Origin of the sequence: Olivibacter sp. 47, from assembly GCF_030372825.1 — a bacterium.
Lineage (GTDB): Bacteria > Bacteroidota > Bacteroidia > Sphingobacteriales > Sphingobacteriaceae > Olivibacter > Olivibacter oleidegradans.
Genome location: NZ_JAUCNR010000001.1, coordinates 5286567 through 5401909 on the forward strand (window position 1 = coordinate 5286567; position 115343 = coordinate 5401909).

The 115343-nt window shown below is 41.2% G+C and carries 95 protein-coding genes, 1 pseudogene and 1 riboswitch (1 of these 97 only partly in view); of the genes and pseudogenes, 77 read left to right on the forward strand and 19 right to left on the reverse strand.

Annotated features, from left to right (window positions below):
* Window positions 1-506 precede the first annotated feature (506 nt).
* Complete coding sequence (locus tag QT327_RS22980; RefSeq protein ID WP_130854382.1) at window positions 507-1892, forward strand: alpha-L-fucosidase; 1386 nt, start codon at window positions 507-509, stop codon at window positions 1890-1892.
* Here QT327_RS22980 and QT327_RS22985 read toward each other — a convergent pair.
* Window positions 1853-3382 carry an alkaline phosphatase family protein gene (locus tag QT327_RS22985; RefSeq protein WP_289554105.1) on the reverse strand — a complete coding sequence of 510 codons (1530 nt, stop codon included), beginning with the start codon at window positions 3380-3382 and terminating at the stop codon, window positions 1853-1855. The genes QT327_RS22980 and QT327_RS22985 overlap by 40 nt on opposite strands.
* Window positions 3383-3411: 29 nt before the next feature.
* A complete protein-coding gene (locus tag QT327_RS22990; protein WP_289554106.1) occupies window positions 3412-4389 on the reverse strand; it encodes an alkaline phosphatase family protein in 978 nt (325 codons plus the stop codon).
* 221 nt (window positions 4390-4610) lie between these two features.
* Here QT327_RS22990 and QT327_RS22995 point away from each other — a divergent pair, with 221 nt between their 5' ends.
* The 4 genes from QT327_RS22995 to QT327_RS23010 all read left to right on the forward strand — a co-directional run bounded on the left by QT327_RS22995 (window position 4611) and on the right by QT327_RS23010 (window position 10415).
* A complete protein-coding gene (locus QT327_RS22995; protein ID WP_013665056.1) occupies window positions 4611-4937 on the forward strand; it encodes a hypothetical protein in 327 nt (108 codons plus the stop codon).
* A 118-nt stretch (window positions 4938-5055) separates the two neighbouring features.
* Window positions 5056-5331: a hypothetical protein gene (locus QT327_RS23000; RefSeq protein ID WP_013665057.1), complete on the forward strand. Its 276-nt coding sequence runs from the start codon at window positions 5056-5058 to the stop codon at window positions 5329-5331.
* Window positions 5332-5440: 109 nt separating this feature from the next.
* Window positions 5441-5546: riboswitch (SAM riboswitch) on the forward strand.
* A gap of 97 nt (window positions 5547-5643) precedes the next feature.
* Window positions 5644-8781: a SusC/RagA family TonB-linked outer membrane protein gene (locus QT327_RS23005; protein WP_289554107.1), complete on the forward strand. Its 3138-nt coding sequence runs from the start codon at window positions 5644-5646 to the stop codon at window positions 8779-8781.
* A gap of 143 nt (window positions 8782-8924) precedes the next feature.
* The gene (locus QT327_RS23010; protein WP_130854380.1) at window positions 8925-10415 is read left to right on the forward strand and encodes a RagB/SusD family nutrient uptake outer membrane protein; all 1491 of its coding nucleotides are present in this window, start codon (window positions 8925-8927) and stop codon (window positions 10413-10415) included.
* Window positions 10416-10455: 40 nt separating this feature from the next.
* On the opposite strand, the gene QT327_RS23015 is transcribed toward QT327_RS23010, so the two are convergent.
* From QT327_RS23015 to QT327_RS23040, 6 genes are all read right to left on the reverse strand, one after another.
* Window positions 10456-10932 (reverse strand): DUF4843 domain-containing protein, encoded by a 477-nt coding sequence (locus tag QT327_RS23015; RefSeq protein ID WP_165446890.1) that lies wholly within the window; start codon window positions 10930-10932, stop codon window positions 10456-10458.
* Between the two features lie 11 nt (window positions 10933-10943).
* Window positions 10944-12383 (reverse strand): RagB/SusD family nutrient uptake outer membrane protein, encoded by a 1440-nt coding sequence (locus tag QT327_RS23020; RefSeq protein WP_242627102.1) that lies wholly within the window; start codon window positions 12381-12383, stop codon window positions 10944-10946.
* Between the two features lie 13 nt (window positions 12384-12396).
* Window positions 12397-15510, reverse strand: a complete 3114-nt coding sequence (locus QT327_RS23025; RefSeq protein ID WP_149105199.1) for a SusC/RagA family TonB-linked outer membrane protein — start codon at window positions 15508-15510, stop codon at window positions 12397-12399.
* 21 nt (window positions 15511-15531) lie between these two features.
* Window positions 15532-16515: a FecR family protein gene (locus tag QT327_RS23030; RefSeq protein ID WP_149105200.1), complete on the reverse strand. Its 984-nt coding sequence runs from the start codon at window positions 16513-16515 to the stop codon at window positions 15532-15534.
* Between the two features lie 61 nt (window positions 16516-16576).
* Window positions 16577-17155: an RNA polymerase sigma factor gene (locus QT327_RS23035; protein WP_130854376.1), complete on the reverse strand. Its 579-nt coding sequence runs from the start codon at window positions 17153-17155 to the stop codon at window positions 16577-16579.
* A 242-nt stretch (window positions 17156-17397) separates the two neighbouring features.
* Window positions 17398-18843, reverse strand: coding sequence for a lipopolysaccharide biosynthesis protein (locus QT327_RS23040; protein WP_289554108.1), 1446 nt, complete (start codon window positions 18841-18843; stop codon window positions 17398-17400).
* 313 nt (window positions 18844-19156) lie between these two features.
* On the opposite strand from QT327_RS23040, the gene QT327_RS23045 reads away from it, so the two are divergent.
* Window positions 19157-19327 carry a hypothetical protein gene (locus QT327_RS23045; RefSeq protein ID WP_165446889.1) on the forward strand — a complete coding sequence of 57 codons (171 nt, stop codon included), beginning with the start codon at window positions 19157-19159 and terminating at the stop codon, window positions 19325-19327.
* Window positions 19328-19576: 249 nt separating this feature from the next.
* Window positions 19577-22021, forward strand: coding sequence for an SLBB domain-containing protein (locus QT327_RS23050; RefSeq protein WP_289554109.1), 2445 nt, complete (start codon window positions 19577-19579; stop codon window positions 22019-22021).
* Window positions 22022-22145: 124 nt separating this feature from the next.
* Here QT327_RS23050 and QT327_RS23055 read toward each other — a convergent pair whose 3' ends face one another.
* Window positions 22146-23423 carry a glycosyltransferase family 4 protein gene (locus QT327_RS23055; RefSeq protein ID WP_130854374.1) on the reverse strand — a complete coding sequence of 426 codons (1278 nt, stop codon included), beginning with the start codon at window positions 23421-23423 and terminating at the stop codon, window positions 22146-22148.
* Window positions 23424-23802: 379 nt separating this feature from the next.
* Window positions 23803-25443 carry a gliding motility protein RemB gene (locus QT327_RS23060; protein WP_130854373.1) on the reverse strand — a complete coding sequence of 547 codons (1641 nt, stop codon included), beginning with the start codon at window positions 25441-25443 and terminating at the stop codon, window positions 23803-23805.
* Between the two features lie 233 nt (window positions 25444-25676).
* Between QT327_RS23060 and QT327_RS23065 the strand changes: the two genes are divergently transcribed.
* From QT327_RS23065 to QT327_RS23270, 42 genes are all read left to right on the forward strand, one after another.
* A complete protein-coding gene (locus tag QT327_RS23065) occupies window positions 25677-27137 on the forward strand; it encodes a flippase (protein WP_130854372.1) in 1461 nt (486 codons plus the stop codon).
* A gap of 22 nt (window positions 27138-27159) precedes the next feature.
* Window positions 27160-28362, forward strand: a complete 1203-nt coding sequence (locus tag QT327_RS23070) for a glycosyltransferase (protein WP_289554110.1) — start codon at window positions 27160-27162, stop codon at window positions 28360-28362.
* The gene (locus QT327_RS23075) at window positions 28359-29468 is read left to right on the forward strand and encodes an EpsG family protein (protein WP_289554111.1); all 1110 of its coding nucleotides are present in this window, start codon (window positions 28359-28361) and stop codon (window positions 29466-29468) included. The genes QT327_RS23070 and QT327_RS23075 overlap by 4 nt, the downstream gene beginning before the upstream one ends.
* Entirely contained in the window at window positions 29461-30642 is a 1182-nt protein-coding gene (locus QT327_RS23080; RefSeq protein ID WP_289554112.1) for a glycosyltransferase family protein, read from the forward strand. The genes QT327_RS23075 and QT327_RS23080 overlap by 8 nt, the downstream gene beginning before the upstream one ends.
* Complete coding sequence (locus tag QT327_RS23085) at window positions 30636-31481, forward strand: glycosyltransferase family 2 protein (protein WP_289554113.1); 846 nt, start codon at window positions 30636-30638, stop codon at window positions 31479-31481. Before QT327_RS23080 ends, QT327_RS23085 begins: the two co-directional genes overlap by 7 nt.
* A 1-nt stretch (window position 31482) precedes the next feature.
* The gene (locus QT327_RS23090; RefSeq protein WP_289554114.1) at window positions 31483-32073 is read left to right on the forward strand and encodes a DapH/DapD/GlmU-related protein; all 591 of its coding nucleotides are present in this window, start codon (window positions 31483-31485) and stop codon (window positions 32071-32073) included.
* 20 nt (window positions 32074-32093) lie between these two features.
* Entirely contained in the window at window positions 32094-32909 is an 816-nt protein-coding gene (locus tag QT327_RS23095; protein ID WP_289554115.1) for a glycosyltransferase family 2 protein, read from the forward strand.
* A 78-nt stretch (window positions 32910-32987) separates the two neighbouring features.
* The gene (locus tag QT327_RS23100; protein ID WP_289554116.1) at window positions 32988-33248 is read left to right on the forward strand and encodes a hypothetical protein; all 261 of its coding nucleotides are present in this window, start codon (window positions 32988-32990) and stop codon (window positions 33246-33248) included.
* 68 nt (window positions 33249-33316) lie between these two features.
* Window positions 33317-34057 (forward strand): hypothetical protein, encoded by a 741-nt coding sequence (locus QT327_RS23105; protein WP_289554117.1) that lies wholly within the window; start codon window positions 33317-33319, stop codon window positions 34055-34057.
* 5 nt (window positions 34058-34062) lie between these two features.
* Window positions 34063-34287, forward strand: a complete 225-nt coding sequence (locus QT327_RS23110; RefSeq protein WP_289554118.1) for a hypothetical protein — start codon at window positions 34063-34065, stop codon at window positions 34285-34287.
* A gap of 145 nt (window positions 34288-34432) precedes the next feature.
* Window positions 34433-34972, forward strand: a complete 540-nt coding sequence (locus QT327_RS23115; RefSeq protein ID WP_354004795.1) for a glycosyltransferase family 2 protein — start codon at window positions 34433-34435, stop codon at window positions 34970-34972.
* Between the two features lie 109 nt (window positions 34973-35081).
* On the forward strand, window positions 35082-36779 hold the full coding sequence (locus QT327_RS23120) for a capsule assembly Wzi family protein (protein ID WP_289554119.1): 1698 nt from the start codon (window positions 35082-35084) through the stop codon (window positions 36777-36779).
* Window positions 36780-36821: 42 nt separating this feature from the next.
* Window positions 36822-38504 (forward strand): capsule assembly Wzi family protein, encoded by a 1683-nt coding sequence (locus QT327_RS23125; RefSeq protein WP_149105213.1) that lies wholly within the window; start codon window positions 36822-36824, stop codon window positions 38502-38504.
* A gap of 341 nt (window positions 38505-38845) precedes the next feature.
* On the forward strand, window positions 38846-39646 hold the full coding sequence (locus tag QT327_RS23130; RefSeq protein WP_149105214.1) for a polysaccharide biosynthesis/export family protein: 801 nt from the start codon (window positions 38846-38848) through the stop codon (window positions 39644-39646).
* Between the two features lie 5 nt (window positions 39647-39651).
* Complete coding sequence (locus QT327_RS23135; RefSeq protein WP_149105215.1) at window positions 39652-42021, forward strand: GumC family protein; 2370 nt, start codon at window positions 39652-39654, stop codon at window positions 42019-42021.
* 13 nt (window positions 42022-42034) lie between these two features.
* Window positions 42035-42847: an NAD-dependent epimerase/dehydratase family protein gene (locus QT327_RS23140; protein ID WP_289554120.1), complete on the forward strand. Its 813-nt coding sequence runs from the start codon at window positions 42035-42037 to the stop codon at window positions 42845-42847.
* Window positions 42848-43043: 196 nt separating this feature from the next.
* Window positions 43044-44333, forward strand: a complete 1290-nt coding sequence (locus QT327_RS23145) for a nucleotide sugar dehydrogenase (protein WP_149105217.1) — start codon at window positions 43044-43046, stop codon at window positions 44331-44333.
* A gap of 27 nt (window positions 44334-44360) precedes the next feature.
* A complete protein-coding gene (locus QT327_RS23150) occupies window positions 44361-45548 on the forward strand; it encodes a UDP-N-acetylglucosamine 4,6-dehydratase (protein WP_149105218.1) in 1188 nt (395 codons plus the stop codon).
* A 2-nt stretch (window positions 45549-45550) separates the two neighbouring features.
* On the forward strand, window positions 45551-46693 hold the full coding sequence (locus QT327_RS23155; protein WP_149105219.1) for a LegC family aminotransferase: 1143 nt from the start codon (window positions 45551-45553) through the stop codon (window positions 46691-46693).
* A gap of 6 nt (window positions 46694-46699) precedes the next feature.
* Window positions 46700-47728: an N-acetylneuraminate synthase gene (neuB, locus tag QT327_RS23160; RefSeq protein WP_149105220.1), complete on the forward strand. Its 1029-nt coding sequence runs from the start codon at window positions 46700-46702 to the stop codon at window positions 47726-47728.
* A complete protein-coding gene (gene neuC, locus QT327_RS23165) occupies window positions 47725-48837 on the forward strand; it encodes a UDP-N-acetylglucosamine 2-epimerase (protein ID WP_149105221.1) in 1113 nt (370 codons plus the stop codon). The genes neuB and neuC overlap by 4 nt, the downstream gene beginning before the upstream one ends.
* On the forward strand, window positions 48824-49870 hold the full coding sequence (locus QT327_RS23170; RefSeq protein WP_149105222.1) for a nucleotidyltransferase family protein: 1047 nt from the start codon (window positions 48824-48826) through the stop codon (window positions 49868-49870). The genes neuC and QT327_RS23170 overlap by 14 nt, the downstream gene beginning before the upstream one ends.
* A complete protein-coding gene (locus tag QT327_RS23175; RefSeq protein ID WP_149105223.1) occupies window positions 49867-50514 on the forward strand; it encodes an LbetaH domain-containing protein in 648 nt (215 codons plus the stop codon). The genes QT327_RS23170 and QT327_RS23175 overlap by 4 nt, the downstream gene beginning before the upstream one ends.
* Window positions 50511-51113, forward strand: coding sequence for an acylneuraminate cytidylyltransferase family protein (locus QT327_RS23180; protein ID WP_289554121.1), 603 nt, complete (start codon window positions 50511-50513; stop codon window positions 51111-51113). The genes QT327_RS23175 and QT327_RS23180 overlap by 4 nt, the downstream gene beginning before the upstream one ends.
* A gap of 134 nt (window positions 51114-51247) precedes the next feature.
* Complete coding sequence (locus tag QT327_RS23185) at window positions 51248-52171, forward strand: Gfo/Idh/MocA family protein (protein ID WP_149105225.1); 924 nt, start codon at window positions 51248-51250, stop codon at window positions 52169-52171.
* Entirely contained in the window at window positions 52156-52905 is a 750-nt protein-coding gene (locus tag QT327_RS23190) for an SDR family oxidoreductase (RefSeq protein ID WP_149105226.1), read from the forward strand. The genes QT327_RS23185 and QT327_RS23190 overlap by 16 nt, the downstream gene beginning before the upstream one ends.
* A 79-nt stretch (window positions 52906-52984) precedes the next feature.
* Window positions 52985-54400, forward strand: a complete 1416-nt coding sequence (locus QT327_RS23195; RefSeq protein WP_149105227.1) for a lipopolysaccharide biosynthesis protein — start codon at window positions 52985-52987, stop codon at window positions 54398-54400.
* On the forward strand, window positions 54381-54992 hold the full coding sequence (locus QT327_RS23200) for a hypothetical protein (protein WP_289554122.1): 612 nt from the start codon (window positions 54381-54383) through the stop codon (window positions 54990-54992). Before QT327_RS23195 ends, QT327_RS23200 begins: the two co-directional genes overlap by 20 nt.
* 73 nt (window positions 54993-55065) lie before the next feature.
* Window positions 55066-55521: a hypothetical protein gene (locus tag QT327_RS23205; protein WP_289554123.1), complete on the forward strand. Its 456-nt coding sequence runs from the start codon at window positions 55066-55068 to the stop codon at window positions 55519-55521.
* Window positions 55522-55563: 42 nt separating this feature from the next.
* Entirely contained in the window at window positions 55564-55896 is a 333-nt protein-coding gene (locus tag QT327_RS23210) for a glycosyltransferase family protein (RefSeq protein WP_289554124.1), read from the forward strand.
* Window positions 55897-55898: 2 nt separating this feature from the next.
* Window positions 55899-56660 carry a glycosyltransferase gene (locus QT327_RS23215; RefSeq protein WP_289554125.1) on the forward strand — a complete coding sequence of 254 codons (762 nt, stop codon included), beginning with the start codon at window positions 55899-55901 and terminating at the stop codon, window positions 56658-56660.
* A 1011-nt stretch (window positions 56661-57671) separates the two neighbouring features.
* Complete coding sequence (locus tag QT327_RS23220) at window positions 57672-58799, forward strand: glycosyltransferase family 1 protein (RefSeq protein WP_149105230.1); 1128 nt, start codon at window positions 57672-57674, stop codon at window positions 58797-58799.
* Window positions 58800-58812: 13 nt separating this feature from the next.
* A complete protein-coding gene (locus QT327_RS23225; RefSeq protein ID WP_149105231.1) occupies window positions 58813-60195 on the forward strand; it encodes a phenylacetate--CoA ligase family protein in 1383 nt (460 codons plus the stop codon).
* Window positions 60192-61316 (forward strand): right-handed parallel beta-helix repeat-containing protein, encoded by a 1125-nt coding sequence (locus QT327_RS23230; RefSeq protein ID WP_149105232.1) that lies wholly within the window; start codon window positions 60192-60194, stop codon window positions 61314-61316. The genes QT327_RS23225 and QT327_RS23230 overlap by 4 nt, the downstream gene beginning before the upstream one ends.
* 87 nt (window positions 61317-61403) lie before the next feature.
* Complete coding sequence (locus QT327_RS23235; protein ID WP_210421299.1) at window positions 61404-62594, forward strand: glycosyltransferase family 4 protein; 1191 nt, start codon at window positions 61404-61406, stop codon at window positions 62592-62594.
* A 15-nt stretch (window positions 62595-62609) separates the two neighbouring features.
* Window positions 62610-63221 carry a sugar transferase gene (locus QT327_RS23240; RefSeq protein WP_149105233.1) on the forward strand — a complete coding sequence of 204 codons (612 nt, stop codon included), beginning with the start codon at window positions 62610-62612 and terminating at the stop codon, window positions 63219-63221.
* Window positions 63222-63234: 13 nt separating this feature from the next.
* The gene (locus tag QT327_RS23245) at window positions 63235-63855 is read left to right on the forward strand and encodes an acetyltransferase (protein WP_149105234.1); all 621 of its coding nucleotides are present in this window, start codon (window positions 63235-63237) and stop codon (window positions 63853-63855) included.
* A 70-nt stretch (window positions 63856-63925) separates the two neighbouring features.
* Window positions 63926-65059: an aminotransferase class I/II-fold pyridoxal phosphate-dependent enzyme gene (locus QT327_RS23250; protein ID WP_149105235.1), complete on the forward strand. Its 1134-nt coding sequence runs from the start codon at window positions 63926-63928 to the stop codon at window positions 65057-65059.
* A 433-nt stretch (window positions 65060-65492) separates the two neighbouring features.
* Window positions 65493-66449 carry a nucleoside-diphosphate sugar epimerase/dehydratase gene (locus QT327_RS23255; RefSeq protein ID WP_289554126.1) on the forward strand — a complete coding sequence of 319 codons (957 nt, stop codon included), beginning with the start codon at window positions 65493-65495 and terminating at the stop codon, window positions 66447-66449.
* Window positions 66443-67402, forward strand: a complete 960-nt coding sequence (locus QT327_RS23260; protein ID WP_289554127.1) for a UDP-N-acetylglucosamine 4,6-dehydratase family protein — start codon at window positions 66443-66445, stop codon at window positions 67400-67402. The genes QT327_RS23255 and QT327_RS23260 overlap by 7 nt, the downstream gene beginning before the upstream one ends.
* 260 nt (window positions 67403-67662) lie before the next feature.
* Window positions 67663-68415: a tyrosine-protein phosphatase gene (locus QT327_RS23265; RefSeq protein WP_149105237.1), complete on the forward strand. Its 753-nt coding sequence runs from the start codon at window positions 67663-67665 to the stop codon at window positions 68413-68415.
* Between the two features lie 218 nt (window positions 68416-68633).
* Window positions 68634-69518, forward strand: a complete 885-nt coding sequence (locus tag QT327_RS23270) for a DUF4886 domain-containing protein (protein ID WP_149105238.1) — start codon at window positions 68634-68636, stop codon at window positions 69516-69518.
* 177 nt (window positions 69519-69695) lie between these two features.
* Here the strand turns inward: QT327_RS23270 and QT327_RS23275 are convergent, their stop codons facing one another.
* From QT327_RS23275 to QT327_RS23285, 3 genes and pseudogenes are all read right to left on the reverse strand, one after another.
* Window positions 69696-70475 carry a phytanoyl-CoA dioxygenase family protein gene (locus tag QT327_RS23275; RefSeq protein WP_149105239.1) on the reverse strand — a complete coding sequence of 260 codons (780 nt, stop codon included), beginning with the start codon at window positions 70473-70475 and terminating at the stop codon, window positions 69696-69698.
* A gap of 202 nt (window positions 70476-70677) precedes the next feature.
* Window positions 70678-70899, reverse strand: a pseudogene (locus tag QT327_RS23280) (PIN domain-containing protein); the annotation flags it as partial.
* Window positions 70900-71056: 157 nt separating this feature from the next.
* Window positions 71057-71296, reverse strand: a complete 240-nt coding sequence (locus QT327_RS23285; protein ID WP_013665127.1) for a hypothetical protein — start codon at window positions 71294-71296, stop codon at window positions 71057-71059.
* A gap of 255 nt (window positions 71297-71551) precedes the next feature.
* On the opposite strand from QT327_RS23285, the gene QT327_RS23290 reads away from it, so the two are divergent.
* The 3 genes from QT327_RS23290 (at window position 71552) to QT327_RS23300 (ending at window position 73760) form a co-directional block, all read left to right on the forward strand.
* Window positions 71552-72136, forward strand: coding sequence for a TetR/AcrR family transcriptional regulator (locus QT327_RS23290; protein ID WP_246860246.1), 585 nt, complete (start codon window positions 71552-71554; stop codon window positions 72134-72136).
* A 79-nt stretch (window positions 72137-72215) separates the two neighbouring features.
* Window positions 72216-72629 carry an OsmC family peroxiredoxin gene (locus tag QT327_RS23295; protein WP_149105241.1) on the forward strand — a complete coding sequence of 138 codons (414 nt, stop codon included), beginning with the start codon at window positions 72216-72218 and terminating at the stop codon, window positions 72627-72629.
* 93 nt (window positions 72630-72722) lie between these two features.
* Window positions 72723-73760, forward strand: a complete 1038-nt coding sequence (locus tag QT327_RS23300) for an alpha/beta hydrolase (RefSeq protein ID WP_149105242.1) — start codon at window positions 72723-72725, stop codon at window positions 73758-73760.
* 69 nt (window positions 73761-73829) lie between these two features.
* Here QT327_RS23300 and QT327_RS23305 read toward each other — a convergent pair whose 3' ends face one another.
* The 3 genes from QT327_RS23305 to QT327_RS23315 are packed head-to-tail and all read right to left on the reverse strand — an operon-like array spanning window position 73830 to window position 75974.
* On the reverse strand, window positions 73830-74330 hold the full coding sequence (locus QT327_RS23305; RefSeq protein ID WP_149105243.1) for a PulJ/GspJ family protein: 501 nt from the start codon (window positions 74328-74330) through the stop codon (window positions 73830-73832).
* Window positions 74317-74700, reverse strand: a complete 384-nt coding sequence (locus QT327_RS23310; RefSeq protein WP_149105244.1) for a hypothetical protein — start codon at window positions 74698-74700, stop codon at window positions 74317-74319. Before QT327_RS23310 ends, QT327_RS23305 begins: the two co-directional genes overlap by 14 nt.
* A complete protein-coding gene (locus QT327_RS23315) occupies window positions 74688-75974 on the reverse strand; it encodes a hypothetical protein (RefSeq protein ID WP_149105245.1) in 1287 nt (428 codons plus the stop codon). The genes QT327_RS23310 and QT327_RS23315 overlap by 13 nt, the downstream gene beginning before the upstream one ends.
* A gap of 545 nt (window positions 75975-76519) precedes the next feature.
* Here QT327_RS23315 and QT327_RS23320 point away from each other — a divergent pair.
* From QT327_RS23320 to QT327_RS23370, 11 genes are all read left to right on the forward strand, one after another.
* Entirely contained in the window at window positions 76520-76942 is a 423-nt protein-coding gene (locus QT327_RS23320; RefSeq protein WP_130854336.1) for a type IV pilin protein, read from the forward strand.
* Between the two features lie 15 nt (window positions 76943-76957).
* Window positions 76958-77491 carry a hypothetical protein gene (locus tag QT327_RS23325; RefSeq protein WP_149105246.1) on the forward strand — a complete coding sequence of 178 codons (534 nt, stop codon included), beginning with the start codon at window positions 76958-76960 and terminating at the stop codon, window positions 77489-77491.
* Window positions 77469-78914 (forward strand): GspE/PulE family protein, encoded by a 1446-nt coding sequence (locus QT327_RS23330; RefSeq protein WP_149105247.1) that lies wholly within the window; start codon window positions 77469-77471, stop codon window positions 78912-78914. The genes QT327_RS23325 and QT327_RS23330 overlap by 23 nt, the downstream gene beginning before the upstream one ends.
* Before the next feature lie 4 nt (window positions 78915-78918).
* The gene (locus tag QT327_RS23335; protein ID WP_289554128.1) at window positions 78919-80892 is read left to right on the forward strand and encodes a type II secretion system protein GspD; all 1974 of its coding nucleotides are present in this window, start codon (window positions 78919-78921) and stop codon (window positions 80890-80892) included.
* 72 nt (window positions 80893-80964) lie between these two features.
* Window positions 80965-82191 carry a hypothetical protein gene (locus tag QT327_RS23340; protein ID WP_289554129.1) on the forward strand — a complete coding sequence of 409 codons (1227 nt, stop codon included), beginning with the start codon at window positions 80965-80967 and terminating at the stop codon, window positions 82189-82191.
* A complete protein-coding gene (locus tag QT327_RS23345; RefSeq protein ID WP_130854332.1) occupies window positions 82188-82724 on the forward strand; it encodes a hypothetical protein in 537 nt (178 codons plus the stop codon). The genes QT327_RS23340 and QT327_RS23345 overlap by 4 nt, the downstream gene beginning before the upstream one ends.
* A gap of 37 nt (window positions 82725-82761) precedes the next feature.
* A complete protein-coding gene (locus tag QT327_RS23350; protein WP_289554130.1) occupies window positions 82762-83715 on the forward strand; it encodes a fibronectin type III domain-containing protein in 954 nt (317 codons plus the stop codon).
* A gap of 5 nt (window positions 83716-83720) precedes the next feature.
* The gene (locus tag QT327_RS23355) at window positions 83721-84206 is read left to right on the forward strand and encodes a hypothetical protein (RefSeq protein ID WP_289554131.1); all 486 of its coding nucleotides are present in this window, start codon (window positions 83721-83723) and stop codon (window positions 84204-84206) included.
* Between the two features lie 126 nt (window positions 84207-84332).
* Entirely contained in the window at window positions 84333-84932 is a 600-nt protein-coding gene (locus QT327_RS23360) for a toxin-antitoxin system YwqK family antitoxin (protein WP_289554132.1), read from the forward strand.
* 228 nt (window positions 84933-85160) lie between these two features.
* Window positions 85161-85910 carry a hypothetical protein gene (locus tag QT327_RS23365; RefSeq protein ID WP_289554133.1) on the forward strand — a complete coding sequence of 250 codons (750 nt, stop codon included), beginning with the start codon at window positions 85161-85163 and terminating at the stop codon, window positions 85908-85910.
* 11 nt (window positions 85911-85921) lie between these two features.
* Window positions 85922-86824 carry a hypothetical protein gene (locus QT327_RS23370; RefSeq protein ID WP_130854326.1) on the forward strand — a complete coding sequence of 301 codons (903 nt, stop codon included), beginning with the start codon at window positions 85922-85924 and terminating at the stop codon, window positions 86822-86824.
* A gap of 19 nt (window positions 86825-86843) precedes the next feature.
* On the opposite strand, the gene QT327_RS23375 is transcribed toward QT327_RS23370, so the two are convergent.
* The gene (locus QT327_RS23375; protein WP_289554134.1) at window positions 86844-87989 is read right to left on the reverse strand and encodes a type II secretion system F family protein; all 1146 of its coding nucleotides are present in this window, start codon (window positions 87987-87989) and stop codon (window positions 86844-86846) included.
* 196 nt (window positions 87990-88185) lie between these two features.
* On the opposite strand from QT327_RS23375, the gene QT327_RS23380 reads away from it, so the two are divergent.
* The 6 genes from QT327_RS23380 (at window position 88186) to QT327_RS23405 (ending at window position 98890) form a co-directional block, all read left to right on the forward strand.
* The gene (locus tag QT327_RS23380; protein WP_289554135.1) at window positions 88186-89133 is read left to right on the forward strand and encodes a tail fiber protein; all 948 of its coding nucleotides are present in this window, start codon (window positions 88186-88188) and stop codon (window positions 89131-89133) included.
* Between the two features lie 477 nt (window positions 89134-89610).
* Window positions 89611-90336: a hypothetical protein gene (locus tag QT327_RS23385; protein ID WP_289554136.1), complete on the forward strand. Its 726-nt coding sequence runs from the start codon at window positions 89611-89613 to the stop codon at window positions 90334-90336.
* Between the two features lie 58 nt (window positions 90337-90394).
* The gene (locus QT327_RS23390) at window positions 90395-94021 is read left to right on the forward strand and encodes an RHS repeat domain-containing protein (protein ID WP_289554137.1); all 3627 of its coding nucleotides are present in this window, start codon (window positions 90395-90397) and stop codon (window positions 94019-94021) included.
* Window positions 93996-97502, forward strand: coding sequence for a DUF6443 domain-containing protein (locus QT327_RS23395; RefSeq protein WP_289554138.1), 3507 nt, complete (start codon window positions 93996-93998; stop codon window positions 97500-97502). The genes QT327_RS23390 and QT327_RS23395 overlap by 26 nt, the downstream gene beginning before the upstream one ends.
* Window positions 97503-97520: 18 nt before the next feature.
* Window positions 97521-98174, forward strand: coding sequence for a hypothetical protein (locus tag QT327_RS23400; protein WP_289554139.1), 654 nt, complete (start codon window positions 97521-97523; stop codon window positions 98172-98174).
* Between the two features lie 221 nt (window positions 98175-98395).
* On the forward strand, window positions 98396-98890 hold the full coding sequence (locus QT327_RS23405; RefSeq protein ID WP_289554140.1) for a hypothetical protein: 495 nt from the start codon (window positions 98396-98398) through the stop codon (window positions 98888-98890).
* Between the two features lie 29 nt (window positions 98891-98919).
* Here the strand turns inward: QT327_RS23405 and QT327_RS23410 are convergent, their stop codons facing one another.
* Both QT327_RS23410 and dapF read right to left on the reverse strand, forming a co-directional pair.
* Window positions 98920-101592 carry a SusC/RagA family TonB-linked outer membrane protein gene (locus QT327_RS23410; RefSeq protein WP_289554141.1) on the reverse strand — a complete coding sequence of 891 codons (2673 nt, stop codon included), beginning with the start codon at window positions 101590-101592 and terminating at the stop codon, window positions 98920-98922.
* A gap of 770 nt (window positions 101593-102362) precedes the next feature.
* Window positions 102363-103151 (reverse strand): diaminopimelate epimerase, encoded by a 789-nt coding sequence (gene dapF / locus QT327_RS23415; protein WP_289554142.1) that lies wholly within the window; start codon window positions 103149-103151, stop codon window positions 102363-102365.
* Between the two features lie 317 nt (window positions 103152-103468).
* On the opposite strand from dapF, the gene QT327_RS23420 reads away from it, so the two are divergent.
* The 8 genes from QT327_RS23420 to QT327_RS23455 form a co-directional block, all read left to right on the forward strand.
* Complete coding sequence (locus QT327_RS23420; RefSeq protein ID WP_289554143.1) at window positions 103469-104515, forward strand: ligase-associated DNA damage response exonuclease; 1047 nt, start codon at window positions 103469-103471, stop codon at window positions 104513-104515.
* Window positions 104499-106097, forward strand: a complete 1599-nt coding sequence (locus tag QT327_RS23425; protein WP_289554144.1) for an ATP-dependent DNA ligase — start codon at window positions 104499-104501, stop codon at window positions 106095-106097. Before QT327_RS23420 ends, QT327_RS23425 begins: the two co-directional genes overlap by 17 nt.
* Window positions 106098-106191: 94 nt before the next feature.
* Entirely contained in the window at window positions 106192-108606 is a 2415-nt protein-coding gene (locus QT327_RS23430; protein WP_289554145.1) for a ligase-associated DNA damage response DEXH box helicase, read from the forward strand.
* Complete coding sequence (pdeM, locus tag QT327_RS23435) at window positions 108603-109253, forward strand: ligase-associated DNA damage response endonuclease PdeM (protein ID WP_289554146.1); 651 nt, start codon at window positions 108603-108605, stop codon at window positions 109251-109253. The genes QT327_RS23430 and pdeM overlap by 4 nt, the downstream gene beginning before the upstream one ends.
* 145 nt (window positions 109254-109398) lie before the next feature.
* On the forward strand, window positions 109399-109725 hold the full coding sequence (locus QT327_RS23440) for a hypothetical protein (protein WP_013664409.1): 327 nt from the start codon (window positions 109399-109401) through the stop codon (window positions 109723-109725).
* A gap of 351 nt (window positions 109726-110076) precedes the next feature.
* Window positions 110077-111186 (forward strand): ATP-binding response regulator, encoded by a 1110-nt coding sequence (locus QT327_RS23445; protein ID WP_130854762.1) that lies wholly within the window; start codon window positions 110077-110079, stop codon window positions 111184-111186.
* Window positions 111187-111211: 25 nt separating this feature from the next.
* Complete coding sequence (locus tag QT327_RS23450) at window positions 111212-115261, forward strand: response regulator (RefSeq protein WP_289554147.1); 4050 nt, start codon at window positions 111212-111214, stop codon at window positions 115259-115261.
* On the forward strand, window positions 115246-115343 hold the beginning of the coding sequence (locus tag QT327_RS23455; protein ID WP_013664412.1) for a response regulator. It continues 286 nt past the right edge of the window; 98 of the gene's 384 nt are visible here — the first part of the coding sequence; its start codon is at window positions 115246-115248; its stop codon lies off the right edge, out of view. The genes QT327_RS23450 and QT327_RS23455 overlap by 16 nt, the downstream gene beginning before the upstream one ends.

Genomic DNA, 115343 nt, shown 5'->3' on the forward strand with positions numbered 1-115343 from the left:
CCCCGTGTAAGCACGGCCGTTCCGAAGCGCGTCTGTGGCCTAGTCTGTGGAGGCAGCAACCGGCAGTTCCGGATGCCCCTTCACTGGATATCGAGCGAAGCTTATCGGATTAAGTGAATCGACGAACGAAGGGCGGGATCTTTGTGCGAAAGGGTGGCTCCGATTCACGGATGGGCATCGGACAACGGGTTGCAACGGAATAGACAAGCCGAGCACTTTGGCTACTTTGGTGCCTCAAAGTAGCTAAAAATAATCCTAAATCTTTTTGACGCTCAATTTCATGAGGCCGTTGTTTCCCTGCGCGCTAGAGCCCCGTGTGATTTCATCACGCACATCCAGTAACCCTTGCCTACCAGCAGGCACAACCAGTAACAAATAACTAGTAACCAATAACTAAACTACTTAACTATTTTCCTACTCAACTATTTAACTACTTAACAAATAGACAAAGAACGCCCAAAATTTGTAATTTAGTTGAATAAGTATAAAAACCAATAAGCTAATCCATGAAAAAAATCGTTAAATACCTGCTTTTATGTATGTTTCTGATCAGTCAATCCCTACGAGCCCAAAACTATCAAGCCAATTGGCAATCCATTGATCAACGAGAAATTCCACAGTGGTGGCAAGATGCCAAATTTGGGATTTTCATTCATTGGGGTCCTTATTCCGTTCCGGCTTATGCGCCTATAAAAGAAGTGGAAGGGGTGTATGAAAAATATGCCGAACATTATGAAAATCGATTGAAAACTAAGAACAAACTGTTTCTCGATTTCCATAACAAGACGTATGGACCCAATCTTACCTATCAGGATTTTGCTCCGCTATTCAAAGCAGAACATTTTAAACCCGAACAATGGGCTGAACTGTTTAAAAAAGCAGGAGCCAAATATGTCGTATTGACATCGAAACACCACGATGGTTTTTGCTTATGGCCCAGTAAGTATAGTCCTAATTGGAATAGCGTCGATATCGGTGCCCATCGCGACTTGGCCGGTGATTTAACGAAGGCTGTAAGGACCTCCGGTTTACGGATGGGCTTTTACTATTCGCTGCTCGAGTGGAGCCATCCACTTTATAAAAAGGAAAGTATCGAACAATGGGTGGATCGTTACATGATCCCCCAAATGCAAGAACTCGTGAATGCCTACCAACCCGAAGTGATTTTTGCTGATGGTGAGTGGGACTACCCGAGTGAAACACTTAAGAGCACGACTTTTTTATCTTGGCTTTATAATGAGTCGCCCGTCAGGCAACAGGTGGTAGTAAACGACCGATGGGGCAAAGAAACACGGAGCAAGCACGGTGGTTATTACACGACAGAGTATGATTTGGTACACGATCAAAAAGGTATAGGCGATCAAGCCTCCCATCCCTGGGAGGAGAGCCGCGGTATCGGTACTTCCTATGGTTACAATCGATTTGAAACAACCGAAGACTATTTTACGTCAAAGCAGCTTATTGATCTCTTGATTGATAAGGTGAGCAACGGCGGAAATTTATTGCTCAACGTCGGCCCAACGGCCGATGGTAGGATCCCGGTTATCATGCAAGAACGTTTGTTGGACATGGGCAAATGGTTAGCGGTTAATGGTGAAGCAATTTACGGCACTCGGGCTTGGGTGTCAAGACCGAATAATAGCAAGGATACACACCGCTATTTTACCGCCAAAGGGAAAGATCTTTACCTCATCTGTACCGAATGGCAAAATGGGACCTTTCATATTCCTTTGCCACGGAAGCCGGTACGAGTCAGTTTATTAGGACATTCAGGTGCGATATCATCCGATTTTCAAAAGCAGCAGCTCACCATCGAAGCACCTCCCTTTAATCCCAATACAGCGCCCTGTAATTATGCTTGGGTATACAAATTAGAAGGCGTATTGGAATAAAGCGTTTTCTCGACCTGCGGATTCCCTATTTGGGGATCCGTATAACCCGCTTTGCCTGTTTCAACTTTACCGGCGTAAGCCCAGCGAAAACCCGGATAGCCCTCAATGGAAATCTCCATATCGTACCATTGATGGCTGTCGCTTAAGTTGATGAGTTGCGACAGCTGCTGATTGGCCCTTACCTCCAGGTGAACGGGGGCCTTTCCATAAGCCATATCCCAGATCGCTACGCGCAACGACTGGTTTCCCTTGTTTTCGAATAAGAGAATTGCATTGCCGGTAAATCCTTCGCCGACTTGCTCGTTCGTTAATCTGATGGTACAGGCAGGCATTTTTCCTTGATTTTTGAAACCTCTATAAAACCCATTCGGTCCGTGTACCTGTAAGTCAAAAGCTTCTTGCTCCATTTCAAATCGATCGCTAAGCTGATCACCGGCTTTCACCGCGTAAGAGCGAATGGCATGAGGAGTGTAGACGGTAAACGGTGCACCGGCACTTTTTTTTCCGAAAAGCTCATCACCGACTCTTAAATTCAATTGAAAAGAATCCTGAACTCTTTCACCTTCGGCATAAAGCTCATAAGGCAGCGCACACGCTGCCTTGATGCCAGGCTCTTGGCGTGGCATTCGGACCAGTTGATGCGGTTTATCCATCCCTTTTTGCAGTTCATCCGGTTTCAGGGCCTCAAAACCTGACGGAATTTCTTTATACTGCGCTTGATGAATCCCTTCAACATACGGATTACGCTGGATAAAGGGAAGCTTGTCATTCGCGGGCAACGCTTTTGCTACAGTAAATACTGAAGTCAAATCACCACATACGGTTCTCCGCCAGCTACTGATATTTTCTTCGTGCAATTCTTTCTTAAACTTATGATAAACCCATTTTTCCAGAAATTGCAGGGTAGACGTATGATCAAACACTTGCGAGCAAACCTTACCGCCTCGCGTCCAAGGCGATGCCACAATTAGAGGCACTCGAAAGCCAAGGCCGATAGCCGCTCCGCGTGCTTCCTTTGTGGATTTACCATCTGCCAGCTCTTCCTCCAGGGTAATGTATTCTATTTTTGTGTCAATGCCCTCCGAGCATTTGCCACTGTTACTCTTATAAGGGTTCGGCGGCACAAAGGGAGGAATGTGATCAAAATAACCATCATTTTCGTCATAGGTAAGGATAAGGATCGTTTTTTGCCATACCTCCGGATTTTTGGTGAGAATATCCATAATTTCCGATACATACCAGGAGCCGTACCAAGGCGAGGTCGGATGATCAGAATATTTTTCAGCCGGTATCATCCAGGAAACCGCGGGTAGCTGACCACTTTCTACATCCCTTCTGAATTGATAAAGCACATCACCTCTAGGTACCGATAATTCACGTTCAACACCTTGGTTATCCCGATAAGACAAGCGCTCAAGATCATGGTAATGAGGATCTGCTGCATTGGTGGTAAAAGCCTTCTTGAATAGATTTTTCTCTCGAGATGACAATTGTTCAAAATGCCGTTGGCTCCACCGCTCTATCGCCTGTTTGGCCTCTTGCCATACTGCTTCCTTTTTTTCAGCGCTTCCTTTGTTTTTTGATAAGTTTGATCGTGCGGCTTTAAGGATTGCAGCTTTTCTTGTAGCGCCTGTATCTCCTTAGGCAGCTCGTCCACTTGTTTTTTTAAACTCTTTGTATAGCGCGACGCGAAGTGAATATGATACTGCTCAAAAAACTCCAGGGGATTACAGGAAAAACTACTCAGCCACGAGCGTTCCTCCCCTTCAAACCCACCGCCAAAGCTCACGTCGTTTTGGTAGGCGCGCCAAGATACCCCGGCTTCTTCCAGTCGTTCCGGAAAAGTTTTCCACTTCGCTTCGCCGCGTTGCAGTTCATTCCTTATCCAAGCTTTACTTTTCGGATCGGCCGATTCACGAATGGTCCCGGTCCAGAAAAATAAACGATTGGGCCAAGTGCTGGTCATGCCCGAACAGAAATTTTGATCACATACCGTAAAGGCATCTGCGAGTGCATAATTGAATGGAAGGTCGAGGCGGTTATAGTATCCCATTGTTAAAGGGATGTGTTCATAGGGTTTCTTTTTCTTCGCCTCAATCCATTGGTCGTGCCGCCCCTCATGGTAAGCGTCTACCTGCGATTGGCGTGAATGCGGTACAGCCCCCATCCAAGTGGCCTTGCTATCCCGAAGATCGAAATGAAAGGGCGCATAGGTATTGCCCTTAGCGTCCGACTGGAACCAGATGGGACAGTGGTTGGCTTGGCGGATAAAACGTGGGTCATTAAAACCACGTACCCCTGCAAGCGTACCTAAAGCATGATCAAAAGAACGGTTTTCTTGCATTAATATCACCACATGTTCCGCATCCATAAAGGTCGTTCCCGGTGCCGGAGCAATTGCTAAAGCCCGTTGAATTGAAGGAGGGATCGTACTTGCCAAACCGGTGCTTCCCGCATATAATAGCAGTTTTTTTAGAAAATCCCGACGGTTATCCATTTTGTATGATTTATAATCGTATCTACAGGCTTAAAGTACAACAAATACTATTCATTACATTATTATCTCATTTTTTTTACAACAAAGCGTGATGAATACCCCATGTTTTTGCTACGCCTTTCGTGCATGCACACTGTGCAGATTCCCCTTAAGTTTGTCTAGCAATTCAAAAGAGATTGCTAGATACACTAAACTTATTTTTTTATACTTAAATCGAGCTTATGAAGTTTAAATTTCTACTTGCTTTAGTAGCTGTTGTTTGCTTTAGTTGCACCAAAGAATCTGCTCCTTTGGTGCCCGTCGAGATTACCATCGTTAGTAAAAGTGGTATATTGGAAATCCATTATACACCCGATAGAATTGATACACTGACCAAAAAACAAGGTTCAATGACCCTACAAATGCTAGACGGCGACTTAATTACAATTAAACGAATTTGTCCGGAAGCCGGCGCTTTGGAATATAACATTAAGACCCCAACCTCCAGTTATCTATCCATACTGATGAAAAATGGGGATGAAAATCGACATCTTATTCCAAAGTATTAAAACGATTGATGCTAGAGGCGCAATTGCTATTTCAAAAAAATAATGCGTTCTTTCTTTTAAATGACTGATAATTTGTAACTTAGCAATAAGTCGTTGTTTAACTCGAAATACCTGCATTATGATGAAAGCTTTACGTTTTAAACTGATACCCACTGCCCGTAATCATTTGGCCGATTCCATTACCATCGCTTGGGGCTTACTTTTTATGTTCGGTCTCTATAGTATCGTCCGTAGAGGGCTCTCTTTCCCCATGATTGCGCTAATGAGCGGTGCCCTTTTGAATATCCTCTTTCAGTTCCGTAGCCGACGCGGCCGCTATGGTTTCCAAAATCCCTATAGAAATGCGGAAGGCAAATATGTGCCGCCACCCGCAAAAGAAGGGTGGGAAGACTAAAACAGCAATTTTTATCTGAACGGTCTTCTTTTTGTAATAAAAATCTAGTAACTCTATATACTTTAAGTAATATCTGATATATTTGCCGCATCAAAACGCTAACGATGCATACTTATCCAGAAAGACGGAGGGAAAGGCCCGAAGAAGTCTTAGCAACCTGTAAACTCTGTTACAAGGTGCTCATTCCTTTCTGCTATATGCAGAGCTGATAAGTCGAACAATCATATCCATTCCGGAACGATATGGTTCATTCGCACCACCGCCTGAAAAGGCATAGGTAGGTATTGCGATGCGTAGAACAAAACGTTACATATGAACGAAAAAAAACTACTAAACAATTGTTATGCACCACTAAGTTTCTTGTTTATGCTGCTGTTTTTTGCAGGCAGTGTTTGGGGGCAAGAAACAACCACCGTACAAGGTACCGTGACTGACGCATTTAATCAAGAACCACTACCGGGCGTGAATATCAGCGTGGTAGGAGGAACTCAATCAACCCATACCGATGCCAACGGAGCTTACCGCCTCCAAGTACAGGCAGGAAAAGCAACCTTGCGCTTTAGCTATGTGGGCTATGAACCACAGGATTTACCGGTGAGCGGCAATCAACTTTCTGTAGCCCTCAAGCCGGCCAGTAATGATTTAAACGAAGTAGTAGTGGTAGCCTATGGTACCGCCAAGCGATCCAGTTTCACCGGTTCAGTAGCGGCTATTTCGCAGGATAAAATCGCCAATCGTCAGGTTTCGAGCGTCAGCAAAGCCCTGCAGGGACAGGTTCCCGGTTTACAATCAGTATCTTCTTCCGGACAACCGGGTACCGATGCCGAAATACGCATTCGCGGTATCGGATCGATCAACGCGTCAAGTGCACCACTCTACGTAGTAGATGGAAACCCCTACAGTGGAGATATTAACGCTATTAATCCCAATGACATAAAATCCGTTAGTGTCCTCAAAGATGCGGCGGCCAGCGCGCTTTATGGGTCACGTGGTGCGAATGGTGTGATCATCATTACGACGAAGGAAGGATTAAAGGACGGAAAAACCACGATTAATTTCAATTTTACCCAAGGAATATCCGACAGGGCAGTAAAGGATTATGAGCAAGTTTCCACCAACCAGTATTTCGAGTTATATTGGGAAGCCCTGCGTAATAAGAACTTATCCAACGGACTTGCTGCTGAACAAGCAGCACAGAATGCCAGCAATCAGCTCTTAACCGACCTCAATATTAACCCTTATGGGAGCAATTATCCGCAGCCGGTGGGTTTAGATGGTAAAATCGTTCCAGGCGCTACACCGCTATGGAATGACAATTGGGCAGATGTGCTACAACGCACCGGTCGTCGCACCCAGGCCGATTTAAGCTTTAGCGGCGGCAACGAAAAATCGAGCTACTACTTCTCCGGTGGTTACCTCAATGATCAAGGTATAGCCATTGAATCAGGCTTTAAGCGCTATAATGCTCGCATCAACGTCAACACACAGGCCAAGAAATGGCTCAATGCCGGTTTAAACGTAGCTGTTAGCAGTAGCTTACAAAAGTACCCGCAATCAGAAGATAGCAATACCGCCAACATCATTAATTTTACCCGCTTAGTACCTTCGTTCTACCCATATTACGAACGCAATGCAGACGGTTCCTATCGTTTGGACGAAAATGGCAACAAGATCTATGACTTCGGCGAATACCGTCCAAGCGCAGCTATTCCGCGTAATAACCTCGCAGCTTCTCTCCCTTTGGATAAAAATGAAATCCGTAGCGAAAATCTGTCCGGTAGAGCATTCCTCGAAGCGGTTATCACACCTGAATTGAAATTCCGCACGACTTACAGTATTGATTATATAAATCGTAATACGCACGATTATGTGAACCCCGTACTTGGCGACGGCGCAGAATACCAAGGATCTGTGGCTAAATCCAATCGCCGGAGAACTTCTTATACCTGGAATAATATCGTAACCTACGAAAAAACCTTTAACGAGCATCATCTGAATGTATTGGCCGGACAGGAATTCTATAAGTTTCAAAATACCGATATGGATGGCAGTCGGGAGCGCTTTGTATTGCCCGGTTTCTATGAGCCCGATGCGGCGTCTCAACTCAATTCCTTCAATGGCTTTTCGGTAGATTACAGCATGTTGAGCTTTTTAGGTAGGGTAGAGTATGATTACAAAAACCGCTACTTCCTTTCGGGGTCCTTGCGTACCGATGGATCTTCCCGTTTCTCACCGGATAACCGTTGGGGAACCTTCTGGTCGGTAGGCGCTTCCTGGAAAATTGCCGAAGAAGAGTTTCTGCGCAATAACAGCTTAATTAATCAGTTAACAGTTCGTGCAAGTTACGGAGCTCAGGGAAATGATAATTTATTATCGAACGGCAATCCCATCTATTATGCTTACCAAGGATTATATAGCATTTCCAATAACCTTGGCCAAGGCGGAACGGTTACGCAGCGTCTGCCCACGCCAACTTTGAAATGGGAAAGCAACCTGAACTTCAATGCAGGCCTCGATATCGCCATCTTAGATCAACGTGTAGCCGCCAGTTTCGAGTATTTTAACCGTAAAAGTAAAGATTTGCTGTATACCATGCCAAAGGCACCTTCTACCGGTTTTCCAGGTTATGATGCCAACATCGGTGCACTTCAAAATACCGGATTCGAACTTACCCTGCAAACCGTACCGGTTCGGAACGATAATTTTCGGTGGAATCTGGATCTTAATTTGGGACATTACAAAAACAAGATTACCGAATTGCCCAATGGCGGCAAACCTATCCCTAATGGTAACAAGCTCTTAGCGGTGGGAGGTTCTATCTACGACTTTTATCTGCCAACCTGGGCCGGTGTAGACCCGGCTACCGGCAGCCCGCTATGGTACAAAGCCGATGCAAATGGCAACCAAACAGCCGAAACGACTTCCGAGTATGGCCAGGCTGGACTTTTTGTTCAAGATAATTCCCTCCCTGATCTAGTAGGCGGATTCTCGAACACTGTTAGCTATAAGAACTTTGATTTATCCGCGCTGCTAAGTTTTAGCTTAGGGGGTAAAATATTGGATAACGACTATATTCAGCTCATGCACAATGGTAGTAGTCCGGGACGCGCTTGGAGTACCGAAATCCTGAACCGTTGGACGCCCGAAAACACACAAACCGATGTCCCCCGCTTAACAACGGATAATTTAACTTGGACATCTGCATCAACACGCTTTCTTTATTCCGCTACTTATGCGCGCTTAAAGAATGTAAGCTTAGGGTATAACTTTTCCAAACACTTAATCGAACGGTTGGGTATTGCCAACTTACGTGTGTTTTTACAAGGGGAGAACTTATTGACCTTCTATGGCCATAAAGGGATGGATCCGGAACAAACCGTTAACGGAGCAACTTATTTCAGATACCCGGCAATGCGTACCGTATCCGCTGGATTACAGCTTACTTTGTAGTTGTGGGGGTTAGGTGCTCGTTGTTAGTTATTGGTTGTTAGTTATTGGTTACTGGTTATTAGTTATTGGTTACTTGTTGTTAGTTTTTGGTTTTGTGTTGATTCAGTACCAAAACTAATAGCTTAAAATCAAAAGAAAAAAATATGATACGAAAAACAATATATATCCTTAGCGTGCTCAGCTTACTACTGACCGCCTGCAGCAAGGATTTGGAAACGGCACCTACCGATGCGGTTGCCGATTCGGAGATTTATAAAAATGTCGATAATATCGAAACCGTTATCAACGGTACCTGGAGTTATTTAAATGATACCTATTTTACCTATGCCAATCCAGGTTACACCGCTTTTATGCGTACCGGTGATGCGATGGGGAGTGATGTGGCTGTCACCACCAAATACGGTTATCGAGATGCTTACGCCTTTACCGAACTGTATAATGCCACTACGAATCGAGTTAAATCGTTCTGGACCCTGCTTTATAAAGTGATTGACAATTGCAATAACGTCATCGCTAAAGTAGATGCGGCAGCGGGGGACGAAGTGAAAAAGGCGCAATTAAAAGGGCAAGCCAAGGCCTTGAGGGCTTTCTGTTACCTCAATTTGGCTACCTATTACCAGTTTTCTTATCTCAAAGATCAAACGGCATTGACGGTGCCTATTTATACTGAGCCAACAACCGTTGAAACCGAAGGGAAACCAAAGGCTACGTTGGAGGAAATCTACACCCTTATCAAAAGTGATTTACAGGACGCACTAAGCTTATTAGCTGAATATACAAGACCAAGCACAGAAAAATATCGCATTGATCGTGCCGTTGTCAATGGCTTGTTGGCGCGAACTTATTTAAACACAGGCGACTGGCTACAGGCGGCGCAGGCCGCAGCAGCAGCACGTGCAGATTACAGTTTGATGCCGGCAGCAAATTATAGCGATGGGTTTAATGATATGCAGAACGTTGAGTGGATATGGGGACATGGGCAAACCAATGAGCAGAATACGGCTAGTTACACATTTCATTTTCTGGATGTATCCTCATCCGGTTCGTATTACTACAGCTTTATGGCTGATCCATACTTCAAGAACTTTTTTGACGAACAAGATATCCGCAACGGCTTGTTTGAGTGGGATGGTTTACCCGGTAGAGAAGGCTTTCTCCGTTATAAGAAATTCAAATTCAAATCGAACCTGATTGGCGACATCGTGTATATGCGTGCAGCGGAAATGTACTTGATTGAAGCCGAAGGTTATGCAAGAGCCGGTCAAACAGAACAAGCGATTACCGCATTGAATACCCTACGGGCAGCCAGGCAAGCCGTTTTATTCACGGGCGGTTCGGCTGACGACTTGCTTCAAGCCATTTTAATTGAACGTCGGAAAGAACTGTGGGGAGAAGGCTTCTCGTTGTCCGATATCTTACGTACACAAGGTAAAGTAGAGCGAAAAGCCTATGTTGATGCGCAAGGGAACCCCATTAAAGTTAATGTAACGACCCCCGATGGAACCAGCAAGACCGTCAATGCCCAAGGGCATCGTATTTTACGTTTTCCCGATGGCAGTGATTTTGTTGCCAATAGTAGGTACTATCTCTTTGCCATACCATTGGAAGAGACCCAGCAGAATCCGAATTTATAATAATAGTAATAAGAAAGGCGGGGAAATCCCGCCTTTCTTATTATTGTAAGTTGATTCGAATACCAATTCGCTTATAACGCTCGCTGGCTTTTACACGCTCATTTCCGGTTAACTCAAGAACAAGCTGTACTGTACCGGCTGCTGGAGTAAAATCCAGCACATTAATTTTTAATAGCGCAAAGCTGCTATTTGCTGGTAGTGTGGTAATGTTTCCTTCCGGAAGACTGTAATGCATACCCTCTACAGCCGTTGATTCCTCGCTTACTACACGAAAAGCCAAGGCCTGATCATCTCTGAGTTGTTCTCCAAGTAGATTGACCCGATAAGTCTTTTCGCCCGAGCCATTCCTTAAAGCCGTTAATAATGGATAATCTTTACCGGCTACATTATTATTGGTAGTGGCATCTTCAAATTCAACAACAGCCTCGCGGAACTGGAAATCCTCTTTATGATCTTTCATACATCCTGTCCAAATCATCGGAAGTACGAGACTTAATAGATATATCAATTTTTTCATTTTAATCATTTTTAATAACCTGGGTTTTGTGTTACTTGCGTATTCGGTACCGCCTCTCTTACCGGGATGTTGGCTAAGATTCTAAAATCACTATGTTGGACATTTCCGGATTCTTTTATAATATCTCTGCCCAAACGTTTAAGATCGAAAAAGCGGTGTCCCTCAAAAGCCAGTTCCAATCGGCGTTGCAAAATAATGTCGTTAAAAAGGGCCTCACCGCTATAGCTTGCTAACCCAATACCGGCACGCTCCCTGATTTTATTGAGTTGTTCGCGTGCTGCAGCTTCGTTATAAACCGCACTACCCGGCGTTGCATAAGCTTCAGCCATATTCAGAATTACTTCAGGAAGACGTATAACCGGAACATTGTCGATATTATTAATCCCGCTTCTACTCACAAACTTGGTGATTTCCCAACGACTGCTATTACCGCCCAATCCACGCACAATTAACTCTCTCCGTACATCATTCGCATTGTATTGGCTATAAAGTTCATCACTCACGACCACGTTGCCATGGCTTACAGTTGTTGTCGATGTAGCGGTCATGCGGGTGGTGAAAGTAGCTCGTAAAGATTCGTTTGTTGTATTGGAATGATCCGCTGCCAGCACAAAAGCTACTTCAAAAAAAGATTCCGGGTTTTTATCCGTTCTCCAAGTATTAACAAATTGTTCCGTTGGGACTAAAGACAAACCGCTGGTGCTGATAGCCAGCTCCCCTTCACTTATTACTTTGGCCATATCTCCGCGGTATAAAGCAACACGTGAATACAAAGCATGGGCAGCAGCTAAAGAAGCAAACGTTTGATCCGTGATCCTGTTGTTATTGGTAGCTAACAATAAAACAGCCTTGTCTAGTTCACCGTAAATAAAATCATATACTTCGCCAACCGTAGGGCGCGATGAATATTCTATTTGTGCCGTATTGAGGACCCCCTTATTGATGATGGGAACACCTCCTCGATCGGAAGGTTCCACGATAGCCGTTGGATCATAAGCATAGGCTTTCATCAAGGTGTGATATACCAAGGCACGCAGAAAATGTAACTGTCCGGCAATATTGTTTTCATAAGCTTCGTCACCATCATAGGCCTCCAGAGCCTCTAAAATTAAGTTAGCCTGATTGTTTATATAATAACAATACTGCCAAGTTTCTGTCTGTATGTGCGACCCAGCTTGGTTGATACCCTGTCCTACCAAGCGGTTTCCTGCACCGGTGTTTATGGCATTGTCGGCCAATAACTCCGGTATAGCAATTAAATCACGACCATAAAGGCCAACTTCACGTAAGCGTGAATAAACACCGTTTACAGCTGCGTCAATCGCTTCCTGACTACTTAAGGCTGTGTTCGAGTCAATGGCATGTTTAGGATCAACTTCCAAAAGTTTATTGCAGGATACGGTACCGAGAACAAGTCCTGCTAGCATCACTATAGTTATAAATTTCTTCATGATTCAATTTCTATTAAAAACCTACTTGCAAACCAAAGGTGTAGCTTCTTAAGGGTGGAATAGCTCCTTGATTGGAGGTAAAGGTCGCGTTAGGCGATGGATCAATATAAAATTCGGGGTCATAACCCGACCATTTAGTCCAAGTAATTAAATTAACGCCTTGCGCGTAAACGCGGATTTGGCGCGCTTTGATTTTAGCCGCTACATGGGCGGGGAGGGTGTAGGCCAGGGTCAACGTCTTTAACCGAATGTACGAAGCGTCCTCCAAAAAGCGACTGCTACTACGGTATTGGCTCGCCATATTGGATTCGGAACCCCCATCAATCGGACGTGGGCTATCTGTTACCTGCCCGGGTGTGGTCCATCTATCAAGGAAATTGCTTTCTAAGCCATTGCGTAAGGTCGCCGCATTGCGCATCCAAAAAGTGTTCTGCGAATTGTATAGATCGCGTCCATAATCATATTGGAAAAAGGCCGATAACTCAATCCCTTTATAGCTAAACGTATTAGTGAAACCACCGTACACATCACTCAGTTGGCTACCATAAACTTTCCAATCGGCCGGGCTCACTGGGTTGTAGGTGATATTACCATCCCCATCGTACCACATTGCCTTTCCTGTAGCAGCGTTTACACCGGCATATTGAGCAAGAAAGTAAGAATACAAAGGCGATCCCACACGAATGGTTTGATCGCCCGGTAATACATCCAAGCCATCATACAGTTTCGTCACCTGATTATCGATAAAGGTAATATTGAAACTAGATGTCCAATTGAAATCGTTACTTTTGATATTATGTGTGTTCAGGGAGAATTCAAGCCCTTGGTTTCTCAATTCACCGAGGTTCCGTGCAATGTTAGCATATCCGCTGGTATAGGGTAAGGGTTGTTCCAATAGCAGATCTTTACTGGTCCTTCTGAAGGCTTCTGCTGTAAAAGCCACTCGGCTATTAAAGAAAGCCAAATCCAAGCCGATATTATACGTAACATTACGTTCCCATTTAAGATCTTGATTTTCTACACTGCTCGGACGTATGCCAGGTAATGAATTATATGGGCCATTGCCACTGTATAGACCACGTGAGGCAAAATTATCTACCTGGTCGTTACCTGTTTCACCATAACTTAGACGCAGTTTCAATTGATCGATCCAAGGTGTTCCTTTCAAGAAATCCTCCTGATCAATTGCCCAAGCACCTGAAATAGAAGGGAACCAACCAAAGCGATTGTTGGCACCAAATCGGGAAGAACCATCATATCGAAGTACTGCGCTCACAAAGTACTTTTTATCATAATCATAGTTGGCCTGTCCAAAAAATCCCAGGCGTTTAAAGCCACTCCAAGTACCAGTTACACTAACCGGGGCTGCGGCTGCTTCCATAGTTTGAAATTGAAAAGTAGGAAAACCTTCACCCGAAGAGAAGTTATAGTCGCGCGTTTCGCTTCTATATTCGACTCCCAGAATTCCAGAAAGTGAATGCTTATTATTGATAACCTTATTATAGTTAAAAGTTTGATTCGTCATAAAGTTGATGTTTTCATAACTTCTGATCTGAAGTAAACCTCTACGAGCAAAACCGTCAATGGTACGCGGATCTGTATAATTGGCAGCGAAGACCGTCCGGTAGTCGAGGCCATAGAAGGACTTGAAAGATAAATCCTTGGTGATCCTAGCCGTAAAAGCCGTATTCCCAACTAAGGATCGCGTGCGACTTTTAATCTCATTGACCTCTGTTGCAAAGATGGGGTTGTGGCGCATATCACCCGGCAGCCCGCTAGTTGGAGCATTAAAAGAGCCATCCAGATTATATATTGGCACAAAAGGTAACATCATCGGAGCCGCGTATTGCGGTGCAGCAAAATTACCTGTACTTCCGCCGCTGCCCGAAATCCCGTTCTGTACCACCGATCCAAAACTTGAGTTAAAATCGACCGTTAGCCAATCAGTTGCTTTATGACTGATATTAGCTTTCGCGGTAGCTCGGTTAAAATCCAGTCCGATAACAGCTCCTTGTTGCTTGTTATAAGATCCCGATAAAAAGACGCTGGTCTTTTCCGTACCACCGCTGAAAGACAGCTCATAATTTTGAGAAGAACCATTTCTAAACGCTGCATCTTGCCAATCGTAGGTGGGTAAAGCCGCTAAATCAGCATCGGAAAGTGTAGGATCTAAGCCAAGGCCTGTCAGCACATTTCGACGATTTACCGAGTCCATTCGATTTGGGTATCTGTTTTTCACCGCTTCCATGCGTGCCTGCAAGAACTGTTGTGTAGACATCATATCTATGCTCGGCATGGGTGCCGTAAATCCAATATACGTGTTGAAATTGATTTGGCTTTGTCCGGCTTTCCCCTTCTTCGTAGTAATAACCACCACACCATTTCCCGCCTGTGCGCCATAGATGGAAGCCGCGGCAGCATCTTTAAGTACCGTAATCGATTCAATATCATTATTGTTCAGAAAGGCGAGCGGGTTGCTGGCAGTGGTAGTTGTGGTGGTGGTACTGTTCATCTGTACACCATCAATAATAAACAAGGGCTGGGTGCCTGCAGTTATTGAGCCTACACCACGGATGTTCATTTGCACCGGTGCGCCGGGTACCCCGCTGGCTGCGTTTATTTGTACACCGGCTGCCTGTCCTTGCATAGCGCGGTCAAAAGATTGAACCGGAATGTTCTCGATTTCCTTCGCGCCTACGGTTGCAACTGCCCCCGTCACTTCCCGACGACGTTGCGTGCTATAGCCTGTTACGATCACTTCATCCAAGTCGGCTACGTCAGCGGTCAGACTTACCGAAATAGATATCTTTTCCCCCGACCTTACTTCATAACCGGTAAGTGTTTTTTTCTCAAAACCAATATAACTGAACGTAAGTGTGTAAGGTCCATTGGTCGGCAAATTTTCAAAATTAAAAATGCCACTTGCGTTAGTCATGGTAGCCGCTGTGTAGTTGTTGGCTCCTTTAAGCTGCACCGATACTCCCGGAATGATCTCGCCGTCTGCATCCGATACAGCTCCACTGATACTTCGACCGCTTTGCGCTGTCGCGAACAGATGGCTAAAAAGGATGGTAAGCAGCAACATGACCGGTAATCGGCATTTTAAAAATGTAGGTGTTTTCTTCATGCTTGATTGGGTTAAATTGTTTTATTTAATGAGTAATCTATGGTGTGTAGTGTCGTTCTCCAATGTTAGCTTGTTCATTAATACGATGTTTGTTAACTCTTTTTCCAGCGATCTACTTTTGATGACATATCCCGTAAAGAATTTCTTACGAACGGCATCCTTATTAAAATTGATTGGGGTATCAAATTCTTTGCTAAGCACGGTGAACACAAAGCTTAATGGTTGTTTATCAAATAGTAGGCTATCTCCTTTGCGTGTTACCGTTGATGTTGTATTGATAAGTGGTTTATTCGTTTTTTTAAGTTCTTTACGGCGGAAGTTCGTTACACTGGAACCTGTAGGTGTCAAGGTGTATTGTTGACCTGGTATAAGAATCGTTCTTTTCTGATGGTTTTTATTGCGAACGCTTATTTTGCCTGTTAGTAACCGAACTGATACCTGATCTTGCTTTGGAAAAGCACTTATTTCGAATCGGGTACCCAACACCGTAGTTTCTACGTCTTTTGCCAATACTTTAAAAGGATGTTCCGGATCATTTGCTACATTAAACACGGCCATTCCGGTAAGGGTAATGGTACGATTAGACGTGAAATCAATAGGGAATTCGATTTTACTGTTTGGTTCCAGCTGAATATCGCTGCCGTCTTCCAAGGTAAAAAATAAGGTTTTATCACTTATGTTCTCTTTCACTTCACTATTGCCTATCGTAGCAATCTCCTTATTTTGGATTAGGACTTTCTTTTGGTCTCGCTGCCTTTCATAAAGCAGGTGAATGGCCCCCAGTGAAAGCAGGACGATGGCTGCTTTATAAATCCATGGACTTAGGCGATAAACACGGTGTTTTTTATCGTAACTATACTCCTGTAATGTCTGTTCCCACTCTGTTTCGGGTAATAACAGCTCAAAAGCCTCGGGATGAGTTTTTAGATAATTTGCTATACGTTCCGCTTCTTCAGCGTTGCATTTATTTTCGAGAAAGCGTTTGAATAAGTCTTTATCTAGCATACCGTATCATTCTATTGAAGCAATACGGTTTAGAAGGGAAGAAACCCCTGCTCATTGGAAATTAAAATTGAGAAATTATCAAAAGAATAGGGAAAACAATGCTAGAGCGCAATTTTTTAAGCGCTTTTGTCATATGATCTTCAACTGTTTTGACCGAGATGTTCATTTGAGCGGCAATCTCTTTGTTCGAATAACCTTCTACTTTACTTAAATAAAAAACTTTTTTTCTGATAGGAGGCAAGTTGTCCAAATGTTTTATCAGGTCCTCATAGGCCAAATTGGAAAGCGGTGGAAGTTCTGGGTCGATTCGATGGCTTAAGTCGTGCGATAAGGACAATTTTACCGCACGCTCATGCGCTTTTTCACGTAAAAAATCAATTAAACAAGTTCGCGTTATTCTAAATAGTTGTGTAGTTATAGGAAGTTCCGGTGAGAGATGGCTGCAATATCGCCAGAATTTGATAAAGGTAAGTTGCATTATCTCTTTGGCGTTCTCCTCTGATTGTGTCTTCTTAACGAGGTATGAATAAACCGGATGTCTAAAGTGCGTATAAATATCTTGAAAGGTTCGTGTACATCCTTCTTTTAAGCGTTTTATTCGGTTGATTTCATCGATATGTATAGTCTTTGGTTGAGTCATTGCGGAAAAACAATGTAAAACTAGCGTTTTTTGTTTTTAAATGATCTTTTTTTGTTTTTTTGTCTTTTTTTCGGACTACCGTATCGTTATCTGTAGTTGTTGTTGGGTTTTGTCTTTGTATTTTTTGGGATTCTCGTCTTTTATCCTGGTTTCTTTCTTAGAGGAGAGGGTATAATTCGTATTGATTTCCGCACTTCATTGCATTGCGGTAAAAGTGGTGAAAGAGCTAAGCCGCCAACGACTTATTTTCGTTTCGATTTTTTTAATTTAGCTAAGGCATAGCCTAACTCATCCATCTCTTTTATTTTAAGGAGATAGGCTATTCCGAAGAAACCGATGATCGCAGTCAGTACCCCTAGAATCAACTGCATAAATGGGCGGTTCACCAGCAGCATGCTTCCGTAGCTGCAGCATGCCATGCCTATTGTCGCAATAATAACCTTATAGCAGTCCTTCAACTGTTTCAAAGGGCCATAACCGAACAAAATGCCGGAAGGATAGGCATTAATAAAATAGCTTAGGGTATTTACTATAAAACTTCCAATCACCACAGCTTTTGTACCGAGCGGTAAGGTGATGAACATGGCAGCGATGATAATCGGTAGTTTAGATAAATCCGTCTTTAAAAAAAGATCCGAACGTCCCACGGCATTCAGTAGGTTCAGGTTCAGCGAACTAATGGGGGTAAACATGCGCGCCAGACATAACCACTGCAATAAAGGCGCTGCAGGTAACCATCTTTCTGTCAGGAAAAGCAAAATAAAAGGCTTCGATATCACGGCGAAGAGTGTCATGCTCGGAAAAATAATAAAAGCCGTCATGGCTACCGTTCTGCTGTAGATGCTAATAAGCTTCTTCCGATCTTGCTGAATAGCAGAAAAAAGAGGAAAAGTAACATTCGTGATAATAAGGTTGATTGTTCCCGAAGAAAGCTCGGCCAATGAGTTGGCCCGTGCATAAAAACCTAAGGCCTTGGAGTGATACCATTTACCGATCACGATGGTGTATACGTTCGTCAAAACCGTAGAATACAGGCCCGCAGCGAGAATTTTGGAACCATAACCGAACATTTCGCGAAAAGCTTGCCATGAGAAAGCCCAACTTGGACGCCACTTGGCTTGCAACCACATGAACATAGAGGTGGCTAAGGTGAGCGATAGGTTTTGTCCTACCAGCGCCCAGACGCCGAAATCATCATATGCCATATATAAACCCGCCGCGCCGCTTATAATGACGGCCATCACGTTGATTTTTGCCTGTGTTTTAAAATCGATATCAATAAGCAGCTTGGCGCGCTGTACTACGATAAAAGACGCAATAATGAATTGCAAGCCCATAACTCTTGTTAAGGCTATCAGCACCGGCTGATGGTAAAACCGGGCAATAAAAGGTGCGGAGAAATAAAGAATAACATAGATCAACAGACTAACTACGATGTTAAAATAAAAAACCGTGCTAAAATCCAGCTGTGAACAATCCTTTCGTTGTACAAGGGCTTTGCTAAAACCACCTTCTATAAAAAGCGTTGATAAGGCTAAAAATATGCTTAGCATACCTACCAGACCGTAAGCTTCCGGACTGACCACCCGCGCGATCAGTATGCTGATGATAAAGCTTACTCCCCTTACCAGCATATTTTCCAAAGAATTCCAGGCGAAACCTTTAAATGCTTTTGTTTTAAGCGACATGTGTAATGGATAACAGCCAAAGCTCCCTCAAAAGATTCGTTATTGCAAGAGGTGGTTTGTTATTGTGTATTTTTTATACATTTCAGGACATTAAATAATGTTTAAAAAAAAATGAACTTACTGTTGCAAATATCGAAGCAAACAATTAGGTTTGTTTATACCTAACAAGATGTGATATAAACCATTAGAGGGGCTAGCAAGCACAAATCGTTTTTTACGTGTTGTGAGGAACTGGATGCACGGGTTGTGTTCCAGGTGTTTATGGAGTAGCTAACAGATTATTAAACTTTTTTCAAATCAACAAACCAAACACATGATGTCTTTTATTGTTTTTACGGTAGTCCTTTTTATAGCGCTTTGGGGTTGGATCGCTTATGAATACCAACATGCAGCGACTATTTCGTTGGAGGAAGAAATAGAATTGGATGAACAATTGCGAAGATCGTCTTACACGGAAGTGTATGATACGGAATCGAAAGTATGAGTGTGCTTAAAAATAAAACACGCCAAAACTCCTGCCGAATACGACAGGAGTTTTTTATTTATTCGTATGGTGGTTTAAAATTATGACATATATAAATAAAACTGTTTATTTGCATAGGTTTTATTGAACGATTTTTTCTGTAGGCGTTCATTGAAGAGTACTACCTTTATGTATAAACGAATAATCTTATATTGCTTCTTTTCTTTTTGCTTTTTTTTGTTGATTCCTAGTTATGGTTATGCGCAAAACTTGAGCGCTACTGACCTAAGCATGATCAAGGTGGATGACCTTACTGATGATCAGCTTCGCGCGTATTTGCAGCAAGCCAATGCTTCTGGTATGACACAGGAGGAATTGATGCAAATGGCTGTTTCTTCTGGGATGCCAAGCGAGGAAATTGAGAAATTAACACAACGCTTACAGACAATCCAAGAACAGGATCAAGCACTACAGGCCCCTGCCACAAATACTTCTACTGGCGATAAGCGTAAAGTAGGAAGGCAGGTACAAGGAGCGACTAACGAAGCTGATACCCTATTGAAGCTTCATCAAGATAATCTAAAATCACCAAGAGAAGAACTGAGAATTTTCGGAGCAGACATTTTTCAGGGATCGAATACCAAATTCGAACCGAATTTACGGATGGCGACACCTAAAAATTATGTAATCGGGGCAGATGATGAATTGTTGTTGGAGCTATATGGCAATTCGGAGGCAAGTTATTCATTAACAGTTAGCCCTGAAGGAGCTATCAACATTCCTTATGTGGGAGTAGTGCCTATTGCTGGAATAACTATTGAACAGGCTATTATTCGCATTAAGGACAAAATGAGAGCAATTTATAGTGGGTTACGAAATGGCAGCACTCGATTAAACGTGAGTGTAGGTAATATTCGCAGTATTCGTGTTATTGTAACTGGAGAAGTTGTAAAACCAGGAACCTATACTTTACCTTCTGTAGCCACAGCCTTTAACGCACTGTATGCGGCAGGCGGCCCCAATGATAAGGGTACCATGCGACAAATTAAAATCATTCGCAACGACAGAGAAGAATCAATAATTGATGTTTATGACTTTTTGCTAAATGGAAGTCTTCGCAATAATATTGTCCTACAAGATCAGGATATTATCCAGGTTGCGCCTTATCTTAGTCGCGTCGAAATAAGAGGGCGGGTGAAACGACCCGCTATTTTCGAATTAAAGGAAGGCGAAACATTTAATCAGTTACTGACGTATGCCGGAGGTTTTGATGAAGAAGCTTATAGGACGCGTATTACTGTCTTTAAAAATACCGCAACTGAACGTAGGGTAGAGGATGTTCTGGCATCTCAGTTCGGGGTCTATTTGCCTCAGAGTGGTGATAAATATCGTGTAGGCAAGATATTGGATCGGTATACGAACAGAGTGCGTATATCAGGTGCCGTCTTTCGTCCTGGCGTTTACGAATTGAGTCAGGGCTTAACCTTAAGTATGCTTATTAAGAAAGCTGATGGAGTAAAAGAAGATGCGTTTATGAATCGCGGTTACATAACGCGGCTCAAAGAAAATCTTGAAAAAGAGCAAGTGGCGTTCTCTGTTGCTGACATTTTAGCGGGGACCCAAAACGATATACCTTTAAAACGAGAGGACGAGGTGGTAATATCATCCATTTTTGATCTAAAAACTGCCTATAAGATTCAAATCGATGGTGAGGTACGCAATGCCGGAACTTACGACTTTGCTGAAGGGATGACTTTAAAAGAGCTCATTGTCCAGGCAGGAGGATTTACGGAAGCCGCCTCGGCCAAGCGAATCGAAATTGCCAGACGCATTAAAGAAAGCAATGTAATGTCACAATCGGCTCATACCTCCGAAATTTATCATGTTAATATTGAACGAGATCTCTCAGGAGCAGAAGATTTTGTATTACAGCCATTCGACGTTATCAATGTTCGACTAGCTAAAGGATATCAAAGACAACGGTCCGTGCGTATTGAGGGCGAAGTACTTTATCCCGGTCAATATATACTTACCCGTAAAGACGAGCGTGTATCTGATTTGATTAAGAGAGCGGGAGGATTTACGGCTTATGCTTACACTGATGGAGCTTCTCTAAAACGCAAAAGTATCTTGGAAGACGAGCTGGATTCAACGGGAAATCAGTTTGAACGTAAATCAAAATTGGAGCAGGAACGTTTTCAAGAACGAGTTGAGCGTTTAAATGCATTGCAAAAGAGCACAATTAATCCGAACGAATTGGGAGCCGTACAACGGTCTGCGGTCAATAACAGCTATGTTGGCATCAATATGGATGAGATTCTTCGGCATCCCGAAGGAAGTAATGATCTAATTCTTGAAGAAGGTGACGTTTTGCATATTCCTAAACAATTGCAAACCGTTAGAGTAAGCGGTGAGGTGCTTTCACCCGTAACAGTGATATATTCATCAAATAAAGGGTTTAAGGAATATATCTCTCAGGCAGGGGGATTTTCGGAGCGTGCATTAAAGAAGAGAGCATACGTTGTTTATGCTAATGGTTCAGCCCGCAGTACGTCTAAGTTTCTCTTTTTTAATAATTATCCAAAGATTAAGCCAGGAGCAGAAATTTTTGTTCCTCAGCGAGAAGCAAGGGGTCGAATAAGTGCCGCTCAATGGATAGGCCTCGGGGGTAGTCTAGCTACTACGGTTGGCGTTATTGTTGCGCTATTCCGTTAAAATAAAGAAGCAGGAGGCGCAATACTTTGACGTAAAAATCAATCACATCATCCTAGTGAATATATATAGTCGCAAAATTTTGAGAAGTTTATTCGGATACGAGATATAATGGCGCTTTGAAGAGCTAATTTTTACTTCTTTCCAGATTATCCAACACTTCCTGAGTAAAACGTTTTGCGGCTTCCGATTCACGGTGGCCATTTAAGTATTCCTTTGCTGCAAGCATGCGTACTTCCGCTAAACTTGAATCTATAGCCGTATTGTTTACCTTTTCTAAGTTAGATGCCAAATTTTTATTTGCTTTAGACGCAATGGATCGTGCTCTTTGAATAACATGGATTCTGTTTACGTTTCTCACCTCGTAAATCCATAGCATCATGTTGAAAAATATGGTGGCCAATACGATTAACATCATTAATTCAGCAGTTTGCATTTGATTTTGAATAGAGAGTGCTAAAGAAACAATGAGTACATTCGTGGTCACAATAATGCCGGAAGCCTGTAAATGTGTTAAACCCAAATCTAATAATCGATGATGTAAATGGTTTCGATCGGCCATAAAAGGAGATTTTCCTCGTAATATCCGAAGGGTAAAGACACGGAAGGTATCAAAAATAGGCATAATCAATAAAGCTATGGCCACCGCAGGGGCGGCGTGCACCCAGGGATAAGGATTTGTTATAGCATCAAATTTATAGATTTCTACAAACCGAATGCTTAAGATCGCTATAATGAAGCCAATGGAATAAGCTCCGGCATCGCCCATAAATATTTGGGCACGTTTTCTCATATTGTATTTTAAGAAACCCAAAACCGCACCTGCCATACTAAAGCTAAGAATACTTAAACCCTTTTCGTCTACAAAATAGAACAGTGCTCCATAAACTAAACTAACAAAAACAGAGATCGATCCCAACAAGCCGTTGATTCCATCAATCAAGTTGAAGGCGTTAATAATAAATACCACAACGAAACTTGTAAAGGTATAACTCAAAATAGGACCAATCTCATGAATCCCCATTACGCCATAGAAATTAGTAAAACGGATATCGGCAAAATAAACTACGATAAAGGCGGTAATAAACTGGGCAATAAATTTTTTATAGGGATCCAATGCAATTAGATCGTCCTTAAGGCCAATGGTAAAGATGATGATGCCTGAGGCAAAAATGAAGTTCGCTTTTGGCAACATGTTGTCATTAATAAAAAGACAACTAACCAAAGCAAAAGCACTAAATACCGCTACACCACCCAAATTAGGTACTGAATGTTTATGTATCTTCCTAGACTCAAGCGAGGGGTCATCCACCAGCCTTTTCGAATAAGCGATCTTAATAATCGCAGGAATCGCAACTAAGGCAGTTAGGAATGCAAGTATAAAAGGAAGTAATGATGTTAGCATACGAATCGTTTTAGTTAAACATTCAATACCAAAGGTAAGTGAATTTATATATTTCACCAAAGACGGTGATCAATCAATGGATTTTTTTGTTAAATAAATTACTTAATATGCAATATGCTTTTGCGAACGGTCAACCCGCTAGGCAAAGCTATCCCAACTCACAACCTATCTACGTCGATTCTCTTATTTGCTCTATACCCAAATTCGCCTTGGTATTAAAATCATCTGTCAAAAATATTTGTAAATAAAAGGTTTTCTAATAACGGCCTTTTAGGATATTTTGCTACAACAATGCTGCCAAATTAAACTGATTAATTTATTTTTCCTGCAATTTCAACAAAAAAAAAGATCATTCGGTTTGGCCAATTAGCAGATCGCGCTAAAAATCCTGATACCAGTTCCTAAATGAAGCTCTTAAGCCAATATTCAAAACAGCCGTTTTGTTCGTCCAGCTGTCATTTTTTTCCTGTCTAAAGACGCCACCAACTTCGAAGCGTAAATTATATTTAGGATTAATTAAATAGGCTGCCCGAAGATCTAAATAAGTAAGATCTGTTGTCAGCCCTTGGCCGATGCGGTTACCATACAACTGAACGTAATTTTCATATGATTTAAAAATATTTCCCCCGTAGTTTATACTATTACTCGGATCCAAACCATATCTGGCAAAATTTCCATGAAAAGAAAAATCAAATTTCTGAAAGGAGTAATGAAGGCGTCCCACAAACTCCCTGAAATTAGCGCCTAATATATGGGCTAATGGCTGGTTGTAATTCGTATAAGCTGTTATCGGCGTAAAGTGCTGATAGGTGTAAGGTCTTGCACTATTGTACTCGCCCAAAAAGTTCAAGTTCTTAATGCCAAATGCGTCAAAGCCTCGGAAGCCCAATTGGAGAGCATTTTTGTTATTGATGTAACCGCTGCCACTGAATAGCTCTTTGGTATAGAGCTCACCCAGCAATAGTTGCCCGTAAACCGACATATTGTCTAGCACTTTATATTTCGCGGTAGCGCCGATATGTACTTTATCCGGCGAATTGGTATTTGCTGTTTCTATAGGGCGCAAGAAGATGATCGGATTCAGGTAGTTGACATCGAAACCACGCCTGCCTCCGGCATTCTTTGGTGCCCATAAAATGGATTGAAATAAGCCAATCGAAAGTCGGTTATTTACATTCCAGCTTAGGTATTGGAAAGCACCCCATTTCCCGAGGTCACCCATATTCTCTCGATTGTAGATATCAGTCACCGTACTGCTATCTCTTGAGGCAAAGGGGTCAAGCATATAAGTCCACATACTCATATACTTAACATTTCCTAACGTGCCGGTTAATTTCAAAAACGTATACGGAGAGGAAACGTCTGACAGTAGCATGGAGCGATAGCCATCCCCAATAAAATTTTTATCATACCCTAAGGTAATATTTAAATACTTGATCGGTGTATAAGATACATTGGCTGTTACATAGGCCCAATCTTGGCTACGGCCGGTTCTTTGGTCATAAAGCTTGCCAAACTGCCCGGGAATCACTTTATTTCTTTCTATATAATCGGTTACATAATCAGGAAACAAAGCCTGATTCTCATAAAAACTAGTATAGAATGAAAAATTATTACCGATGGTGACACCTGCTTGAAATCCACGTGTGTTAGTCCATGGATTTCGTTTTTCATTAAATGACCGAGCAATCTGAAAATCTGGAAGAAAGTCGGCATAAAAGGTATAATCCGCTTTTTTTATATCAATCAAGTGCTCATTAAACAGCTTCCGTCCAAGCCAGGTATGTCGATCGCGAACGCCTAAAGCCATGATCGAGTCATAGGCTGGCTGTAAGACTGAATCCAGCACAAGTGGCCTGATACTCGTATGCAACCGGGTATCTTTACTATAAAGTGTCCGATCAAGTTTTTGATAGAGTTGATGAGAAAACGGTATGTATTGAGCCTGCGCATGTACAAAAGACGAAAAGATGTGCAGGGAAATGAAGGCGATTAAAAAAACAAATACGTATTTTCTCATATTAGAATAATAAGTGCTCCTAGCAAGATGCATGCCGAGATGCCAAAGGTAGTTTTTTTAAGACATTTATCTAAAGCCCTTTTGTCAAAGCTTATTCAACAAAAGGCTATATTTCCATTTATTTACTTTACCCCTTACCCTTCAAGGCATACGTTATATAGTTGTCTGCTGTCTAGCAATTGCTAAACTATTTTGTTGTATATAAAAGCAATTTATCTAAGTTTGTCCTTACCATGGGCACCATTAAAAAGAATGCATTTTATAATATTCTTTTATCTATCAGTCAGATTTTATTTCCCCTGATCACTTTTCCCTATATTTCGAGGGTCTTAGGACCTGTCGGTATTGGAAACGTAAGTTTTGTAGACAGTGTTACACAATATTTTATTTTAGCAGCAGCTTTAGGCATTCCCATATACGGTGTAAGAGAAATTGCTAAAAGTAAAGGCAACCCGGAAAAGCGATCAAAAGTCTTTAGCGAACTACTGATTATCCATCTATCAACCACCGCACTTGCTGTTTCGCTGTATGTGGGCATCTTTTTCACCTCGTCACATTTTGAAGTGTATCGCCCCTTATTTTACCTCGGCGCAGGTGCATTGTTTTTTCAGAGCTTGGCGATTGAGTGGCTATTTCAAGGCTTGGAGGAGTTTCCTTATATTACGAAAAGAACCTTGGTGGTACGTGCCTTCTCCATATTGGCTATCTTTTTATTGGTAAATAAACCGGGTGATGAAGTATGGTACTATGGGATATCCTGTATATCTGTATTGATTAATGTGCTTTTTAATATTACTTATGCAAAACGCTTTATTCACCTTCGTCGAAGTCGAAATATCTTTAAAAAGCACGGAAAGGCTTTGTTATATATTTTTTCACTAGGTTTGGTGACCAGTGTTTATACCGTGTTGGATACCGCTTTGCTGGGTTTTTTGTCAACACCTGCGCAGGTTGGTTATTATGCAACATCTGCTCGTCTTATTAAATTGGTCGTTATGATTTTCGTTGCATTTTCCACCGTCTTGATTCCCCCGCTTTCCAAGGCATTCCACGAAGCAAATGAACAAAGCGCGAACTTATTACTGGAAAAATCATTTGGATACACCATATTGTTGAGTGTACCGGCCAGCATTGGTTTATACATAGTGGCTCCTATGGTCATCGAGTTGTATGCTGGTTCGCAATTCACAGAAGCGGTTAGGTCGCTGCAAATCTTGGCCCCTTCTATCCTGTTTATCAGCTTAAGTAACGTCTTCGGCATGCAGATCCTAAATCCAACTAATAATGAACGGCTGTTTTTCAAAGCCGCTATCACAGGAATGCTTATCAGTTTGCTCATCAACTTTAGCCTCATTCCTTTTTTAGGCCAGGTAGGTGCAGCCCTTTCGTCTGTCATTACCGAGTTTTCCGTTTTAGCCTTACTGATTTTTTATGCCTTGAGGAAAGTAAATTTTCGGCCCGCATGGAAATTGCTCTGGCAAGCATTATTAGCATCGCTACCTGTTGTTGTAGTTTGTCGGTTAATTGTGGTTAATATCTCCTCAGTCCCGTTGCAATTGGTCCTAATTATATCTGCCACCATATTGATTTATGCAGGTATTCAATGCTTTGCCTTTCATAATCCTCACTTATCAGCACTCTTGGAAATGCTTCAGGCAAAACTAGGTAAAGCAAAGAATTCATTAAAACGTTAATAATTGTATTTTTGGGCACGCAATGGCAGCAAAACTATTATATATAGCTCTACGTATCGATATTACGGGCGATGGTGCATCTATGTATGCGATGAACAATGTATTAGCCTTTGCTTCGCAAGTACCCACGGATGTCCTTACCCTTCAGGGGCCTCGCACCGCTTACGGCCAAGAGTTGCTTAGTAAGCTGCCGTGCAGTATCGAGGAGGTGCAGGTAGAGCCTATTCATCCTACCCGCGAACGGATTAGACTCTTACAACGAGGGCACAATATTTTTCGTGAATCTCCGGCATTGCGTCGCGCTGTTATTAAAAAATTGCAGCAAAATGATTATGCGATCGTTATATTAGAACTTTACTCGGCTTATCTTCTTCCGGCTATCCGCCGGCTCCGTCCAACAATTAACATTGTGCTCAATCAACATAATTATGAATATGAGAATCATCTCGAGTATATACAATTCCGTATCGCCCATCCGCTCAAAAGAAAGCTATATCGTTTGGCCAATTTCCGCTATCGGGCAGTAGAGCACCGTGTAGTACGGGAAGCCGATGGGCTTATTGCAATTTCCGAATATGATCAGCAATTATTTAATAAGATTCGAAATAATGATCAGCAGAGTTATCTATTATCCCCCGCGCTACCGCTGAAGCCTGTAAAAGATCACTATAAACAACAGTGTAGCCATCTCCTTTTTATCGGTATGATGGATTGGTACCCCAATATCCAAGGTGTTTTGCACTTTGTAAAAGACGTATTCCACCCGTTAATCGAGCAAGACCCAAGCTATCATTTTTATATCGTCGGGAAAAATCCCGTAATAGAGATCCAACAGCTGCAATCGGCCAATATTCATATAACGGGAGCTGTTGAAGATATAGACGTTTATATTAAGCAATGCGATCTGATGGTAGTACCGGTTTCGTTAGGAGGTGGCGTTAAGATTAAAGTGATGGAGGCCATTCAAAAGGGGATACCTCTACTTGTACATCAATCAAGTGCACAGGGGTACAAGGGTGTGGCCGACTATTTTGTTGTAAACGATATGGCCGAATTTAAACGAAGAATCATTGCCTATCCACAGGAAATCGCGAACCATATCAGTGCACTTGCGGCGGCACGGAGCGCACTTAACGATCAAATGAGAAACAATAAGGTGACAGCTGCCCGTGTTTTAGCGGATTTTGTTCCTGTTAAACAAACCATCAACACCACCAGGCTTTGATTTACATTATCCTATATATGGTTCTCGGTACCTTTGCACTTTTAGATCTTATTAAAAATGCAGAGAAAATCAAGCATATCCTGTTCTGGTTTTTCGTGTTGGTTCTTATTTTTATCAGTTCGATACGTTGGAATGTCGGTACCGACTGGTATTCATATACCGATTATTTCAGTAAAGTAGAAAGCTATGTTGAAAAGCCTGAAACCAATATGATGGAGAGAGGCTTTACCTATTTAAACTATATAGTAAAAGTATTTACGGATAATTACTCCATACTGCTAACACTCATTGCGATCTTAACAATTGGTTTAAAGGCGCGGTTCATTTATAAGCATGAAAACATCATGCTGCTGAGTCTTTTTTTGTATTTCTGTTATTATATGGCCGATATCTTCGCTGTAAGGCAATATCTAGCCATTTCCATTACGCTTTGGTCTATTCCTTCCATTATCAAGCGGCGTTTCATCCCGTTTGTCTTCATCATTACCATCGCTTCCCTCATACATGTCACCGCGGTATTTTTTATTTTTGCCTATTGGATTTATCCAATGCGTTTTTCGCCGCAATTAATTTATATTTCGTTATCAGTATCGCTTATTTTAGGTTTTGTAGATATTGGCGGTCTACTGGCGCGTCTAGCCATGCACTTGGCCGGGGTCGATTCCCGAGTAGGTGAGAAATTATTGTTTTACAACGAAGAGACACTTGATATGTCTGGCAATCTCTATGTAGCCTTTGCCATTGGTGTCGCCAAACGAGCCATTTTTTTACCCCTATTTATCGCTTTTCAACCGCATGTTGCGCAAATAGATCGGGCAAAATACACCGGATATCTTAACCTGCTTGTATTTGGTAATATAATTTACTTTCTGTTTATGGTAAGCTTACCCGTTATGGCACGCTTATCGACCGGCTTTTTATTATTCGAAATTTTTGTATTAGCCTATTTGGTCTTTTATTTAAAAGATAAAGGTTTACGTTTGGTTGCTTTTTTAGTGTTATTGTTGTTTGGAGCCTTCCGACTCTATAACTTGATTTCTGTGTACTATGATTTGTACGTACCTTTTGAAACGATTTTTGCACCAACAGATATTATTCGTGAGTAAGCAATTGTTCTATATCGAGCCTTTTATGCGGGGTAATCAACATGCGCCTTTCAATGCGGCCATGCTTCAGGTACTTCAATGCGTCTATCCAGAGGCTGCTGTTACACTATGGTGCTCTCCGGATCATTTGCTAGCGTTAAAAGAACAGAGCCCATTGAGTGCTCAAGTTACCCATAAACCCTTAAACGTGCCGGCCCTATCGGCAGCTAATAAAATTCGATGGATTTATAAGCATGCAGCAGAGTGTTGGGTTTTAACTAAACTTTTAATACAGGCGCACAGAGATGCTGTAAATTTGGTTTATTTTGCTTTTTTATCGCCACCAGCTCAATGGTTATTGAGCTGCTACCGCGTCTTTTTCTTTAAAAAATGCAATATTTTTGTACAACTACATGGATTGGAATTGCTAAAAAGTTCAGCGCAAAATAAAGCTGTTGACCGTTTATACGCATGGCTGCTTCGAAATGCTTTTCGCAGGAAGCGGAGCGGTTTATATTATATCGTATTGGAGAGACGGGCGCAAAGCTATCTTCAAGAAAAGCAGTTGATACCTCCTGCACATTTACTTTATATACCGCATCCTTATCTTTTTCCACCGCCGTTAGCTAGACAAAAATCAGCAAATGTAGTCACCTTTGTTCACTTAGGTGTCGCGCGTTTATCCAAAGGGTCTCAACACTTTTTTGAGCTGGCTAAACAGTTTAAAGAAGAAATAGCGCAGCGTAAGCTTATTTTTCAAGTAGTCGGGCACCTTTTGCCCGAAATGGCTCCCTATGTTAATTCTTACGTTGTTTATCCCAAGAAAGGCGAAATGTTGCCACTTGCCGTATACCAAGAGGCGTTAGCCTCTGCTGATTATGCCCTGTTTTGTTATGGGACGGATAGTTACGAATTAACCGGCAGCGGTGCACTTATGGACGCCATTGCCGCTCGTAAACCCATTTTAGGATTACGCAATCCATCCTTTTCCGAAATCTTTGCCATTGTTGCGCAACCTCCCGGAGTGTTATTTGATACCTTAGAAGAGATGGAACAATACATTCGCTCCATTATACATTTAAAGACACCATCCCAAACAGACAGGGAAGTAGCATTTAAAATGCTACAGGAACATTTCGGCGTGGCAAATGTGGCAGAAGAGCTAAGAATACAACTAAAACGAGTTCTATGTTAACAAATCAGGGAGAAACGCATCTAAATGCGACAGCAACAATGCCATTGGTTAGCGTGGTTATTCCGATGTATCAGGCAGAACAGAGTATTCAAAAAACGCTAACGTCCGTTGTCAATCAGCAGTACCGACCGCTGGAGGTAATCATAGTGAACGATGGAAGCCGTGACCGATCAGTAGATGAAGTTCAGCGTTTTATCGCAGCACAAAATACAGATCATATTACCTTTAAGTTGATTAACCAAGCGAACCGTGGTGTTTCTTGTGCACGAAACGTAGGTATGCGTCAAGCAAAGGGCCTCTTCATCGCGTTATTAGATGCCGATGATGAATGGTTGCCGACTAAATTAGAAAGACAAATAGGTATTCTGCGTGCCAACCCGGCGATCGACTTTTTAGGTACCAATCGGAATGGCGAGTATTGGAAAAGATGGTTGTTTAAAAAGTTTCAACATCTAACACCTATTTCAGCACATTTACTATTATACAAAACCTTTTTCGTTACCCCTACCGTGATTTTTAAGCGTGAGGTACTGGACAAAACCGGTTACTTTGACGAACAACAGCGCTATGCAGAAGAAGGGAATTTTTGGATTCGTGTATGTAACGAGCATCATTGTGTTTTATTAAACGAAAGTTTAGTGATTACCGGAGATGGGAAACCCAATTTTGGTTTTTCCGGTTTATCCTCCAATTTAAAGGAAATGGAAAAGGGTGAGCTCAAGAACATGCGATTAGGTTATCAGCTCGGTGTTGTCGGCTTTTTAGAATATGTATTTTTGGTATTTTATTCCTTAATCAAGTATATTCGTCGATTGGCCATTGTCAAGTTAAGAAGATAATATGCTGAAAAAATATGGTTTTGGAGGCAGTATCAAGCTGCTAATACATTTGATTCGTACAAAGCTATTTTATCCGGAAGCTCGTATCATACGGTTTCCGTTTGAGATTCGTAACGCTCGTCACATCCATCTTGGTGAAGGTCTTACCACAGGCGTTGGGTGCAGGTTAGAGGCTTTACCTATTCAAAAAATAGATACCTGTATTCAGTTTGGTAAACGGGTTCAATTAAATGATTATGTTCATATCGGTGCCGTGGAGCAGGTTTCAATTGGGGACGAGGTGCTCATTGCCAGTAAAGTATTTATTACTGATCATAATCACGGCTCGTTCGATAATCAATGCGATAGCCGCGAAATGATGGCTGCGCCGATCGACCGGCCCTTACGGTCCAGACCTGTGCATATAGGTAATCGTTGTTGGCTAGGCGAAAATGTGGTTATTTTGCCGGGGGTAACTTTAGGCGAGGGTTGCGTTGTTGGAGCAGGCTCGGTGGTCACAAAATCCTTTCCTTCCTATTCGCTGCTGATGGGCAACCCGGCTCGATTATATAAAAAATTCAATTTAGAATCCGGTCGGTGGGAGCTGGCCTAAAGTGCATCTGATAATACAACATGACAATTACGGCATCCATCGTTCTCTATCATAATGATCCTTTAGAGGTTCAAGAAGCTGTGCGGAGCTGCCTTTCCTCCCCCTTGATCAATAAGGTATATCTAGTGGATAATTCAACGGAGGATAATTTTCGAAGCTTAGCTAATAACGAACGGATCGAGTATATCTCCAACGCCGAAAACATCGGTTTCGGCGCAGCACATAATTTGGCCATACAACGTTGTGTGGCGTCGGACTATCATATAATTGTAAATCCGGATATCGCTTTTCATGAAAGTGTGATAGAACACTTGACGGCATTTATGGATCAACATCCGGATATAGGCCTCGTGATGCCAAAAGTTCTATACAAGAATGGACAATTGCAGCGACTGTGTAAGTTATTGCCTACACCCTTTAACTTATTTGGTCGTCGTTTCGCACCAAACCGACGCTGGGCAAGGCAGTTGAACGAACAATACGAATTATCATTTTTTCAGTACGATCAAATCGCCGATATACCATGTCTATCCGGCTGCTTTATGTTTGTTCGTAATAACGTGTTGCAAACCTTAGGCGGTTTTGATACTCGTTTCTTTCTCTACCTGGAAGATGTAGATCTGGTACGGCGTATTGGGCATATTGCTCGTACCGTCTTTTATCCCCATGTATCCATCAGCCATGGCTATCAAAAAGAATCGTATCATAATAGCAAGGTTCTTCGCATGCATATGAAGTCGGCTATTCAATATTTCAACAAATGGGGCTGGCTATTTGATCGAGAACGGAAGCAGATCAATCAAGACACCTTGAAGAAATTAACAGGAAAAAAGTAAAAAGCGTTATCTTCGCAGGGAATAATTGACTAGTCGATGATTACTAATAGTATAATATATCATCATAGAAAATAGCGAATGAACCAAACAAACCAAGATAATCAGCTAACCTTGCATGAGCTGGTACATAAAGGCAAAGAGGTAGCTGCCTATGTAAAGAATAAATGGCTTCTATTAGTTGGTGCTTTAATAATCGGAAGCGTCATCGGCATTTGCTATGCTCTTTTTAAAAAAACCAATATAAAGCATCCCTCAGTTTCGTCCTGGCCGAGCAAGGAGGAGGAGGCGGTGGCCTCAGCGCTTACGCTGGCATCGCATCACAATTTGGGATTGATTTAGGAGGTGTTGGGGAAAGTAGCAGTCTATTTCAAGGCGATAATATTTTAGAATTTATTCGTTCTCAACGAATGATCACCCAGACGCTATTAAGCAAAGTCGACTTAGAAGGAGAACAAGTAGTTTTGGCCAATCGATACGCTATGGCAAGTGGCTTTCGTGCTGACTGGGACGAAGAATCCCAGCTAAAAGATTTCTCTTTTGCTGCTACGGCTTTGCCGTCAGGAAATTCACTTCAAGATAGCTTAATCCAAGTATTGTACAGGCATATCGTTAAGAAAAGCTTGACGGTGGTAAAGCCCGATAAAAAATTGAATATTATTCAAGTGAGCACCAAAAGCACAGATGAGCTTTTTGCGAAAACATTTACTGAACAGCTCATTCATCGGGTCATGAACTTTTATGTAGAAACTAAAACAAAAAAAGAACAGGATAACCTTAATATTCTCACGCATCAAGTAGATTCTGTGCGGAAAGCACTATATGCGGCTATTGGAGGGGTAGCAGCTGCTACAGATGCCAATCCTAATCCAAACAGAGCTTTACAGCAATTAGGTGTTTCCTCCCAACGACGGCGGGTAGATGTGCAAGCGAATTCAGCGATTTTAGAAGAGCTAGTTAAAAACCAGGAGCTCGCCAAAATTAGTTTGCGAAAAGAGATGCCCATATTACAAATTATTGATCGGCCTATTTTACCCCTTGAGAGCGATGTCATGGGGCCTATAAAAGGAGCCCTTATCGGCGCTTTTCTTCTGGTATTTTTAACGGCTAGTGCGCTTATTGCGCGCGTTTTGCTAAAATCAATCCATTAAAAGCTATGGAGATTGCGCTTGTAACTGTCTTGTATAAGAGTGATGCCGTATTAACAGGTTTTTTTAAGACGCTTTCGCTGCAAAGTTTTAAGCAATATCATCTCTATTTAATCGACAATTCTCCCAGTGCTACAAGTGACCAATTATTGCAAACATTACTGGCTGCTTATCCCGTTCCTGCTTATACCCATATAAAAAAATCCCGCCAATTACGGGGCTGCCAAAGGTAATAACCAGGGTATCGAACTTGCTTTACAAAAGCATTATAGCCATATACTCCTATTAAACAATGATATTGAGCTTGTATCACCTAACTTACTGCAGCATTTGGTTCAAAAAGCAAGGGCTGATCAAGAGTCGATTATAATCCCCAAAATGCTCTTTTATGACAGCCGGAAAATCTGCATGGCAGGGGCCCATTTAAATACTGCTACGGCCGTAACGGTGCATATCGGTGCCGGCGAAGAAGACCGAGGGCAATATGATCAAGCTCATTATGTAAACTATGGGCCTACAACTTTTATGTTATTGGCAAGAGAAGTCTTGGAAAAAGTGGGGCCAATGGACGAACGTTATTTTGCTTATTACGAAGATACCGATCTAATATTTAGAGCGACACAATTAGGTTATAAAATCTATTATATGCCTAGTTTAGTGATTTTACATAAAGAGAGCTCGCTGACGGGTGGGCAGCGTTCACCTTTTTTTGTCTACTATATAAACAGAAATCGTATTTTTTTCATCCGTAAACACATGGAGGGACTACGTAAACTAAAAGCAATAATGAAAGCCGGTATTGACTTTTTGCGCTTATTTAAACATTATCAAAATAAACAACGGAAAATGTTGTGGAAAGCAATTTGGGATGGATTTTTGCTGCCACTAACCGAAGTAAAAGGCCAGCACTTTAGTTAACAGGCTGTAGCGGATCTGCTTATTTCCTTCGTTAGAAAGATAAAAAAGAATTAGCATAATTTTTGCTGCAAGAGAGAGCAGCTTCACAAGCATAACAAAAATGCACTAAATGAGAACATTTCTATACAACATAACCTTCTCGCTTCTTTTTTTAAGTAGTTTTTATCAACAAGCACAAGCACAAGGACTTCCATTGGGCACTCCAGCATTAGACGATTATTATCGACGTTTGCAATTGCTGGGGCAAGTAGATTCAACCATCTCGTTCAACATACGCCCTCTAAGCGCTGGTGCTTTAGGTGTACGAGATATTTATTGGCCTGATAGCTTAAATGGGAGTTCTCATAGCATTGTTTGGAAAAAAGAAGGACAAGGAATCGTTGAGATCCTACCGATTATCTGGCAAAATCAATATACCAGTGGATTTCCGACAGGTTATAACGATGGCCCCATGATTCCCAATGTGGGCTATCAAACTCTTTTTAGTACCGGGTTTTATGCACAGTATAAGTTTTTAAGCATTCAATTCAGGCCAGAGATAGTATATGCGCAAAATAAATCTTACCCTATTTTTACGGGCGGTAGCGAAAATGCGATGCGCGTTTGGTATGATTTCTACAATAATATCGATATGCCTACCCGTTTTGGTGACGGTAGCTATTTCCGTTTTCTTCCTGGGCAGAGTAGCATCAGGGCTACTTTTGATCCCGTATCGGTTGGTTTCAGTACAGAAAATCTATGGTGGGGCCCCGGGATTCATAATTCGCTCTTGATGAGTAATACAGCTCCCGGTTTTCCACATATTACCGTTAATAGTAGTAAACCCATACGGAGCAATATCGGTTCTTTCGAAGGACAGGTGATTGCCGGCGGCCTCACTGCTTCCGGTTTTGCGCCAAGGCAAGCCGATCAGCCGACGGATTTTGATTATTTGTACGAGCCAAAACCTGGCAGTTGGCGATATATAGGTGGTGCTATTTTCTCCTATCAGCCTAAGTGGGTGCCGGGCTTATCCCTGGGCGTGTCGCAGAGCTTTGTTGTGTACCGCGACTCAATGGGAAGTGGTCTCAATGACTATTTGCCTTTTTTGGGGCCATCCTCAAAAAACAGCACAGCGAATGGGCCAACGAGCCGAGAAGAAAGACGTAACCGCGACCGCTATTCTTCCTTTTTCGTTCGTTGGGCCTTAACGAAAGGTAAAGCCGAGTTTTATGCCGAATACGGGCGCAATGAACCCGCTTGGAATGGCCGCGATAAGATGGTAGAGATGGATCATTCAAGAGCCTATGTACTAGGCTTCCGAAAATTAGTGCCTATGAAAGGAGGAATAGAGCACCTTCAAGTTGGTTTTGAATTTACGCAGTTAGATAAAACCAGAACTTATAAAGTGCGCGAATACGAGACCTGGTATAGTAATTCCATGGTGCGCCATGGTTATACCCATTTAGGTCAAATTTTAGGTGCAGGTATTGGCCCCGGCAGCAATGTACAGTCATTAACGATTAGTTGGTTAAAGGGGTTAAAGCAGTTGGGAATATTGTTAGAACGGCAAGAGCAGCAAACTGACCTATTTTATGGCTTACTTTCCTATAGTGGTGATTATCGTCGTAATTGGGTAAATCTATCGGCCACCTTAAATGGCGAATGGGATTATAAGAATTTTCTTTTTATTGCGCGGATGAAATTCATGAACGGATTGAATTTCAATTACGATATTAAGTTAAAACCCGGTGGAACTTTTTGGGATTTTATTCCACAAGATAAGTTCAATTTCCAGGGGCAGCTGGGCATGATGTACCGATTTTAGCCAATGGTCAGCAATATTTTTTTGAAGCAGTAAAGAATGCACATGAAGAAACAAAATATACTTTTAGTCTTTTTTTTAATAGCGACTTTGAGTTTAAAAGCGCAGGTACTTCCGGTTGGAACACCGGTATTAGAAGATTATTACCGTCGCCTGCAATTATTAGGCAAGCTCGACTCTACCATTTCTTTCAACGTAAGGCCTTTAAGTAATGAAGCCTTAAAGCAATCGAATATCTATGATCCTGAGGGGTCACAGGAGCATAGCAATAGCATTTATCGATCACGGAATGGAAAGGGGATGGTGCAGCTAATGCCCCTAGTGTGGCAAAACCAGATTAACAGCAATTTTCCTTACGGCTGGAATGATGCGGGGATGATTCCCGCAGCAGGTTATCAAACCATGGCCTCCGCCGGGGTGTATGCGCAATATAAATTTTTGAGCATTCAGTTTAGACCGGAGTTTGTTTTCGCACAGAATAGTGATTTCGAAGGTTTTGAAGGGGCGGACGAAAATGCTTGGGTGAAATGGTATAGGTATATGAACCATATAGATGCCCCCGAGCGTTTTGGTACCAACTCGTATACACGATTTTTTCCTGGGCAAAGCAGTATTCGACTCAACTTTCATCCCATCTCTATCGGCATCTCCACAGAGAGCTTATGGTGGGGGCCAGGAATGAAAAATAGCTTATTGATGAGTAATAATGCTCCCGGTTTTCTACACGCTACCCTTAATACCACCCGTCCCATCCATACACCAATAGGGTCCTTTGAAGGGCAGTTGGTAGGTGGAAAACTCGAAGATTCTGGATTTACGCCTACACCATTAGGAAATCCGAATCATCATGATGAATTGTATAGACCGAAACCTAATGACTGGCGCTATTTTTCCGGTTTAACCTTGTCATATCAACCTAAATGGCTTCCCGGACTTAGTTTGGGCTTTAATACGGTATTCACTGTTAACCATAAAGATATGGGAAATAAACTAGGCGATTATTTACCCTTTTTTCCTTCCAATTCGACGAGCGAGATTTTTGATCCGGAAGATATTAATAATGTAGCCGATCAAGCCGCACAAGATGTCAATGCGTCCATCTTTTTCAGATGGCTGATACCAGAAGCTCAGTTCGAAATTTACGGCGAATATGCGCGTAACGATCGATCTTATGACCTAAGGGATTTGGCTGTCCAATTGAATCACTCCAGATCCTATATGTTCGGCTTAAGGAAGCTGTTTCCTGTAAGGATTATAGATGAAAAAGACCTGTTTGAAGTAGCTTTCGAAATAACGCAATTAGAACCGTCAAAAAATGTTGAATTGCGTTTAACAAGTCCGATGTACGGGCATACTATAGTAAGGAGTGGTTATACGAACTTAGGTCAAATATTAGGAGCCGGAATTGGTTATGGTAATAATTTGCAAACTTTAAATGTAAGTTGGTTGAGAGGAATACGCCAAATTGGCTTCCAATTCGAACGGTTGGTTCATCACAATGCATTATTTTACGATCTCATCGCCGATCGAAGACGCAACTGGGTCGATTTTAATTTTGGATTTTATGGAAATTATGATTATAAAAAATTTATTTTTACAGGCCGATTGATATTCACAAAAGCTTATAATTATCAATATAGAATAGGTGAAAGCCGGAATTTATGGAGTTTTCAGAATAAAGATAGTGGTAATATTCAGCTACAACTAGGGGCAATGTATCGTTTTTGAAAAAAAGGTTTGCAACAAAAATACGTTGTCGCGCAGCTTATATTAAAAACGTTTTGTTAAGAATGTAGAAATCGTGCACGTATGATAAATACTCATTAAGCAAGTAATATTTGCTTTTGTTTTGCCAATTTTTTTGAAACAATTCTTGTACCTAACACAGCTAATAAATGGGAGATAAAAGTCAGCCAATTGATTGTAATCAACAAGGAAGTAATCTGCTTTTCTTTTTCCAATCAGACCAACTATCTAAAATAAATTTGCATATTTGCGGTTTTAAACGAGGCATATGTTGTTTTTTATTGATAACTTATTGCTTATAATTTATTACCTTATTTAAATATATGAGAAATTCATTTGGGATTCTTTTTTGCGCTCTTGCAGGAGTCCTTCTGTTATTGGGATCTTGTGGAGCTAGGAAAAATTTAAGCTATTTTAAAGATCTACCTGATTCTGTGGTACTGAAATCAACTATACCTAATGTTTCTGATACAAAAATTCAAGCTGGTGATATTTTGCGTATCACTGTTAATACATTAAATCCGGAATCGAACGTGCTTTTTAATAGCGGAGCCTTACAAACGCTTGACACGCGCGAAAATAGTAATATCAACGCAAATAACCAGTTATCAGCGGAAGGCTATTTAGTAGACAAAAATGGCAATATAAACTTTCCTGTAGTTGGACAGATAAAACTTTTAGGTTTGACTCGGGAAGAGGCTCGTCTGGAGATGGTCAAGCAATTGACACAGTATGTGAAAGATCCCATTGTGAATATACGTTTCTTAAATTTTAAGGTCACAGTTATAGGAGAAGTTGCTAAACCATCAACGTTTACCATTCCAAATGAGAAGGTTACTATTCTGGAGGCCTTAGGGATGGCTGGTGATATGACACCGTTTGGAAAAAGGGAAAATGTTTTATTGATCAGAGAGGAAAATGGGGAGCGTACTATGATCAAACTGGACATGGGTAAGAAGGATATTATGAACTCACCTTATTTTTATTTACGACAAAATGATGTCGTTTATGTGGAACCAACAAAATACAAAGATCCTAGTGGAGATCGGACTCTGCGAATAATAACAGCAGCTGGAACAAGTTTAACAGCCCTAGCTTTAATATGGCAAAGACTTTTTGAATAACGCATATGAAGGAACCCTTAGCTAAACAACGAGAAGAAGAAAACGAAATAAACATAAAAGCGGTTTTACTCAATTATATTAGGCACTGGAAATTATTTTTATTTTCTTTTTTTGGATTTATATTTCTCGCTTTCCTATACTTGAAATACGCTATGCCGGAGTACAGTGTTAGCACTACGTTGTTAATCCAAGATGATAAGAAGACTCCTAAGATGGGCAGCGGAGCGTTTTCCGAATTGGATTTATTTAGTGGTAATCAGAATATCAATAATGAGATAGAGGTTCTAAAGGGGAAGACGCTCATGCAAAGGGTGTTAAAAGAATTAGAACTTGAAACGAGTTGTTATTTAGAAGAGACTTTTGGAAGTACGGAGCTTTATGGGAGTGAATTGCCCATTAAAATTATAATACATAAGCTTGATTCTGCTGTGCTTGAGCCGGAAGATGAACTGGTATTGAAAATCGTGGCTGATAATAGTTTTGAAATAAATGACGGTGATCAAGTTAGCAAACACACATTTGGCTCGGAAATTACTACATCATTTGGCAAATTCACTATTACGACTAACGGTACAAATAAACAGGGCGACAAGTATAGGATTAGATTTAACAATTTAGCTCGCTTGGCTTCTTTCTATAATAAAGCTATTGACTATAAATTAGTCAGTAAGGACGCAAGTGTAGTTTCCTTGAATTTGATAGCCGCTAACCGTGAAAAAGCAATTGATATTCTAAATAAATTAGTGGAATTATATAACAGAGAAGCGATCGAAGATAAAAATAAGATCGCTGCAAATACCGTTAAATTTATTGATGATAGATTAGTATACCTCGTTAAGGAATTATCCGATGTTGAGAGAAATGTAGAGCGATATAAAAGAGAACATGAAATTACGAATGTTAGCGCGGAAGCTCAGCAGTATTTACAGGAAGCGGGTGATTATAGCCGAAAATTAGCTGAATCACAAACACAATTAAGCATCTTAGAATCCATTGAAGAATACTTGGGGGCACAAGACAGTAAAAATGGTTTGGTACCGAGCGCATTGAGTATCCAAGACCCTACATTGAATGGTTTGATCGCTAAGTTTAATGAATTACAATTAGAACGCCAACGTTTATCGCGTACTACGCAAGAGGGAAACCCCCTGATACAGAGTTTAGATGAGCAACTTTCTAATTTGAGGGCTAACATATTAGAGAACTTGAGTAATATCAAAAATAGTATACAAATCACCTTAAATAATCTTCAAAATAATTCAGGTCAATTCCGATCTCGAATACAAAGTGTTCCTTCTATAGAACGCAATCTATTAGAAATCCAACGGCAACAAGGAATTAAAGAAGCGCTGTATTCCTATTTACTGCAGAAGAGAGAGGAATCCGCAATATCGTTAGCCGCTACATTGCCAAATTCAAGAATCATTGATCCTGCAATGGCAGGTGATGCACCAGTGAAGCCTAGAAAGGTATTGATCTTACTTTTTGCAGTCGCTCTGGGGGCTGGTGTTCCGATTGGAATTCTCTATGTGAGAAATCTTTTGAATGATAGAGTGACATTAATGAGTGATGTGGAGAACACGGTTAAAGTTCCGATACTTGGAGAGTTAATACACAGCGAAGATGAAGAACATACACTAGTGGTTCAAAAATCAGCAAGAACACCATTAGCTGAATTATTTAGACTAATTCGAACAAATTTACAATTTGCCACCCTCGGAAAAGAAAATAAGATAATTTTGGTGACTTCAAGTATGACAAGGGAAGGGAAAACATTCTTTAGTATTAATCTTGGAGCAAGCATGGCATTGACAGGTAAAAAAGTAGTGTTACTAGAATTTGATATCAGGAAGCCAAAATTAATCAAGGATTTAAAGATTCCTATACCCAAAAAAGGAATTACAAATTATTTAGTCGACCAGTCACTTGAGGTTGATCATTTAATAGCAGATACGAAACTTGTAGAAAATCTGTTCGTAATTTCTGCGGGCCCGATACCCCCAAATCCTGCTGAATTATTATTAAGCCCTAAAATTGATGTTCTATTCAGAACATTAAAAGAAAAATTTGATTATGTCATTGTTGATACGTCTCCTGTCGGCCAAGTTGCTGATGCATTTACTTTAGCAAAACAAGTAGATATGGGTGTGTACATGGTACGCTACAATTACACTTGGAAGCAGCAATTGAATATTGTGAAAGATGTATATGAAAATAACAAAATTCCAAATTTAAACATTGTTTTGAACGATGCTAAAGAAGAGAATGCTTATGGCTACGGCTACGGCTACGGTTACGGCTATGGCTACGGAGCTGAATTGGACGAGAAGGGTAATTTGCTTGAACGGTTAAAAAAATATTTAAAAAGAGGATAGATAAATACGTAAAATGAGTAAAGAGATCATCTTAATAACGGGAGGTGCGGGTTTTATCGGATCTAATTTATCCGAGTATTTCTTAGATAATGGGTATTTAGTTAGGGTATTAGATAACTTTTCAACAGGGCATAAGCACAACATAGCCCCTTTTTTCAGTAATCCTTCCTTTTCTCTTATAGAGGGAGATATTAGAGTACTGGACGATTGCCGCAGAGCCGTTGAGGGAGCTCACTATGTTTTACATCAAGCCGCGCTTGGATCTGTCCCACGGTCTATCAAGGATCCAATCACATCGAACGATGTGAATGTTTCAGGATTCCTAAATATGCTGGTTGCAGCTAGAGACGCCGGCGTAAAGCGTTTTGTTTATGCGGCAAGTTCTTCCACATATGGCGATTCGGAAACACTTCCTAAGGTGGAAGACAAAATTGGAAAACCGTTGTCTCCCTATGCGATTACAAAGTATGTAAATGAGTTGTACGCCGATATCTTTAGCAAGACCTACGGACTGGAATGCATAGGATTACGTTACTTCAATGTGTTTGGACGTCGCCAGGATCCAAATGGAGCTTATGCAGCCGTAATTCCTAAATTCGTAAAGCAACTCATGAATTATGAAAGCCCGCTTATCAATGGCTCGGGAGATTATTCAAGAGACTTTACCTATATTGATAATGTGATTCAAATGAATGAATTGGCTATCAAAACTGCTAATACAGAGGCATTAAATACCGTATATAACACGGCAGTAGGGGATCGCACAACTTTAAATGAGCTCACCGGCTATTTAAAGGATTTTTGGCTCAGTATGATCCGAAAATAGCGCATGTCGAGATTAAGCATGGTCCTAATCGGCAAGGCGACATACCTCACTCTTTGGCAAGTATTGAGAAGGCAGAACGTTTATTGGGATATAAACCAAGCCATCGAATACGAGAAGGTTTGCAAGAGGCCGTAAAATGGTATTGGGAAAATCTAAAATAAAAAAATAACGGTATTTTGAAGAAAAAGAAAAATCTATGTCAGCACCTATAAAAATTGCCGTAATTGGCCTTGGATATGTGGGGTTACCTTTAGCGCGTTTATTTGCCACCAAATACTCTGTGGTGGGGTTTGATATCAATAGTAAACGCGTGCAAGAGTTGAATACCGGGCAAGATAGTACATTAGAAGTATCAAGTGACGTGCTCCAATCGGTGTTAGTTAGTGGCCTGCCGCATGAACAAGGTTTATACTGTTCTTGTGAACTACAGGACATCCGAGACTGCAATATTTATATTGTTACCGTGCCGACGCCTGTAGATAAGAATAACCGACCCGATTTGACACCTTTATATAAAGCGAGTGAAACAGTTGGCAAGGTGCTAAAGAAAAATGATATTGTTATTTATGAATCAACGGTATATCCCGGCGTAACCGAAGAGGAGTGTGTCCCTGTCTTAGAGCGGATATCCCAGTTGAAGTTTAATGTGGATTTTTATGCAGGATATTCTCCTGAACGGATTAACCCGGGTGATAAGGAACATACCGTCGAAAAAATTCTAAAAGTAACATCCGGTTCCACCCCGGAAGTGGGGAGACAAGTCGATAATTTATATAAATCAGTCATTACTGCCGGTACGCATTTAGCGCCCTCTATTAAAGTGGCCGAGGCAGCTAAAGTGATAGAAAACTCACAACGAGATATTAATATTGCGTTTGTAAATGAATTGGCAAAAATTTTCAACAAGTTAGGAATTGATACCCATGCAGTTTTGGAGGCCGCCGGAACTAAATGGAACTTTTTGCCCTTCAGACCTGGATTGGTAGGAGGGCATTGCATCGGGGTAGATCCTTATTATTTAGCACAGAAAGCACAAGAGCACGGGTATCATCCCGAGATTATATTAGCTGGGAGAAGGTTAAATGATGGAATGGGTGAATATGTGGCACATGAGTTTGTGAAGTTGATGGTAAAAAAGGATATACCGGTAAAAGGTGCAAAGGTTCTCATTTTAGGCATTACCTTTAAGGAGAATTGTCCAGATGTCCGAAATACAAAAGTAATTGATGTGATCAATGCACTTAGAGATTATGATCTCGACATCACAGTATATGACCCTTGGGCAAATCCCAGTGAGGTAGCGCATGAATATCAGTGCGTGTCCATTAATGAACTTAATGGAGCAAAAGAGTTTGATGCGGTTATTTTGACAGTCGCCCATAAGGAATTTGACTCGCTTGATTTTAATGAGATCTGCAAGCCAACAAAAATCATTTATGATGTAAAAGGTGTATTGAGTAAAGAGCTTGTAGATGGACGGCTATAGTAACACTGCTTCAAAAATAATATAACGATGAATGTTTTAAATTTAATTGGAAGAAACCGAGAGCTTTTTACTGATGATATTAATCGACACGAAAAGGAATTGGCATCTATCGTATCCCAATCAAAGTTCTTAGTTATTGGTGGTGCGGGATCAATAGGGCAGGCGGTTACCAAAGAAATTTTTAAACGAAATCCTCAAAAACTTCATGTGGTTGATATCAGTGAAAATAACATGGTGGAACTGGTACGGGACATTAGAAGTTCTTTAGGCTATATCAACGGTGACTTTCAAACATTTGCCTTGGATATAGGGTCTATCGAGTACGATGCTTTTATTGAAGCGGATGGTGATTATGACTATGTATTAAACCTATCTGCATTGAAGCATGTACGTAGTGAGAAAGATCCTTATACCTTGATGCGTATGATAGATGTCAATGTTTTTAATACCGACAAAACTATCCAACAATCCATTCAGAAAGGAACAAAGAAATATTTCTGCGTCTCGACGGATAAGGCAGCCAATCCTGTTAATATGATGGGTGCGTCCAAGCGTATTATGGAAATGTTTCTCATGCGAAGAAGCGAAGAAATCAGTATATCAACTGCCCGTTTTGCTAATGTAGCCTTTTCCGATGGATCCTTATTGCATGGCTTTAATCAGCGTATACAAAAGCAGCAGCCTATTGTAGCGCCCAATGATATCAAGCGTTATTTTGTTATTCCGAAAGAATCCGGTGAGCTTTGTCTGATGTCTTGCCTCTTAGGTGAAAATAGGGATATTTTCTTTCCAAAGCTAAGTGAAAGTTTACATCTGATTACGTTTGCAGATATTGCGGTGAAATATTTAGAAGGCCTGGGTTTTGAACCGGTATTATGTAGTACAGAAGAGGAGGCAAGGACTTTAGTAGACACCTTACCTAAGCAAAAGAAATGGCCATGCCTCTTTACGGGTAGTGATACCACCGGTGAGAAAGACTTTGAGGAGTTTTTTACCGAGAAGGAAATCTTGGATATGGACCGCTTTGTAAACCTGGGAGTTATCAAAAATGACCTATACGTCGAACAAGAGAAAATAGAACGCTTTAGCCAGGCGATCAAAGAAATGCGAGTAGCTAGGAAGTGGACTAAGGAGCAAATAGTAGACTTGTTTTTCCAAATGATTCCTGATTTTGGACACAAAGAAACAGGTAAATACCTCGATGCGAAAATGTAACGATGAGAAATTTCGAACACACCGTCAATTTTATTCGAGAAACCTATAAGTCGAAGGATTTTATTCCCCTGCATGAGCCGCGGTTTAGAGGTAACGAGAAAAAATATCTTTTGGATACCATTGATTCAACCTTCGTTTCTTCCGTTGGTGCCTATGTCGATCGTTTCGAAGAGATGATGCAACAGATAACCGGTACCAAAAAAGTAGTTGCTGTGGTCAACGGCACATCTGCTTTACAGGTGGCTTTGCGGCTAGCGGGGGTAAAACAAGGGAATGAAGTGATTACGCAGGCACTTACCTTTATAGCCACAGCCAATGCGATTGCATACAATGGGGCCATTCCGGTATTTGTCGATGTTGACATAGATACCATGGGCTTATCTCCACGAGCCTTGAATCAGTTTTTAGAGGAATATGGAGATCTTCGGGAGGATGGTTGCTATAATAAGCAAACAGGAAGAAAGATAGCGGCCTGTTTGCCAATGCATACCTTTGGTTTTCCCGTACATCTGGATGAGTTATTAGGCGTTTGCGACAAATGGAATATCCCGATAGTGGAAGATGCAGCGGAATCGCTCGGTAGCACCTATAAGGGTAAAGTAACAGGTGCTTTCGGTCATTTAGGAATTTTCTCCTTCAATGGGAACAAAACGGTTACTTGTGGTGGTGGTGGCGCCATTGTCACAAATGATATTTCGTTGGGCGAGTTAGGGAAATATTTGACAACGACTGCTAAAAAGCCACATCCTTATGAGTTTTTCCACGACGAACTCGGTTACAACTTTCGAATGCCGAATTTGAATGCGGCACTTGCCTGTGCTCAGCTGGAACAATTGGAAGGCTTTATAGCAGCAAAGCGAGCATTGGCAGAAGACTATAAATCCTTTTTTGCTACGGAAAACATAAAATTTCGAACAGAGCTTGAAAATACAAAAGCCAATTATTGGCTGATGTGCGTTGAATTGGAAAGTAGAGTGGAACGAGAAGCCTTTTTGAGAGCGACAAATGATCAAAAAGTAATGACGCGTCCCATTTGGCAGCTGATGTTCCGTTTACCGATGTATGCTAATTGCCAGCGAGATGAACAAAAGAATGCTGTTTTCCTTGAGGATCGGATTGTAAACATACCAAGCAGTGTTATTTAGTTGAAAATGGAAAAAGAGCGTGTTTTAATTATAGCCGAAGCAGGTGTCAACCACAATGGTGAGATAGAAAAAGCCTTTCAACTCATTGATGCGGCAGTTGATGCAGGGGTTGATTATGTCAAGTTCCAAACTTTTAAGGCAGAAACTATTGTGAGTCCGAAAGCAAAAAAAGCGGCTTACCAGGAAAGAAATATAGGTGATGGAGATGATTCTCAGTTTAATATGTTGAAAAAACTGGAGTTGAGTGATGCGGACCATCAACAATTAATGCAATATGCTAAAGACAAAGGAATTGCATTCTTCTCCACCGCTTTCGATGTGGATGGCGTTCAGTATTTAAATCAACTTGGCTTAGATCGATTTAAAGTACCCAGTGGCGAGATTACCAATTATCCCTACTTAAGGGCTATTGCACAAATGGGTAAACCCATTATCCTTTCAACCGGGATGGCAAGTTTAGGTGAAATCGAAGCAGCACTGACAGTTTTAACCACATTTGGCGCTAAACTTGATAATATTACGGTATTGCACTGCAATACTGAATATCCGACTCCAATGGAGGATGTGAATTTAAAAGCGATGCACACAATTGCCGTGGCTTTTGACGTGCAGGTTGGCTACTCCGATCATACTCTGGGAATCGAAGTTCCTATAGCAGCCGTTGCTTTGGGAGCTACGGTAATAGAGAAGCACTTTACCTTGGATAGAAATTTGCCGGGCCCTGATCATAAAGCGTCGCTAGAGCCTCAGGAGTTGAAAGCCATGGTACAAGCGATACGTAATATTGAGCAAGCCGTAGCAGGATCCGGAAGAAAAGTTCCCAGCAATAGTGAACGTAAGAATATAGCGGTTGCACGCAAAAGTGTTCATCTGAGAAGGGATATGAAGGCGGGCGAGACTATCAGAGAAGAAGACATCATAGCCTTACGTCCCGGAGACGGTATTTCGTCAATGGACTGGGAGAAAATCATAGGTAGAGCTTTAGCTAACAATAAAGAGGCTTTTGATAAGCTAAATTGGAATGATTTATCATGAGATTAGGTGTGCTAACAAGTTCCCGTGCCGATTTCGGCATTTATCTTCCACTGCTTGAGCGAGTGCAGAAGGATCCTTTCTTTGATCTTGAAGTCATTGCTTTTGGTACCCATTTATCGAAATATCATGGCTATACCTTAGCCCGGATTTACGAGTACGGCTTTGAGCAGGTAAAAACAGTTAGTTCGCTGTTGACCAATGATGACGAAAATGCCATTGCTACCGCTTATGGTTTAACCTGCTTAAAATTCGCTGACTTTTGGTCTGCAAATAAATATGATTTGGTACTCTGCTTGGGCGACCGCTATGAAATGTCGGCCGCCGTTCAAGCCGGAATACCTTTTAACATTAAATTTGCCCACTTTCATGGTGGTGAAACAACCCTTGGTGCGATTGACAATATCTATCGTCATCAAATTACCTTAGCTTCAAAATTACATTTTACGGCAGCAGAACCCTTTTCAAAGCGTATAGGACAGATCTTGGGCACGGAAGAGGGGGTGCACTGTGTAGGTTCACTAAGTTTAGATGGTATAAAGGCTATGCCAATCATTTCCGAAAATGAATTTAGAAATAGGTATAATATTCATGGAGACTTTTTATTGATCACCTTTCATCCTGAAACGGTTTCTAAAAATAGGAACCATCTCTACGCAGAAGAGATGATTAAAGCGTTGGCACACCTTACAGATCAAAGTAATTTGGTAATCACGATGCCAAACGCAGATACGATGGGCTCAATCTTTCGGGAAGCATTGATTAAATTCCAAAGGAATCATTTAGAACGTGTTCAATTGATCGAGAATTTTGGTAAGGAGAATTACTTCGCGGCCATGCGCTACTGCAAATGTCTGTTAGGAAACACATCCAGTGGAATAATTGAGGCCGCTTCTTTTGGAAAGTTCGTTGTTAATGTGGGTGACCGACAAAAGGGAAGGGCGCAAAGCGCAAATACCATCAATTGCTCTTTTAACGCTCAAGATATAGCGCATGCCATGAACTTGGCTTTGGAAAAAGGGGACTATAACGGCACTAATATATATTATCGAGACCATGCCGTTGAGCAGGTGATCGATATTCTCAAAACATATCCCTATGAGAAACTATAGAGATCATTTAATATTAAGTGGTTCCAGCATTAAATCGACATTGATCCAATTGGATGTTTTAGCCAGCGATGCGATTATGTTCGTAGTAAATGAGCATGATCAACTTATCGGCTCTTTAACTGATGGCGATGTAAGGCGGGGTTTAATAAAAGGCTATTCGATTGATCAACCAGTCGATGATATTATCCAGCCAAATCCCAAGTATATAAAGAAAGGCGATGCGGATATAGAACGTATCATTAGCTATCGGGAAGGGAGTTTTAGAATTCTACCGATTGTTGATAGTGAAAACAAGATCGTTAATGTTATTAATTTTAGAGAAGTTCGCTCCTATCTTCCGGTTGATGCAGTCATTATGGCGGGTGGCAGAGGCCAACGGTTAAAACCATTAACAGATATCACACCTAAGCCCTTATTGAAGGTGGGAGATAAGCCGATTATGGAACATAATTTATACCGTCTGACGCTTTACGGTATTGACGATTTTTGGATATCGGTTAAGTATCTAGGGGAGCAGATCGAATCCTATTTTGGGAACGGTAAAGATAGGAATGTCAATATTCAATATATTTGGGAAAACGAACCCTTGGGAACGATAGGAGCAGTTTCCAAAATTACAAATTTTGTGCACGATTATGTTTTGGTTACTAACTCTGATATATTGACCAATCTTGATTATGAACACTTTTTCTTAGATTTTTTGAAGCAAGATGCTGACTTCTCCGTAGTAACTATACCCTACAATGTGGATGTCCCTTATGCTGTATTGGAAACCGAGGAAGGCATTGTCCGTAATTTTAAGGAGAAACCTACTTATACATATTATTCCAACGGGGGAATTTATCTTATGAAAAAGGAAATGCTTAGATATCTCCCAAAGGAAACTTTCTTTAATACGACGGATTTGATGGAAACACTAATAAAAGAAAATCGGAAGGTTGTCTCTTATCCACTCGTTGGCTATTGGTTAGATGTCGGAAAGCATGAGGATTTTGAGAAGGCGCAAAAGGACATTAAACACATAAAATTATGACGCATATCTTAAAAAACGGATTGTTATGTGATTATGATGAACTGGGACTAATAAAAATTTTGCACTTGCGTATGCGAAATTTTTTTCGATTAAGCTCATCGGAAATGAAATTAATAAGAGAAAAGCATTCAGATGTTCTAGACAGGTTGCAGAAATGTTTTTGTAAAGTTGACAATAAGTATTACCAAAATAGGGACAAAACTTTTTTTTCGACCAATCATTCTGGACAATATCTTGCTTATTTGTATTTCTATTCTTTAGAGTTCTCTCTGTTAGGACATGAATTAAAGGAAAAATTTTACTATCTAAATAAAATTCTACATTCCGTTGATATTTATTCGGAAGTACGGTTGCCAGAGGTTTTTTTCTTTGAACATCCTTTGGGAATGGTCCTCGGAAGAGCAAATTATGGCGATAACTTCTTCGCAATGCAAGGTTGTACCGTCGGTGGTAATAAAGGGAAATATCCCATTATAGGGAATAATGTCAAGATGTTCTCTAATGCAAAAATAGTAGGGAACTGTATAGTTGGCAACAACGTGTGGATTTCTGCAAACACTTATTTGAAAGACTGTAATGTGCCTGCAAACACAATTGTTTTTGGACAATCTCCAAATTTAATATTTAAAGAGTTAAAGCAATGAAAGGTTTAGTAACAATTTGTGCAAGGGGAGGGTCCAAGGGAATCCCAGGTAAAAATATCAAAATTATTAATAATAAGCCATTGATTGCCTATTCGGTTGAAATGGCTGAAAGACTTAGAAAACACTATGATTTAGATATATTTTTGTCTACGGATTCTGATGAAATAAAGTCTATTGTCTTGGATTTGAAATTGCCTTCGGTTAACCTAAGTTACGAAAGACCAGAATTTTTAGCGAGTGATAACGCTGGTAAATTAGATGCTATCATTGATGTAACAAACTATGCTGAAAAATTAATGAAATGCTCTTATGATTTTGTCGCCGATTTGGACGTAACTTCGCCATTAAGAACAGTAGAGGATCTGACCACGGCAATTAAGACCTTATTTAATGACCATAACGCTTTGAATTTATTTTCTGTAAGCCGAGCAAATAGAAATCCATATTTTAACATGGTTGAGAAAAGATCAGATGGATATTATGGGCTTTGTAAGGAAGGGACATTTTTGACTCGGCAATCAGCACCTACCGTTTACGAGCTAAATGCGTCGTTTTATATATTTAAAAAAAATTTTTCGACGGGAATTATAAAACCGTAATTACGGATCAAAGTTTAGTTTATGAAGTCCCACACATATGCTTCGATCTTGACCATCAAATTGATTTCGAGTTTATGGCTTTTCTATTAGAGAATAAGAAGTTAGACTTCGAGATCGGTAATTAAAGGACAAATATGAAAGTACTAATTATTGGCCTAGGCTCAATAGCAAAAAGGCATATTGACGCCTTGAAACGTTTAGATATTTCTGTTGAAATTTACGCTTTGAGAAGAGCTGATTCATCCGTAAGAAATGAGAGTGTAAATGGTGTATTTGAGATATTTTCAGAAACAGAAATTGAAATGAGTAGTATTGATTTCATTTTGATCTCGAATCCAACTTCTGCGCATTTTGATACAATAGGGAAAATATTGAAATATAATAAACCCCTTTTTATTGAAAAGCCTCTTTTTTCAACGATAAGCGAGAGAACAGAAGAGTTGGTCAATGATTTGCAAAAGGAGGGAATTGCATCTTATGTCGCTTGCAATTTACGATTTCTCGAATCGCTAATTGAGCTTAAGAAAATGCTAGTATATGCAAACATTAATGAAGTAAATGTTTACTGTGGTTCTTATTTGCCAAATTGGCGGCCAGGTATAGATTATAAAAATGTCTATAGCGCGAGAAGGGAGCTAGGGGGGGGGGTTCATATAGATCTTATACATGAACTTGATTATGTGTATTGGTTATTTGGTCCTCCCGATATAACGAGATCATACTTTTCGAACAAATCATCTTTAAATATCTCAGCCAACGACTACGCTAATTACTTATGGATATATTCTCACTTTTCGGTTTCGATAATTTTAAATTACTATAGAAAAGATAGTAAGCGAACGGCGGAGGTTGTAACTGGGGATGGAACCTATTTAGTTGACCTCTTAGAAAACACAATAAAATTCAACGGTGTAGTCGTATTTGAGTCTGAGCAAAGCATTGAAGATACCTATTTTAGTCAGATGAAGTTCTTTATAGATAACATTTTACCAAATAAAGTGAGATTTAATGACGTTACTGAAGCAAACACAGTTTTAAAATTATGTATGCAGGATTGAAAAACAAGATAATTATCGTTACGGGTGCTGGAGGATTAATAGGAAGAGAAGCGCTAAAGCATTTAGCTGAACAAGGAGCGAATGTTATTGCAGTAGACCTAAACTATTTCGACTCTAAAGCGGATCTGTTTCTGACAAAAGATATTACTAGAGTTGAAGATATCAACAATTTAGTGCAGACTGTATTGGAGAAGTATGGGCGCATTGATGGTTTGGTAAATTTAGCCTATCCGAGAACTATGGACTGGGCTCTTAGATTTGAGGACATTCCTTATTCTTCTTGGCAAAAAAATATAGACATGCAAATGAATGCTGTATTTTATATCTGCCAGAAAGTCCTAGAAATAATGAAAGTACAAAGATATGGTTCAATAGTGAATATTGCCTCTATCTACGGCGTTGTAGGTAATGATTTTACATTGTATGAGGAGTATGGTGGGACTTCCCCTGCGGCTTATGCAGCTGTTAAAGGGGGAATAGTGAATTTTACCCGTTATATGGCTTCTTATTATGGAAAGTTTAATGTTCGGGTTAATTGCATGTCTCCGGGAGGGGTGCTAGATGAAAAAAATCAACATCCAACCTTCATAAAAAGGTATAGTGAAAAATCACCTCTTAAGAGGTTGGGTAATCCTTCTGAAATGGCTCCCGCTATTGCTTTCTTACTTTCTGATGATGCTAGCTACATTACTGGACACAATTTAATGGTAGACGGTGGTTGGACAGCTATATAACTCTGCAGATATAAGAATAGACTAATAACGTATAAAACAGTATTGTTTCATCAACCAAGAGCAGAATTAAAGAAAGTGAATGCTTAAAAAACTTTTTTCACATACGCTAATTTATGGATTAGCGCCACAAATTGTTAAGGTGGCCCAAGTCCTCGTGCTGCCACTTATTACTCCTTTTCTTTCTCCTAAAGATTATGGAGTATTCGGTATAATTACAGCCGTAGTAGGAGCAGTGTCCGTATTATCCACACTTGGATTAAATATTGCGTTAGCAAATAGTTTTACCAGATCGCCTAATCGTTACAAATGGTTATGGAGGCAAGTCTATGGGTTTTTAATTTTTTGGAATTATATCTATGCAATATTGATAGCATGTATTATTTTTTCTTTTATACCAGAAGAAGCTAAAGAAAACACCATTCCTATCTTGTCGCTTAATGTAATTCCTTTGATATTATTTGCACCATCTACCAATATTGGAAGTTTATATTATCAACTAAATCAAAAACCCTTCCAAATAGCCATGAGAAGTGTGTTGATTGGTTGCCTGACCGTTGGCTTAAATGTCTATTTTATAAAATATTTAAGAATGGGTTATATGGGATGGTTTTGGGCTAATGCCATTTCGCAAGTGGTTTACCAATTCAGCTATTTTATTCCACTTAATTACCATGAAGGTATTAAACCCATTTATAACTTTAAGAGAAAAACGTTAGTAAATCAACTGAAAGTATGCTTACCAACAATCCCGCATTTTTACAGCACATACTTACTGACCAGCTTCGATCGCGTCATTATGAAGTTTTTAGGGATCTCAGTTGACGGTATCGGTAAATATAATGCTGCTCAGGTACCAGGGAATCTTTTTGGGTCAGCGACATATGCTGCAAACCAAGCAATAAGCCCCTTGTTGTTAAATTCTTATAAAAGGGATGACAAGAATACTGAACGAAAATTGAACTTTGTGGTAGCGATTGTGTTTTTAGTTGCAACCTCTATTATATGTTTATTTCTAAAAGAGTTGTTACCATTGGTAATTAAAAGCAAAGGATTAGAAAATATCTACCCTATTTCGATAATCATTATTATGGCGTACAACTATAGGCCAATGTATATTGCTGCAAATAACAGACTGTTTTACGTTGAAAAAACGAAAGCTCTTCTAAAAGTTACCACCATTGCCGCATTCCTTAGCGTCGTATTAAATCTGTTGTTAATCTATTTCTACGGGAGTATGTCAGCAGCTGTCACACTATTCATATCTTTTATGTATATGGGTTATTCCGGATTTTTTATTAAAGAATTTAAAGAAAGTAAGGGAACTAACCACTATCCATTATTCTGGATGGGAATAACAGTCGCATTAACAATATTCGTGTATTTGGCTGTCGAATTTAGCTGGGTGTTGAAAATATGCATTGCTATCACTATTTTACTTGCTGGGCTAACAGGTATGTATTTAACATATAAAAAGCATGAAAATAGTAATCATTGATCATGAGCCTTTTTCCGAAAGAAAAAGACAGCATTATTATCTAGACCAGTTTCTTCAACACGGCGTGAATGTTGAATATTGGGATGTTAGTAAAGCACTTGATTATTCTAAGCACGTTCATTATTCCTATCAAAGTAATCATAGCGTTGTCAGAGTGTTTTGTGATTACCGCTCGTTGCTTCTGGCCATAAGTGAATTAGAGAATAAAACGACGGTTATAGTGTTGGAGATTTTTTTTAGGATAAGTACGTTTTCCTTGTTTAAGGCCATTGGTAAGCAAGGCTTAAAATGGAGTCGTATTAATTATTATCAAAATCCAGTTGCAGCCTTTGCAGACTTGCCAACCACGAGCCAACAACTAAGAAAAACGCTTGACGTGAAATTTCTATGGAATAAATTGAATTTGTTATACTTAAATAAAAATGCAGACGTCTCTCAACCAAATCTGCTATTTTTGACTGGAAATAGTAAGCCAGCAAACAATGTAAAAACAGTTTCCTTAGATTTTTTTGATGTAGAAGAGTATGAGTGTTTGTTATTACATGCAGAAAAGCCATTGGTAAATGGGCCTTACATAGTTTTTTGGATGTGATGTTTGCAAGCCATCCAGATCTTAAGCGCTTAAATAAAAAAACAGTCAACGAGGACGTATACTATAGCAAAATGTGCTCTTTTTTGATAACATAGAGAGGCTTTATAATAAGCCAATTATAATCGCAAGCCATCCAAAAGCAAATTATAATAATGAGTATGGTAATCGTATAGTTATAAAAGAAGCTACTGCCCGTTTAGTAAAGGATTCCGATTTGGTTATTACACATGGAAGTTTATCGATCAGTTATGCTCTTTTAGCACAAAAACCGCTTTTATACGTTTATTTTGAAGAAATGTTAAAAACCGAAACCCTCCGAGGATATTATAGACGGATGGAGAAAGCATGTGAAAAGCTAGGGGCGGGATTGTATAATATTGATTCGGAATTTAACCTCCTAAATGTACCAAAGGTTGACAATAGGAGATATAGAGCTTTTCTGGAAGAAGTGTACGTAAAGTCATCCAGTGATAGGCGTTCAAATTTTGAAATTATACTGGACAATTTATTGTCATTGTTGAATGAGTAGTTATTATACACAATATTGTGGAGCCAATAGAAATAAGGAAAAATGAATACTAAGAAGGTAGCTTTTTATTTAGGTGATTTTAAAAGGTCTGGAGGTACCGAACGAGCTTGTATTGCAGTTGCAAATGGGATAGGCGAATTTTCTGACCATCAGGTTTTCCTTATAACTACCAACAGTCAGGCAGAAGAGTCCTTCTTTGAGATCGGGCCTAAGGTCAATATTATTTATTTGAATATTAATAACTTGAAGGGTGAATACTTCCTTTTGGCGAAGCGATTGAAGTCTTCACTAAAGGAATATAAGATCGATATACTAATAGCTGTTGAAGTCATGTCAATCATCTTTCTACTTTCGGTATTTGTATCCAAATCATAGGTATGACGGGGATTAAGTTATTTGTGTGGGAGCATTTTAACTTTACCGTTAGCCTCAATAAGAAAATGAGGGTTTATCTGAGAAAATTTGCTGCAAGATTTGCAGATACGATCATTGTTCTTACACAGAAAGACGTCGAATTATGGAAAACTAATCTAAAAGTTCGGGCCAAGATCATTAGTATCAATAACCCATCACCCTTTCCTATTTCTAATAATAAATATAAGGAAGAATCTACAACTGTAATTGCCGTTGGCCGTCTAAAATATCAAAAGGGTTTTGATCGACTATTGAAAATCTGGAGTGATTTTAAAAGAATACGGCCAAATGGATTGTGGAAATTGCAAATTATTGGCAGTGGCCCTGAAGCTGATAAACTGAAGGAGCAAAGCATGAGACTAGGTATTGGCAGTTCCGTCGAATGGATAGAGAATACTGCACACATCAAACGATACTATGAAAATGCTGCTTTTTTAGCAATGACGTCTCGTTTCGAAGGATTACCTATGACATTAATAGAAGCGCAATCGTTTGGATTGCCGATAATTGCCTACGACTGTTTAACAGGACCAGGGGAGGTTATTTCGAAAAAATCCGGATTCTTAATCAGGAATGGAGATGATGATGAATTTGTAGATAAATTATTGCTTTTAAGTCAAGATTCGTCCCTTAGAAATCGCTTCAGCTATTCAGCAAGGGAAGAGGTAACAAAGTTCTCTGTAAGAAACATTGTCATGCAATGGTTATCTTTGTTGGCAAAATAGTAAATGACGAATATGCGGGTAAGGAAATTGAATATTGATTTAAAACTAATAGGTATTATAGCGTTATCCTATTTGACATGTACGTTTCCATTGGCAGAATATATACAAGACCCGCTTGTTTTACAAGATGTCCAGCAAAATATTTACAATGTATCAAGAAGTTATTTTTTCCTAATCAATAAAGGTTATATAGATTTTTTTGACTATTTTAAAAGCCAGTGGTTATGGGCATATTGTGCGGTTTATTTCAGTGAACTTCTAGAATCGGAAGAACTTTATTTCATGATAATTGGAGGGATTAATTTTTTTGTTTATGCTTGTTTCATTTACAAAAACGTTAGGTTTAACACGATTTTTCTCCTGCTTCTGCCAATTCAGATAGTTTTCTTAATATACCAACCGAGATTAGCGTTTGGATGTAGTCTTTGGATCTTAGGTATTTTATCGTCGAACGTCAAAGAAAGTATTTCTTATTTCTATTGTCCTTATTAGTTCACAACGCCATGTTTGTTATTGTTGGAAGTTATTTTGTCATTAATATGATAGCAACCTTAAAAGTTGCAAAATTCGAGACGCAAAAAAAGATAGCTTTGACGATACTTTTCTCCTTTTTGGTGAATTTTATAGTGGGCCCTTTGATTTCTGTTTTCACTAATCTTTTAGATAGAGGAGACTCGTCTAGGTACGAGGGCGATTCACTTTCAGCATCAGTTGTTTCGTCGGGCTTCTGGGGACTTATTGCAGTACTTTTTATTATAGATATTCTACGGACGGAAAAAGTAAATATCTATAAGCTTTTCGCTATATTTTTTACCTTATTCCCTGTATTTTCTTTCTTATTTAGTTCAGGCTATCCGTATCGATTTTTAACCGTAGGCATGCCTTTTGTAGTGATAGGTATTTTTAGAACCTCTAGAACTAGAAAAAAAATGCTGCTATTGATGTACATACTTTTTGGATTATATACCTCGCTAAGTTTTTACAAGTTTTAGGCAGATTTGTTTATAGATAATGACAAAGAATAACGACAAAATTTTACGAGTACTTCATGTTGTTACAATTATGAATTTAGGCGGCATAGAGACCTTTTTAATGACTCTCTATCGTAATTTGGATTATAACATTATACAGTTCGATTTTTTAGTTCATAGAGAGGAGGAAGGCTTTTTCGATGAAGAAATAAAGAAACTTGGTGGTAAAATATTTCATATTAGAAGTTTAAATCCAAGGTTTTATTTTGAATATAGGAAGCAACTGAAAAGTATTCTTCAAGCAAATCACTACAACATAATTCATTCCCACCTGAATGCCAATAGTTCGATCATTTTGAGAATTGCCAAAGAAATGGGAATTAAATGTAGAATAGCACATGGCCATAGTGATACAACGACACGGGGTTTGAAAGGAATGCTGAAACTAGTTAATAAGTTGTTTATTAATAATGTGTCAACTCATCGGTTTGCTTGTTCAGATCGGGCAGGTAAATGGCTTTTCGGAGAAAATGTAGATTTTAAGGTGATTAAAAATGCAATCGACACTTCTAAGTTTCGTTTTAATAATGACAAACGAAGATCAATAAGGATTGAGTTTGGTTTTAATGACAATACAATTGTGATTGGTAATGTGGCCCGATTTAATTTTTTAAAGAACCATGCCTTTATAATGGATGTTTTTGCCGCGGTTGTTACGAAATATTCTGATAGTAAACTTCTGTTGTTAGGAGATGGGGAATTGTTGGAGGAAGTCAAAAATAAGACTTTTAGACTAGGGCTGGAGGATAAAGTGATTTTTGCAGGTGCTGTTGGAAATGCTAACGAATACCTGAATGCAATGGATGTTTTTCTGTTTCCTTCACTATTTGAGGGCTTAGGGATTGTCGCTATAGAGGCGCAAACAAATGGATTACCGGTGGTGATGAATTATACACTTCCTCAAGAGCTCGATATTACGCCATTGGCGCATCGCCTATCTTTAAGTGCTCCATTGGAGGAATGGGCTGATGCGATTTGGAAAGTAGCCACTAATAAAACTGATAGAACAGTATGGCAACCAAACGTTACTGAGAAAGGATACGATGTACAAGAAAATGTTAAATTACTAACTTCTTTTTATCAGAAAGCTACAATAGATAGTAATTAAGATAACAACGCTAATGAAAGACACCATATATAAAATTGCACCTCATTTTATTCAAAACTTGATGATTTCTATATTTAACTACAAGGCCTATAAAGTGAGATATGGAGGGAACTATTGGAAATACAGAGAAGAAATAAAAGAAAGATCTGCTATGGGTCTTGATCAGTTACGGGAATATCAAAAAAAACGATACCAAATACTTGTTGAACATGCGATTAAGAGTTCAAATTTTTACAAAAGAACTGTCAGCTCTATAGCAGGAGCCGCTAACATAGATAATATTCGCCAGCTTCCGATAATCACCAAAGAAATTTTACGGCGAAGTATTGAAGAGGTTTACACCGTTTCAAAAAATAAAGGAGTGGTTTCAAAAACTGGGGGCACAACAGGTAAGTCCTTGGAGGTTATCTTCACTAAAGATAACATGCAAGAAAGATTCGCTATGTTAGACGACTTTAGGGCTAGATTCGGATACGAATTAGGTAAAAGAACTGCGTGGTTTTCGGGAAAGGATTTGCTTACTGCCGGTGACATAAAAAAGAAAAGATTTTGGAAAACGGATATTTTTCACAAAGTGCGTTACTATTCAACATTTCATATCAGAGAGGATTATTTGAAGCATTATGTTGATGATCTGACCAAATTTTCACCTGAATATCTGGTGGGATTTCCGTCCAGTATTATGGAAGTAGCTAAGTATGGGTTAGCGAATAAGTTTAGTTTTCCTGCTCAAACTGTAAAGGCCATTTTTCCAACAGCCGAAACCATTACACATGAGATGCGGGAAGTGATAGAAACTTTTTTTAAAACGAAGATGTATGATCAATATGCATCCTCTGAAGGAGCTCCTTTCATTTTTGAGTGCGCACGAGGAAATTTGCATTTGGAATTGCAAAGCGGCGTTTTTGAAGTATTGGATGAAAATAATCAACCGACAAATTCGGGTCGTTTAGTGCTGACTTCTTTTACAACCGATGGTACACCGCTTATCCGTTATGACATCGGTGACTCGATTTCATTGGCGGACGAGGGTAAAACGTGTAGTTGCGGCAATCATAATCCCTTGGTTATAGAAGTTCTAGGTAGAATTGATGACTACATATATTCACCGGAAAATGGAAAGATTAATTTGGGAAATGTTTCCAATACATTAAAAGATACAAAAGGTATTGTTCGATTTCAAGCAGTGCAAGACGAGTTAAATAAAATTCAGTTGTTTGTTGTAAAGGACAACATAACTTTTGACAAACTAAGTGAAGCAAAATTTATTAAAAACTGGCGGGATCGCATCGGTGATGCTATGGAATTGAAAATCGAGTATGTTGATAAGATTCCTGTAGAAAAAAGTGGTAAGTTTAGAATAGTCAAAAACAACATTAAACATTTGATATTATGAAGGTAAAAACTGTGAAAAAGCTCATAGCTGTAACGCTTTTAATACAATTTATTTTTCTTTACGTTTTTAGTGTAGACGTATACGGCCAGGGAAATGCCAAGAATAAAAAATATGTTAAGGTAGTAGATTTTCTACCCACTAATCATGTAAAAAACGCTTCTGTAGACTATACAGTCGTTTTACAGTCGGTGCTAGATAAGTATTCTAATGTTATCTTCCCATCGTTTCCTATCCTTATAAACGATAAAGGGTTAAAACTGTCTTCTAATAGTCATTTGAAGTTCGAAACAGGGGGCGGGTTAGTGCTAAATTCTACGGCTAATTCTAGGTATTCAATGTTGGATATAGAAGACGTCGAGAATGTTCGTGTCTCTAACGCAACTCTTATTGGTGATCGAAAAACGCATAAGGGAACTCAAGGAGAATGGGGGATGGGTGTATATATTAAAGGTGCGAAAAACGTGTTGCTAGAAAACATAAATATTTCTGAGGTATGGGGTGACGGTATAGATATCTACAAAAGTTCAAAACAAAACTCCAGTAATGTGACTATTAGAAATGTCATTATAAAAAGAGCAAGAAGAAATGGTATAACGATTGGGAGTGGTCTAAACATCAAAATTGAAAATTGTCAAATTTCGACAATTGATGGAACTCTACCGATGGCAGGTATATGTGTTGAACCAAATGATGGTAAAGACTATATGGGTAAAGTTCAAATTTCAAATGTGTCTACAGAAAACTGTAGTGCAGGTTTACATATAGCGTTGTTGCGGTATCCATCCGAGCAGGATAAGCTGGTAGATATTAATATAAGCGGATTACAAAGTAAGAATGATAATCATGGGTTATTGGTTGGAGACTTCTTCCGTGTGCAGCAGTATGGTGTAAAAACAAAAAAGTTAAAGGGACGAGTTGTTTTCACAAACATTTCTATAACCGATAGTAAGAAAGACCCTATTAAATATTTCAACAGTAAAGCAGGGTACGAGTATGGGCCAAAATTTGTTTTTGATGGAATTCAAATTAAAAATAAAAATTTTCAGAGGGCCAGGATACAGAGTATTACAAATCAGCTAAATAGTCGGGGCTTTGATACGAAAACTTTTAATAGAAAATAGACATTATTTTAGGCCATTCCCTAATTTGTAGTTTTTTTATAAGATTTATTGTTTTTCTGATCGTTTTTATTTAACTAAGCCCCGTAGATGCCAAAAAAAATCCTGATTCGTCTAACAACTGTACCTATCTCTTTGAAAACGCTTCTTAAGGGACAGCATCGATTTATGTCAAACAATGGTTGGGAAGTGGTTGGTGTTTCTTCGGAAGGGCCAGAACTGGAAGATGTACGGGACAGCGAAGGCATAAGAGTAGTGTCTCTAGAAATGACCCGCATAATATCTCCTTTAAAAGATATAAAATCACTTTATAATTTTTATAAACTTTGCAAAAAAGAAAAGCCAATTATAGTACATTCGCATACGCCTAAAGCGGGAATAGTGGGCATGCTTGCGGCAAAGCTTGCAGGGGTGCCTTTACGCCTTCACACCGTTGCAGGCTTACCACTGATGGAAGCAAGGGGAGTCAAAAGAAAGGTGTTAAATGCAGTTGAGCGGTTAACGTATGCTTGTGCCACCAATGTGTATCCCAATTCAAAAGGGCTTTATGAGTTCATCTTGAAAGAGAGGCTTGGTAAGCCTTCCAAGCTAAAAGTGATCGCTAACGGTAGTTCGAATGGAATTGACACGGGTCACTTCTCCCTAGCAAATTTCTCTGAAGCGCAATGCGAGCAGTTACGAAATGAATGGAAGATAAGTAAAGACGATTTTGTTTTTATTTTTGTTGGGCGTCTTGTTGGGGATAAAGGGATTAACGAATTGATCAAAGCATTTGGCGAGCTCGAGCATGGTTTGGCTCAGGGTTTCAAAACAGTTAAGCTTCTCTTGGTTGGCGATTTTGAATCGGCTCTCGATCCATTGCTGCCCGCTACTTTGGACGAGATACGAAGAAATTCGGACATCGTTTCCGTTGGTTTTCAAAATGATGTCCGACCTTTTTTCGCGATTTCAGACTGCTTGGTTTTTCCTTCTTATCGCGAAGGTTTTCCGAACGTCGTTATGCAGGCTGGTGCAATGAGGCTACCTAGCATCGTCTCCAATATCAACGGGTGCAATGAAATAATTGAAGAAGGTGTAAACGGTACAATTGTTCCAGTGAAAAGCGTTTCGCGCTTGACAGTTGCCATGCAGAAAATGATAGAAGATAAGGAATACTACCTGCACCTGAAATCGAAAGCCCGTGAAATGATTGTTAATCGATACGAACAACAGGTCGTTTGGGAGGCTTTATTAAACGAGTATAGACGATTGGAAAAGCAAATGTATAACAGAAAGCAATAGATCGTTAGCAGTAAGATGTATTACAAAAATATAATCAAGCGTATAATCGACTTCGTATTGGCATTAACCGGCTTTGCCGTTCTCTCACCTGTTTTCTTCACGGTAGCTGTTTTTCTCTTTTTCGCAAACCAAGGAAAAGCCTTTTTTCTGCAACCGCGTCCCGGTAAAAATGGTCGAATTTTTAAGGTCATTAAGTTCAAAACCATGAACGATCGAAAAGACAAGGAGGGCAATCTTTTACCCGATGCAGAACGTTTAACAGCCATTGGTAGTGTCGTTCGTAAAACATCTTTGGATGAAATTCCGCAGTTGCTTAATGTAATTAAGGGGGATATGAGCTTAGTGGGGCCGCGCCCACTATTGGTTGAGTATCTACCGCTCTATAATGCGGAGCAAAAAAGAAGACATGAAGTGCGACCCGGTATCACGGGCTGGGCACAGGTAAATGGACGAAATGCAATTTCCTGGCAGCAGAAATTTGTCTATGACGTCTGGTATGTCGATAATCTGTCTTTCTCACTGGATCTAAAGATTATTTGGATCACAATCATGAAGGTATTTAAGCGCGAAGGGATTAGCGCGGAGGGACATGTCACGGTAGAGCGTTTCCAAGGAAACGGGAATTGATTATTTTTACAGTATGCAAGAGGTTTATCTAATAGGAGCAAGTGGCCATGCCAAAGTAATCGCGGAAGTTTTATTAGAAGATGACAAGTATATTAAAGGAATCTTCGAAAAAAATGAAGCCATTCTACGGCTTTGGGACTATCGAGTCTTGCCTCAACCGGAAGCAGGTACCTGGCCAAGGGATGCTCCTTACGTCATCGCCGTTGGGAGTAATCGTATCAGAAAATATGTTGCCGAAACCTTTCAGAATGAACTGACTTTCAGTAAAGCGATCCATCCGAGATCAATTATATCGAATCGGGTTTCGATTGGTGAAGGGACGGTTGTCATGGCGGGTGTTACGATTAATACGGAGACGTTGGTAGGTAAGCATGTTATCTTGAATACGAATTGCTCGGTTGATCACGAATGTGTATTAGCTGATTATGTGCACATTTCCCCTGGTGTTTCCTTGGCAGGGGATGTGCAGGTTGGTGAGGGAACACATATTGGTATCGGTGCATCGGTTATTCAGGGGGTTCGGATCGGCAAGTGGTGTACCATTGGTGCCGGGGCAGTCGTAATACGCGATGTTCCGGATTATGCGGTAGTAGTAGGCAGCCCTGGCCGGATTATAAAATATAACCAAGCTTGATTAGACTAGCCTTACGGACAATGACCGAAGTAAGTACGCAAAGAAAAATAATACAAAGTATATAAAGAGAATGAACGAAAAAATATGGCTCTCTTCTCCTCATATGGGAGAAATGGAGCAACAATATGTCAAACAAGCTTTTGATACCAACTGGATTGCGCCACTAGGGCCACATGTAGATGGCTTCGAGGGAGATTTGGTAGCTTTTACCAAAACAGGACACGCAGCAGCCTTAAGTGCTGGCACAGCAGCCCTACATTTGGCGCTAATTTTATTAAATGTGAGCGCGGGGGATGAAGTGATTTGCCAGTCGATGACCTTCTCCGCTTCCGCTAATCCAATTGTATACCAAGGGGCGGTTCCTATCTTTATAGATAGCGAAAGGGATACTTGGAATATGGATCCCGAGCTGCTACGAGAAGCAATCGAAGATCGTTTATCCAAAGGTAAAAAGCCAAAAGCCATCATCCCTGTACATTTATACGGTATGCCGGCTAAGATGAAGGAAATTATGGCTATAGCAGAAGAGTTTGCTATACCTGTAATCGAGGATGCCGCAGAAGCGCTAGGATCTACCTTAGACGGAAAGGCAATGGGTACTTTTGGGACACTTGGTGTGCTGTCATTCAATGGGAATAAAATTATTACAACTTCAGGAGGCGGCGCATTAATTTCGGATAACGAAGGCTATATTAAGAAAGCACGCTTTTTAGCTACACAGGCTAGAGACGCAGCACCTCATTACGAACATAGCCATATCGGCTATAATTACCGTATGAGTAACGTATGTGCGGCCATCGGAAGAGGGCAAATGGGAGTGTTGTCTACGCGCGTGACACAGAGAAGAAGGAATTTCGATTACTATCGAGAACATTTAGGAAACATAGCGGGTCTTTCCTTCTTAGAAGAACCGGAAGGAATGATTTCCAATCGGTGGCTCTCTACCATTCTTATTGATCCAAAAGTGGCTGGTATAACAAGTGAGGACGTTAGAGTTCACTTAGAAAAGGACAATATCGAGTCTCGGCCGTTATGGAAACCCATGCATATGCAACCGGTCTTTAAAGACGCTGCCTATTACGGACAAGAAGTGTCTAGAGGGTTGTTTTCCAATGGATTGTGTTTGCCTTCGGGATCCAATCTGACAGAAAAAGATCTATCCCGAGTTGTGTCTCGAATGAAAGATTTATTACCATTGGGATAATATGTATAATATTGTATACATTTTTTGCCTACTTGCTAACAGAAAATGTATATTTATGAAGACAACGTTAAATGTTATAGATATCCACTTTGTTCACTATTTTTTAATCGATCCGATCTTTTTTCATTAAATTAACCTAATTTACGGCATTACTTTTGCTGGCACTACAGTGCGTTGTGGAGAATGCAATTGTGCAGTTTTGTGCAAAACACCCGGAATTAGGGATTGACTAGAGGGGGAACATCTAGTAATTTTGTAATCAATAGTTTTTGTACTTAGTAAACCATTGCATTGCTTGGCTTACAGTAAATTTTTTTATGTATTTTTGAAAACTAATTAATTGATTGGGTGTTAGTTGGTGTGGAGCTGCTAGATGCGCGGTAAACGTGAGTGAGCTGTTTGCATTGAGTGGAACAATATAAAAACTTAGCTAATGAGAAAAATTTTACTGGATAATAAGGTACTTCCAAGATGGATTATCTTTTTAATCGATTTGGTATTGGCCAGTTGGTCTTTTGTGTTAGCTTATTTTATCTCAGAAGAATTTAAATTTCCAGAAATCTTACGCGGTCATTTTTTCGTCTACACTAATCTCTATGTAGCTATTTGCGTTCCCGTTTTTTTTCTCTTTAAAGTGCATGTTGGCCTGATTCGTTATTCGAATATGCGGGATATGCTGCGCATATTTACGGCTATGCTTTCGGCAAGCGCGCTATACACGGTCGTTATTTTGATGTTGGTTGAACCTTATTTCAATATATATAGCTTACGAGTAAGAGAGGTACTGTTGATTAACTTTTTTATTGGCTCCACTTTATTGATTTTTTTACGTATTGCTGCAAAAGGCACCTTTCAGTATTTTCACGATAAATTATCTAAAAGAGATAAAATCCATGTATTGATCTACGGGTCGGACGACAAGGCCGTATTAGTAAAGCAGGCCTTAGAACGAAGTGCAACCTCGAAGTTCATAGTCGTGGGTTTTATAGATAAAGATCGGTCTAAACTGAACAGTCTAGTAGAGCAAAAGCGCGTATTTCATATCAAGGACCTGCCACGTTTGAAAGCTACCAAGAATGTAGATAAGCTTTTGCTATTAAATGACCGGTTGGATGAGCGGGATAAACAGGTGGTCATCGAACGTTGTTTACGGCTAGAAATTCAGGTGGTTACTGCGCCTACACCGGATAAGTGGTTGTCTGGAACCATCGGTGAGCTGCAGATCAAGAGCCTGCGGATTGAGGATTTATTACAACGCCCACCCATTGAAATTGATAATGCAAAAGTAAAGGCAGACTTATTTGACCGTAGGGTATTGGTAACGGGAGCAGCAGGATCCATCGGTTCAGAGATCGTTCGGCAAGTAATGAACTACCATCGCGTGTGTTGATTTTATGTGATCAGGCAGAATCTCCTTTGCATGAAATACAATTAGAAGTAGAGGAATCTTTCCCTGATGTTCGTTGTGAGATTGTGATTGCCGATGTGCGTAATCAGCATCGCATGGAAAAGATGTTTAAGCACCTGCGTCCACAGGTTGTTTATCATGCGGCGGCCTATAAACATGTCCCCTTAATGGAAAATAATCCGTGTGAGGCGGTCCATACCAACGTAAAGGGTACGCGGATTGTAGCAGATTTATCGGTGCAGTATGGCGTTGAAAAATTTGTAATGGTGTCAACTGATAAAGCGGTGAACCCGACGAATGTAATGGGAAGTTCTAAGCGAATCGCAGAGATTTACACACAAAGCTTAAATAATGCAAGCTTTAATAAAAATACCCGCTTTATCACCACGCGTTTTGGCAATGTGCTAGGATCCAATGGCTCCGTTATACCTCGGTTTAGAGCTCAAATTGAGAAAGGAGGGCCTATCACAGTCACACATCCGGAGATTACCCGCTATTTTATGACCATTCCGGAGGCGGTACAGTTAGTGCTAGAAGCCGGTACTATGGGAAGGGGTGGTGAGATTTTTGTTTTTGATATGGGGAAGCCTGTTAAAATCGTCAACCTGGCAAGAAAAATGATCAAGCTAGCGGGATTGCAACCGGGTATTGATATTGATATTGTGTTTACTGGTTTAAGACCTGGCGAAAAGCTGTATGAGGAGTTATTGAATTCGGAAGAGTTGACATTACCTACGCATCACGAAAAGATCAGTATTGCACGCGTAATTAACCACGACTATGTGGACGCGTGTTTAGCCATAGATACCCTTTTGAGCTTGTCAAAAGAGGGAGATAACATGGCAGTAGTAAAGCAAATGAAAGCCATTGTGCCGGAATTTTTAAGTAAAAATTCACCTTACGAGGAGTTGGACGAAGAGCAAGAAGTTTTATAGAGTACTTGCTTTTATAGAGAGATCAGCAAAGCAAACACGTGAAAGAACTTTACATTTTTGTTGAGAGAAATTACAAAAATATAAAATTTTTGTATTATTTTTATTGCAATCAGCCGGTTCATAATAAGTATTAATTGACTTTTAAGAAAACTCGTATGAAGCTTGAAAGTAGAAATTGAAAAGTGATAGGAGAGCTTTCTATTAGAAGACCGCCAACTGATATGCTGTTTTAATGTCAAGTACTATTAAAAAGAGATACAATGCTTTCTATATTTAAATCAGCGACTGTTCGATTTCCCATTGCGGAAATATTACATACCGATATGCATGCACATATCTTACCAGGTATTGATGACGGAGCCGATAATGTAGAAACATCCATTGCATTGATTCGGGGCTTAAGAACCCTAGGGTATAAGCGATTTATTGCAACACCTCATATTATCAGCGATTTACATCCCAATACCAAGGAAACTATTGAATCCGCTTTCCATAAATTAAAACAAGCCTTACTCGCCGAACAGATGGATGTCGATATTGATTACGCAGCCGAATATATGATGGATGAGATGTTCGAAGGTTTGATGGAACAAGGGCCATTGCTGAAATTAGCGGGTGATTATGTGCTGGTGGAAACCATGTTTATGGCCGAACCACCCAACCTAAGTACGGTGCTATTCGACATGCAAACGGCAGGTTATAAGCCAGTCGTAGCACACCCCGAACGCTACCATTTTGTCTTTAATAAGCCCGCAAAAGCGGAACGGATGAAAGATCGGGGCGCCTTACTGCAGATTAATGCCTTATCCTTGACCGGTTATTATGGTAAGCACGAGAAACATACCGCTATCCAGTTACTGGAAGCGGGGCTGGTGGATTTTATTGGGACCGATTTGCATCACGAAAGACATTTAAAAGTACTGACTAATTTTGTCATTGATCGGAAGGTGGCCGATTTATTGGAAAAAACCGCTTTTAAAAATAAAAGCTTAAAAACGGTATTGAATGAATAAGGGGTATCGCAGTCCCTTTGTTGAAAAAAGGTGGACGCTCAGCAACCAAGCTGAGCGTTTCGTTTTGTACTCCTTTTGATGCATTTGTACACGGGAGGGCTCTTTTCATACGTAAAAAGTAGATAGTCTCGGGACAAATCCAGCCATGAACTTTCAATAAGTATATGGATTTCCGCCGCACCTATAACGAATTGTAAATAATTTTTACCTTTACCATTATGTACAAAATAAAATATTTATTAACGATCCTATTTATTGGACTGACCTCGTTATCTGTAGTATATGGACAGTCCGTTAGCAATGATACCCTACGGGTGTTAGCCATCGGCAATAGTTTTTCGGAAGATGCAGTAGAGCAGTACCTATATGAATTGGCTGATGCCGCCGGGAAAAAGATCGTTATTGGTAATTTATATATTGGCGGTGCTCCGCTATCACTCCATTGGGAGAATATACAAGGCAACAAAGAGGCCTATCGCTATCGGAAAATTACGGCCGATGGCCTTAAATCAACACATGAGCAGGTAAGCATCTTGACAGCATTGCAAAGCGAACCCTGGGACTATGTCTCCCTCCAACAGGCCAGCCCCTTATCGGGTAAGTTCGACACTTATGTGGAGCCGCTTACCGGCATAAAACATTTCTTAGATAGCGTAGAAGGCGCTAACGTCAAATATATATGGCATCAAACCTGGGCTTATGCTCCTCATTCGACGCATGCGGGCTTTGCCAACTATGGGAAAAATCAGGAAGTAATGTATCGGGCAATAATGAAAGCGTCCGCAGAAGCCAAGAAGAAGTTCGGTTTTGATCTGCTGGTACCGTCAGGAACGGCCATTCAAAATGCGCGCACTACTTTTCTGGGGGATAATCTCACCAGAGATGGCTATCATTTGAATCTGCACATAGGTCGATTTATTGCTGCTTGTACCTGGTTTGAATCGCTTTTTGGCGAAGAGGCCCCAACTGATCGCTATCGTCCCGAAGGCGTCACGCCTGAGGAAGCGGAAGTGGCTAAGCAAGCGGCACATGCAGCGGTAAAAAGGCCATTTAAGGTTACGAAGCTGAAAGTTAAGGCACTTGAACAGGAAATTGCTAAGTAGGGATAAGTTTTAAGTTATATGTTGTAAGTTCTAAGTAAGGGTCTGCGTTACTGCCATCCTACTGCGACCCTTTTAGGGGGTAGAGTATAAGCTGGTTCCATTTGAGAGTGACGTATTATAGAAAAATAGATGTCCGAATACATGAGAACGTATCCGGACATCGATTGGGTCAACTCACTATCTGCCTAATGCAATCCGTATAGCTTCTTCCACCGGGCTGCACGCGCTGGTGCTACTGATATTGAAATCGCTCTTAAGTAACAGTGGGGGTTGTGCCATAAACTTCGGTACCAAACCACGATGCCGTTGAGCAGCATGAACCAGAAACGGATGACAGAGATATACCGTGCCTGCCTTTCCAATGGCGAGTGCTTCCTCTCTTGCCGGTAATTCCGATAGCTTTCCTGTCAATTCCATAAACGAGAAGCCCTTTTCACCTTCCGGTTCCAGTAATCTGGCAACATCCAAATGCGAACCTTTTAGGATTCGAGTAGGTGCATCCCGCTCGCTAACGTCCGAAAACAGAAATAGCATGAGTAGTCCTCGGCCTTTTGAATATACGTTGACACGAGCGGAGAAAAAGTCATGGGGATCATCACCGGGGAAACTCGCATCGACATGCCAGCCGGTGTCTCCCGAATCAACTTCCGATGGGAAGCGGATCGGAAAGGCGCCCATGCTCATGCAAGGGAGCCATTTCCCTTTACCAACCAATTGGTCGAACGCTTGGTGAAGAATAGCGGTATTGGCTGCTTTGATAAATGGCTCCTGCGTATACATGCCTAGCCAAACCACGGGTTGTGTCCAGGTACTACGGTCACTGGGATCGGCCGGAATATCTTTCCATAAGATACTTCTCGCTTCACGGGCAAGATCAGCAGAAAAGGCGTTGTCAATACGGATAAAACCGTCTGTAATAAATGACTGTATTTGTTGTGGATTTAAGAAGTTTTGCATAATGTTTATTATAAAAATTCAAACAATAAAGATTTTGTGCCGATGTGAGGCATTACACTTCAAGGATTGAAAATTTATATTATAGCATTACAGTCATTCTCATAGGGCAAATTTAGACAAATTCATCTTTTTTCACAAGCGCTAGGTCTCTATCATAAAAGCAAGAAGGTGTAGCTATATTAATCTCTTTTTCTAACGTTATTTACCAGCTTTCAATCTGTACATCTTGAATCTCTTTAAAATGTTTGTCTTTGGTTATTAGTGTAAGGTTGTGTTGTTTGGCAATACTAGCTATCCAGATATCATTTTCGGGAATAGGTTTTCCTTTTTTCAGGAGCGCAGCCTTAATAACAGCGTAAGCATCTGCGGTATCAATATCACCGCGTATAACATTACATTTACTTAGGAAGCTTCTAATTTGGGATAAATGTTTCTTCGGATTGGATGATCAGTAGGCTCCTAGGAGTAACTCTGCCAAAACCACGTGCGGAATATCGACTTTTTCCCTGTCACTTAGTTTCTTAATAACTATCGGATTTCCTTTGAACAGTTCAATGACTATATTTGTATCTAGTAATAAATTATTTCCAGTCGTCGGGATTTATAGTTTCACAAGACTCCTCTATAGCCTTTTCAATTTCCTCAGCCTCTTCTTTGGTCCATATGCCGGAAAACTCACTAAATGCAGATTCAGTTCGATTTTGTTTTTTTGCTTTTACTTTGTTCTTCTTCAGAAAGTCCTCGAGCGCCGATAGCGTAGCCTCGTTTTTTATTTTAAGCACTTCTTCAATGACATGTAACTTCCTAGCCTCGGATAGCATAAATAACCTCCTTCTGCCACCATTTATTTGTAGCTTAATTACAAAAATACAAAAACCATCTTAAATTGAAGAACGTAGCAGAAAGGACATGATATAAAGTTATATAATATTACAAAAGGGTACCCTTGTCTAAACCAAGCTACTTACACGTATGATGAAACGAAGAATTAAGACAGCATAACGATAAAAAAAATAAAAATAATTTTGTACTAATTGGTAAAGTATTTATATTTGCAGAGTCAAAAGGAAAATAAGATGGCAGGAAGACCAAAAATATACGATGAAGAAGCGGTGCTTGATAAGGCGATTGGGGTCTTTTGGGAAAAGGGCTATGAGAACGCTTCGGCGGACGATTTGCTGAAAGCGATGGGTATTGGAAAAGGGAGTTTTTACTTCGCCTTTAAAGGGGGAAAACAGGAACTCTTTGAAAAATCGATGAAGCGCGTAGCCGATCAATATTTCCGGGATTTCCGTAAGGCAGTGATGAGCTGTGAAAATCCCATTCAATTGATCAGGGAGTTTTTCTTCTCGTTGGCCGGTGCCGAGTCGCCGGTTGGAGAACGCGGCTGTTATTTTGGTAACGCCCTGGTGCAGATCAGTGAGAGCGATGCCGGATTGAAAACAGTTGCGGCTGAAAGCCTTGGTTTGTTAGAGTCTATTTTTCAGGAAGCTATGGTGAGAGGAAAAGAACTGGGATTATTAAAAAGCAGCTATGAGCCAGCCTTGCTTGCAACTTACCTGATCAATTTATGGAATGGCTTTAATGTTACCAAACGCATGGTCACTGATCCGGAAAAACGGCTCGCATTGATGAAAATGAATTTGGAACCGATTCAATAAAAAAATTTAATTAAAACTGTACTAAATAGTACAAAATAACTAGATTAAAATTAATATTCACCTCAAAAATCAAACAAAAATGAAACGCAAAGCAACAGCCGTATGGAACGGCGACATCAAATCAGGAGCAGGTCATTTAACTACCCAAAGTACGGCCTTAAACAAAACACAGTACTCGTTTAATAGCCGGTTCGCCGAGGGCGTAGGTACCAATCCGGAAGAATTGTTAGCAGCAGCACATGCCGGATGTTTTACCATGAAGCTCGACCTGGATCTTACCCAAGCAGGTTATACCGTGGACGAACTGGAAACTACTTCTACCATTACACTTGACAACGGCAAGATTACGCTGTCGGAACTAAACCTGCAGGCAAAAGTACCGGGAATCACCGAGGAGGAATTCCAAAAAATAGCCAAAAACGCAGAACAGACCTGCCCGGTAAGTGGGGCTTTTAGTTTCGAAATTAAACTGAATGCAACGCTGATAGCTTAAAATTAGGGAAAAGCCTCCTGTAGATAATAAGGAGGCTTTTTTAAAGCTTTATTTTGTACTGAATAGTAAACAATTAATTTTAAAAATAGACAAATGAAAACATTAAAAACAATGATCGTATTGACTGTGGCAGCTATAGTCTCTTTCAATGAAGCAAAAGCACAATCTCCCCTTGCAGATCAGGATCCCCGTATCGATCCGCAGATCCGTACCTTTTTAAAGGCCTTGAATAACAGCGGAGGAAAGCCCGTGGAAGCACATTCACCGGCGGATGCGAGACTGATTCTAGTGGGTGCTCAAAAATCTGTGGATGTAGATTATTCGGGCATTGAAGAATCGGAAAGAATGATTAGTCAGGACGGTTATGATGTGAAGATTCATGTAGTTAGACCCGAAGGAGCGTCCGGCAAACTACCGGTCTTTATGTTTTTCCATGGAGGTGGATGGGTTTTGGGCGATTATCCTACGCACCGTCGTTTAGTGCGCGATTTGGTTGTAAAAAGCGGAGCAGTGGCCGTTTTTCCGGACTATACCCCTTCACCGGAGGCGCATTACCCGGTGGCGATTAATCAAGCTTATGCCGCAACTAAATGGGTGGCAGCGCATGGTGATGAAATCAATGTAGACGCTACTCGACTGGCAGTGGTTGGTAACAGTGTTGGCGGTAACATGGCCGCCGTGGTTTCCTTGATGGCCAAAGACAAGCAAGGACCGAAGATTCGGCAGCAGGTATTGCTGTGGCCGGTAACCGACGCTGATTTTAGTCGCTCTACTTATAAAAAGTTTGGTGAAGATCGATTTCTGACGACCTCGCTAATGAAATGGATGTGGGACAATTATACAACAGATCCTAAAGAAAGAGCGGAAAAATATGCAGCGCCCATTCAGGCCAGTCTGGAAGAGTTAAAAGGTTTGCCTCCTGCTTTGGTGCAAACTGCGGAAAATGACATATTAAGGGACGAAGGAGAAGCCTATGCCCGCAAGATGAGTGAAGCGGGCGTACCCGTTACCTTGACCCGCGTACAGGGAATGATCCATGATTACGGCTTGCTCAATCCCATTGCTCACGTGCCGGCTGTACAGAGTGCGTTGCTACAAGCGGCAGCGGTATTGAAAGAATCGCTTAAATAAAGTTCTCTTGAACGAAGTGTACTCAAAAATGGAGTCACTTCGTTTTTATAACATTTAAAGTTATAGACCTTAAGGCCTGGACATTTGTGCTGTAGCGTTCATCAAATTCGCGGCATCATACATTTTATGTACATAGACAGGGTAGCTGTTTTTTTTTGCATGTAATTGCAAACGTAGTTCATCAACCAGTCCACCTTCTTCCACTTGCTCGCGGGATTCAAAACCTACAAAAGCGGAGTCTAGCGCGAAGTGAAAGGAATCCCGTGTTTCGTCATCTACGTGCCGGACAATCGTACTATCTAATAACTCATAGCGCACCGTATTCAACGGCCGCAGGCAGACTAAAAACCCTTCTTGTCGAACGATGCGATCTGCTGCTTCAAAGTCTTGTTGTAAAGCATATTGAAGCAAACGGTGCTCATTATCGATTCCAAAACGTTGTTGCAGGCCTCCCAATTGCTTGCCGGTTAGTGTGAGTGTCGCATAAGCAACTGCCACTACAATGGTCATCAGTAGTAAAGCCACTACCAACTCAATGATAGTAAAAGCGGCTAACTTAAGGTGTTTCATGGCTTTTCTTTTGAATGATTTTTCGATAGCTGGCTAATGACTTCTCTTGCTTATTGAAGGCTTCCAATTCGACCAGCAATAATTGATCACTTCCTTCATAATCGGTTACTCTTTGTTGTATTTCTATATCGTTTTCTAGCTGGTAGGTGTGATCCTGCGGGTTTTCTAACCCGCTACTTGCCTCGCCTGCTAAGACCATTAATTGCTGCTGCAAACGTAGCTTCGGACTGCTGGAACTGTTAACGATGCGTACATAGGTCATGGTAGCGATACCAAACACCACCATAATAACTACCAAGGCAACAATAACCTCCACCACTGTGGAGCCCTGTAATTTCTTCCGAACTTGGTTTGCTTTTAGTGTAACCATTTAACAACTCCTCCTTTCCCCGCTGTTTGTAAGAGTGCGCTTTCCAGATAATGGCGCGAACGTTTCGTATAATTGATGACGGCATCCAGCAAAAAATTGTCATACAGGGACGATGATGTTTGCAACACGAAACGTTGGCAAGTGACACTTCCAAAAACGGAACCTTTTAGCTCCAACATACCATCTGCATACACCTCACCGTGAATTTCGCTTCCCGGTTCCATTCGAATGCGGTTCATAAAGTCCGTGGCCGAAGTGGCAGCTACACTAAACACCACGCCGTGGATTTTGGCATCTTTGTGAATGACTATTTCCGGTGTGAATTCCTGTACGCTATTTTCGGTGCGCCTTTCAATAAGTCCAAGTGCCGACGGATAAGGAAGTTCGACATTTTCTTCAACGAGAATGGAGTCTTGAGCAAAGGCCTGTAATGTGCCTTTAAAATCCTTTGCAATCTTAATTTTAGGTGCGATAAAGATGGCGTGTTCTATTTGGGCCGAGCTAGGCAGATATATAGCTCGCTTGGATACCACCACCACTGCCCCTTTCAAACTCAGGTTCTCCAGCGAAATCGAATCTTCGCTCGAGAGAATAAGTGGCTTTTGGTAAAAGCTTCTGTTTACAGAATCTTTTAGGGTATAAAAGGAAAGGACCGAATCGCTTCGGTTTTTCAAGCTGTCGTAATTCAACAGTTTAATCTGTTCAATCAATGCAGTATTGAGTGCGGGCAATTTCTTCTCACTTTTTTTGATATCGCCGTAAACGGTGGTGTCACCTTCATACGCTTTATCTTCGATATAGGCTTTTCGTATACCGGCCGGTGGCAAATAGGCTGTGCCGCGAACGACTGATTTACCGGAGATAGATAAGGGGCGATCGTCGTCCTTTAAATAAAGGGCATAAGCTTTGTCGTTTTGAATGGCATTGCCCTTTAAAAATACTTTCTTCAGGGTATCTATTCCTTCAAAAGATTTAATTATAGCAATTTCATACAGTCCCCACGGATAATGTTGTAAACTTATGCTATCTGTTTCTTCTTTAAATAAGTCTATTAATTCTTCTTCGCTTGCTTTTTCGGCATAAACTTGACTGAGAAGCAGTGCTGTGCCAGACTCCAGATTCCGTTCCAATTTCAATTTGCGGAGGAGTAGTGAAGTTTCGCTACGGTTATAGCGTAACAAAAGGAGCATCAAACCCAATAGAAGTGCCATAATAGTCGCTATACCTACTACGCTCAATAAGGCTCCGGCTTTTAGTTTACGAGGTTGATGCATGTACAAATATAAAAAAAGAGCAATAAGCAAAGCACGTCGGAATGAAATGATTTCAGGTGTTAGAAGAAAAATAATAGGTTAAATGGCTATCAAAATTTTACATAAAATATTTAGTGTTAAATATAAATAGTTGGAGAAATAGCTGTTCGTTAGCTAAAAAACTGGCCTCAAAACCTTCGGATAGCATTATCTAAGTAATGGCACACCCTTAGAAAGAAGGTTTTAAGCCAGGAGTTTTGGTTACTTTTTGCGGAAAAAAGTAACATGTAATTGAATTAAGACACGTTTAGGTATAATATCCGATACCCATGTAGATTATGTTACATATAATTACTATGCGGTAAAGCTCGATAAGGTCAAAAATGAATTGGCAGCCATAAGAAAAGGCCATTAGTCATAATCAACAAATTAATTTATTAACATTTTTTGCGAGAGTTATTTTTCTACTCTATATTTAGCACGGAATAAAGGATGCCGCGTCTGAAAAATAACCTTTACTTAGCGAATATTTGGGAGCGGCTGTGTTAAAATCAACGGAAAAACCTATGCGGAAGCGATCAACCTTTAAGTTTAAGCGTAAACTAAAAGCTTTTTCTTTGACAGAAGTGCTGGTGGTATTGGTCATCATCGGTATCCTGGTGTTATTGGCTTTGCCCAATCTGATGCCGCTGATCACCCGTGCAAAAAGCACGGAAGCGAAAGTGCAGCTGGAACATGTGTATACCTTAGAAAAAAATCATTTCTTCGAACGTTCAAAATACAGTACCGACTTAACGGATATTGGTTTTGAACAAGAGAAACTGACAACCGATGGCGGACAGGCTAACTACCGAATCGAAATTGTAGATGCCGGTACAACTACCTTCCTGGCCCGGGCCACTGCCGTCGTAGATTTCAACGGCAATGGTACCTTCAACGTTTGGGAGATTGATCAGGATAAAAACCTAAAGGAAACGGTTAAAGACTAGCTTTGAACTTGAGTTATGCAACCCCTCTTTGTGATATTGATTCTATTGGCCTTATCCTATATGGCTTGGCAGGATTTTGCCGATCGGGCGATCGATTGGTTTTTGTTTCCTGTTGTGGCAGCGTTACTGGTAGTCAATAGTATTCTCCTGCGCGCTTTTGCCTGGAATCACTTGCTGGTCAATATCGGACTGCTAAGCGTACAGCTTGCATTGGTAGCCCTTTATTTTAAGCTTAGCCGCGGGCAGCGTTTATTTGCCGGGCAACAGCTATTGGGCTGGGGCGATATTCTTTTTTTTCTTGTCCTTACCCTTGCCTTCTCGCCGCTTAATTTTATTCTATTCTACATTGCTAGTCTACTACTTACATTACTGTTCTTTTTGATTTTAGCGCTGGGAGGCCGAAAAGTACACAGTATTCCGTTAGCCGGTTCACAGGCCGTCATCCTGATTGCCGTCTTTCTGATCGATATAAAGCAATGGGGACTTTATTTATATAATGATAATCTTTTATTCAACTTCCTAAACCATGCCAACGTCCACCTCCCTTGATACCTTCGTATTTCTTCCAAAGGATATCCAGCTGTTAAGCGTGGAGCAGGCTTGGTATTACCGGGCAATTCCCAAAGGGCAGGACGGTTATGTGCTTTATTATTCAGATCATTTAGAAAACAAACCCGCCTTGTTGGAAGAGCTGGAGATGGTGTTGGGACTACCTGCTAAAGTTGAGGTAATAGATACTGCCAGATTGAATCACTACCTCCATAAATACTATTTCCGCGAGGAGCAATCCGCCCAAGGAGCACAAAAGGAAGAAGCTTATGCAGGGAGCTCCGACGATTTTTTGGTTGATCTCATTGCAGAGGCGAGGAAGCTGAAAAGCAGCGATATCCATTTGGAAATTTATGAAGAGCGCTGCCGGGTGCGGATTCGTATCGACGGTCAGATGATCGAGCGCTACAGCTTGGATAAAACCGAATATCCCGCCGTAGTTAATAAAATAAAGATTCTTTCGGGGCTCGATATTGCGGAAAAGCGCTTACCGCAGGACGGGCGGATCAATTTTGTGCATGGCGACCTCAAGTTTGATATCCGGGTATCCATTTTGCCGACCTTGCACGGCGAAAAAGTAGTCATGCGTTTGCTAAGCAATGATGCTACGAATATCGACTTACACAGCTTGGGTTTTTCTGAACCGGATTTACGCAATTATTTGGAAGGTGTAAAGCGCCCGAATGGTATTGTGCTGATCAGTGGGCCTACGGGCTCGGGTAAAACGACGACCCTTTATGCAACCTTAAAACTACTGAATCTGGATACGCGGAATATTCTCACCATTGAAGATCCGATTGAATATACATTGGAAGGAATCAACCAGGTACAGTTGAAAGAAAGTATCGGTCTTACATTCGGTGCGGCACTGCGAACATTTTTGCGACAAGATCCGGATATTATTATGGTAGGCGAGATACGGGATACCGACACCGCCACCATGGCCATCCGCTTGGCTTTAACAGGGCACTTGGTCCTTTCTACGATCCACACCAATTCAGCATGGGGTACGATCTCCCGTTTGATCGACATGGGGGTGCCACCGTTTCTATTGGCAAATACCTTGAATACTTCCGTGGCACAACGCCTCTTACGGATCCTTTGTCCGCATTGTAAAACGGAGGAAACTTTCGATACTGCTCTCTACCCGCAACAATTCAAAGCTTTTTATGAGGTGAAGAAGCATTGTGTGGCGAAAGGTTGTAACCATTGTTTTCATACCGGCTACAAAGGTAGAAAGGCAGTGTACGAGATTATTCCGATTGATCGAAATCTATCGGAAAAGATTAAAAACAATGTCTATGATGTCAGCGAAGAGTTGCACGAAAGAAAGCTTAAAACATTGGCAGAAAATGCCTTCGAATTATTTGCCGCAGGCGAAACGACGATAGAAGAGATTTATCCTTTACTTTTTAATTTTTGAGCATTTGGGAAAGAAATATTTACACGAAAAAAGAAAAAGCTGGGTTGCATATGTGCTGGGGATGGGGCTTTTGTTCCTATTGCTCCAAGCATGGCCGTCCAGTCTATGGGCGCAGCAAGCAGATCGTTTGACGCGTTACGAGCAGCGCCTGCATGAACTGGCCGTACTATCGCCCGGTCTGGCCGAGAAGGTCACACTATCGGTTGCAGGCGCCAGCTTACAGGAATTCCTGCGAGCCTTGGCCGAAACTTCTAACACCAATATCAATGTGGATCCGAACTTGCAACTACGGGTTTACAATAATTTTCAGGGAGAAACACCTATCAATATTCTCCTGTTCATCGCCAAAGAATATAACCTCGATTTAGGTTTCACCGGAAGCATCATCTCCGTGACGGCCCTTGACCCCTCCAAGGTACGTCAGCCTGCACGCCCCGTGCAAGCTACTTATGATGCTGCCAATAAGCTGATCAGCTTGTCGCTTGAGAACGATAGCCTGGTGGTGGTTGCCCGCACGATTACGCAATTAACCGGTACGAATGTGATTGTGACGAATGATCTACAGGGCAAACAGGTGAGCTTATTTGTGCAGGGTATGGAGTTAGGCGCCGCTTTACGCCAGTTAGCATTTAGCAATCAGGTGAAGCTGGCAGAAACAGCCGGTGGTTCCTTTGTATACTTACCGCTAGGGCCTAACGAGGAGAACTTTATTAACGGCCAGTCAGAACTGAGCACGCGTCGTCTGCCGATCCAGCAAACGCCTTCTGATGGTAATCCGCAGTTTTTTCTTGATGCCACCGATAATGGCTCGGGCGCTAAATTACTGAGCATTGAGGCGCAAAATACCCCCATCGATCAGATCATAAAGAAAGCAGCTGCGCAGGTGGAGGCGAACTACTTTCTTTTCAGTGGTTTGCAGGGGAATGCGACCGCTAAGTTGACAAACGTAGGTTTTGATCAGCTGTTAACCTCACTTCTGAGGGGCACTGTCTATACCTTTAAAAACGATAATGGGATTTACCTGATTGGAGAAAGGCGCTTAGAAGGTCTTCGCGAAATTAAAGCCGTACATTTACAACACCGTTCGATCGATACCGTGCAGGCTATGATTCCGGCCGAGTGGAAACAAGGCGTGGAGATAAAGGAGTTTCGCGAGCAGAATACACTCCTCTTAGCCGGATCTGCTCCACAGGTCAATGAAATCGCTTCCTTGGTAAAGCAATTGGATGTGTTGGTGCCTATGATTTTAATTGAAGTCAATATGCTGGATGTACGGAAAGGGCATACCATTAGTACAGGCATTACCATGGGCGTCTCCGACTCCGTTCGAACAGGAGGTGAATTGCTTTCATCCAATGGTACCGATTTTACCTTTGGTGCCCGTTCCATTAACGATTTCTTGTCGCGGATCGGTACTGGATCTTTTAACCTCGGGCGGGTTTCACCCAATTTTTATGTACGCTTAAGGGCTTTGGAAAATAACAATAATGTGGAGATGCGTTCCGTGCCTAAACTCTCAACGCTCAATGGGCATTCAGCTGTGCTAAGTATCGGAAGTTCGCGTTTTTATAGTGTGTCAACCCAGAATCAGATAGGTTCTTTGACGCCACAGAATATTGTTACCCAGCAATTTAACGAGATTAAAGCAGCTACCACCATCAAAATCAAGCCGATAGTATCGGGGGATGAACAGGTGACATTAAATATTACGGTTGACATTTCTGACTTTACGCAGGATACACCGATCAACCAACCACCGCCCACCTCCACCAGTATGTTCGAATCGATTATCCGGATACGGAACGAAGAGACGGTGGTATTAGGTGGTATCGAGCGCTATGAAAATGCCGAAACAGGTGGCGGCGTGCCGCTCCTGTCCCGTATACCGGTGTTGAAATGGATTTTTAGTAATAAAACAAAATCAAAGAATAAAGTGGTGTCGGTGGTGTTTATTAAGCCGACGATTATTTATCAGTAATTAAAAAGCTTGCCTCCCGCAGGGATGGTAAAAATTACTAAAAGCTGATAACTGACAGCTAACAACTCTAAAATGTTTAAAGAACAGCTCCTTTCATATGCCCGCCATATCCCGCTGCTAGCAGCGGTGGAAGCTACTTTTGCCGAGAAAGGACTGCTCATGCAATTGGTGCTGCTAAAACGAAAAGGGAATGCCATTGAAGTTTTACGGAGAGAAGGCGATATTCCAACCGTGGAGAAACTACTAAGCATCCTGCCTAAAGGAGTGCCTATTGCGCTTTCGCTAAATGGTAAGGGGATTATCCATCGCTTTGTTAGAAGCGTGGATCTCAAAGATGATATGGATCTACTTCGTTTGGTTTTGCCAAACGCTAAAAAGCAGGATTTTTATCTACAAAAGAATTCACAGAGCGTGATGGAAGTACTCTCGGTTATCCGCCGAGATCGTTTGGATGAGCTATTACTACACGTTGCAAAAATACAGGAGCAGCTACTTTCCGTAAGTTTAGGACCTTTTCACATAGCAAGTCTATTGCCTGCCGTTGTTAAAGAGGGGAGCGAATTGCTGCAAGTGGCCCGGCACCATTTTGAACTAAAAGAAAATGAAATAATTTCCTATCAATGGGAAGAGGCGGAACAACCGGGACGCATTATACGGATTGGCGATGAGGAAATGAACGAACGCTTTTTAGTTGCCTTTGCACTCGGTTTTCTCGTGCTCAGCGAGATGCCTATGGCAACCTTAGCCGTAGATAGCCTTGCCGGTAGAATAGAAGATAAACGACAAGAATGGTTTTTTAAACGATCAGCGCTTCTATTGGGTGTCTTTTTCTTATTGATCTTATTGTTAAACACCTTCTACTTCTTACACTATAATGGAAAAATGGCGGATACCAGCTTGAGTGACGTCTCTTTGCTAGATAAGGAGATTAAGCAGCTGAAGGATGTGCTGAAGGGTCAAGAGCAATTGGTTGAAGTGATTAACTACACGGAAAGGGGCGATAAAGAACCGCTGAGCTATATTGCCGATCAGCTGGGCGCTTCGGTGCCCAAATATATCAGCTTAGATGAATTGAACTTTTTTCCGCAGGACGAAATTGCGAGTAGAAAAGAACGAAGGCCAAAATATCAATCCGGATTGATACGCATTACAGGTACAACGGAAACTATAGGCGCCCTCAACCATTGGGTAAAAGTGATAAGCATGATGAGTTTTAGCAAAGAGGTTGCCTTGGTAGACTATAAATACGATGAAAAGCAGGAGCGGGGGGTATTTAACCTTAAATTGATTTTGCGATGAAAGGATTTTGGACAACATATACCTGGCAGCAGAAAAACAAATGGCTATGGTGGGGTGCCCTGCTGTTCTTGTTCGTCGTCTATCAGATGAGCATCAAGAAAACATTGGAGTTACGATCGGCCTATCACACAGCCCGTGCGGCCCAGGCGAATTCACAACAGAAGGAAACCGAGCTGTCGCAGCTTAGGGCACGGATGCAAAAGGTTGGCAGCGCGGGTTTCGTGAACGCTTCGGATAAAGGCAATGCGAAAGTGAACATGTTAAATATTGTGGCCTCTGCGGCAGAGAACAACGGGTTGGTGATTAAAGACGTACCACCTACGAAGGCCGTCACTGCAGAGGGACTGACCGTGAACTATGATGAATATTGTTTGGTGGGGAGTTATAATGACCTCCTGCAATGTTGGTATGAGATCGAAAAAGGCAAGGAACTGAATTTAGTGAATGTCGCTTTTCGGAAGGAATTGAATGCGCTTACAAGAACAGCCGAGTTGAAGATGTATTTAACAACGGCTTATGTGGCGGGGGATTAGTTGCCAGTTATTCGGTTAACGCAAAAAAATTAAGATAATGAACTGTAAAATTAACGTTTTCATCCTGTTCATAGGATTGCTTTTCACAGCCTTTGGTTGTAAAGAGTTTTTGGAAGAAGATATTAAAGATAGGCAGATAACGCTTCTGTCGCCGGGTAACCAGGCACAGATCCCAACCTATACCGTTACCTTCTTATGGGAGCAGCTAGACGATGCCTTGGAATACCGCTTGCAGGTGGCATCGCCCGATTTTGATTCGGTATCGCTATACTATGCCGATACAGTGGTAACCGTTCCGAAGTTTACGTTGAGTTTAGAGCCGGGTATCTACCAGTGGCGGGTACAGGCCCGTAATGGTAGCAGCGAAACGGTGTATACCACGCGCGCTTTTGTGATATATGAGTCGGACCTAAGTAAGCAGGTAGTGGTGCAAACCGATCCTGCAGACCAGCTCCTAACCGCAAATACCGCTTTACGCTTTGGATGGCAAACCCTATTCGGTGCTACAGGTTATCGATTGCAGATCGATACGAATAACTTTACCGATCCCGAAAATCTTTTATACGACAGTGTATTGGAAAGTACGGGGCATAATTTTACTATACCAAAAGAACAGGTATACCAATGGCGGGTAAGAGCGGAGTCGGACACCTCGCAGTCGCTGTGGTCGACCGTTCGCCAATTTACATACGACAGAACACCTCCTGCGGTGCCTACAATGACCGCGCCGGGGAATAATGCTTCCGTGCCAAGTCCCGTTACCTTGCGATGGGAGGCCGTAAGCGATGCAGTGAAGTATCAACTGTATGTATATAAAAGCGATTCAACCACGCTGTATAGCTCCACATATCCCCTAAGCTTGGAAGGCACCAGTCACAATTTTACAAGCAGTAGTATCGGCGAACGGGTGATATGGCGCTTACGCGCGACAGATAAAGCAGGGAATACCAGTGGCTATTCGAGCTACCGAAGTTTTATGATCAATCAGTAATGAAGGTGAAGAAGAAACTAACCATACCACTTTTATTATTAGTACTCCTGATATGGGGCTGGATCTTCTATAAAATCATCCAAGCCACGGAAGATCCTATTTTACCGACACCGGTAATGGTAGCAGAAAAAAAATCGATGCCCAAGACGAATTTAACGGATACGATCACGAGCTTTAAGCCAAAAGGAGGCTACCGCGATCCGTTTTTGTCTGCCGAAATAGAAGCCGAACCCGAAGTAATAGAAGCAGGCCAGGTGGTCGAAAATTATAATCCATCACCTCAAGAACCTTATATCGATTGGGGCATGATTAAGTATCTCGGAGAAGTGACGAACGCAAAAGCAAAAAAGAGCGTCATTTTGATGGGACTGAATGAAAAGGATTTTATGATAAAAGTAGGTGAAACAAGGGAGGGAGTTACCTTGTTGCAAAATACACCTACTTATATTAAGATAAAATATCAAGGACAGGAGAATGTAATGACGAAATAATTAGTTAAGGAATTGTTGAGTTGTTAAATAGTTAAGTAGTTAAATCGTCGGGTTGTACGTTACGAGCTGTGAGCGCGGCCATAGTCTACGGTCTTGATACTTATGTCCTGATACTAAAAAAAAACTATGAAATTAAATTTTACACTGATTATCGGAACCTACCTGCTATGCTTCTCGCTCCCTTCTTATGGGCAAAAGGAATTATTGGAGGCGCTCCCCTATAAAAATAAAGCGACCATTCGTCATGCAGATGGTTCTTTTCAAGTCGCGGAGCTCAATGTAAAAGAAAAAGTAGAACAAGCAGACCCAAAGAAGATCTATGCTTGGTATCTGCGGGATAGTATACGCTATACACAGGGCGCTTTTAAGGGCCGCGTTTTGCACGGCGCCTATCAGGAGCTATATCCGGACAAAAGTTTAAAGGTATTGGGTGCTTATTATAAAGGCTTGAAAACGGGCGAATGGCGTTACATGGATCCGAACGGTACACTTCGACGGTTATCGACCTGGTACTTGGGAGAAGAAAACGGGAAATATGCACTCTATGATGAACAGGGACAGTTAAAGGAAAAAGGGCGACTGTTCAAAGGGCGTAAGGAGGGAGTCGTCACTACCTTTCATCCGCAAGACAGTGTGCAGAAGCAATATACCAAGTTCAAGCACAATACCGCTCAGGAGAAAGCAGTAAGTTGGTTTGATAAGGCTAAATTGTTTTTAGGCTTTTGAGATCTATTTTCCAAATGCATGATATGGAAATTAATGTATAATATTGTTTAAAAATATTTACTTATTATATTACATTTACTTTAAAATTAACTTAAATCTATTTTACATGATTCAAAATCAGTCTCTCAGGGGAGCTTAAACTGTAGGCTTACTGTCTTGATACAATAAAGAATTACTTTCATTGCTTTGAGGAGCATTTAGTTCTAATTACATACAATTTTATCAATAATGAAAAAAGTCTTTTTGTTAGCCTTCGCTTTTTTGTGGCAATTCTCATCCTATGCTCAAACAAATAAACTTCAAAGTACAGGCAATGCTGGTATTGGCACGGTTAATCCGGAAATGCCGTTGCACATTCTAAATGGTACCGCTACTACTACTTATCCGTCTGTCACGAGCCGAGGTGATGGAGCTATACTGGTTGAATCGTCTAATAATGCTTTGGAATTTGGTACGGCAAGAAGCATAAATGCAAGGCGCTCTTGGATATTAGCAAGACATTCGGATTTAACGGGTGTATATGGAATGTATTATAGCGATCTACATCTTCAGCCCGATATTGGAAATAAGACCTATTATAAAGGAGTATCAATAGGTTATAGCACACAAACAGCGGTGTCTTATGGTACTTATCTTGCCGTTAACGGAAAAGTAGGTATCGGAACCACTGCTCCCTCCGAAATGCTGACTGTCAACGGCACCATCCGTGCAAAAGAGATCAAAGTAGAAAGTGGCTGGGCCGATTATGTTTTCGACGAAAATTATAAACTCATGTCCTTAGCCGAAACCGATCAATTCATTAAAAAGAATAAACACTTGCCAGGTATCCCAAGCGAAAAAGAAGTCAAGGAAGAGGGGGGCAGTTTAGGAGAAATGAATAAAAAGCTGTTGGAGAAGATCGAGGAGCTGACACTTCACATGATTCAACAGCAGGAAAAAATAGAACAGCTTGAAGCTAAATTAGAGGGTTTAAATTAACTGTAAATGATATGTTTGATATTAAATCGATTGCCAGTTCATTATTGCTTTTTGGGATACTTTCTTATTCATATGCTCAAAATAAGTTAACTGTTCCAGATACCAGAGCAGTTGTAACTACGCCGACTTCCTATGCACAGAGCTTCGAAGTCAATTTCAAACAAAGCACAACGCTAGGACTTCCGGTCGGAAACTTTTCAACGGTCGTGGGGCTCAGAGGTTGGTACAACGATTCCGGAGGGAAGTCACATGAGTTAGCTTTTTCCAATAGCGACCTTTATTACCGTTCCGGTTTTAATAGCGGTTGGGAAGTTTGGAGAAAAATCTTAGCAGAAGATATCAATGGAAACATAGGAATAGGTACGACGAGTCCTGTCTCCAAACTGGATGTACGGGGAAGCATCAATGCGTCTGACTATATCCGTTCCCAAAACCCAGACAACAACGAAGCGGTTGTTTTTTTGGGATGGCTGAATAACGTTCCTAGACTCCGCATAGGTGGCACAGGTGTAGGCTCTGCTAACGGATTCGATATTCAACTCTCAGGAGATGTCAGTGTGATGCGCTTACTTGCGAATGGAAATGTTGGTATCGGAACTACTACTCCCAGTACCAAGTTGGCAGTCAACGGCACCATCCGTGCAAAAGAGGTCAAAGTAGAAAGTGGCTGGGCCGATTATGTTTTCGACGAAAATTATAAACTCATGTCCTTAACCGAAACCGATCAATTCATTAAAAAGAATAAACACTTGCCAGGTATCCCAAGCGAAAAAGAAGTCAAGGAAGAAGGGGTCAGTTTAGGAGAAATGAATAAAAAGCTGTTGGAGAAGATCGAGGAGCTGACCTTGCATGTGATCACACTTAACAAGGAATTAAGCGAAGTAAAGCAACAACTTAAGGAACGGGAAAAGTAGGCTTTATTGCCTATTTTCTCTATCCAAAACTTCCGCCCATTTGGAAGAGAGGGAGATACATGGCGATTAGAATAATCCCTACTACGAAACCTAAAAAAATAATAATAAACGGCTCCAGCATGGAAGAAATCAAAGCGGACTGGTGTTCAATATCGTCACTGTATTGCGTCGCAATTTTACCAAAGAAGTCGGTCAACTGATTAACTTCCTCGCCTACTTTAATCAGCGAGATGAGCTTAATGTCGTAGATTGGAAAATTACGCAGGCTTTCATGTAAACTTTTGCCTTGTAGAATGTCTTTTTCTATCGTTTCCAGCGAAATCTCGATGGGGTAAAAGCCAACCATTTGTCGACTTAACTGAATAGCGCGAATAAGCGGAACTTTCGAGCCTGTTAATAAAGACATCGAATTGCAGAAACGGGCTAAATAAATCTTACGGATCATCACGCCAAAAATAGGCAACTTCAAAAGCACCGAGGCGCTAGCTTTTCGTAGCCACTCTTTCTTCCGCTGTAAATATAGCCAGGTAATCACACCGATGGCAATCAGCAAAAACAAAAAGGCATATTTTCGCGTAAAGTTAGAGACGTCAACGATTACCTGCGTAATGGCCGGTAGATCGCTTCCCGATCGTTTGAAAATATCACCGAACATGGGCACAATGAAATTCATCATGAAAAAAATAGCACCGATGGAAGTGGCGGTAACGATCGCCGGATACATTAACGCTCCGGTAATTTGACGCTTCTGCTTTAATCGCTTACGGTAGAACAGTGCCAACTCTTCCAATACCTCACTGAGCTTCCCCGTTTCTTCCCCAATTTGGATGCTGTAATACTCATAAGGCGTAAAATCTTTATGTTGTTGTAATGCTCCCGAAAGCGAGCCGCCTTCAACAATGTTTTTCTTAATCTGCTCTAATAGGTCTGCTTCCTTGTGTTTTTGTAGTTGTAAAATAAGTAACTCCAAAGCTGATTTGAGATCAACACCGGCTTTAAGCAAGATAGATAATTCATGGTAGAGCGATTCCTTTTGTTTATCGCCCATGATCGCGAAAAGGCTGATGTCCTTGTTCAGGAATTCAAATACATTGGCCGCGGGCTCCTTCGAAACCGTCGTTCTGTTAGGAACTTGTTTGAACTGGTTGATGTTGATTCCGGCCATAGTTTTTCTGTATACAAACATATTCATTATCGATAGGAAAACAAAGAGCATCTTGTCTGTTCCATAAGTTTAAAAATTAATTTGCAATTTATTTTAAATTTAGATTTTATTCTTACTTTTATTGTATGAATTATTCCTAAACCGGATAATCTAAATAGGACGTCATTTAAGTCAAACCGAAACTAGTATCATTAATATGACAAATTTTACAAAACACGCCGTTGCCGTGGCTTTCTTATTAGTAGGATTCCATTATGCGACCGTAGCACAAACCTTAGGTTCTGCCCAAGGAAACTTTCTGGAAATCAATTCCGTTTCAGGTAGTTCCTCCAATACTTTTTATAATAAGCGTTGGTTGGTACGCGACGCGACAGGTGCAGATTGGCTAACGGCAAGGTTGCATGACGGAATTGGTATTGATATATCTTTTTTAACTCCTATGTCCAATACCCGAACCTGGTGGGAACGTGATCCCTATCACAATATCCAATCATGGGGGCACGGAGCCGAAACCTATATGACGCTAAAAAACGGCCATGTAGGAATTGGTACAATCGATCCGACTTCAAAGCTTTCTATTGCCAGTATCAGCAATGGCTGGTTAATTGCCAGCAAAGCAATGGCGGTAGAGAAAGATCATATCAATGGAATTCAATTACTCAATGGCTACCCAAATGATACCAATAAATGGGCTGCGATTGCAGCAATCGCAGAAGATTTGCATAGCAATAATACAGGTTTGGCGCTCTATTCCAGTGCTGCCGAGCGGATACGGATTGCGGGTAATGGTAACGTCGGTATTGGCACCAGTACACCGAAAGCGAAGCTAGCCGTGGAAGGTAATATCGTAGCTCGAGAAATAAAAGTGGTTACCAACATTGAAGCACCCGACTATGTCTTCGAACCGGATTATAAAATGCTTCCATTGACCGAAGTTGAAAAATATGTAAAAGAAAATAAGCACCTGCCCGAAATTCCATCGGCTAAACAGATAAAGAGAGACGGATTGGATTTAGCGGAAATGAACCTGTTACTGTTGAAAAAAGTAGAAGAACTCACTCTACATCAGATTGACCTTTTGAAAGAGCTACAGCAATTGAAAAGTGAACTGAGTAATCACCTGAATGAAAATCATAATAAATAGCATAAAGGGATACTGATCTAATTAAAGCCTTAGCCTCGTAGTCTTATACAAGCTTATTATAATTTTATCAACATTTTTTGATATCTCATTTTTCTTACATATTTTTATCTTGATTAACAATAACTTAAATCTATTTGATATGGTAAAATAACCGAACCTGTTTTTGTATGCCTAAAGGTGTTTTTTAAACCTCAGAATAAATTTTATCGCTTATGCGCTAACAATGGCATATTTTGCCTAATGGCGATCAGTTTAGGTGTGGTACTTTTGAGTGCCAAAGGACTCTTATTGACTATAACCTAGATGTTATGATTAAACGGGAATCAATTATAACTAATGACCTGAAATTTTTAACTATTGTTGCGCATAACTCAGTATTATCTAACCAAGCAGCAAAAAAGGCCTACCCATGTTCCGTTGCGATTGATACTATATAAAACTAAAATAAAACGAATTTATATATAAAACAGTACTAAAATGAGACATCTACTCCTGTTTGCCCTATTATTATTCGGTATGGGCGCCTATGCACAAAACACCTTTCCATCCAGCGGTAATGCCGCTATTGGCATTGCGCCGGCGGCTGATGTTCCGCTATTGGTGAATGGGCTAATCCGTGGCATCAGCGGCGGACTTCAGATCCAGAATCCCGGGAGTGCTCCTAATGGATCCTGGATTACTTTAACCAGTCCTCGTTCGGCGCCTGGTTTGGCCTTGGCAGAAGGAGATGGCAATGGCAATATCGCCCGCCGGTGGGATACCTATGTAAAAGGCGGAGCTTACCACATTGCCGATAATAACTTCAGTACCACACAATCACGACTCACCATCACCACAGCCGGGAACGTCGGCATCGGAACGGCAACACCCTCCAATCTTTTGGAGGTAAATGGAACAATACGCTCAAAGGAAATTTTGGTGGAAAGTGCCAACTGGCCAGACTATGTTTTCGAAGATAATTACAAAATGCAATCGCTTGCTGAAATCGAAGCTTTTATCAAAGAAAATAAACACTTACCTGGCGTGCCCAATAAGATGGAAGTAGAGGAGAACGGAGTCAGTCTTGGAGAGATGAATCGGAAATTATTGGAAAAGGTAGAAGAGCTGACTTTGCATTTGATTGAGGAAAGGAAAGCTCGGATAGCAATAGAGCGAGCACTTACTAGCTTACAAAAGAGAGTTTATCGACAACCGAACCAATAATGCCCATGATTTGCAAGGGTTTTTATTCTAAATCTAACGGTACATTTATTTAACTATTATGAAGATTAGAACCAATTATAAACTCGTGATTTTATGTAGTCTTGTTATGCTTGCTGGTTTTAGTTCCCAGGCGCAGGGATTAGACTATACACGAGTGAGCATTTCGTCACCGAACGCCGCGTCGCTGGGTAAGTTTGCCGACGTACCCGTCAACAAACACACCGGAATACCCTCAATTAACATTCCTATTTACACAATTTCTGATGGAGCACTTAAGCTTCCTGTTTCGCTAAACTACCATGCCGGAGGGATCAAAGTAATCGAATCGGCCAGTTGGGTAGGGACTGGCTGGGCGTTGAGCGCCGGGGGTATGATTACAAGAACGGTAAGAGGTCTTCCGGACGAAGCAGCTAATACGCAAAAGGGTCAATACGGGCATTATGCCAATTACGGATACAGCAATTATTTTATCGGTGAAGGTTGGAGAACTTTAGATTACAACTTTTCAACGGGAGAAAGAGATGGTGAACCGGATCTGTTTACTTTCAATTTTAACGGCTATTCAGGAAAATTTTTCTTTAATGACGACCGGACGGCAGTCATTATAGAAAACAATGATGACTTAAAGATTGAGGCTGCTTTCAGATTACCAAATGACGGTGGTGTACTGGGGATGCAGCAAAATATTCAGGGGTTTACAGTAACTACAAAAGATGGGGCTAAATATTATTTTGGCAAATATGCTGCCGATCTACCTAAAACGGGTTACGTATATCCAATTGAAGTAACGAGACGATATACTTATAATAACGGGTTGTCAAGTGATGTGGTTTTTTCCAGCTGGTATTTAACAAAAATCGAGTCATTTGATAAACTTAATAAAATCGAACTGAATTATGTGGCTGAAAAATACAGTGTTTATAATATTGGGCTTTTTCCTATTTTTAATATCGACCAGATTGCCCAGCAAAGGGGGCACGAATTAGTCCGTGATTATTTTGACGGTGTACGCTTAGCTAATATTACATTTAATAATGGTGAATTGATCTTTAAACCAAGTAGCGTTGCTCGCTTGGATTTATCGGGAAATTGGAGTGCTGGCGGCTATGGTTTTGATGAATCGGCTAATACGGAAGCAAAAGCCTTAGATGAAATTGAAGTTAGGGCAGGCAATTCTACTTTTAAAAAGTTTAAACTTTATACAAGCTATTTTGATAATCCTTTTGGTCAGTTAGGTTCCGGACTGGACCGGTATACCAGTTCAACTATTGTGTCGGATAAAAAGAGATTGAAATTGGATAGCCTGGTTGAATACGGGGCTGGGGGAGAGCGCTCGGCTCCTCATAAATTTTATTACGAAAGTAATTTCCTTACACGTAGACTATCGTTAGGCCAAGATCATTGGGGTTTTTATAATGCTGAAACTGCAAATTCCACTTTGATACCAACGATTACAAAAGATATTTATACAGAATTTTATCGGGGTGCTAAACGGGAGCCAAAATGGCCTGAGATGAAAGGAGGTGCACTTAAAGAGATTGTATACCCCACGGGAGGTTCTGTCCTATTTGAGTTTGAGCCAAACAAGGCATATCTCAATACAGTGAAGCACGATCTGCAATATTTTAATGCCTTCCATGTAGGGAAGGATGCCAGTTATTCTAAAGTATGGGATAACATTCAATTTACTGGAAATGAAAAATATCAACTAGTCTTTAGAAATGATCCGAGCGAAGGTGGCGGCTCTGAGGTAGCCAGTTTTAATTTGCAAAACAAAACCACGGGACAGACTGTTAGTAGCGGCTCCGTGCAGGCGGGTCAAACCGTTACTTATACGAATACCATACCAGCAGGGGTTTATGTACTAAATATGTTCAGGGACGGTAGAAACTCGAGTGCGGGAGCTTATCTCTCTTTTTCAAAATATGTTTCAACCGATGTTCAAGACCCTATAGTAGGTGGTTTACGCATAAAAACGATAACGAAAAGAGCAGGAAATGGTACACCGGATATGGTTGAGTCTTATGTTTATGAGACCAATGGTAGATCCACGGGTTATTTATATGAGAGACCACGCTATATACAGAGCATCAGAAACGATGTGGTTAAAATATATGGTCTCCGGTCGGGTGAAGGAGTCGACAACACACCAAATCTTCATCCAAACGGTTGCATTAGTGTAGAGGGAGCTAATCTTAGCGTGCCGCATCTGGTTGCTCCGTATAGCATTACCCCCATGTCAAATTACCAAGGTAATCATATTGGATACGATGAAGTAACTTTGACATATAATAATAATGCTCAAGGGAAATCGATCTACAGATTCTATAACATAAACCCCTGGGAGCGTGAAACAACCAAATATGTCTATACGGACTTCTTGGGTCAGTGCGATCCATCGGCTCCTAACTTTCCCGCTGCTCCTATTCCATTCGAATTTCAACGTGGTGAGTTGAAAGATGAAATCCACTTTGATAGCAGCGGTAAACCGAGGAAATCAATAACCTACCTTTATTCTTATGATAGTACGAAAGTGTTTACTCCTGCTTTAAAAGTAGAACGTAGCTTGTTTACCGAGTATACATTGCGGGGATACTTTAAAAAAAGAATAGAAACTATTACTACCATCGAAGGCTCGGGGAGCGGGGAAAGTGTAATGACAATTGATACGGTTCTTTTCGACAGCCCTTACCACCGACAGATGACGAAAAGCAGCAGTGAGAATAGCGAAGGGCGAACCGTAACTAATTATAAATATGCCTTTGATTTCCGGATGCCTCAAGCAGATGCCATATCGGATGGATGGGCAACTTATGTATCCGGATGCCAAACTTGCGATCTTCAACATCAACAGCGAAGCACGGCGTGTGGAAATGATTGGAATTGTAGGTTTAGGTCTTTTCATGAAATGCGCGCATGCAAAGCAGCAGCGAGGCAAAGGTATATTACCCACCGAAGGAATAATTTCACAGAACCTAATAGTTTGTACAGAACGACCTTTGCAAACAACAAGCAAAATTCCGACAATATGCTTAAATCGATATGGGACTTGCATGATCGATTTATTAATACTCCGCTCGAAATTACAACCCGGAAAAACGGGAAGGTGATTAATTCAGTTTTCAATCGATATGGATTATTTAGTATAGGAAGCAATAGCTATCCTTATCCTTCGGGATTATTGATATTGGACTTTCCGCAGGCCAATGGCGTCTTCTCCCCATCATCGAATACAAATGTTGGTTTAACGCTTGATAATAAGTATGACGAACGGGAGGTCTTTAGCTACAGTAATGGTAAGCTGGCAAGCTCCCAGAAAAAGGCTGGTACCATTACTACTTATCTATGGAGTTATAAAGGACAGTATCCGGTTGCTGAAATCCGTAATGCGACATTCGCGCAGGTTCAGACGGCATTTGGTGGCTCCGATGCATTAAACTCTTTTACCACCTCGGAGCCCACAGATGCCGTGGTCAGAAGCAAGCTGGACCCACTCAGGACGGCGCTGCCTAGCGCCTCTGTTAGTTGGTATACTTATAAACCATTGACAGGGATGACCAGTGCAACGGATCCATCGGGAAGGACTACCTATTACAGTTATGACGGTTTTGGGCGACTGAGGGAAACGAAGAACACCCAAAGCAAAACCACGGATACCTATGAATACCATTACCGTAACCAATAAGGAGATAGGCAACATGAAAAGAACGATCAAAGCAAACATCGCTATACTTGCAGTCCTTATATCGGCAATGAGTACAACATATGGGCAGATACAGCAAGATTTAGTATTGAGCACTTACAGCAACCAGTCGACTATCGAGGCTACCCGTAGTGTGACGTTGAAGCCGGGCTTTTATATTCCATCGGGTAAAACCGTGCTCATCCGTGTGACAGGAGAACAAATGATTCTGCAACCAGATGCCGTACAGAATTATATATTGCGTACGTCTTATCTATCAGAATCAGGCGGAACTGCTACGATAGATAGAATGCAGGACGTGCAATATTTTGACGGCCTCGGACGCTTGGTTCAAACGGTGCAAGGTAAAGCAAGTCCAGGCTATCGCGACATTATCACCCATCAAAGCTATGACAACTTTGGACGCGAAGATAGGAGTTATTTGCCTTATGCAGCTGCAGTGGGCAGCAATGGGAAATATCGTTCCGCAGCGGTGACGGAGCAAGCTACATTCTACAACAGCGGAGCAGCCAACGGTGTAGTGCCGATCCCCGCTGTTAGCAATACCACGCCTTCCTTTGCTAGACCAGTATACGAAGCCAGTCCATTAAACCGGGTGCTGGAACAAGGTTTTCCGGGTGCTGTCTGGCAACCTTCGGCGTCGCGTACTAACGCGGCTGGAAGAACCGTAGTAACAGAGTATACAGCTAACAATGCGATAGCTTTTGGTACGGTAGCTACCACGAGGAGGGTAGCGAGGTATTCGGTGGGTTACGACCAGTATAACGATCCCACTTTAGTAATCAACGCCCCTTACGCGGCGAAAGAATTGTTTGTTACGGTAACGAAGGATGAGAACTGGGTGCCCGACAGTGGTAGGGTGGGCACCACCGAGGAATATACTAATAAACAAGGGAAAGTGGTGCTGAAACGTACATTCAATAAAAAGGGGAGCGCCACCGAGATGCTGAGTACCTATTATGTCTACGATGATTTCGGTAACCTCTGCTATGTGCTGCCTCCGGCTCTTGCCCCCGATCGGGAGGCTTCCAGTCCGATACCGCCAACTGATCTAGCAAAGTATGCTTATCAGTACCGTTACGATATGCGTCAGCGGCTTTCTCAGAAAAAGATGCCCGGAAGCAACTACTGGCAGAAAATGATCTATAATGCAATGGATCAGCTCGTAATCCATCAGGACGGCAATAAAGCCACTGACGGAGCGATATACAACATCTTTTACAAATATGATGCACTGGGCAGACTGGTGATGAAAGGGACACAGAAAAACGGTGATCTCCCTTGGTGGGATACACAGCACGCCGCTAATGGGCAGAGCTATCCCAATCATTGGGAAGCACCGTCAACAGCCAGTGGCAGTGTGGAGGGCTATACCAACCGGAGTATGCCCGTACTTCCCACAACCACGCCTGCACAGTATGAGGTGATGGAGGTAAACTATTATGATCGTTACACGGGCATCCCCGGGTTGCCGAACAATGAATCGGGCAGTTTCAGCGCCCAGGTACAGGGATTGCTCACAGCCAAGAAAACCAAGGTGATCGGCGCAGGCAATGTTTTCCTGTGGACGGTATACTATTACGATGCACTGGGCAGGGTTGCCAAAGAGTGGAGCCAGCACTACAAAGGAGGAACGGTAGCAGGTAATACCAATACCATGGTGTACACCTATAATTTTAGCGGACAGCCGACACAGACAGTGCAAACGCTGGTTACGGCCGGGGCACCGACGCTCACAGTTACGACATGGTATGATTACGACCACCGAGGACGACTGACCGATACCCGGAAGCAAGTGAGAAACGGGACGGTAACGGATGCGGAGGTGTTGGTTGCACGGAACAGCTACAATGAAATAGGGCAGCTGCGCAGTAAAGCACTGCATAGTACAGACAAAGGAGGTAGTTTCAAAGAAACGGCAAACTATGCTTACAATGCTCGTGGCTGGATGACCTCTGGAGGTTCCTCGCTGTTTAACCAAACATTGCGCTATAACGATGCGCCAGCCGGGGCTTCAGCCCAGTACAACGGAAATATTAGTCGACAAGAATGGAGCCGTAACAATGTTACAGCGGGAAGCTTCAATTATATCTATGATAAGTTGAACCGCCTGACCAACGGAGTGGCTGCCGATGGCAAACGAGAGTTAATCGAGTATGATGCTATGGGCAATATCAAAGGGTTGACGCGTGATGCGGGGGCAAAGTGGGTATATGAATATGACGGCAATAAACTTTCCACCATCAAATTCGGTACCTCGACCTATACCTATACACACGATGCGGCGAGTGGAAATATGACAAGAGATGGAAGGAACAGTAATACCATCACTTATAATTATCTGAATCTTCCACAGACGGTAACCGGCACGCGGGCGGTCACCTACACCTATGACGGCAGCGGTACAAAACTGCGCATGGTGAATGCAGGTATCACCAGGGAATATGTGATGGGCACCGAGTGGAAGGGAGGTACGCTGGAACTGATCCATATGGAAGAGGGACGCATACTGTGGAATACGAACAGGTTCAATTATGAATATTTCCTGAAGGATCATTTGGGTAATGCCCGTGCCGGATTCCTGGTAAAGAGTGACGGTACATTGGATAAGCAGTTTAAAGCGGATTACTATCCTTTCGGAAAAGATTACGGAGGTGTTTATCCTTCTCCGGCAAATAACTATCTTTACAATGGGAAGGAATTACAGGATGGGCTGGGGCAGTATGACTTTGGATTCCGTTTCTACGATCCTGTTATAGGAAGGTGGGGAGGAGTAGATCCACTTGCAGAGAACCATCACGAATTTACGCCATATAACTACGTACTGGGCAATCCGGTAACTTATGGTGACTTTATGGGGTTGGATACTATCCGGGTTAATCAAGACGATCCAATTCCGGATGACGCTGTGCCCGGAGATCAACTAGTGAGACCTGATGGAAGTTCTTCCGAAGTTCTTCCAGAAGCTCAGGTTTATTCCAACGGTTCAACTTTGAGTTCTTTTTTAATGCCAGGTTCGCAAGTTTTAGGATCTATAAATGGTTTTTGGTCAAGGTTGCGAACCAGTTTTACCGGGAGAGAGTATACAATTAATGGTACGACATACTCAGTAGATAATGACGGAAGAGTACTTCCACATTTAATTACCGGAGAACCCCCACTTCCAGGTGTAGGAAGAATAGCTAGTTATGCTGAATTGGTGAAGCTTACGAAAGGGTTCAAAGGGGCTATTCAAGCTCATCATTTGGTAGAAGCAAGACATCTAAGAAGATTGTTAAAATCAACCAGAAATGCACCGTCCGTAATCCTTACAAGAGCTGACCATGCTGCTTTAACTAAAAAACTGCAAAAACTATTGCCCTATGGAAAAACATACACAAAAGCAGACATTATAAAAGCATATCAGCAAGCATATAAAGATAACCCAGAGTGGATTGCAGAAGTAGTTAAATTGTTGTTATGAATTTAAGTCATAAAAAATATGGATTATTTTGTTTTTTCTTATTTAGGTAAACCAATAGGCGGTAGTGGTGAGAATTACGGGACAGTATATGATATGAAAGAATCCTGTGATCGGTGTGGAACGGGAGCGAAAGTGAAAGATGTGTTGAAGATAAAATTAAAGCAAACTAGTAAAGACCTCTTCGAGACGGTTGATGGAGACATTTTGATCAGTCAAGATTTGTACAGAAGAATAAATGACGCAAATTTAGACGTTGAATCCTTAACAAAGGTACGCAACCAAAAAGGAGAAGTTTTGCCTTTTTACCATCTTAAAACTAATAGAACATTACCTCCCGCTAATATAATCTCAGGGCTAAAAATAGAAGATCAATGCCCTGTTTGTATGAGAGATGGGTACTTTCACGATGTCATTATTGGGAATCTTGAAAAGGACATATCAACAAAAGTAATCCCATTGATCATTAGATATCAAAAAGGTATAATGGATAATTACGGACCAAGCGATATTTTCTTTTCGTGGGAATGTTTAGGCTTATCAAGTAGAAGCAAAGACAACGGCGGTATTATACGGTACGCACGGCCTCTTTTAATCGTTTCAGAAAGACTTAAATCAGTGCTGGAAAATACTAGCAAAAAGGATATCGAATTTCAAAAAGTTGGACTTATTTAAAGAAGGGGATAAACTGTTATGTTCAAAACGAAAGAGATAAAGTGTGATTAATACAAGCCAATGCATTGGAATTAGTAGTGAATATTGTGGATTTCGGAGATTCACCGAAGTCCACAGATAATGATCTGGACCGCGAGCAGAAAAATTCGGCGGACATTGGAAAAGTCACCGAAAGAACGATTTTGGATTCCACCCTATAAGTAATTTCCTTAAAAAATATTATGAAAAATATTTCTTTAGATAAAGAACCTATAGAATTATTGCCTAATATCAAATATATTGTTATAGATACGCTGTATATCAATGAGATAAGATTAGAAATTTCTAATCTTATAAATGAAGATATACTTAACGCAATCAGAAGTAACGTCTTTCCTTATACCGACACTCCTTTTGCAGAATATACACCCGAGGAAAGGGTGTTTGCTCTCGATAAAATTAAAAAGGTTGATTATGATCAAATAGATCCAAAAGAGAGGAACGCGTTTTCTACAGATTCAGGTGCAATAGTTTTTGTTAATGAAAGAATATTTGTCGATTTTACCTCAAAATTCGATTACAATGAGTTGGTGGATTCTTCAACCGAATTATTAAATGTGGCTTATTGGGGTTCTGTCGTGAATAACTTCGACTTATCTGACATTGCCATTATTATTTCACCAGGGATAAATTCCGGGGTAGAGTTCGACGGTAGTGGTACTTATAAAATAGAATAAAGTGCTTTATTGCGGAAGCTGCTATGGGATTAGCTTTCGGTAAAACCAATAGATTTTTTGATGGTATTGTTCTGCTCACCGATGGGTAGCTCCCGCTTTGGATTTTTATAATACTTTCTACCAAAGGGCTGATCTAAAGTGGCATTTAAGGTTATACCACCTTGGAAGGTACCAAGCTGTAAATTGTTATTCCCTTCGTACAACTCGATCATCTTATTGCGGTTACGTGCGAAATTCAGATTCAGGGTCCAAGAAAAATCGTTGGTCCGCACCGGGATTACAAAAGCACTCAGTTCGAAACCTTGGTTTCGTAAAGAACCCGCATTCACCCAACGCCGATCATATCCGGTGGCTGAGGAAACGGTTACTGCCATAATCTGGTCAAAGGAGGTTGAGCGATAATAACTGGCATCAAAGCCGACTCTTGAATCCCAGAAATTCATCTCCAAACCTACCTCAAAACTTTTGGTACGTTCCGGTTTCAGATTTGAATTACGTAGCTCCTCAGAAATAGAAGCCATAGGAATTCCATTAAAAGGTGTATTAATGGTGTAGGTATTATACAAACTTAAAGCCGATGCGTCGTTTCCAACCTCCGCATAATTAACCCGTAATTTACCGTAATCTAGCCAGTTGGAATCCTTTAATAAATTTGAAAACAAGAAACTACCGGCAACAGAGGGGTACCAATACACATTGTTATCCGTTGGAAGTGTAGTTGACTGATCGCGACGGATAGACCCTTCTATAAAATAAGTTTCTTTGTAACCAAAGTTGGCATTGGCAAAAATACCGTCTACTCCGATTCTTTCATACCGTTCTTTGGGTGGTTCTATCGGGAAAATGGAGTTGGAAAGGGAATAAATGCCCTCATAAGCTAAGCCCCCATTCGTTTGTGCCCGAATAGCCGATAAATAATTTCTTCTCAAGTTACTTCCCAATAAACCCGTAAATGTCAAATCTTCTGCCAGATCTTTATGGAAATTAAGCATCAAATCGTAATTGGCCTCACTATAGGTACGATCGTAACGTTGGTATTCCGGCACTTCTGCACCACCGATTGCCAGGCGTTCTTCTTGGAACTCATTCGATCCATCAAAAGTAACACGGCCCATTACATCCATCCATTCCAGAGGCTTCCAGTTTACTACAGCACTTCCGAAATAACGGTTACGACTGTCGTTCTGGTAGTTTTTGTAACGCTCCCAGTAAGGATTGTTGGAGTAAATAGGTCCAGTCGCGTCGATATCCGACCAATTCCAGGTAACATTTCTTCCCTCTCGCTCGTAAGCTCTTTCCAATTCTCTAATATCGACATTCGTCTGCCACCACTGACGGAAACCCTGATTCGGATTTCTTCCATCATAACCCGTTCCATATCGGCCAATTGCATCTACTCTAGAAAAATTGGCAGTAGCACTAACCGTTAATTTATCATTAATTTGATGGGATCCGGAAAGATTAAACATGTTCTTGGTAATCTTACTGTTGGGCAAAACACCAGTCTCATCGTTTCGGGTATAACCTACTTTATATGTAGTTACATCACCACCTCCATCAATACTGATGCTTTGCATGGAGTTTAAACCGGTTTTATAGAATTTAGATGGATCATTTTGCGCACCTACCCAAGGAGTTGCCTTCCCATAGTTTGGCGAGGTTTCATCAAAGGCATCCCATTGATATACCAACAAATTTGGATCGAAAGCTGCACCATAAGAGGCATCTTCTGTAAAGGGTACTACCAAAGCCGGTCCGGAATTACCGAATACGGTTTCATACCAGAAATTTCCATCGGGAGAGGCATAGCCTTCTTCGCTATACTGGTTAACATATCCCGCTCCGTACTCTTTCTGATACTTGGCAAAGGTGCTTTTATCTATTTTACCAATAGTCAGACCACTATTGATCGTAATATTGGTACTATTTTTCTTTCCCTTTTTGGTGGTAATCATAATCACCCCATTGGATGCGCGAGATCCATATAGTGCGGAAGCAGCCGCTCCCTTCAACACGTTGATGGACTCAATATCATCGGGATTGATGTCAGCAGCGGCGTTACCGTAGTCGTAGCCTCCACGTCCTTGATTCTGGGCATCGGCATCTTCTTGCAAATCAGTATTGGTGTTGACGTTACTGACAGGAACTCCATCAATCACGAATAAAGCCTGATTATTCCCGGTTAATGACTTATACCCCCGCATGACTACGTTTGTTGAGCCTCCCATTGTACCGGATTGCTTAATATCCAAACCTGCCACCTTTCCGGAAAGCGCATTCGTGAAGTTATTGTCTCTTGTGCGGGTAATATCTTCGCTTCTCACTTCCTGAGCGGCATAACCCAGCTCGTTTCTTTTACGTTCAATACCTAGCGCTGTCACTACGACCTCACTTAATGCCTGGGCATCCTGTGATAATTCAACGTCTATCACTGTTTGGTTACCAATAGATACCGTTTCTTTCTCAAAACCGATGTAGGAGAAGATTAATGCTTTCGCATTTGCAGGAACCGAAATGGAGTAAATTCCCTCTTCATTAGTTGTTGAGCCTGATGATGTACCGACCGCCATCACGGACACGCCCGGCAGCGGTTCGCCACTGTCCTTTGCAGTGACCTTTCCTCGAATCGTTCTTTCTTGCGCGTAAAGGCTTCCTAATAAAGCCAAGCTAACAAGAAAGAAACTGAGTAGTTTCTGTTTCATGTGTTTGTTTGAATGGTTAATGATTATTGGATATAATAGTGCTTACCTTCCTCGTAAGCAACATGTAAGACGATTTCAGCAATATCGACAGCTTTATTCGGCTGGCTTTATTACTAAAACAAATTTTCGACGCTGAGCAGCTCTACTGAAAACAAATTCCTTTCTCAAATACACAATTACGGCGCTAACTTTCATAAAAAATTCCAAAAACACAAAAAACTATTCATTACAAAAGATAGATTTCAATAAAAAACACAATAAAGAATAAAAATTTCCAACAAATATTATTCAAATAACATTTGTATCCAAGAAAAATGAAAAATTGTTACAAAACACAAAATAAAATATACATAAAAAGCATTTTTATACATTTTATTGTATTTTAAATATCAATAAAATAAAAAGTAAAGAAAAAATGAAAAATCCATCATCTATTTTTTAAACAAAAGCTATGTTTTTTTTACAAAAAGCATCGGATAAAATTTTTGTGTTATAAAAAAATTAAAAAAAATAGCAATCTATGCCTTAAAGAACCTTAAAACACACAATAGAATCTTTAAAATAAGTTATTATCATATAAAACGGCGCAATCTCCGGAAGAGTGAGATTCTTTTTTGCTCCCTTATACGACTCGTTAAAATTAGCAACTTAGCAATGTTGCAGCGTACCTATGTCCTTCTTACCTATCCAATATTTCTATACGCGTTATAATTGGTTCTTAACGATGGAACAAATAGGTGGGCTATTTGTTCAAAGAAATTGAAAATTGACTAAGAATTACCGGGATATAAACCCTCAAAAACCAGTTTAGCAGGGCCTTCCAGATAAATGTCCTTAAAAACCCCATTTCCTAAATAAGTGAAACGAATATTGAGGTCGCCTCCCATGGCTTTGATTGGGGTACTATATGTCCCTAAGCGGTTATGATGCCAAGCCATAGCGAGCGCTACAGCCGTTACACCGGTTCCGCAAGCCAGCGTTTCATCTTCAACGCCTCGCTCATAGGTGCGTACTTGATACCCATCATTTACGGCCTCTACAAAATTCACGTTAATACCTGCCTGCTTATAGGTGGCGTTATATCGAATCGCCCGGCCTGCAGCAAACACATCGAGATTTTTTAAATCCACCACTTCTTTTACATAATGTGGTGATCCGGTATTTAAGACAAAGTCATCGCCATCTTTTTCAATATGCTCAACGTCTATCATTTTCAAACTAACCCAGTCGGCCGTATCATTTATAGTGGCTTCATGCTCCCCGTCTACCGCCAAAAATCGGGTTGACTTTTCAATAATGCCCAAATGTTTTGCAAAAGACACAATGCAACGCCCTCCATTGCCACACATGCTACTAGGGTTGCCGTCAGCATTATAATACACCATCTCAAAATCATACCCGGCCCGCTGCTGGAGAAGCATAAGTCCGTCAGCACCAATACCAAAACGCCGATCACAAAGCTGTGTCACTAGGGCAGTGTCCTTTGTATCAAATTGCTGATCCCTATTATCGATTAAAACGAAATCGTTCCCGGCTCCCTGATATTTAAAAAATTTCACGTTCGATGATTTTTATATCTCTTTAACGCATCAAACTTAGGGAAAAAGCAGGTATATTTCAACATGATTTTTTCTCAGGGCTATCCTAAATCTTTTTAACGTTCAATGTCATGAGACCGTCGTACCACGCACGGGGCTATATTTAGGGTTTAAGGTATAATCCCTTTTGTTAAAAGTAAAAGTCCTTCGTTAACGCAAAACGTCCTGAACCTTAAACCTTCCTTCCCAAATACCTCACACCCTATACCTTAACAGTGTATACTCCTCTATACAAACCTTAATCCCTATTACCTGTTATAGAACGGAGAAGTGCTTGAATGATGTCAGAAGAGCCTTCTCAAAATGTTATTATGCTTACTTTTAACGACAAAGGAATTTATTGTGCGCAGGCAGCTATCTATATTGACCCATGGGCTCCTGTTGATAAGGCAATTATAACACACGCCCACGCAGACCATGCGCGCTTTGGTAGCAAGCATTATCTTTGTCATCGTGATAGCGCCACACTTCTAAAATTAAGACTTGGACCCCAGACGTCGATTCAGTGTTTAGGCTACGGAGAAGAAATAGACATAAATGGTGTCAAAGTTTCTTTACACCCTGCCGGCCACATTATTGGATCGGCACAGATACGTCTTAGTTATAAAGGAGAAGTTTGGGTGGTGTCGGGCGACTATAAGCTGGAAAGGGATGGAATCTCTACCCCCTTTGATCCGGTAAAGTGCCACCATTTTGTATCGGAGTCTACCTTCGGTCTGCCGGTTTATCGCTTTCCCGAAGCTTATGAAGTAGAACGGGATATGCTCAACTGGATCGATAATAATCGAAAAGCCAACATAAATTCACTGATGGTCGGCTACTCATTAGGGAAGGCGCAACGTATTATTGAAGTTGCCGGAAAAACCGGTTTACCTATTTACGCACATGGTGCCATTGTAAATATTCAACAACGATTAATTGATGACGGACACCGGTTGCATAACGTCGCCTATGCATCAGCTGATATAAAAAAAATTCCAGCACCTTATGTCGTGGTAATGCCTCCAAGTGCCTTGCACTCTTCTTGGATGAAGAAATTTGCACCGTACGAAGTAGCTTATTGTAGTGGTTGGATGCAGTTGAGAGGCGCCAGAAGAAGAAGGAATGTCAACCGCGGATTTGTCTTATCAGATCATGCAGATTGGTCACAATTAAATTTAGCAATCACAGCCACGGAAGCCGAAAACATCTATGTAACACACGGTTATAAATCCATTTACGCCAAGTGGCTCCGCGAGCAGTACCATTTAAATGCCATAGAAGTGGATACGTTGTATGAAGACGACCTTTTAATGCAGGAGGACAGGGATGAGAGCATTCAATGAGCTATTCGAAGAAATAGATCGAACAACCTCAACGAATGCAAAAGTGGAGGCCCTCGTTCGTTATTTCAGGTCGGCGCACAACCAAGATCTATTATGGTGTGTATACTTGTTAATGGGTAAATCAACCGGACGCTTTGTTAAAACGGCCATACTTCGCCAAGCGGCCATCCAATTATCGCAACTTCCCGCCTGGCTTTTCGAGGAATCATATCATGTAGTGGGGGATTTGGCAGAGACGATTGCACTGTGTTTGCCACCACCGCTTGAGCCAAAGGCTTACACATTAAACGAAACGATGGCTTTTTTACACGATTTGAAGAATCTTAGCGACGAAGAGATGGAAGCGGCCCTTTCTTCCAGATGGATGCATACACCAAACAACCACCGCTTTGTCTTTAACAAATTGATTACCGGAAACTTCCGGATGGGTGTATCCAAACAACTAGTCATTAAAGCTTTGTCGATAACTTTTGATAAACCGGAAAGCGAAATGGCACATAGACTGATGGGTAATTGGCACCCTACTACGGCGGACGTTCAGCAACTTCTTCTGACAGAAATGCCGAAGGACGAGCGCAGTTTTGAACCGTATCCCTTTTATTTAGCTTATCAATTAGATAAAGACCCTGAAAGTTTAGGAAATGTGGACGAATGGTTTATTGAGCGGAAATACGATGGCATAAGAGGACAGATCATTGTTCGCAACGGCGGTTTATATATATGGAGTCGAGGTGAAGACTTATTGACGGATAAATTTCCGGAATTTCATCCCTTGGCTGATTTACTACCGAATGGTACCGTGATAGATGGTGAGATACTTCCTTTTAAAGACGAAAAAGTACTTCCTTTTTCGGTGATGCAAACGCGGACCGGCCGAAAGCAATTAAGCAAAAAAATACTCGCTGATGCGCCTTTAATCATGATCTGTTATGATCTATTGGAATACGATGGAGAAGATATTCGCGCCCGGCCATTAGAAACGCGACGCAATCTGTTAGTGATGCTCTTGGAAAAGCTTCCCTTGGACATCCCTCTTCTGATTTCCGGTATCATTCCTTGCGATACGTGGCACGACGTCGCTCGTGCGCGTGAAGAGGCGAGGGCTTATCAATGTGAAGGAGTTATGCTTAAAAGGAAGCAAAGCATTTATGAAACAGGACGCCGCAGAGGCAATTGGTGGAAATGGAAAGTTGAGCCTTATACGATTGACGGCGTTTTAATATATGGACAACGAGGACATGGACGACGGGCAAATTTATATACCGATTATACATTTGCCGTATGGGATAATGGAGAGCTGGTCCCCTTTGCCAAGGCCTATTCAGGACTGACAGACAAAGAGATATTGGAAGTTGATGCTTGGATAAAACGGCATACCATTGATAAATTTGGCCCCGTGAGGAGTGTAACACCAACATTGGTTTTTGAGCTCGCCTTTGAAGGAATCAGTTCGTCTCCCCGCCACAAATCGGGTATAGCTTTGCGTTTTCCCCGTATCGTCCGTTGGCGAAAAGATAAACCGGCAAAGGAAGCAAACACAAAAGCGGATTTATTAGCTTTGCTGAAGCAACAGAAGGCTTAAAGCGGAAAGCATTGTCTAAAGAAATAGTATTTTACAATTAACAACTATTAACGAATAACCAATAACAATTAACGAGTAACCAATAATCAACAACGTGTTAGCTGAAAAATGGTTTGAACTTAAACGATGGTCGCCGCACCGATTTCAAAAGGAAACTTGGCAGGCCATAATTAAAGGCGCTTCCGGTTTACTGAATGCCCCAACCGGTTACGGTAAAACTTACGCCATGTGGTTTGGTATTTTAGAGCGATTATTGGCCTTTAGGCAAAGCCAAACGAAAGTGTCACGTGGAACATATTGCCTGTGGATAACGCCCCTACGATCGTTATCGCAAGAGATGGTACTGGCGCTCAATCGAGTGAACAATGATCTCGATTTAAAACTGGATATAGCCCTACGCACCGGAGACACTACACTGAAAGAAAGACAACGACAAATCAAAGAAAGTCCGGATGTCCTTATCACTACTCCCGAGAGTATCCATTTGATGCTAGCCCAAAAAGGTTATGCGTCGCGATTGAAGAGCATCCAATTTGTAGTAGTTGATGAGTGGCACGAGTTATTAGGCAGCAAAAGGGGTGTGCTAACAGAGCTTGGCCTATCTAAGTTGAAGGACCTTAATCCACAGTTGCAGATTTGGGGTATTTCTGCGACCATTGGGAACCTAGAGGAAGCCAAACAAATTCTTCTCGGAAAGCAAGACGGCGTGATTATTAAAGCAAACCTTCCAAAGAAAACGCAAATAACCACCGTACTCCCGGATGTTTTAGAAAAATTTCCTTGGGGCGGTCATTTAGGCATCCACTTGGCCACCAAGGTGCTCGAAATTGTTAATAATAGCGATACGACCTTAATTTTTACCAATACGCGGTCTCAAGCCGAGATCTGGTATCAGCAATTGCTACGTCTCCAACCCGATCTAGCCGGTATTCTCGCCTTGCATCACGGATCGCTAAGTGAAGAAATCCGACAATGGGTAGAGCAAGCATTGCATGCCGGCACATTAAAGGCAGTGGTATGTACCAGTAGCCTGGACTTAGGTGTGGATTTTCGGCCAGTGGACACCGTGGTTCAGGTAGGATCCGCCAAAGGGATTGCTCGCTTTTTGCAACGTGCCGGGCGCAGTGGTCACCGACCCGGGGCGACGAGCAAAATTTGGTTCGTACCAACTCACTCGCTCGAAATTATGGAGGGGGCAGCCCTCCGTTATGCCGAGCAGCATCAATTGATGGAAGATCGCATTCCTTATATCCGTTCTTTTGACGTATTGATTCAATACTTGGTAACCTTAGCCGTATCAGACGGATTCAGGCCGCAGGAAGTCTTCTCAGAAATAAAGAGCACGCACTGTTTTGAATCGATTAGCTGGGAAGAGTTTACGCAATGCCTCTTGATGATTACACAGGGCGGCAAGACGCTGGATGCTTATGATGAGTTTCACAAAGTAGTGATTGAAGAGGGGGTTTATAAGGTTGTCAGCAAAAAGGTGGCCATGCGCCATCGCCTGAGTATAGGCGCCATCGTAAGCGACACAATGATGACCGTTAAATACCTTAGCGGCAAATATATTGGCAGTATTGAGGAATGGTTTATTTCGCGTCTCAATCCGGGGGATACCTTTTGGTTTGCCGGCAAAAATTTAGAGTTGATCCGTGTAAAAGACCTGCAAGCGATTGTCAGGATGTCCAATAAGAAAAAGGGACTGGTTCCTTCTTGGATGGGCGGGCGTTTACCCCTCTCTACGCACCTTTCCTTTGCTATTCGCCACGTTTTGGATCAGTGGCAAACCTCCGCAGCCCAAGAACCGGAAATTTTTTTTCTCAAACCTCTTTTTCTGGAACAGCAAAGACGCAGTACCTTGCCTAGCAATGAGTATCTGGTAGTGGAGCAAACAGAAACAAAAGAAGGTCACCATTTGTTCTTCTTCCCTTTTGAAGGAAAATTTATTCACGAGGGCATGGCTGCCTTAATTGCGCACCGATTAGGAAAGGCAAAACCATATACTTTTTCTGTTGCCCTCAACGATTATGGCTTCGAATTATTAAGCGACCAAGAAATCGATATAAAAACCGCTATTGCCAACGGTCTTTTTTCTGTTGAAAATTTAAGCGAGGATATACAACAAAGTGTCAACATGACCGAATTGGCAAGGAAACGTTTTCGGGATATCGCCGGTATCGCCGGTTTGGTTTTTCAAGGCTTTCCGGGAAAAAAGATAAAAACCAAGCATTTGCAAGCAAATTCAGGCTTATTTTTTAAGGTGTTTGAGGAGTATGAAAGCGATAATTTACTGCTCCGAGAAGCTTACGACGAAGTTTTTGATTTCCAGTTAGACTACAATCGCTTATTGAATGCCCTGAATCGCATTACCTCGCAAAAAATTATCATCAATAAAACCGACCGCTTGACACCGTTTGCTTTTCCTATATTTGCAGAATCCTTCCGGGAACGTTTCAGTAATGAGGCGTTGGAAGATAGACTAAACAAGATTATAGCGCAACTGGAATGAGAGACCGATTGGAGCTGCGAATAAAAAATAAAACAATATATCTATTAGCGGAAAAATGCATTTTCTTTCCTGAAAATCAAACCTTGGTAATTGCTGATATACACCTTGGAAAGGCTGCTCATTTTAGGAAAGCCGGCATTATCATACCGCAACAAGCGGGAACCGACCGAGATTATAAACTGCTGCAAGATGTATTGAAAAAATATGAAACAAAGCGGATTATTTTTTTGGGTGATTTATTTCACAGTTCCGAGAATGCCGCATGGCTTCATTTTGTCGATTTTTCCTCTCAATATCCGCATACAGAGCTTATTCTCATCAAGGGCAATCATGACATACTTCCCCTTGCCTATTACCAACAGGGTAATTTAAAGGTCCATTTGGAAACCTTACAGGAAGATTTTATCCTCTATTCACATGCACCTTTGCCCGAAGTTCCGGCAGGAATACTGAACATTGCCGGTCATGTTCATCCCGCGGCCAATCTTAAAGCAAGGGGAAAGCAAACACTTCGGCTTCCCTGCTTTCATTTAGAGCAGTCGTTACTTTTATTGCCTGCATTCGGTAGTTTAACAGGAACCTTCGCGCTTCCCAAAGGAAATGCACAACAGTTTGTTACCACCGGACGAACAGTTCTCGCTATTTAAAGAATTTTATTTCAAGCTGTTTTTCATTCCTTCCTTACTCGATTTTTTTTCGAATAAGTAAAACAAATTGCTAACTTTAATTATTATGCACTAGTGTAATGATAATCCCAATCAATTGCACAAAGTTTCACTAAAAAACAATTTTATGAAATCAAAAATCTATGCACTATTAACTGTTTTCATGCTAGCTTTCACATTTAGCACCCCAATTGCAGCTCTTGCTAACGACAAGAATGCTAAAACAATAGAAGTGTCTAAAGAAGAAGCGGCTAGAGAGATCAATGCTATGAAAAGGCGCGTGGCAGAGATTAAAGCGATGGATAAATCAACGATGACAAAGGCAGAGCGCAAAGCACTCCGTAAAGAGCTTCGGGAAATGAACAAAAGAGCGCGTGCCCTAGGCAGCGGTGGGGTTTATCTATCCGTAGGAGCCATCATCATCATTATTTTAGTATTGATATTGATTCTATAGGATGGAAGCTGTAGGCAATAGGCTGTAAGCTCGTATGCTGGTAGCCAGTGAGAAGGGAACCCGTTAGTAGGGAACATGACTTACGTCTCATACCTCCTATTAACTATTCCCTACTCACTACTCACCATTAACTACTCACAACTCGTTAGTGAACAAGGAAACCTGTTAGTTGAGAACATGGCGTCTCATACCTCCTATTAACTATTCCCCACTCCCTACTAACTACTCCCTATTAACTGCACACCATTAACTACTCAACCATCCTTTTGCTTATCCTAAAAATTTACTAAACTTGTAGTTATAACATATATTAATAAAACAAACGGCTAACAGCATCGTGCCAACACCGAAATGATACTAATTGTTGACGACAAACAAGAGAATCTGATTTCTTTACGGAAGTTCCTAGAAACCAACAACTTTAAAGTTGACACTGCTTCATCCGGAGAAGAGGCACTAAAAAAAGTTCTTAAAACTACGTACGCGCTGATCATATTAGATGTTCAAATGCCTGGTATGGACGGTTTTGAGGTAGCAGAATTGATTTCCGGCTATAGCAAGACCGTTGATACGCCCATACTCTTCTTATCGGCGGTAAACACGGAGAAGAAATTTATTACGCAGGGATATGAAACTGGCGGGATTGATTACCTGACAAAGCCATTTGATCCGGATATCTTGCTTCTAAAAGTAAAAACTTTCTATCGCCTGTTTGAACAAGCGCAAGCGATGCATGAAATGCAAGAAGCACTTAAACAAGAAATCGAACATCGAAAAATGCTCGAGAATAAGAAGGACGAATTTATTAGCATAGCCAGTCACGAACTTAAAACTCCCCTGACCAGCGTGAGGGGATACTTGCAATTATTGGAGCGTCTTCCGGAAGCCAAAAACAACGAAAAATTTAAAACCTATCTCGGGAAAACAAGTGCTCAACTGAACAAATTACGGGAACTGATTGACGACTTACTGGATATTTCCAAAATAGAGAGCGGAAAGATGAAATTTAATTTTCAGCCGGTTTCTATAGAAAAGTTAATCAGTAACACACTGGAAAATGTGAGTCAAATGTATCCGGAACACGCTTTTAAAAGGATTGGCCAAGTGGATAGCACTATACTTGCTGATGAAATGCGATTAGAACAAGTATTGATCAATTACCTCACCAATGCGATCAAATACTCACCTAATTCAAAAGAAATATATTTGGAAACGGCGCTCACGGAAGACAACAAAATCCAAATCGGTGTGCGCGATTTTGGAATAGGCATACCATCCGACAAACTAAATCATTTATTTGACAAATTTTATAGAGTAGAAGAATCTTCTTACAAATTTCAAGGCCTGGGCATGGGACTTTATATATGTAAAGAAATTATTGCCCGCCATCATGGCGAGCACGGTGTAGAAAGCCGCTTAAACGAAGGTTCATTTTTTTATTTCCGATTGCCATTAAACTAGAATTTGTGCTGAAAAATAAAAACCGATGACAAAAAATCGTTTTAACCTGATTCCACTAAACTATAAACTTACCTTGCTAGGTTTTGTACCCCTTATGTGCCTGTTATTTTTCTTTTTCATTGTCGAAAACGAAAAGACAGAGCGAATAGAAGGGACAAATAATTTCATAACCCGCATCAATCTGGCGCTGAGCGCGGACAACCTCATCGAACAGTTACAGCAAGAACGTCGATTGAGCTTAGATAAGATATTTAAAACAAAAGATGAAGGCGCACTTAATGTACAACAGCTAAAAACCGATGAAGCAATCCAACATTTTAATACCTACATCGACAGCGGATTAAATGCCGACTACGCAAATTATACATTTATAAATGAATTACCCCATTGGCGATCAAGCATCAATAGCGGAGAAATGGGTTATGAAGAGACGTTCAATAACTATCAGAAAATTACCGAAAGACTCAGTGTTTTCAGTAGGGTGTCTACCGATTATGCCAATCTTAATGAAAGCTTGGGAGGGCAAATCGAACTTCGGGAGATCATATCTCAGCTGATTAATTATGCCGCAATTCTGCGTTTAAATATTTATTTTACTTATGCTGACGACAAGCTGAATACATTGGATTTCTCAAAATTCAATATGAACTACGAGCTTTTCCGATCCTATATCGACCAGCTTAAAAGTCTTGACAAACGCTATAGTGAGCAAAATTTGGATAAACTGAAAGCCAGCCAAGCCTTCAATACCACTTTAGCTTTCTTTAAAACAGTACATGATACTAAAGCATTACCGGAGCGCTTTACAGCCAACGAATGGTGGAATATATCGGCTACGGCGATGGATGTATTAAAGGCACGTTTAAACACCACCATTGAGTCAATTGGCACGGGTGCATCCAGCGTTTATGAGTCAGAGATATACGACCGTAATTTTACGCGTATTATACTGGTTTTCTGTGTATTAGCTGCTATCGTGCTTATTTATTTGGTTATAAAAAATATCGCAAATCACCTATTCGAGCTACAGGAGGCGGCCAGCAAAATTGCCCTGGGCCATACGAATATCGCCTTGCCTACCTTTGCCAAAGATGACTTGGGTGTTGTGGCTCGATCTATCAGGAAAATCGACCTGAGCAACCAGGAGCTAGCGAAAGCAGCCGAAGAAATAGGGAAAGAAAATTACGATATTCCTATTGCAGCCAAGGGCCCTCATGACGTTTTGGGTAACGCCCTCGTCAACATGAGAAACTCGCTGGAACGACATTCGAAAAAAGACAAAACTGAGTTATGGCTACAGACAGGTGAAAGCGTCGTAAATGGCTTGCTTATAGGCCGATCCGAACTGAAGGAATTCGGTTTAGACGTCTTAAAGGCTTTAGTTGATTATTTGGATGCTGCCTTAGGCACTTACTACATAGGTGAATATGGAAAAAATTTCGAGCTGATCAGCAGCATTGGCGTAGCTGACCGATCGCAACTACCACAGCAGATCACCATTGGAGAAACTCTTCTTGGAAAAGTGATCGCAGAAAAGAGAAGCGTTTTATTGGAGCAATTACCCGATGAATATCTTCAAATCCGAACCAGCTTAGGTACAGCTAAGCCCCAATGGGTGTTAATTATTCCTTTGATTCATGAAAAAGAAGTAGAAGGTATAATAGAAATTGCATCAATAAACACCATACCGGAAGCGGCAGTTGCTTTTGCCAACCGTATTGCTACCAACGTAGGTGCAGCTATCCATGCTATTAAGAGTCGAATCCGCTTGAAAGAATTGTTGGAAGAAACGCAAGCACAAGCGGAAGAACTACAGGCGCAACAAACCGAACTCGAAAATCTAAATGTTGAGTTGGAAGCACAGGCAAATAAATTACAAGCTTCTGAAGAGGAATTAAGGGTACAGCAAGAAGAATTGTTGGAAAGCAACCAGGAACTCGAAATCAAATCGCAGGCGTTGGAAGAAAAAAATCAGATGATCCTGGAGCGGAACTTGGAAATACAAAAAAAGGCAGAAGACCTAGCGTTAAGCACGAAGTATAAATCGGAGTTTTTAGCTAATATGTCGCATGAACTTCGTACCCCACTTAATTCGATCTTATTGCTTTCCCGCTTACTCAGCGAAAACAACGAAGGCAATTTACTGGAAGATCAAATTGAATATGCTAAGGTCATTCAAACTTCCGGAAATGGCCTTTTAACGCTAATTGACGAGATTCTAGATCTATCTAAAATCGAGGCCGGAAAGATGACCCTTTCCTATGAAGACGTATCACTTGCCGAGATGATCAATGATCTGCAAAATTTATTCGGTCCTATGGCTGTTGATAAAGGCCTCGAACTCAAATTTGACTGCGATAAAACAACCTTTAGCAAAATTCAAACGGATAATCTCCGGTTACAACAAATATTAAGAAACCTGATTTCCAACGCGCTTAAATTTACGGCCAAAGGTTCGGTGACCTTAAGTGTATATCCGAATAAAGAAAAGGAAGGGTATTTAAACTTTGCAGTGCGCGATACGGGAATCGGTATACCAAAAGAAAAACATCAACTGGTTTTCGAGGCCTTTCAACAAGCAGATGGCTCTACGCGGCGCAAATTTGGCGGCACCGGCCTTGGCTTATCGATTAGTAAAGAACTGGCTAAACTACTGGGCGGCTCGCTGTATATTAATAGCGAAGTGACTAAAGGCAGCGAGTTTATTGTCAGCATTCCAGTCGCTAAACCGGTGGAAGAAAAAACGGTGGTGGAAGAAGTTCCTTTAGTTCAACGGGAAACTGAGAAAAATAATGATAAAAAGATAACTTACGAAAAGATTTCCACGCCACCGGTACCTTTCCTAAGTCCAATAATACCGAACGAGCTCACCGACGATCGTGACCAAATTAACGACGGTGATAACGTCTTATTGATTATTGAAGACGACACCAATTTTGCGCGTGCTTTAGTAGACTTCTCCCATAAAAACGATTACAAGGTTGTTACAACGGTAAGAGGTGATTTAGGGATCGAGCTTGCTGAAAAATATATGCCGAGAGCCATCCTTTTGGATATCGAATTACCGGTAAAAAATGGTTGGCAGGTAATGGAGGAGATCAAAAGTAACCCTGCTACGCGCCATATTCCCGTTCATATTATGTCTTCCCATGAAGTGAAACGAGAAAGTATCACAAAAGGGGCCATTGATTTCATCAGGAAACCGATGGCGCTGGAACAAATAGGCCAGATCTTTAATCGCGTGGAAAAAGCGTTATCGGCCGGCCCGCGAAAGGTCTTAATTATTGAAGATAACCTAAAACATGCACAGGCGCTTGCACATTATTTGGAAAGCTTTGACGTCAAAACGGATATCAGCAAGGATATTCATTCCGGCGTTAACCGTTTGAAAAGTCACGAGGCCGATTGTGTCATCTTAGACATGGGTATCCCCGATGCGCAAGCTTATAAAACACTTGAGACCATCAAGTCGGACGCGGGGATGGAAAATTTACCGGTCATTATTTTTACCGGCAAGCAACTTTCGCCATCAGAAGAAATTAAGATTAAACAATATGCAGATTCCATTGTGGTAAAAACCGCGCATTCTTATGAAAGGATACTGGATGAAGTAGCGCTATTTCTGCATCTTGTGGAGGAGTCTAATGACACGCCAAAGAAGGAAAAACTAAAACTGAACAGCACACTGACCGAAGTGCTAAATAACAAGACGGTGCTTATTGCAGATGATGATATCCGAAATATATTTTCTTTGACCAAGGCACTGGAGCGGTATAAAATAAATGTACTAGCCGCAGAAAATGGAAAAGAGGCGCTACAGACTTTGCATGCTCACGCTGATAAAGTGGATATCGTTTTGATGGATATGATGATGCCTGAAATGGATGGCTACGAGACTACCACGCGCATTAGGCAGGAATCCCGATTCAAAAATCTACCCATATTAGCCGTAACGGCGAAAGCCATGATGGGCGATCGGGAGAAATGTATTGCTGCTGGTGCGTCTGACTATATTTCAAAACCTATAGATATTGATCAATTAATATCCTTGTTGCGCGTATGGCTCTACCAATAAACCGAGGCAAAATACTCATCATTGATGACGAACCGTTAAACATTCTGGCCTTAAGTGCTGTTTTAAAATCAAGAGGTTATAC

Bases quoted from the DNA above. Each gene is read 5' to 3' on its own strand.
- QT327_RS23220 (WP_149105230.1), top strand. From the start codon at position 57,672: ATGACAAAGAATAACGACAAAATTTTACGAGTACTTCATGTTGTTACA.
- QT327_RS23170 (WP_149105222.1), top strand. From the start codon at position 48,824: ATGAGAAACTATAGAGATCATTTAATATTAAGTGGTTCCAGCATTAAA.
- QT327_RS23350 (WP_289554130.1), top strand. From the start codon at position 82,762: ATGAACTGTAAAATTAACGTTTTCATCCTGTTCATAGGATTGCTTTTC.
- QT327_RS23410 (WP_289554141.1), bottom strand. From the start codon at position 101,592: ATGAAACAGAAACTACTCAGTTTCTTTCTTGTTAGCTTGGCTTTATTA.
- QT327_RS23300 (WP_149105242.1), top strand. From the start codon at position 72,723: ATGAAAACATTAAAAACAATGATCGTATTGACTGTGGCAGCTATAGTC.
- QT327_RS23030 (WP_149105200.1), bottom strand. From the start codon at position 16,515: ATGCTAGATAAAGACTTATTCAAACGCTTTCTCGAAAATAAATGCAAC.
- QT327_RS23240 (WP_149105233.1), top strand. From the start codon at position 62,610: ATGTATTACAAAAATATAATCAAGCGTATAATCGACTTCGTATTGGCA.
- QT327_RS23015 (WP_165446890.1), bottom strand. From the start codon at position 10,932: ATGAAAAAATTGATATATCTATTAAGTCTCGTACTTCCGATGATTTGG.
- QT327_RS23150 (WP_149105218.1), top strand. From the start codon at position 44,361: ATGAATGTTTTAAATTTAATTGGAAGAAACCGAGAGCTTTTTACTGAT.
- QT327_RS23010 (WP_130854380.1), top strand. From the start codon at position 8,925: ATGATACGAAAAACAATATATATCCTTAGCGTGCTCAGCTTACTACTG.
- QT327_RS23245 (WP_149105234.1), top strand. From the start codon at position 63,235: ATGCAAGAGGTTTATCTAATAGGAGCAAGTGGCCATGCCAAAGTAATC.
- QT327_RS23000 (WP_013665057.1), top strand. From the start codon at position 5,056: ATGATGAAAGCTTTACGTTTTAAACTGATACCCACTGCCCGTAATCAT.
- QT327_RS23320 (WP_130854336.1), top strand. From the start codon at position 76,520: ATGCGGAAGCGATCAACCTTTAAGTTTAAGCGTAAACTAAAAGCTTTT.
- QT327_RS23175 (WP_149105223.1), top strand. From the start codon at position 49,867: ATGACGCATATCTTAAAAAACGGATTGTTATGTGATTATGATGAACTG.
- QT327_RS23135 (WP_149105215.1), top strand. From the start codon at position 39,652: ATGAAGGAACCCTTAGCTAAACAACGAGAAGAAGAAAACGAAATAAAC.
- QT327_RS23425 (WP_289554144.1), top strand. From the start codon at position 104,499: ATGAGAGCATTCAATGAGCTATTCGAAGAAATAGATCGAACAACCTCA.
- QT327_RS23405 (WP_289554140.1), top strand. From the start codon at position 98,396: ATGAAAAATATTTCTTTAGATAAAGAACCTATAGAATTATTGCCTAAT.
- QT327_RS23185 (WP_149105225.1), top strand. From the start codon at position 51,248: ATGAAAGTACTAATTATTGGCCTAGGCTCAATAGCAAAAAGGCATATT.
- QT327_RS23180 (WP_289554121.1), top strand. From the start codon at position 50,511: ATGAAAGGTTTAGTAACAATTTGTGCAAGGGGAGGGTCCAAGGGAATC.
- QT327_RS23145 (WP_149105217.1), top strand. From the start codon at position 43,044: ATGTCAGCACCTATAAAAATTGCCGTAATTGGCCTTGGATATGTGGGG.
- neuC (WP_149105221.1), top strand. From the start codon at position 47,725: ATGAGATTAGGTGTGCTAACAAGTTCCCGTGCCGATTTCGGCATTTAT.
- QT327_RS23060 (WP_130854373.1), bottom strand. From the start codon at position 25,443: ATGAGAAAATACGTATTTGTTTTTTTAATCGCCTTCATTTCCCTGCAC.
- QT327_RS23440 (WP_013664409.1), top strand. From the start codon at position 109,399: ATGAAATCAAAAATCTATGCACTATTAACTGTTTTCATGCTAGCTTTC.
- QT327_RS23450 (WP_289554147.1), top strand. From the start codon at position 111,212: ATGACAAAAAATCGTTTTAACCTGATTCCACTAAACTATAAACTTACC.
- QT327_RS23195 (WP_149105227.1), top strand. From the start codon at position 52,985: ATGCTTAAAAAACTTTTTTCACATACGCTAATTTATGGATTAGCGCCA.
- QT327_RS23140 (WP_289554120.1), top strand. From the start codon at position 42,035: ATGAGTAAAGAGATCATCTTAATAACGGGAGGTGCGGGTTTTATCGGA.
- QT327_RS22995 (WP_013665056.1), top strand. From the start codon at position 4,611: ATGAAGTTTAAATTTCTACTTGCTTTAGTAGCTGTTGTTTGCTTTAGT.
- QT327_RS23365 (WP_289554133.1), top strand. From the start codon at position 85,161: ATGAAAAAAGTCTTTTTGTTAGCCTTCGCTTTTTTGTGGCAATTCTCA.
- QT327_RS23130 (WP_149105214.1), top strand. From the start codon at position 38,846: ATGAGAAATTCATTTGGGATTCTTTTTTGCGCTCTTGCAGGAGTCCTT.
- QT327_RS23070 (WP_289554110.1), top strand. From the start codon at position 27,160: ATGGCAGCAAAACTATTATATATAGCTCTACGTATCGATATTACGGGC.
- QT327_RS23020 (WP_242627102.1), bottom strand. From the start codon at position 12,383: ATGAAGAAATTTATAACTATAGTGATGCTAGCAGGACTTGTTCTCGGT.
- QT327_RS23290 (WP_246860246.1), top strand. From the start codon at position 71,552: ATGGCAGGAAGACCAAAAATATACGATGAAGAAGCGGTGCTTGATAAG.
- QT327_RS23210 (WP_289554124.1), top strand. From the start codon at position 55,564: ATGAATACTAAGAAGGTAGCTTTTTATTTAGGTGATTTTAAAAGGTCT.
- QT327_RS23285 (WP_013665127.1), bottom strand. From the start codon at position 71,296: ATGCTATCCGAGGCTAGGAAGTTACATGTCATTGAAGAAGTGCTTAAA.
- QT327_RS23225 (WP_149105231.1), top strand. From the start codon at position 58,813: ATGAAAGACACCATATATAAAATTGCACCTCATTTTATTCAAAACTTG.
- QT327_RS23325 (WP_149105246.1), top strand. From the start codon at position 76,958: ATGCAACCCCTCTTTGTGATATTGATTCTATTGGCCTTATCCTATATG.
- QT327_RS23385 (WP_289554136.1), top strand. From the start codon at position 89,611: ATGAGACATCTACTCCTGTTTGCCCTATTATTATTCGGTATGGGCGCC.
- QT327_RS23115 (WP_354004795.1), top strand. From the start codon at position 34,433: ATGCTCTTTTATGACAGCCGGAAAATCTGCATGGCAGGGGCCCATTTA.
- QT327_RS23090 (WP_289554114.1), top strand. From the start codon at position 31,483: ATGCTGAAAAAATATGGTTTTGGAGGCAGTATCAAGCTGCTAATACAT.
- QT327_RS23250 (WP_149105235.1), top strand. From the start codon at position 63,926: ATGAACGAAAAAATATGGCTCTCTTCTCCTCATATGGGAGAAATGGAG.
- QT327_RS23330 (WP_149105247.1), top strand. From the start codon at position 77,469: ATGCCAACGTCCACCTCCCTTGATACCTTCGTATTTCTTCCAAAGGAT.
- QT327_RS22980 (WP_130854382.1), top strand. From the start codon at position 507: ATGAAAAAAATCGTTAAATACCTGCTTTTATGTATGTTTCTGATCAGT.
- QT327_RS23035 (WP_130854376.1), bottom strand. From the start codon at position 17,155: ATGACTCAACCAAAGACTATACATATCGATGAAATCAACCGAATAAAA.
- QT327_RS23395 (WP_289554138.1), top strand. From the start codon at position 93,996: ATGAATACCATTACCGTAACCAATAAGGAGATAGGCAACATGAAAAGA.
- QT327_RS23200 (WP_289554122.1), top strand. From the start codon at position 54,381: ATGAAAATAGTAATCATTGATCATGAGCCTTTTTCCGAAAGAAAAAGA.
- QT327_RS23255 (WP_289554126.1), top strand. From the start codon at position 65,493: ATGAGAAAAATTTTACTGGATAATAAGGTACTTCCAAGATGGATTATC.
- QT327_RS23230 (WP_149105232.1), top strand. From the start codon at position 60,192: ATGAAGGTAAAAACTGTGAAAAAGCTCATAGCTGTAACGCTTTTAATA.
- QT327_RS23215 (WP_289554125.1), top strand. From the start codon at position 55,899: ATGACGGGGATTAAGTTATTTGTGTGGGAGCATTTTAACTTTACCGTT.
- QT327_RS23040 (WP_289554108.1), bottom strand. From the start codon at position 18,843: ATGTCGCTTAAAACAAAAGCATTTAAAGGTTTCGCCTGGAATTCTTTG.
- QT327_RS23085 (WP_289554113.1), top strand. From the start codon at position 30,636: ATGTTAACAAATCAGGGAGAAACGCATCTAAATGCGACAGCAACAATG.
- QT327_RS23305 (WP_149105243.1), bottom strand. From the start codon at position 74,330: ATGAAACACCTTAAGTTAGCCGCTTTTACTATCATTGAGTTGGTAGTG.
- QT327_RS23265 (WP_149105237.1), top strand. From the start codon at position 67,663: ATGCTTTCTATATTTAAATCAGCGACTGTTCGATTTCCCATTGCGGAA.
- QT327_RS23190 (WP_149105226.1), top strand. From the start codon at position 52,156: ATGTATGCAGGATTGAAAAACAAGATAATTATCGTTACGGGTGCTGGA.
- QT327_RS23340 (WP_289554129.1), top strand. From the start codon at position 80,965: ATGTTTAAAGAACAGCTCCTTTCATATGCCCGCCATATCCCGCTGCTA.
- QT327_RS23390 (WP_289554137.1), top strand. From the start codon at position 90,395: ATGAAGATTAGAACCAATTATAAACTCGTGATTTTATGTAGTCTTGTT.
- QT327_RS22990 (WP_289554106.1), bottom strand. From the start codon at position 4,389: ATGGATAACCGTCGGGATTTTCTAAAAAAACTGCTATTATATGCGGGA.
- QT327_RS23125 (WP_149105213.1), top strand. From the start codon at position 36,822: ATGAAGAAACAAAATATACTTTTAGTCTTTTTTTTAATAGCGACTTTG.
- QT327_RS23055 (WP_130854374.1), bottom strand. From the start codon at position 23,423: ATGCTAACATCATTACTTCCTTTTATACTTGCATTCCTAACTGCCTTA.
- QT327_RS23105 (WP_289554117.1), top strand. From the start codon at position 33,317: ATGATCACCCAGACGCTATTAAGCAAAGTCGACTTAGAAGGAGAACAA.
- QT327_RS23315 (WP_149105245.1), bottom strand. From the start codon at position 75,974: ATGCATCAACCTCGTAAACTAAAAGCCGGAGCCTTATTGAGCGTAGTA.
- QT327_RS23045 (WP_165446889.1), top strand. From the start codon at position 19,157: ATGATGTCTTTTATTGTTTTTACGGTAGTCCTTTTTATAGCGCTTTGG.
- QT327_RS23295 (WP_149105241.1), top strand. From the start codon at position 72,216: ATGAAACGCAAAGCAACAGCCGTATGGAACGGCGACATCAAATCAGGA.
- QT327_RS23445 (WP_130854762.1), top strand. From the start codon at position 110,077: ATGATACTAATTGTTGACGACAAACAAGAGAATCTGATTTCTTTACGG.
- pdeM (WP_289554146.1), top strand. From the start codon at position 108,603: ATGAGAGACCGATTGGAGCTGCGAATAAAAAATAAAACAATATATCTA.
- QT327_RS23235 (WP_210421299.1), top strand. From the start codon at position 61,404: ATGCCAAAAAAAATCCTGATTCGTCTAACAACTGTACCTATCTCTTTG.
- QT327_RS23155 (WP_149105219.1), top strand. From the start codon at position 45,551: ATGAGAAATTTCGAACACACCGTCAATTTTATTCGAGAAACCTATAAG.
- QT327_RS23025 (WP_149105199.1), bottom strand. From the start codon at position 15,510: ATGAAGAAAACACCTACATTTTTAAAATGCCGATTACCGGTCATGTTG.
- QT327_RS23360 (WP_289554132.1), top strand. From the start codon at position 84,333: ATGAAATTAAATTTTACACTGATTATCGGAACCTACCTGCTATGCTTC.
- QT327_RS23345 (WP_130854332.1), top strand. From the start codon at position 82,188: ATGAAAGGATTTTGGACAACATATACCTGGCAGCAGAAAAACAAATGG.
- QT327_RS23310 (WP_149105244.1), bottom strand. From the start codon at position 74,700: ATGGTTACACTAAAAGCAAACCAAGTTCGGAAGAAATTACAGGGCTCC.
- QT327_RS23005 (WP_289554107.1), top strand. From the start codon at position 5,644: ATGAACGAAAAAAAACTACTAAACAATTGTTATGCACCACTAAGTTTC.
- QT327_RS23420 (WP_289554143.1), top strand. From the start codon at position 103,469: ATGATGTCAGAAGAGCCTTCTCAAAATGTTATTATGCTTACTTTTAAC.
- QT327_RS23095 (WP_289554115.1), top strand. From the start codon at position 32,094: ATGACAATTACGGCATCCATCGTTCTCTATCATAATGATCCTTTAGAG.
- QT327_RS23270 (WP_149105238.1), top strand. From the start codon at position 68,634: ATGTACAAAATAAAATATTTATTAACGATCCTATTTATTGGACTGACC.
- QT327_RS23275 (WP_149105239.1), bottom strand. From the start codon at position 70,475: ATGCAAAACTTCTTAAATCCACAACAAATACAGTCATTTATTACAGAC.
- QT327_RS23375 (WP_289554134.1), bottom strand. From the start codon at position 87,989: ATGGCCGGAATCAACATCAACCAGTTCAAACAAGTTCCTAACAGAACG.
- QT327_RS23380 (WP_289554135.1), top strand. From the start codon at position 88,186: ATGACAAATTTTACAAAACACGCCGTTGCCGTGGCTTTCTTATTAGTA.
- QT327_RS23110 (WP_289554118.1), top strand. From the start codon at position 34,063: ATGGAGATTGCGCTTGTAACTGTCTTGTATAAGAGTGATGCCGTATTA.
- QT327_RS23100 (WP_289554116.1), top strand. From the start codon at position 32,988: ATGAACCAAACAAACCAAGATAATCAGCTAACCTTGCATGAGCTGGTA.
- neuB (WP_149105220.1), top strand. From the start codon at position 46,700: ATGGAAAAAGAGCGTGTTTTAATTATAGCCGAAGCAGGTGTCAACCAC.
- QT327_RS23400 (WP_289554139.1), top strand. From the start codon at position 97,521: ATGGATTATTTTGTTTTTTCTTATTTAGGTAAACCAATAGGCGGTAGT.
- QT327_RS23120 (WP_289554119.1), top strand. From the start codon at position 35,082: ATGAGAACATTTCTATACAACATAACCTTCTCGCTTCTTTTTTTAAGT.
- QT327_RS23065 (WP_130854372.1), top strand. From the start codon at position 25,677: ATGGGCACCATTAAAAAGAATGCATTTTATAATATTCTTTTATCTATC.
- QT327_RS23370 (WP_130854326.1), top strand. From the start codon at position 85,922: ATGTTTGATATTAAATCGATTGCCAGTTCATTATTGCTTTTTGGGATA.